Origin of the sequence: Fictibacillus phosphorivorans (genome assembly GCF_001619875.1) — a bacterium.
In the GTDB taxonomy this organism is placed as follows: Bacteria; Bacillota; Bacilli; order Bacillales; family Fictibacillaceae; genus Fictibacillus; species Fictibacillus phosphorivorans_B.
The window spans coordinates 1-114,754 of the sequence record NZ_LRFC01000008.1 but is presented as its reverse complement, the minus strand read 5'-3'; the positions used below and the strand labels follow the sequence as shown (position 1 = coordinate 114,754).

At 38.6% G+C, this 114,754-nt stretch carries 125 protein-coding genes and 2 riboswitches (1 of these 127 cut by a window edge); of the genes, 88 read left to right on the top strand and 37 right to left on the bottom strand.

Translation table 11 applies throughout. The features are described 5' to 3' along the window. From sufB to AWM68_RS06780, 5 genes are all read left to right on the top strand, one after another. Positions 1-1,270, top strand: partial view of a Fe-S cluster assembly protein SufB gene (gene sufB / locus AWM68_RS06800; RefSeq protein ID WP_066239001.1) — the 3' portion only. It extends 128 nt beyond the left edge of the window; only the last 1,270 of its 1,398 coding nucleotides appear in the window; the start codon falls outside the window, past its left edge; the stop codon is at positions 1,268-1,270. Positions 1,271-1,745: 475 nt separating this feature from the next. Next, a complete protein-coding gene (locus AWM68_RS06795; RefSeq protein WP_066238998.1) occupies positions 1,746-2,606 on the top strand; it encodes a YitT family protein in 861 nt (286 codons plus the stop codon). A gap of 84 nt (positions 2,607-2,690) precedes the next feature. Continuing rightward, complete coding sequence (locus AWM68_RS06790) at positions 2,691-3,407, top strand: SDR family oxidoreductase (RefSeq protein ID WP_066238995.1); 717 nt, start codon at positions 2,691-2,693, stop codon at positions 3,405-3,407. 35 nt (positions 3,408-3,442) lie between these two features. After that, the gene (locus tag AWM68_RS06785) at positions 3,443-4,333 is read left to right on the top strand and encodes an aldo/keto reductase (RefSeq protein ID WP_066238992.1); all 891 of its coding nucleotides are present in this window, start codon (positions 3,443-3,445) and stop codon (positions 4,331-4,333) included. A 74-nt stretch (positions 4,334-4,407) separates the two neighbouring features. Next, positions 4,408-4,671, top strand: coding sequence for a hypothetical protein (locus AWM68_RS06780; RefSeq protein WP_066238989.1), 264 nt, complete (start codon positions 4,408-4,410; stop codon positions 4,669-4,671). 59 nt (positions 4,672-4,730) lie between these two features. Here AWM68_RS06780 and AWM68_RS06775 read toward each other — a convergent pair whose 3' ends face one another. The 3 genes from AWM68_RS06775 to hxlA all read right to left on the bottom strand — a co-directional run bounded on the left by AWM68_RS06775 (position 4,731) and on the right by hxlA (position 6,764). Continuing rightward, positions 4,731-5,450, bottom strand: a complete 720-nt coding sequence (locus AWM68_RS06775; protein ID WP_066238987.1) for a 3-ketoacyl-ACP reductase — start codon at positions 5,448-5,450, stop codon at positions 4,731-4,733. Between the two features lie 115 nt (positions 5,451-5,565). Next, on the bottom strand, positions 5,566-6,123 hold the full coding sequence (gene hxlB, locus AWM68_RS06770; RefSeq protein ID WP_066238984.1) for a 6-phospho-3-hexuloisomerase: 558 nt from the start codon (positions 6,121-6,123) through the stop codon (positions 5,566-5,568). 8 nt (positions 6,124-6,131) lie between these two features. Next, entirely contained in the window at positions 6,132-6,764 is a 633-nt protein-coding gene (hxlA, locus tag AWM68_RS06765; protein WP_066238979.1) for a 3-hexulose-6-phosphate synthase, read from the bottom strand. Between the two features lie 199 nt (positions 6,765-6,963). Here hxlA and AWM68_RS06760 point away from each other — a divergent pair, with 199 nt between their 5' ends. The 10 genes from AWM68_RS06760 (at position 6,964) to AWM68_RS06715 (ending at position 16,779) form a co-directional block, all read left to right on the top strand. Further along, positions 6,964-7,329, top strand: a complete 366-nt coding sequence (locus tag AWM68_RS06760) for a winged helix-turn-helix transcriptional regulator (protein ID WP_066238976.1) — start codon at positions 6,964-6,966, stop codon at positions 7,327-7,329. Positions 7,330-7,611: 282 nt separating this feature from the next. Then, a complete protein-coding gene (locus tag AWM68_RS06755) occupies positions 7,612-8,052 on the top strand; it encodes an Rrf2 family transcriptional regulator (protein ID WP_066238972.1) in 441 nt (146 codons plus the stop codon). 118 nt (positions 8,053-8,170) lie between these two features. Further along, positions 8,171-9,034, top strand: coding sequence for an SDR family oxidoreductase (locus tag AWM68_RS06750; protein WP_066238971.1), 864 nt, complete (start codon positions 8,171-8,173; stop codon positions 9,032-9,034). Between the two features lie 311 nt (positions 9,035-9,345). Next, complete coding sequence (locus tag AWM68_RS06745; RefSeq protein WP_066238968.1) at positions 9,346-10,338, top strand: LLM class flavin-dependent oxidoreductase; 993 nt, start codon at positions 9,346-9,348, stop codon at positions 10,336-10,338. Between the two features lie 311 nt (positions 10,339-10,649). After that, on the top strand, positions 10,650-12,137 hold the full coding sequence (locus tag AWM68_RS06740) for a spore germination protein (protein ID WP_066238965.1): 1,488 nt from the start codon (positions 10,650-10,652) through the stop codon (positions 12,135-12,137). 4 nt (positions 12,138-12,141) lie between these two features. Further along, entirely contained in the window at positions 12,142-13,257 is a 1,116-nt protein-coding gene (locus AWM68_RS06735) for a GerAB/ArcD/ProY family transporter (protein WP_156488328.1), read from the top strand. Position 13,258: 1 nt separating this feature from the next. After that, positions 13,259-14,338, top strand: a complete 1,080-nt coding sequence (locus AWM68_RS06730; RefSeq protein WP_066238962.1) for a Ger(x)C family spore germination protein — start codon at positions 13,259-13,261, stop codon at positions 14,336-14,338. A gap of 187 nt (positions 14,339-14,525) precedes the next feature. Further along, positions 14,526-14,903 carry a VOC family protein gene (locus tag AWM68_RS06725; RefSeq protein ID WP_066238959.1) on the top strand — a complete coding sequence of 126 codons (378 nt, stop codon included), beginning with the start codon at positions 14,526-14,528 and terminating at the stop codon, positions 14,901-14,903. A gap of 259 nt (positions 14,904-15,162) precedes the next feature. After that, positions 15,163-15,909: an oxygen-insensitive NADPH nitroreductase gene (nfsA, locus tag AWM68_RS06720; protein ID WP_066238956.1), complete on the top strand. Its 747-nt coding sequence runs from the start codon at positions 15,163-15,165 to the stop codon at positions 15,907-15,909. A gap of 27 nt (positions 15,910-15,936) precedes the next feature. Beyond that, positions 15,937-16,779, top strand: coding sequence for a DUF72 domain-containing protein (locus tag AWM68_RS06715; protein WP_066238953.1), 843 nt, complete (start codon positions 15,937-15,939; stop codon positions 16,777-16,779). 342 nt (positions 16,780-17,121) lie between these two features. Here the strand turns inward: AWM68_RS06715 and AWM68_RS06710 are convergent, their stop codons facing one another. Beyond that, entirely contained in the window at positions 17,122-17,424 is a 303-nt protein-coding gene (locus AWM68_RS06710; RefSeq protein WP_066238950.1) for a YunC family protein, read from the bottom strand. 143 nt (positions 17,425-17,567) lie between these two features. Here AWM68_RS06710 and AWM68_RS06705 point away from each other — a divergent pair, with 143 nt between their 5' ends. The 6 genes from AWM68_RS06705 to AWM68_RS21325 all read left to right on the top strand — a co-directional run bounded on the left by AWM68_RS06705 (position 17,568) and on the right by AWM68_RS21325 (position 23,556). Further along, entirely contained in the window at positions 17,568-18,362 is a 795-nt protein-coding gene (locus AWM68_RS06705; protein ID WP_066238948.1) for a thymidylate synthase, read from the top strand. Continuing rightward, on the top strand, positions 18,359-18,835 hold the full coding sequence (locus tag AWM68_RS06700) for a dihydrofolate reductase (RefSeq protein WP_066238946.1): 477 nt from the start codon (positions 18,359-18,361) through the stop codon (positions 18,833-18,835). Before AWM68_RS06705 ends, AWM68_RS06700 begins: the two co-directional genes overlap by 4 nt. A gap of 62 nt (positions 18,836-18,897) precedes the next feature. Continuing rightward, positions 18,898-19,740: a sporulation protein YunB gene (gene yunB / locus AWM68_RS06695; RefSeq protein WP_066238943.1), complete on the top strand. Its 843-nt coding sequence runs from the start codon at positions 18,898-18,900 to the stop codon at positions 19,738-19,740. Positions 19,741-19,842: 102 nt separating this feature from the next. Further along, positions 19,843-20,026, top strand: a riboswitch (Lysine riboswitch). Between the two features lie 141 nt (positions 20,027-20,167). Next, positions 20,168-21,757: a Na+/H+ antiporter NhaC family protein gene (locus tag AWM68_RS06690; RefSeq protein ID WP_066238942.1), complete on the top strand. Its 1,590-nt coding sequence runs from the start codon at positions 20,168-20,170 to the stop codon at positions 21,755-21,757. Between the two features lie 190 nt (positions 21,758-21,947). Further along, on the top strand, positions 21,948-23,450 hold the full coding sequence (locus tag AWM68_RS06685; RefSeq protein ID WP_066238940.1) for a sodium-dependent transporter: 1,503 nt from the start codon (positions 21,948-21,950) through the stop codon (positions 23,448-23,450). 1 nt (position 23,451) lies between these two features. Further along, the gene (locus tag AWM68_RS21325) at positions 23,452-23,556 is read left to right on the top strand and encodes a methionine/alanine import family NSS transporter small subunit (RefSeq protein ID WP_156488327.1); all 105 of its coding nucleotides are present in this window, start codon (positions 23,452-23,454) and stop codon (positions 23,554-23,556) included. A gap of 337 nt (positions 23,557-23,893) precedes the next feature. On the opposite strand, the gene AWM68_RS06680 is transcribed toward AWM68_RS21325, so the two are convergent. Then, on the bottom strand, positions 23,894-24,892 hold the full coding sequence (locus AWM68_RS06680; RefSeq protein ID WP_066238938.1) for a M23 family metallopeptidase: 999 nt from the start codon (positions 24,890-24,892) through the stop codon (positions 23,894-23,896). 204 nt (positions 24,893-25,096) lie between these two features. On the opposite strand from AWM68_RS06680, the gene lipA reads away from it, so the two are divergent. Beyond that, the gene (gene lipA / locus AWM68_RS06675) at positions 25,097-25,981 is read left to right on the top strand and encodes a lipoyl synthase (protein ID WP_066238933.1); all 885 of its coding nucleotides are present in this window, start codon (positions 25,097-25,099) and stop codon (positions 25,979-25,981) included. Between the two features lie 40 nt (positions 25,982-26,021). Here the strand turns inward: lipA and AWM68_RS06670 are convergent, their stop codons facing one another. Further along, positions 26,022-26,633, bottom strand: coding sequence for a YhcN/YlaJ family sporulation lipoprotein (locus AWM68_RS06670; RefSeq protein WP_066238930.1), 612 nt, complete (start codon positions 26,631-26,633; stop codon positions 26,022-26,024). A 120-nt stretch (positions 26,634-26,753) separates the two neighbouring features. On the opposite strand from AWM68_RS06670, the gene AWM68_RS06665 reads away from it, so the two are divergent. Then, positions 26,754-27,029 (top strand): YutD family protein, encoded by a 276-nt coding sequence (locus tag AWM68_RS06665; RefSeq protein ID WP_066238928.1) that lies wholly within the window; start codon positions 26,754-26,756, stop codon positions 27,027-27,029. Between the two features lie 21 nt (positions 27,030-27,050). On the opposite strand, the gene AWM68_RS06660 is transcribed toward AWM68_RS06665, so the two are convergent. Continuing rightward, the gene (locus tag AWM68_RS06660) at positions 27,051-27,347 is read right to left on the bottom strand and encodes a hypothetical protein (protein ID WP_197468140.1); all 297 of its coding nucleotides are present in this window, start codon (positions 27,345-27,347) and stop codon (positions 27,051-27,053) included. A gap of 92 nt (positions 27,348-27,439) precedes the next feature. Beyond that, a complete protein-coding gene (locus AWM68_RS06655; RefSeq protein WP_066238920.1) occupies positions 27,440-27,709 on the bottom strand; it encodes a DUF3055 domain-containing protein in 270 nt (89 codons plus the stop codon). A 109-nt stretch (positions 27,710-27,818) separates the two neighbouring features. Here AWM68_RS06655 and AWM68_RS06650 point away from each other — a divergent pair, with 109 nt between their 5' ends. From AWM68_RS06650 to AWM68_RS06640, 3 genes are all read left to right on the top strand, one after another. Further along, positions 27,819-28,259 carry a DUF86 domain-containing protein gene (locus tag AWM68_RS06650; protein ID WP_066238917.1) on the top strand — a complete coding sequence of 147 codons (441 nt, stop codon included), beginning with the start codon at positions 27,819-27,821 and terminating at the stop codon, positions 28,257-28,259. Positions 28,260-28,339: 80 nt separating this feature from the next. Continuing rightward, a complete protein-coding gene (locus AWM68_RS06645; RefSeq protein ID WP_231868388.1) occupies positions 28,340-28,996 on the top strand; it encodes a helix-turn-helix transcriptional regulator in 657 nt (218 codons plus the stop codon). Positions 28,997-29,067: 71 nt separating this feature from the next. Then, on the top strand, positions 29,068-29,835 hold the full coding sequence (locus AWM68_RS06640; protein WP_066238911.1) for a TIGR01457 family HAD-type hydrolase: 768 nt from the start codon (positions 29,068-29,070) through the stop codon (positions 29,833-29,835). A 95-nt stretch (positions 29,836-29,930) separates the two neighbouring features. Here the strand turns inward: AWM68_RS06640 and AWM68_RS06635 are convergent, their stop codons facing one another. After that, positions 29,931-30,428, bottom strand: coding sequence for a phosphatidylglycerophosphatase A family protein (locus tag AWM68_RS06635; RefSeq protein ID WP_066238910.1), 498 nt, complete (start codon positions 30,426-30,428; stop codon positions 29,931-29,933). 194 nt (positions 30,429-30,622) lie between these two features. Here AWM68_RS06635 and yutH point away from each other — a divergent pair, with 194 nt between their 5' ends. The 10 genes from yutH (at position 30,623) to argF (ending at position 43,456) form a co-directional block, all read left to right on the top strand. After that, a complete protein-coding gene (gene yutH, locus AWM68_RS06630) occupies positions 30,623-31,645 on the top strand; it encodes a spore coat putative kinase YutH (RefSeq protein WP_066238907.1) in 1,023 nt (340 codons plus the stop codon). A 326-nt stretch (positions 31,646-31,971) separates the two neighbouring features. Then, the gene (locus AWM68_RS06625; RefSeq protein ID WP_066238903.1) at positions 31,972-32,937 is read left to right on the top strand and encodes a 2-hydroxyacid dehydrogenase; all 966 of its coding nucleotides are present in this window, start codon (positions 31,972-31,974) and stop codon (positions 32,935-32,937) included. Positions 32,938-32,949: 12 nt separating this feature from the next. Further along, positions 32,950-33,726 (top strand): SDR family oxidoreductase, encoded by a 777-nt coding sequence (locus AWM68_RS06620; protein WP_066238900.1) that lies wholly within the window; start codon positions 32,950-32,952, stop codon positions 33,724-33,726. A gap of 369 nt (positions 33,727-34,095) precedes the next feature. Further along, the gene (gene argC / locus AWM68_RS06615) at positions 34,096-35,130 is read left to right on the top strand and encodes an N-acetyl-gamma-glutamyl-phosphate reductase (protein ID WP_082820602.1); all 1,035 of its coding nucleotides are present in this window, start codon (positions 34,096-34,098) and stop codon (positions 35,128-35,130) included. Between the two features lie 17 nt (positions 35,131-35,147). Further along, positions 35,148-36,374, top strand: coding sequence for a bifunctional ornithine acetyltransferase/N-acetylglutamate synthase (argJ, locus tag AWM68_RS06610; RefSeq protein ID WP_066238897.1), 1,227 nt, complete (start codon positions 35,148-35,150; stop codon positions 36,372-36,374). 15 nt (positions 36,375-36,389) lie between these two features. Further along, a complete protein-coding gene (gene argB, locus AWM68_RS06605; protein ID WP_066238894.1) occupies positions 36,390-37,133 on the top strand; it encodes an acetylglutamate kinase in 744 nt (247 codons plus the stop codon). Further along, entirely contained in the window at positions 37,133-38,287 is a 1,155-nt protein-coding gene (locus AWM68_RS06600) for an acetylornithine transaminase (protein WP_066238891.1), read from the top strand. The genes argB and AWM68_RS06600 overlap by 1 nt, the downstream gene beginning before the upstream one ends. An 84-nt stretch (positions 38,288-38,371) precedes the next feature. Beyond that, positions 38,372-39,424, top strand: coding sequence for a carbamoyl phosphate synthase small subunit (locus AWM68_RS06595; RefSeq protein ID WP_066238888.1), 1,053 nt, complete (start codon positions 38,372-38,374; stop codon positions 39,422-39,424). Then, positions 39,417-42,509: a carbamoyl phosphate synthase large subunit gene (locus tag AWM68_RS06590; RefSeq protein WP_066238886.1), complete on the top strand. Its 3,093-nt coding sequence runs from the start codon at positions 39,417-39,419 to the stop codon at positions 42,507-42,509. The genes AWM68_RS06595 and AWM68_RS06590 overlap by 8 nt, the downstream gene beginning before the upstream one ends. Beyond that, positions 42,509-43,456, top strand: a complete 948-nt coding sequence (gene argF / locus AWM68_RS06585) for an ornithine carbamoyltransferase (RefSeq protein WP_066238883.1) — start codon at positions 42,509-42,511, stop codon at positions 43,454-43,456. The genes AWM68_RS06590 and argF overlap by 1 nt, the downstream gene beginning before the upstream one ends. A 717-nt stretch (positions 43,457-44,173) precedes the next feature. Here argF and AWM68_RS06580 read toward each other — a convergent pair. Next, entirely contained in the window at positions 44,174-44,419 is a 246-nt protein-coding gene (locus tag AWM68_RS06580) for a NifU family protein (RefSeq protein ID WP_066238880.1), read from the bottom strand. A gap of 158 nt (positions 44,420-44,577) precedes the next feature. On the opposite strand from AWM68_RS06580, the gene AWM68_RS06575 reads away from it, so the two are divergent. Together AWM68_RS06575 and AWM68_RS06570 are read left to right on the top strand one after the other, a co-directional pair. Beyond that, the gene (locus AWM68_RS06575) at positions 44,578-44,901 is read left to right on the top strand and encodes a YuzD family protein (RefSeq protein ID WP_066238876.1); all 324 of its coding nucleotides are present in this window, start codon (positions 44,578-44,580) and stop codon (positions 44,899-44,901) included. Positions 44,902-44,990: 89 nt separating this feature from the next. Continuing rightward, a complete protein-coding gene (locus AWM68_RS06570; RefSeq protein ID WP_066238873.1) occupies positions 44,991-45,299 on the top strand; it encodes an LSM domain-containing protein in 309 nt (102 codons plus the stop codon). A 37-nt stretch (positions 45,300-45,336) separates the two neighbouring features. Here AWM68_RS06570 and AWM68_RS06565 read toward each other — a convergent pair whose 3' ends face one another. Continuing rightward, positions 45,337-46,401 carry an NAD(P)/FAD-dependent oxidoreductase gene (locus AWM68_RS06565; protein WP_066238867.1) on the bottom strand — a complete coding sequence of 355 codons (1,065 nt, stop codon included), beginning with the start codon at positions 46,399-46,401 and terminating at the stop codon, positions 45,337-45,339. 236 nt (positions 46,402-46,637) lie between these two features. On the opposite strand from AWM68_RS06565, the gene AWM68_RS06560 reads away from it, so the two are divergent. Together AWM68_RS06560 and AWM68_RS06555 are read left to right on the top strand one after the other, a co-directional pair. Continuing rightward, the gene (locus AWM68_RS06560; RefSeq protein ID WP_066238864.1) at positions 46,638-46,874 is read left to right on the top strand and encodes a YuzB family protein; all 237 of its coding nucleotides are present in this window, start codon (positions 46,638-46,640) and stop codon (positions 46,872-46,874) included. Positions 46,875-47,083: 209 nt separating this feature from the next. Beyond that, positions 47,084-48,298: a NupC/NupG family nucleoside CNT transporter gene (locus AWM68_RS06555; protein ID WP_066238862.1), complete on the top strand. Its 1,215-nt coding sequence runs from the start codon at positions 47,084-47,086 to the stop codon at positions 48,296-48,298. 225 nt (positions 48,299-48,523) lie between these two features. On the opposite strand, the gene AWM68_RS06550 is transcribed toward AWM68_RS06555, so the two are convergent. After that, positions 48,524-49,102: an ECF transporter S component gene (locus AWM68_RS06550; protein ID WP_066238859.1), complete on the bottom strand. Its 579-nt coding sequence runs from the start codon at positions 49,100-49,102 to the stop codon at positions 48,524-48,526. A 190-nt stretch (positions 49,103-49,292) separates the two neighbouring features. Further along, positions 49,293-49,480: riboswitch (FMN riboswitch) on the bottom strand. 99 nt (positions 49,481-49,579) lie between these two features. Here AWM68_RS06550 and AWM68_RS06545 point away from each other — a divergent pair. Both AWM68_RS06545 and dapF read left to right on the top strand, forming a co-directional pair. After that, entirely contained in the window at positions 49,580-49,822 is a 243-nt protein-coding gene (locus tag AWM68_RS06545; RefSeq protein WP_066238856.1) for a hypothetical protein, read from the top strand. 18 nt (positions 49,823-49,840) lie between these two features. After that, a complete protein-coding gene (dapF, locus tag AWM68_RS06540) occupies positions 49,841-50,707 on the top strand; it encodes a diaminopimelate epimerase (RefSeq protein ID WP_066238851.1) in 867 nt (288 codons plus the stop codon). 220 nt (positions 50,708-50,927) lie between these two features. Here the strand turns inward: dapF and mqnE are convergent, their stop codons facing one another. Continuing rightward, positions 50,928-52,025 carry an aminofutalosine synthase MqnE gene (gene mqnE / locus AWM68_RS06535; RefSeq protein WP_066238848.1) on the bottom strand — a complete coding sequence of 366 codons (1,098 nt, stop codon included), beginning with the start codon at positions 52,023-52,025 and terminating at the stop codon, positions 50,928-50,930. A 315-nt stretch (positions 52,026-52,340) separates the two neighbouring features. On the opposite strand from mqnE, the gene AWM68_RS21000 reads away from it, so the two are divergent. Together AWM68_RS21000 and AWM68_RS06530 are read left to right on the top strand one after the other, a co-directional pair. Continuing rightward, the gene (locus AWM68_RS21000) at positions 52,341-52,517 is read left to right on the top strand and encodes an aspartyl-phosphate phosphatase Spo0E family protein (RefSeq protein ID WP_082820600.1); all 177 of its coding nucleotides are present in this window, start codon (positions 52,341-52,343) and stop codon (positions 52,515-52,517) included. A 78-nt stretch (positions 52,518-52,595) separates the two neighbouring features. Beyond that, a complete protein-coding gene (locus AWM68_RS06530; protein ID WP_066238846.1) occupies positions 52,596-52,952 on the top strand; it encodes a HesB/IscA family protein in 357 nt (118 codons plus the stop codon). 83 nt (positions 52,953-53,035) lie between these two features. On the opposite strand, the gene AWM68_RS21320 is transcribed toward AWM68_RS06530, so the two are convergent. From AWM68_RS21320 to AWM68_RS06525, 3 genes are all read right to left on the bottom strand, one after another. Next, positions 53,036-53,197, bottom strand: coding sequence for a hypothetical protein (locus tag AWM68_RS21320; protein ID WP_156488325.1), 162 nt, complete (start codon positions 53,195-53,197; stop codon positions 53,036-53,038). A 140-nt stretch (positions 53,198-53,337) separates the two neighbouring features. Next, entirely contained in the window at positions 53,338-53,511 is a 174-nt protein-coding gene (locus AWM68_RS21315; RefSeq protein ID WP_156488324.1) for a hypothetical protein, read from the bottom strand. 399 nt (positions 53,512-53,910) lie between these two features. Continuing rightward, positions 53,911-54,888, bottom strand: a complete 978-nt coding sequence (locus AWM68_RS06525; protein ID WP_066239269.1) for an NAD(P)/FAD-dependent oxidoreductase — start codon at positions 54,886-54,888, stop codon at positions 53,911-53,913. 373 nt (positions 54,889-55,261) lie between these two features. Between AWM68_RS06525 and AWM68_RS06520 the strand changes: the two genes are divergently transcribed. The 5 genes from AWM68_RS06520 (at position 55,262) to AWM68_RS06505 (ending at position 58,680) form a co-directional block, all read left to right on the top strand. After that, a complete protein-coding gene (locus AWM68_RS06520; protein WP_066238843.1) occupies positions 55,262-56,461 on the top strand; it encodes an NAD(P)/FAD-dependent oxidoreductase in 1,200 nt (399 codons plus the stop codon). Positions 56,462-56,712: 251 nt separating this feature from the next. Next, positions 56,713-57,195 (top strand): NUDIX hydrolase, encoded by a 483-nt coding sequence (locus AWM68_RS06515; protein ID WP_066238840.1) that lies wholly within the window; start codon positions 56,713-56,715, stop codon positions 57,193-57,195. A 148-nt stretch (positions 57,196-57,343) separates the two neighbouring features. After that, entirely contained in the window at positions 57,344-57,475 is a 132-nt protein-coding gene (locus tag AWM68_RS21690; protein WP_197468139.1) for a YuiA family protein, read from the top strand. Between the two features lie 82 nt (positions 57,476-57,557). After that, positions 57,558-57,881, top strand: coding sequence for a YuiB family protein (locus AWM68_RS06510; RefSeq protein ID WP_066238837.1), 324 nt, complete (start codon positions 57,558-57,560; stop codon positions 57,879-57,881). Positions 57,882-57,996: 115 nt separating this feature from the next. Beyond that, positions 57,997-58,680: a 3D domain-containing protein gene (locus AWM68_RS06505; protein ID WP_066238834.1), complete on the top strand. Its 684-nt coding sequence runs from the start codon at positions 57,997-57,999 to the stop codon at positions 58,678-58,680. A 15-nt stretch (positions 58,681-58,695) separates the two neighbouring features. Here the strand turns inward: AWM68_RS06505 and AWM68_RS06500 are convergent, their stop codons facing one another. Then, the gene (locus AWM68_RS06500) at positions 58,696-59,526 is read right to left on the bottom strand and encodes a cobalamin-binding protein (RefSeq protein ID WP_066238831.1); all 831 of its coding nucleotides are present in this window, start codon (positions 59,524-59,526) and stop codon (positions 58,696-58,698) included. 16 nt (positions 59,527-59,542) lie between these two features. Next, positions 59,543-60,022 carry a divergent PAP2 family protein gene (locus AWM68_RS06495; RefSeq protein WP_066238828.1) on the bottom strand — a complete coding sequence of 160 codons (480 nt, stop codon included), beginning with the start codon at positions 60,020-60,022 and terminating at the stop codon, positions 59,543-59,545. Positions 60,023-60,136: 114 nt separating this feature from the next. On the opposite strand from AWM68_RS06495, the gene AWM68_RS06490 reads away from it, so the two are divergent. The 4 genes from AWM68_RS06490 to AWM68_RS21310 all read left to right on the top strand — a co-directional run bounded on the left by AWM68_RS06490 (position 60,137) and on the right by AWM68_RS21310 (position 63,930). Continuing rightward, a complete protein-coding gene (locus AWM68_RS06490) occupies positions 60,137-60,511 on the top strand; it encodes a DUF309 domain-containing protein (RefSeq protein WP_066238823.1) in 375 nt (124 codons plus the stop codon). 83 nt (positions 60,512-60,594) lie between these two features. Beyond that, positions 60,595-62,082: a leucyl aminopeptidase gene (locus AWM68_RS06485; RefSeq protein WP_066238818.1), complete on the top strand. Its 1,488-nt coding sequence runs from the start codon at positions 60,595-60,597 to the stop codon at positions 62,080-62,082. 144 nt (positions 62,083-62,226) lie between these two features. Then, complete coding sequence (locus tag AWM68_RS06480; RefSeq protein WP_066238815.1) at positions 62,227-63,546, top strand: Na+/H+ antiporter family protein; 1,320 nt, start codon at positions 62,227-62,229, stop codon at positions 63,544-63,546. A gap of 234 nt (positions 63,547-63,780) precedes the next feature. After that, positions 63,781-63,930 (top strand): hypothetical protein, encoded by a 150-nt coding sequence (locus tag AWM68_RS21310; RefSeq protein WP_156488323.1) that lies wholly within the window; start codon positions 63,781-63,783, stop codon positions 63,928-63,930. A 47-nt stretch (positions 63,931-63,977) separates the two neighbouring features. On the opposite strand, the gene AWM68_RS06475 is transcribed toward AWM68_RS21310, so the two are convergent. Continuing rightward, complete coding sequence (locus AWM68_RS06475) at positions 63,978-65,138, bottom strand: CapA family protein (RefSeq protein ID WP_066238812.1); 1,161 nt, start codon at positions 65,136-65,138, stop codon at positions 63,978-63,980. Between the two features lie 111 nt (positions 65,139-65,249). Between AWM68_RS06475 and kynU the strand changes: the two genes are divergently transcribed. The 4 genes from kynU to AWM68_RS06455 all read left to right on the top strand — a co-directional run bounded on the left by kynU (position 65,250) and on the right by AWM68_RS06455 (position 68,791). Next, positions 65,250-66,521, top strand: coding sequence for a kynureninase (kynU, locus tag AWM68_RS06470; RefSeq protein ID WP_066238810.1), 1,272 nt, complete (start codon positions 65,250-65,252; stop codon positions 66,519-66,521). An 11-nt stretch (positions 66,522-66,532) separates the two neighbouring features. After that, positions 66,533-67,159: an arylformamidase gene (gene kynB / locus AWM68_RS06465; RefSeq protein ID WP_066238807.1), complete on the top strand. Its 627-nt coding sequence runs from the start codon at positions 66,533-66,535 to the stop codon at positions 67,157-67,159. A gap of 187 nt (positions 67,160-67,346) precedes the next feature. After that, the gene (locus AWM68_RS06460) at positions 67,347-67,652 is read left to right on the top strand and encodes a hypothetical protein (RefSeq protein ID WP_066238802.1); all 306 of its coding nucleotides are present in this window, start codon (positions 67,347-67,349) and stop codon (positions 67,650-67,652) included. An 8-nt stretch (positions 67,653-67,660) separates the two neighbouring features. After that, complete coding sequence (locus tag AWM68_RS06455; protein WP_066238799.1) at positions 67,661-68,791, top strand: conserved virulence factor C family protein; 1,131 nt, start codon at positions 67,661-67,663, stop codon at positions 68,789-68,791. Between the two features lie 43 nt (positions 68,792-68,834). Here AWM68_RS06455 and AWM68_RS06450 read toward each other — a convergent pair whose 3' ends face one another. Further along, entirely contained in the window at positions 68,835-69,716 is an 882-nt protein-coding gene (locus AWM68_RS06450) for an alpha/beta fold hydrolase (protein ID WP_066238796.1), read from the bottom strand. Positions 69,717-70,083: 367 nt separating this feature from the next. Between AWM68_RS06450 and AWM68_RS20995 the strand changes: the two genes are divergently transcribed. From AWM68_RS20995 to yugI, 5 genes are all read left to right on the top strand, one after another. Next, positions 70,084-70,245: a sporulation protein YjcZ gene (locus AWM68_RS20995; protein WP_082820598.1), complete on the top strand. Its 162-nt coding sequence runs from the start codon at positions 70,084-70,086 to the stop codon at positions 70,243-70,245. 98 nt (positions 70,246-70,343) lie between these two features. Beyond that, complete coding sequence (locus AWM68_RS06445; protein ID WP_066239266.1) at positions 70,344-70,592, top strand: hypothetical protein; 249 nt, start codon at positions 70,344-70,346, stop codon at positions 70,590-70,592. Between the two features lie 163 nt (positions 70,593-70,755). After that, a complete protein-coding gene (locus AWM68_RS06440; protein ID WP_066238793.1) occupies positions 70,756-72,138 on the top strand; it encodes a class II fumarate hydratase in 1,383 nt (460 codons plus the stop codon). Between the two features lie 226 nt (positions 72,139-72,364). Next, positions 72,365-74,281, top strand: a complete 1,917-nt coding sequence (gene asnB, locus AWM68_RS06435; RefSeq protein ID WP_066238790.1) for an asparagine synthase (glutamine-hydrolyzing) — start codon at positions 72,365-72,367, stop codon at positions 74,279-74,281. 80 nt (positions 74,282-74,361) lie between these two features. Continuing rightward, entirely contained in the window at positions 74,362-74,781 is a 420-nt protein-coding gene (yugI, locus tag AWM68_RS06430; protein WP_066238787.1) for a S1 domain-containing post-transcriptional regulator GSP13, read from the top strand. Positions 74,782-74,853: 72 nt separating this feature from the next. Here the strand turns inward: yugI and AWM68_RS06425 are convergent, their stop codons facing one another. Then, on the bottom strand, positions 74,854-75,090 hold the full coding sequence (locus AWM68_RS06425) for a DUF378 domain-containing protein (RefSeq protein ID WP_066238782.1): 237 nt from the start codon (positions 75,088-75,090) through the stop codon (positions 74,854-74,856). 197 nt (positions 75,091-75,287) lie between these two features. Here AWM68_RS06425 and AWM68_RS06420 point away from each other — a divergent pair, with 197 nt between their 5' ends. From AWM68_RS06420 to AWM68_RS06410, 3 genes are all read left to right on the top strand, one after another. Beyond that, positions 75,288-76,451 (top strand): iron-containing alcohol dehydrogenase, encoded by a 1,164-nt coding sequence (locus AWM68_RS06420; RefSeq protein WP_066238778.1) that lies wholly within the window; start codon positions 75,288-75,290, stop codon positions 76,449-76,451. A gap of 379 nt (positions 76,452-76,830) precedes the next feature. After that, a complete protein-coding gene (locus AWM68_RS06415; RefSeq protein WP_066238775.1) occupies positions 76,831-78,180 on the top strand; it encodes a glucose-6-phosphate isomerase in 1,350 nt (449 codons plus the stop codon). 235 nt (positions 78,181-78,415) lie between these two features. Then, positions 78,416-78,820, top strand: coding sequence for a YugN-like family protein (locus AWM68_RS06410; protein ID WP_066238772.1), 405 nt, complete (start codon positions 78,416-78,418; stop codon positions 78,818-78,820). Between the two features lie 32 nt (positions 78,821-78,852). On the opposite strand, the gene AWM68_RS06405 is transcribed toward AWM68_RS06410, so the two are convergent. The 3 genes from AWM68_RS06405 to AWM68_RS06395 form a co-directional block, all read right to left on the bottom strand. Next, positions 78,853-79,620 carry a potassium channel family protein gene (locus tag AWM68_RS06405; protein WP_066238769.1) on the bottom strand — a complete coding sequence of 256 codons (768 nt, stop codon included), beginning with the start codon at positions 79,618-79,620 and terminating at the stop codon, positions 78,853-78,855. Positions 79,621-79,723: 103 nt separating this feature from the next. Next, entirely contained in the window at positions 79,724-81,259 is a 1,536-nt protein-coding gene (locus AWM68_RS06400) for an anti-sigma factor domain-containing protein (protein WP_066238766.1), read from the bottom strand. Continuing rightward, positions 81,259-81,690 (bottom strand): hypothetical protein, encoded by a 432-nt coding sequence (locus AWM68_RS06395; protein WP_066238764.1) that lies wholly within the window; start codon positions 81,688-81,690, stop codon positions 81,259-81,261. Before AWM68_RS06395 ends, AWM68_RS06400 begins: the two co-directional genes overlap by 1 nt. Positions 81,691-81,809: 119 nt before the next feature. On the opposite strand from AWM68_RS06395, the gene AWM68_RS06390 reads away from it, so the two are divergent. Then, complete coding sequence (locus AWM68_RS06390) at positions 81,810-82,121, top strand: hypothetical protein (RefSeq protein WP_231868384.1); 312 nt, start codon at positions 81,810-81,812, stop codon at positions 82,119-82,121. 100 nt (positions 82,122-82,221) lie between these two features. Here AWM68_RS06390 and AWM68_RS21305 read toward each other — a convergent pair whose 3' ends face one another. Next, positions 82,222-82,572 carry a hypothetical protein gene (locus tag AWM68_RS21305; protein WP_156488322.1) on the bottom strand — a complete coding sequence of 117 codons (351 nt, stop codon included), beginning with the start codon at positions 82,570-82,572 and terminating at the stop codon, positions 82,222-82,224. A 345-nt stretch (positions 82,573-82,917) separates the two neighbouring features. Between AWM68_RS21305 and AWM68_RS06380 the strand changes: the two genes are divergently transcribed. From AWM68_RS06380 to AWM68_RS06365, 4 genes are all read left to right on the top strand, one after another. After that, positions 82,918-84,738: a PAS domain S-box protein gene (locus AWM68_RS06380; RefSeq protein ID WP_066238755.1), complete on the top strand. Its 1,821-nt coding sequence runs from the start codon at positions 82,918-82,920 to the stop codon at positions 84,736-84,738. 217 nt (positions 84,739-84,955) lie between these two features. Further along, entirely contained in the window at positions 84,956-85,741 is a 786-nt protein-coding gene (locus tag AWM68_RS06375; RefSeq protein ID WP_197468138.1) for a transporter substrate-binding domain-containing protein, read from the top strand. Positions 85,742-85,840: 99 nt separating this feature from the next. Beyond that, positions 85,841-86,500 carry an amino acid ABC transporter permease gene (locus tag AWM68_RS06370; protein WP_066238751.1) on the top strand — a complete coding sequence of 220 codons (660 nt, stop codon included), beginning with the start codon at positions 85,841-85,843 and terminating at the stop codon, positions 86,498-86,500. A gap of 12 nt (positions 86,501-86,512) precedes the next feature. Continuing rightward, positions 86,513-87,247: an amino acid ABC transporter ATP-binding protein gene (locus tag AWM68_RS06365; protein WP_066238749.1), complete on the top strand. Its 735-nt coding sequence runs from the start codon at positions 86,513-86,515 to the stop codon at positions 87,245-87,247. A 33-nt stretch (positions 87,248-87,280) separates the two neighbouring features. Here AWM68_RS06365 and AWM68_RS06360 read toward each other — a convergent pair whose 3' ends face one another. Both AWM68_RS06360 and AWM68_RS06355 read right to left on the bottom strand, forming a co-directional pair. Further along, entirely contained in the window at positions 87,281-88,186 is a 906-nt protein-coding gene (locus AWM68_RS06360; RefSeq protein ID WP_066238746.1) for a DMT family transporter, read from the bottom strand. A 181-nt stretch (positions 88,187-88,367) separates the two neighbouring features. Continuing rightward, positions 88,368-89,267: a formate/nitrite transporter family protein gene (locus tag AWM68_RS06355; protein WP_066238743.1), complete on the bottom strand. Its 900-nt coding sequence runs from the start codon at positions 89,265-89,267 to the stop codon at positions 88,368-88,370. 255 nt (positions 89,268-89,522) lie between these two features. Here AWM68_RS06355 and AWM68_RS06350 point away from each other — a divergent pair, with 255 nt between their 5' ends. The 4 genes from AWM68_RS06350 (at position 89,523) to AWM68_RS06330 (ending at position 94,119) form a co-directional block, all read left to right on the top strand. After that, positions 89,523-90,713 carry a M14 family zinc carboxypeptidase gene (locus tag AWM68_RS06350; protein WP_082820596.1) on the top strand — a complete coding sequence of 397 codons (1,191 nt, stop codon included), beginning with the start codon at positions 89,523-89,525 and terminating at the stop codon, positions 90,711-90,713. 395 nt (positions 90,714-91,108) lie between these two features. Beyond that, on the top strand, positions 91,109-91,393 hold the full coding sequence (locus AWM68_RS06340; RefSeq protein WP_066238737.1) for a hypothetical protein: 285 nt from the start codon (positions 91,109-91,111) through the stop codon (positions 91,391-91,393). A 14-nt stretch (positions 91,394-91,407) separates the two neighbouring features. Continuing rightward, entirely contained in the window at positions 91,408-91,743 is a 336-nt protein-coding gene (locus tag AWM68_RS06335) for a spore coat protein (RefSeq protein ID WP_066238734.1), read from the top strand. Positions 91,744-91,983: 240 nt separating this feature from the next. Further along, positions 91,984-94,119 (top strand): YhgE/Pip family protein, encoded by a 2,136-nt coding sequence (locus AWM68_RS06330; RefSeq protein ID WP_066238731.1) that lies wholly within the window; start codon positions 91,984-91,986, stop codon positions 94,117-94,119. Between the two features lie 33 nt (positions 94,120-94,152). On the opposite strand, the gene AWM68_RS06325 is transcribed toward AWM68_RS06330, so the two are convergent. Further along, on the bottom strand, positions 94,153-95,424 hold the full coding sequence (locus AWM68_RS06325) for an MFS transporter (RefSeq protein WP_066239260.1): 1,272 nt from the start codon (positions 95,422-95,424) through the stop codon (positions 94,153-94,155). 229 nt (positions 95,425-95,653) lie between these two features. Next, positions 95,654-96,961, bottom strand: coding sequence for an alkaline phosphatase family protein (locus tag AWM68_RS06320; RefSeq protein WP_066238728.1), 1,308 nt, complete (start codon positions 96,959-96,961; stop codon positions 95,654-95,656). 160 nt (positions 96,962-97,121) lie between these two features. On the opposite strand from AWM68_RS06320, the gene AWM68_RS06315 reads away from it, so the two are divergent. Beyond that, the gene (locus AWM68_RS06315) at positions 97,122-97,556 is read left to right on the top strand and encodes a hypothetical protein (RefSeq protein WP_156488321.1); all 435 of its coding nucleotides are present in this window, start codon (positions 97,122-97,124) and stop codon (positions 97,554-97,556) included. A gap of 18 nt (positions 97,557-97,574) precedes the next feature. Here AWM68_RS06315 and AWM68_RS06310 read toward each other — a convergent pair whose 3' ends face one another. Next, a complete protein-coding gene (locus tag AWM68_RS06310; RefSeq protein ID WP_066238723.1) occupies positions 97,575-98,291 on the bottom strand; it encodes a hypothetical protein in 717 nt (238 codons plus the stop codon). Between the two features lie 379 nt (positions 98,292-98,670). On the opposite strand from AWM68_RS06310, the gene AWM68_RS06305 reads away from it, so the two are divergent. From AWM68_RS06305 to AWM68_RS06275, 7 genes are all read left to right on the top strand, one after another. Beyond that, entirely contained in the window at positions 98,671-100,269 is a 1,599-nt protein-coding gene (locus tag AWM68_RS06305) for a sodium:solute symporter family protein (RefSeq protein ID WP_066238720.1), read from the top strand. Between the two features lie 102 nt (positions 100,270-100,371). Further along, on the top strand, positions 100,372-100,824 hold the full coding sequence (locus AWM68_RS06300; protein WP_066238715.1) for a YndM family protein: 453 nt from the start codon (positions 100,372-100,374) through the stop codon (positions 100,822-100,824). Between the two features lie 261 nt (positions 100,825-101,085). Beyond that, a complete protein-coding gene (locus tag AWM68_RS06295) occupies positions 101,086-101,355 on the top strand; it encodes a spore gernimation protein GerQ (protein WP_066238712.1) in 270 nt (89 codons plus the stop codon). Next, complete coding sequence (locus AWM68_RS06290) at positions 101,348-101,716, top strand: spore coat protein (protein WP_066238709.1); 369 nt, start codon at positions 101,348-101,350, stop codon at positions 101,714-101,716. The genes AWM68_RS06295 and AWM68_RS06290 overlap by 8 nt, the downstream gene beginning before the upstream one ends. A gap of 18 nt (positions 101,717-101,734) precedes the next feature. Further along, complete coding sequence (locus AWM68_RS06285) at positions 101,735-102,871, top strand: zinc-dependent alcohol dehydrogenase (protein ID WP_066238706.1); 1,137 nt, start codon at positions 101,735-101,737, stop codon at positions 102,869-102,871. A gap of 17 nt (positions 102,872-102,888) precedes the next feature. Beyond that, positions 102,889-103,098, top strand: coding sequence for a hypothetical protein (locus AWM68_RS06280; RefSeq protein ID WP_066238703.1), 210 nt, complete (start codon positions 102,889-102,891; stop codon positions 103,096-103,098). Positions 103,099-103,100: 2 nt separating this feature from the next. After that, positions 103,101-103,400 carry a spore coat protein gene (locus AWM68_RS06275; RefSeq protein ID WP_066238700.1) on the top strand — a complete coding sequence of 100 codons (300 nt, stop codon included), beginning with the start codon at positions 103,101-103,103 and terminating at the stop codon, positions 103,398-103,400. A 51-nt stretch (positions 103,401-103,451) separates the two neighbouring features. On the opposite strand, the gene AWM68_RS06270 is transcribed toward AWM68_RS06275, so the two are convergent. Continuing rightward, on the bottom strand, positions 103,452-104,546 hold the full coding sequence (locus AWM68_RS06270) for an L-dopachrome tautomerase-related protein (RefSeq protein WP_066238697.1): 1,095 nt from the start codon (positions 104,544-104,546) through the stop codon (positions 103,452-103,454). Positions 104,547-105,326: 780 nt separating this feature from the next. Here AWM68_RS06270 and AWM68_RS06265 point away from each other — a divergent pair. The 3 genes from AWM68_RS06265 to AWM68_RS06255 are packed head-to-tail and all read left to right on the top strand — an operon-like array spanning position 105,327 to position 108,883. Next, positions 105,327-106,691 carry a spore germination protein gene (locus AWM68_RS06265; RefSeq protein WP_066238694.1) on the top strand — a complete coding sequence of 455 codons (1,365 nt, stop codon included), beginning with the start codon at positions 105,327-105,329 and terminating at the stop codon, positions 106,689-106,691. After that, a complete protein-coding gene (locus AWM68_RS06260) occupies positions 106,692-107,780 on the top strand; it encodes a GerAB/ArcD/ProY family transporter (protein ID WP_066238691.1) in 1,089 nt (362 codons plus the stop codon). Then, the gene (locus AWM68_RS06255; RefSeq protein WP_066238688.1) at positions 107,777-108,883 is read left to right on the top strand and encodes a Ger(x)C family spore germination protein; all 1,107 of its coding nucleotides are present in this window, start codon (positions 107,777-107,779) and stop codon (positions 108,881-108,883) included. The genes AWM68_RS06260 and AWM68_RS06255 overlap by 4 nt, the downstream gene beginning before the upstream one ends. 386 nt (positions 108,884-109,269) lie before the next feature. Here the strand turns inward: AWM68_RS06255 and AWM68_RS06250 are convergent, their stop codons facing one another. The 6 genes from AWM68_RS06250 to AWM68_RS06225 form a co-directional block, all read right to left on the bottom strand. Next, positions 109,270-110,463, bottom strand: a complete 1,194-nt coding sequence (locus tag AWM68_RS06250; protein WP_066238685.1) for a tyrosine-type recombinase/integrase — start codon at positions 110,461-110,463, stop codon at positions 109,270-109,272. Positions 110,464-110,467: 4 nt separating this feature from the next. Further along, a complete protein-coding gene (locus AWM68_RS06245; protein WP_066238682.1) occupies positions 110,468-110,950 on the bottom strand; it encodes an ImmA/IrrE family metallo-endopeptidase in 483 nt (160 codons plus the stop codon). 74 nt (positions 110,951-111,024) lie between these two features. Then, the gene (locus AWM68_RS06240) at positions 111,025-112,158 is read right to left on the bottom strand and encodes a thermonuclease family protein (protein ID WP_066238679.1); all 1,134 of its coding nucleotides are present in this window, start codon (positions 112,156-112,158) and stop codon (positions 111,025-111,027) included. A 37-nt stretch (positions 112,159-112,195) separates the two neighbouring features. Next, on the bottom strand, positions 112,196-112,555 hold the full coding sequence (locus tag AWM68_RS06235) for a hypothetical protein (RefSeq protein ID WP_066238677.1): 360 nt from the start codon (positions 112,553-112,555) through the stop codon (positions 112,196-112,198). An 11-nt stretch (positions 112,556-112,566) separates the two neighbouring features. Next, on the bottom strand, positions 112,567-113,025 hold the full coding sequence (locus AWM68_RS06230; protein WP_066238674.1) for an SHOCT domain-containing protein: 459 nt from the start codon (positions 113,023-113,025) through the stop codon (positions 112,567-112,569). Between the two features lie 102 nt (positions 113,026-113,127). Beyond that, positions 113,128-113,484 carry a helix-turn-helix domain-containing protein gene (locus AWM68_RS06225; RefSeq protein WP_066238672.1) on the bottom strand — a complete coding sequence of 119 codons (357 nt, stop codon included), beginning with the start codon at positions 113,482-113,484 and terminating at the stop codon, positions 113,128-113,130. Between the two features lie 149 nt (positions 113,485-113,633). Here AWM68_RS06225 and AWM68_RS06220 point away from each other — a divergent pair, with 149 nt between their 5' ends. The 3 genes from AWM68_RS06220 to AWM68_RS06210 form a co-directional block, all read left to right on the top strand. After that, positions 113,634-113,855, top strand: a complete 222-nt coding sequence (locus AWM68_RS06220; protein WP_066238667.1) for a helix-turn-helix transcriptional regulator — start codon at positions 113,634-113,636, stop codon at positions 113,853-113,855. Between the two features lie 225 nt (positions 113,856-114,080). After that, positions 114,081-114,278, top strand: a complete 198-nt coding sequence (locus AWM68_RS06215) for a helix-turn-helix domain-containing protein (RefSeq protein ID WP_066239257.1) — start codon at positions 114,081-114,083, stop codon at positions 114,276-114,278. Beyond that, a partial coding sequence (locus tag AWM68_RS06210) for a BRO-N domain-containing protein (protein ID WP_197468137.1) occupies positions 114,278-114,754 on the top strand: 477 nt, incomplete at its 3' end. The genes AWM68_RS06215 and AWM68_RS06210, both read left to right, overlap by 1 nt.

Genomic DNA, 114,754 nt, shown 5'->3' with positions numbered 1-114,754 from the left:
GCCTGAGTGGATGCTTGAATTCCGTTTGAAGTCATTAGAGCAGTTCTACAAAATGCCTATGCCGCAATGGGGCGGGGACATGAAGGACTTAAACTTTGATGATATTACGTATTATGTTAAGCCATCTGAGAAATCTGAGAAGTCTTGGGATGAAGTGCCTGCAGAAATTAAGGCTACTTTCGACAAGCTTGGAATTCCAGAAGCTGAACAAAAATACCTTGCGGGTGTATCTGCACAATATGAATCAGAGGTTGTTTATCACAACATGAAAGAAGACCTTTCTGACTTAGGAATTCTTTTCACAGATACAGATACAGCTTTAAAAGAGCATGAAGAAATCTTCCGTGAGCATTTCGGAACGATTATTCCTCCTGCAGACAATAAGTTCGCAGCGTTAAACTCTGCAGTATGGTCAGGTGGATCTTTCATTTACGTACCAAAAGGTGTTAAATGTGATACTCCGCTTCAAGCATACTTCCGAATCAACTCAGAAAACATGGGTCAGTTCGAACGTACGCTGATCATTGCAGACGAAGATAGCTCTGTACACTACGTAGAAGGTTGTACAGCACCTGTTTATTCTACAAACTCACTTCATAGTGCAGTTGTAGAGATTATCGTTAAGAAGAACGCATACTGCCGTTATACAACGATTCAAAACTGGGCGAACAACATCTACAACCTTGTTACAAAGCGTGCTGTAGCTGAAGAGAACGCAACGATGGAATGGGTAGATGGAAACATCGGATCTCGTCTAACGATGAAATATCCGGCTGTTATCATGAAAGGCCGCGGTGCGAAAGGTACGATCCTATCAATCGCAATCGCTGGTAAAGGACAGCATCAGGATGCAGGAGCAAAAGTATTGCACCTTGCACCAGATTGTTCTTCTACCATCGTATCGAAGTCGATCTCTAAACACGGCGGTAAAGTAACATACCGTGGTATCGCACACTTTGGACGTAAATCTGATGGATCTAAATCTAATATCAAGTGTGATACGCTGATTATGGATAACCAATCCACTTCAGATACGATTCCTTACAACGAAATACTGAACAACAACATCACACTAGAGCACGAAGCTACTGTATCAAAGGTTTCTGAAGATCAGTTGTTCTATCTTATGAGCCGTGGTGTTTCTGAACAAGAAGCAACGGAAATGATCGTAATGGGCTTCATCGAGCCATTTACGAAAGAACTTCCGATGGAATATGCAGTTGAAATGAACCGTCTGATCAAGTTCGAAATGGAAGGTTCAATCGGATAAAGTCTGAAAAGCCTTGGTATATAAGGATTATACCAAGGCTTTTTTTTTGTGAATATTAGTGTCGTGCCAACTTGAAATCTTTTTTCTTTTTAAGTTTAAAAAAATCTTTTTATTCAACAATGCCAGCTAAAAGAAGGTCAATAGATAACCAAAAAAAGGTAAAACGATATGTTTCAATAAAAATGAACATCCTAAATAAGCTTCAAACATGAAATAGCCGCTTTATGCGGTTTTCCTTCCTCGCGCTTTTTATCGTAATAAGCTCTAAGTTTTGGATTGCGATTTCTCCTCTTTTGTTTTAGCCGGCAGCCTAAAAACCACAAGTTGTGTTTTTTTTTCCATTGATCCACTGCATAAAGGAAATAAAGGAGTACAATCTGTAAAAAGGTGAATAATATTCCTGTGTTGTAAAGGATTTTTGCTGAACTGTTTTATAGTAAGGAATCAAGAACCATACCTATTTGAAGGTGAGATGATGAAAAAATTTGTTGAGTATGTTTTTTTAACTTTGGGGGCGTTAATCGTTGCTATGGGATTAGAAACGATGTTAGCACCAAACGGGCTAGTAGATGGTGGTGTAACAGCGTTATCAATTATGGCCAATGCTTTATGGGGAATCCCAATTTATGTTGTATTTTTGGGCTTAAATATTCCTATCTTAATTTTTACAGCTAAAGAAGTGGGTAAAACCTTTGTCATTAGAACTCTATATGCAAATATCATTACTACCGTTGGTTTAGTACTATTTAAATCGATTCCTCCTATTACACAATCTGAAGTATTAATTGTTTTATACGGTGGGGTAATCTTAGGAGTTGGGATAGGAATCGTTGTAAAGTTTGGAGGTGCAATAGATGGGACTGAAATGCTGGCGATTTGGTTTAACCAACACTATCGATTTCCAATTGCCTCATTTTTATTAGTCGTGAATGCTTTCATATTTACGATTGCAGCGCTTGTCTATTCATTGGAACAGGCCATGCTTTCTCTGGCGGTTTTTTATATAGTGACGAAAATGATTGATTATGTTTTAGATGGATTAAATCGTGGGAAATCAGTCATGATCATTTCAGAAAAACCGGATGAAGTTGGAGATAGTATTATCAATCATTTAAATATCAGCATCACATTTTTATATGGAGAAGGCGGTTTTTTAGGGGAAAGAAAGAAGGTTATTTATTGTATAACGAACAGGTTTATTTTTTCCAAATTACAAAGTGTCGTTTTAGCAGCAGATCCATCAGCTATTATGGAGGCATCCTATGTTTGTGAAACATCTGGTATAGATAGGTCGCTTATATTACCGAAAGCCAACCCTTCTAACAATAAATCGTAATATGTGCTTATATTAGTTAGCATCCTGTTTGATATTAGAGAATTGAAAATTTTATATTATATATGAATAAAGGAGGTTGTGACGTTGTCAATAAAAGGAAAAAGAGTGGTTGTTTTAGGAGGTACATCTGGTATTGGTTTAGCGGCTGCTAAGGCGTTTCTCGATGAATCCGCTCAAGTCATTATTGCTAGCCGTTCTGCTTCAAAATTATCTGACGCAAAAGTGAAGCTTGGTGGTAACGTAGAGGGCTATGAAATCGACTTTCGCAGCAAGGAAAATGTTGCAGATTTTTTCAAGAAGGTTGGGAAATTTGATCACCTGGTGGTTACTGCAGGTGAAGGCGCTATGGGTCACTTTAGCGAACTGCCTGTTGCAACTGTAAGAGAGGCTTTTAATAGTAAGTTCTGGGGCCAGTATATTTCGGTTCGTGCTGCTCTGCCATACTTAAATAATGAAAGTTCTATTACATTAACTTCTGGTGTATATGGTGTGCGTCCTCCTCAAGGTGCATCGACTCTAGCTTCCATTAATTCAGCAATCGATGGATTAGTTCGAGGACTTTCATTAGACCTGGCACCTATCAGAGTAAACGTGGTATCACCTGGTATCGTTGACACTCCTCTTTACGGCGGAATGCCAGAAGATCAAAGACAAGATATGTACCATGGCATTGCTAAGCAATTACCTGTCGGACGTGTTGCTCAACCTAGAGATATTGCTGAAACTTATGTTTACCTAGTGAAAAATGGGTTTACAACTGGCTCATCGATTCTTATCGATGGAGGAGCTCATCTGATCTAATCCATTTGAATACATAAAAGAAAGGGTCGAGCCTAATGGATGAAAAGAAAAGAGCGGAAATTAAAAATGCATCAGCCAAACACGTGGTAACCCTGCCTGACGGCACTTCTTTACCTAGTTTAGGACAAGGAACATGGTACATGGGGGAAAATCCCCAAGTGAGAGACAAAGAAATAAAAGCCTTGCAGCTCGGCTTAGAATTGGGTATGAAACTTATTGACACTGCTGAAATGTACGGAGATGGCGACTCTGAACGCTTAGTTGGCGATGCCATAAAAGGACGCAGAAATGAAGTCTTTTTAGTCTCAAAAGTGTATCCCCATCATGCAGGTTTAGATAAGATTTCAAAAGCATGTGAAAATAGCTTAAAACGACTCGGAACAGACCACTTGGACTTATATCTTCTCCACTGGAGAGGACGTATTCCTTTAGAGGAAACAATTGAAGGAATGGAAAAACTACGTGAAGAAGGGAAAATTTTAAGATGGGGCGTCTCTAATTTTGACACGGTTGATATGGAAGAGCTATGGAACACTAAGAATGGAAAAAATTGCGTGACGAACCAAGTGCTATACCATTTAGGTTCAAGAGGAATCGACTTCGATCTCTTACCATGGCAGCATGAACATAACATGCCAATCATGGCCTACAGTCCACTTGCTCAAGGAGGCTCTTTAAGAAGACAGATTTTAGACAATCCAATTATTCATGATATTGCTGACAAATACAATGTCCAACCATTACAAATCGCTCTTGCTTGGACCATCCGTTCGAATAATGTCATCGCTATTCCAAAAGCGGTTCAAGAGGAACATGTTTTAGCAAATGCTGAAGCAGCAACAATTGAGTTTACTGAAGAAGATCTCAGTAGAATTGATCAAGTATTTCCTAAACCTACTAGAAAAATGCCATTGGATATTATTTGAATAATCTTTGATGCTAAGGGGTAAATAAAACATTTGAAAAGCCTTCATATTCTATAACTTTAAGGAGTGAGAGGATGTTCGTAAAAGGGAACATTATTGCAGGTGAATTTGATTCGACTATCAATGAATTTTCTATACAGAAAGTTAAGAATTTCGAAACAGAGTCGGTCCTTAATGAAAACCAGTTAAATAATATTTATCATTATTTAATAAAACATCAGCATGAAGAGGATGGGCAAATTATTACTTTGTACGATCAAATGCTTGTACGATTAGCACAGAATGAAGTTAACCAGTTAATTATTGATTTAGAGAAAGTAATGTCCTTGTATCACTGATATATATAAGAGTATTTTATACGAACTAAATAAGCAGACCCTACTGGATCTGCTTCGTTTTATGATGGATTTGTTGACCATAATCCAGCTGTTTTAACAAAAACTCTTGGATTAAATTTTAAACTAGCCACGACTAATTCTGCAAGGTCTTCTGGGTGCATCACGTTTTCTTCATTGCCTTTAACAAGATTTGTATCAATGGCTAAATCTGTAACGACCGTACTTGGTGTTAAAGCAGTCACACGGACATTATGTTTTCTTACTTCTAGCATAAGTGATTCTGTTAGTCCTAAAACAGCAAATTTAGAAGCACTGTAAGCACTTGTAACAGGAGCACCTTTTTGGCCAGCAGATGAAGAGATATTGATGATATCTCCTGATTTTCTTTCGATCATGCCTGGTAATACTGCTCTTGTTACATTATACACACCCATTAAATTGACTTGGATGATTTTTTCCCATTCTTCTGGTGTTAGATCAAGGAACCCACCGAATTTAGCAACACCAGCATTGTTGATTAGAATATCAATTGGGCCTAAGTCTGATTTGATATGTTCAACAGCATGGGTAACGGATTCGAGGTCGGTCACATCTGCTGTTGCTGCAGAAACCTTTACATCAAATTGTGCTAGTTCAGCAGTGACCTTTTCTAGATTGGACATATTTAAGCCGATTAGGCCTAAATGAACGCCTTCTTTTGCTAAGGCGATAGCAGTAGCACGTCCAATGCCTCTTCCTGCGCCAGTAACTATTGCAGATTTTCCATTTAAAGAAATCATTTTATCACTCCTAAAATTATTACAAATTGAAGTAGTTCATTCTAACAGAAAGACCACAATCTTGCATGGAAACAGCTTGTGGTCTTTCCTATTTAGAGCTCGAGGAATAATATATTTATTCTAAGTTGGCGTGTCTACCGTACATTTTATTGGTATCCAAACCTTTTTTCTCCATGAACCGAAGAATCACAGCGTCGTAAAAGAGTAAAAGTGTTTGCTCAAATAATGAGCCCATTGGTTGAATCGTCTTAAAATCACTCTCCGACTGATCTTTAGGTGAGCCAGGCAACTTAATTGTGATATCCGCTAATCGTCCAATTGTGGACTCAGGAAAAATGGTTACAGCTGCAATCGTCCCACCGATGCTTTTTGCCTTCTCAGCCATGGAAACTAAACCTTTCGTTCCTCCTGAACCTGATCCAATGATTAAGATGTCATCTTTTTCAAAGTTAGGAGTTACTGTTTCGCCAATCACATAGGCATCTATCCCCATGTGCATCATTCGCATGGCGAATGATTTGGCCATAAATCCAGATCTACCCGCACCTGCAACAAAGATTTTTTTTGATTCAAGAATCCCATTTACTAATTTTTCAGCTTCATCATTCAAAATTAAATCTACGGAGCGATTTAACTCTTTTATGATTTCAGCTAGGTATTGAGTTGTATTCATAATCTGAATTACCCTTGATTAATCATTTGTTGCATTTTAGCAGCAACATTTTTTTTATCAGCTTGTCCAGTAATCCCGCCACCTACAATGACAAGGTCTGGTTGTACTTTGATGACTTCTGGAAGTGTGTCTAACTTAATACCACCTGCGATTGCAGTTTTAGCATTTTTTACAACACCTTTGATGGTTTGTAAATCTTCAAAAGAGTTTTTTCCAACTGCTTGAAGATCATAGCCAGTATGAACACAAATATAATCAACGCCAAGTTCATCTAGTTCTTTTGCACGGGCTGCAATATCCTTAACAGCGATCATATCAGCAAGGATTTGTTTCCCTTGTTTTTTAGCTTCTTCTACTGCACCTTTAATTGACTCGTCTTCGGCAGTTCCAAGAATCGTAATGATGTCAGCACCTGCAGCAGATGCTTGACTTACTTCATATCCAGCTGCATCCATAATTTTTAAGTCAGCTAATACGGTTAAGCTAGGAAATGCAGCTTTTACTTCTTTCACTGCTTTAAGACCTTCATTGATCACAACAGGTGTACCAATTTCTACAACATCAATATGCTCTTCTACCTCTTTCACTAATTCAATTGCTCCCGGAATATCGACAAGATCTAATGCTAATTGTAATTTCATTTATATTCGCTCCTTATGAATTTTAATTTGTTGTGCTAAACATCTGTGCTGAGACAGGTGGTTTCAATTAGAAAATATATTTACTTACTAGCACGTTGTTTAGTATACTCAGTATGTTATTTAATTAAAAGTACGCACTTTCACCACATATAGTGTTAAAAAGTATACTAATGGATAAAATAAGGGGGAGGTGAAGTTAATGCCAAATTTAGGAGAGAAAACTTTCAACTGTGAAAAAGAATTAACCCTTTCAGTAATAGGTGGTAAATGGAAATTGTTGATTTTATGGCATCTAGGCAAAGAAGGAACGAAACGATTTGGTGAATTAAAATCCCTTATGCCGGGTATTACCCAAAGAATGCTAGTTAATCAATTACGCGAACTTGAAGATCATTTAATAGTACATCGTGAAGTTTACCCTGTAGTTCCACCGAAAGTTGAATATTCATTGACTGAGCATGGAAAAAGACTTTTACCGATCGTAGATGCTATGTATGAATGGGGAAAAGATTATATTGAGAATGTATTGGAAAAAGAAACAGAAAATAAATCGTCTATCCAGTAAATAAAGAGTTTCTCCTAGGGGTTCGAAAAAGTGTAAACACTAGCACGATCTGCTCCAAGGAGTTCTTCCTATCATAGCTGGTATAAATATTATCCTCTAGACTACTTAGAAAAACTAAGTAACTATAGTAGAAAAAACCGATTATAAGTTCAAAATAGGCATCTGTATACTTATTAACTATGCCATTGTTTTTTCAACACTTTTACGCTCATCCTAGAAGCTCATTACCTTGACATCTGTTTTTGGTGAAACTAAAATGGTTACATCGAGAGGGTGAAAGATATGAAAAAAATTAGCAGTCGTTTTTCCGTCGCTGTTCACATTCTATCACTTCTCGCATTAAGCCCATCTCCATGTACATCTGAGTTTATTGCAGAAAGCGTCAAGACAAATCCAGTTATCATTCGTAGGATTATCGGGAAGCTGAAAAAAGCTGGATTAGTCAATGTACGACCTGGAGCTGGAGGGGCATACTTAACAAAAGAGAAGGATGAAATAACGTTGCTTGATGTGTATCGGGCAGTCGAAGTGGTCGAGGAGGATGAACTCTTTCATTTTCATGAGAATCCCAATCCTGAATGTCCAGTAGGTGCTAATATCGAATCTGTATTTCGATCCAAAATGCTTCAAGCCCAAATGGTCTTAGAAAGGGAACTAGCTAACGTTACTCTTGGTCAAATGGTAACGGAAATAAGCAAAAAAACTAGCTCATTAGAGAGCTAATTTTTTCATATGTGTTGTAACCAGTTTGGTTATATCGGATTTTTGAGTTCGTTGTAACCATTTGATTATACTACCATCTCTTGAAACCATTTTTTAAAAAGAAGGGAAGGATTTACGAATGTCAATCGTTGTAACTGGTGCAACTGGATTATTAGGAAATCTTGTTATTCAACACTTACTAAAAAAAGTGCCTGCCAATCAGATAGTAGCAAGTGTTCGAAATGTAGAAAAAGCTTCAGAATTAGAAAAGCTTGGAGTTGAAGTTCGTCAAGGAGATTATATGGATTTTGAATCGATGAAAAAATCCTTTGACGGAGCATCGAAGGTATTATTCATCTCTAGCCCAGACATGGATGATACTCTTCGTGTACGACAGCATGCCAATGTTGTCCAAGCCGCAAGAGATGCAGGTGTCAAACATATAGCTTACACGGGATATGCTTTTGGTGAAGAGTCAAAGATACCGCTAGCACTTGTCCATATGGCTACAGAATATGCCATCCGTACAACAGGCATACCCTTTACTTTCCTGCGTAATGCTCTTTACACAGAGGTATTCGTCAACCCAGGACTTGGTGGTGCCGTAGAGCGAGGAGAACTCGTAACAAATGCTGGAACAGGAGTCCTTAATGCTGTGACTCGGAATGACCTTGCTTTGGCAGCTGCAACAGCTCTGACTGAGGGAGGCCATGTAAATAACACCTATAATCTAGTAAATCCAGAGCCTTGGAGCTTCGATGAGCTTGCACAAGTTCTTACTGACGTCTCTGGTAAAAAGGTTGTTCACCGCCCTGTTTCCTTTGATGAAATGAAAGATTATCTTATCAATGTAGGTTTGCCAAAACCAGTGGTTGAAATGTCGGCCGGCATTTATCAAGCAGTCTCTGAAGGGGAGACCTCCAGAACTTCTGGAGATTTGCAAAAACTGATCGGTACACCAACTTCACTAGAAGATGTGGTAAAACAAGCTCTACAAGCTTGATGATTTTTACAAATAACAGATCACAGTTGGATTCTGGTCCATTCAAGTGATCTGTTTTTACTTATATTTTGCTTTAATATGGTTATGTATAATAAGATATGATGATTCTAATAAAGACTGGTATAGAAAGAGAGATCCCATATAATATTAAGGATTTTAGATCAATCCCCTGATTCTTATGGCGAAACCGCTCATAATTATAGAGTGTTAAGCCTTTTCACATAAGGAACACTCGATTCAGAATGCGGAAATAGTCACTATAGCCGACAAAATTTTATTTAAGAGAATCGTCTTGAAAGAAGGTCATTTTAATGAAACTGAGTGTACTCGATCAATCTGTCATAAGTAATGCACAAAATGCAAATATTGCCCTACAAAATACAGTACGCTTGGCAAAAATTACAGAGGAATTGGGATACACTCGATTTTGGGTGGCTGAGCATCATAATTCAAATGGAATCGCGGGTACATCACCAGAGGTGCTGATCTCAAGTATTGCTTCACATACAAATAAGATACGTGTAGGCTCAGGTGGGGTTTTGCTTCCACAATATAGTCCTTTTAAAGTAGCAGAAAATTTCAAGGTTCTAGATGCGTTGTATCCAAATAGAATTGACTTGGGAATCGGGCGTTCACCCGGAGGTTCTTCATCGACTCGGTTAGCCCTCACAGACGGATTGCGAAAAAGTATGAATGAATTCCCAAGACAATTCACTGACCTACAAGGCTTTATTTATGATCAATTACCCGATTCACACCCTTATCATGATGTGATTGCTTATCCTTCTGTTGAAACAAAACCGCAATTATGGCTTTTAGGTGTCACACATCGAGGGGCAAGATTAGCTGCTGAGAAGGGAACAGCTTTTACCTATGGTCATTTTATCAATCCAATTAATGGAAAAATAACGATGGAAACCTATAGGAATAACTTCCAACCGTCTAGATCTTTAGCTAAACCTAAAACTATCGTATGTATATTTGTGGTATGTGCTCCAACACAAGAACAAGCAGAAGAAATGGCGCTGAGCCAGGACCTGTGGCTGTTAGCAGTTGAGAAGGGGAGGGATACCCATATTCCCTCTAAGCGTGAGTCAAAGATTATATCATTATCAAAAGAAGACCAGGCAAAAGTAATCGAAAATCGGAATCGAATGGTAATCGGAACTCCTGAGAAGGTAAGAGAGGAACTCCTTCAATTAAGTGAATTTTATCAAACAGACGAATTCATGATCCTGACGAATGTCTATGATTTTCAAGACAAGATTCAATCTTACTCCTTACTGGCGGAAGCATTTCTTTAAGACTTAAAAAGTTTATCTTCTTTCCTTGCAAAACATTGAATCCATATTAAGACTTTATGCCATGTTATATGAGGATATCAAAAATTAACGCCTAATTGTTTGGAGTGAGGATTCAGGACTGACTTAAGTTTAGCATGCTGATACACCCGATCTAAAAGGTTTAGGTTAAAAACGAATATATGACGGCAAACCGCTAAAATCACTTGGCGGTTTTTTTTGGTTCTTATGTCATTTTCTTATGTGTAAATTGTCTGAATCTGAACATAATAACAAAGATTTATGTACATTATCTTATTAGGAGATTGATGTTTATGTTTAGGAAGAGGAAGTGTATAGGGGTAGGAAAACAAATGGAAACAAGCACAGGGAAAGCCCAAAATACTTCTATCACCCTAGAGGTTCTCCGTGAACGCGTAGACAATATGGAAGACGCTGAAGTAATCGAATATCAAACCCAAAACAATAAGATATTTGTATTGATATTTATAGGAACATTGATTGATAAAGCAAGGTTGAATGAAGCTGTAATTGAACCTTTACGGCTCTGCAATTATGAAAATATTGCAGCTTGCATTTCTGTCTCTAAAATTACTAATATTTCAACGTTGGAAGAGGCTGAAAAGAAATTGATGCTGGGAGCTATCCTTCTTTTTGACACCATTGAAAATCAATGGTGTTCCGTCGATCTGAAAGATCCAACGGGACGTGGGATAGAAACTTCTGAAACAGAAACAATCCTTTATGGTGCCAAAGATAGTTTCAGTGAAAACTTAGAACAAAATATTTCATTGATCCGTAGAAGGCTACCACTAACAGCCTTAAAATCAGAGAAATTCACGGTAGGATCACTAACTAAAACAAAGATTGTATTAATGTATATTGAGGGTTTAACGAATCCTGATTTCATTTCAATTGCTAGGGAAAAAATCAAGAGTGTCGACTTTGATCAGATTCTTGACTCCTCCCAATTAGCAGCGTTTATGGAAGATCATAATCATAGTGTATTTCCACAATTTCAACATACTGACCGTCCCGATGTGTGTGCATACGCACTAGGTGTAGGCAAACCTACCATTCTTGTGGATAATACACCGTTTGCCCTGAATGCTCCAATCAACTTTTTCCATTTATTCCAATCACCCGAGGATTATATTAATCGCTGGATCGTTGCAAGCTTCTTGCGGATCAGAAGATATGTAAGTTTCATGCTCTCCTTGCTGATGATTCCACTCTATGTTGCTTTAACGACACATCATTATCAGATGATACCCTTGCAAATTCTATTCGTCCTTGTGGAAACGAGAAGCCAATTACCACTAACTCCGTTTTGGGAATCGCTCATTATGTTGGTAACACTTGAGGTCATTAAAGAAGCAAGTCTAAGGATGCCTACGAAATCTGGCCAAACGTTAGGTGTAATCGGTGGTATTGTCGTTGGACAAGCTGCTGTAGAAGCAGGATTCGCTAGTCAAGTTCTGATTGTTTTGGTTGGTATTTCTGCTATTGCTTCGTTTCTTGTGCCGAATTACTTGATGACCAAAGCGACCACATTGATACAGTTTGTGCTATTGATCCTTGCTTCATTTCTTGGAGTAATGGGCATCTTTATGGGCATCATTTTACTTTTTGCCCATTTGAATGCACTTACTTCCTTGAAACAACCATATTTTACCCCTATTTCGCCTTTTTATGGGAAAGATTGGCTTGATCTATTTATCCGTGGACCATTGCAATGGATGAAAGCAAGGCCAGAGGCTCTTCATCCTTTACAGAAATGGCGTTATAGCCGAAGGAGATGATACCTTGACTGATTTTTCATTGTTCGAGAAAACCTCATCGTATCAGGGTATTTATATGACTTTAATGGTCAATAGGATACAAATGTTATATTTTGCGATCATCATGCCCGTTTTTCTTATATATCCCTATATGATATGGATGATTATCATTGTAGGAATATTATCGCAAATCAGTATATTCATGTTATCGAAATGGTTTAATTCCATGTATGCATCTAAAGGCTACGAAGGTTTTGTAGAACTTTTCGGTGAACGTATGGTACGGTTAATAGCTTTCATCGGAATCGGTTTCATATTTTTAAAAGTGATTGTAATTATACTCGGATATATAGAAGTAGTACAACATTTCATCTTCCCTTCAGTGAATACGAATTGGATGCTTCTGTTCATTTTGCTTATTTGCTGGTATGTTGCTTCACTAGGGATGCCCAATACGATCCGTTTCATCGTCATTGCCTTTTTATGTACAGCTTGGATGCTATTGTTATTATTGAAAATCCCTTTTAAGCCTTTTACTACTATACATGATCTATTTCCGTTAATCCCATATGAATGGACGATGAAATCATGGAAAGGTGTGCTATTCATCTGGTCAGCCTTTTCTGGCCCGGAATATTTGGTTCTACTTGCGCCTTGGTTCAATAAAAGAGAAAAAATCCTGAAATACATGACTATCGGAAATACATTTACAATTTTTGAATATCTGTTTCTATTTATTGCATCATTGTTTTTTTTCGGATCACATTATCTTGGAAAAAACAAATTACCGGTGATGGAAATGATACGTTACTTGCAGTCTCCAATGTTTGAGCGAATCGATATAATTTTAATCTCTGTATATTTATTTCACTTTGTATTCGCAATATCAATCTTTCTGTTACTTTTTTATGGTGCAACTCGTATCACTCTGAAGAAATCGAAAGATCAAACGACTCGATTAGGGTTTGCATTATGTTGTGCTATATTTTTCATTTGTATAATGATGAGTAATGAATTGTTGTGGAAAAAGGCAACTAATCAAAATATTTTGTTAGAGCTAGAGATATGGGCAGGAGCATTCACTTACTTATTCGTACCATTACTTCTTTTCATCTCTTTAAAGCGAAAGGGCCATTCCTAGTATGAAACATAAACATACCAAAATACTTTTCGTCATTTTTGTTAATATGATCGTTTTATCTGGCTGTTCACCTATTAAAGAAAAAAATCTGATTGAAGAAATAGCACCTGTGACTTTTTGGTCGATTCGGAAAGGGGAGGATGAGAACTTACGAATGAGCACTTTGATACCTCCCCTTGTAAAAGAAAAGAAACGCCTTTTGACTGTTCAAGTCGACTTATTAAAAGAAGGTATGAAGGGTTTCAATTTAAAGTATTATAGAGAATTGAAAGTTGGTCAACTCCGGATGCTGTTGATCAGTGAAGAAATTGCAAAAGAAGGGATTAGTCCATTGATTGATACGATTTTGACAGATCCTGATATATCTAAACGTTTATATCTAGCCGTTGTCAGAGGGAATTTCGATGAGTACATGAATAATCAGCTGAAAATGCAAGAAGACCTAGATTATTATCTCTATCGGATGTTCAAGCATTACGATAATCAGGGGAAGTTGACAATTATAAATTTGCATCAATTCATGAAGACACTTCATTCACCAGCGCATTCTCCCTTATTGCCTGTATTTGAAGCGAGTGAGGAAAATTTCCAATACCTAGGTACTGGCATATTTAATAATGACAAATTGATTGAAACCACGAACTACATGGAGGAGCAAATATTCCAGCTTATCGACAACGATCACTTTTTAAAATATTTTGCGATCCGTGACTTATCTATTGTTCTAGGCCATGTGAAAGCCAATGTCCACTTGAATATGGATAACACATATTCTGAACTAAAGCTCAACGTTCAATTGAACGGGCGGCTTGACGAGATTGCCAGGGAACATAAATTGCTCACCCGGGATGAACTTTCAAGATTCGAGTCGGAAATTGAATTGTATTTAGAAAAACAAACTATCAAGTTTTTAAAAAAGCTTCAGAAGAATAAGGTTGACCCTTTACAATTAAGAAAGTATACCTTGAGACCCTTCTCAAAACCTCTGAATGGGAGAGAATGGTCAAACAGATGGGAGCGGATGGAGGTCAAAGTCGATTATGACCTTAAAATCCAACCACTAACAGATACCAAAAACTGATCAACCCATCTCGTCCCGTGCATGAAAATCACAACTAATCAAGTTCGAGATGGAAGGTTCAATCGGTTAATACGTCAAAACCCTTTGGTATAATAAAAATTTATACAGAGGGGTTTTTTTATGTTCAAAAAGGATTTTCGTATTGCGTGTATAAATTAAAGGATACCAAAACATTAGGAGTGAACATATGATTAATAAAGTTGGTCAAATTATGTTGTATGTAAATAATCAAGACGAGTCAGTAGATTTTTGGACAAAAAAACTAGGTTTCAGTGTTATTTCTGAAGAAAATAACGATCAAATGAGATGGATTGAAGTCGCTCCTTCAAAGGATTCTGAAACAAGCATCATCCTGCATAATAAAGAATTCGTCGCGAACATGTCACCTGGTTTAAATCTAGGCACTCCTTCATTAATGTTCTTTACAGAAAATCTAGAGCAGTTACATAACGAGTTATCCAACAATAATATTACCGTCGGGGAAATTGTGAACATGCCTTCTGGCAGAGTGTTTAACTTTGCAGATCATGAAGAAAATTATTTTGCTGTAATGGAAAAGAAGTAATAATTAGCTTATAGAATAGAAAAAAGACGCCCGTTAGGACGTCTTTTTTGCGTATATTGCGGCGAGAGACAGCACTCCACATAGTGCTTTGCCTAACAGGCGCGTCAATCTCGTCTTATGCAATTAGCTCATTGCTAGACTAGTATACCATCTCTTCGCTCTAAAGATAAGTGGTTCTTTAAGGACTCAAATGGTTCGCTTTTTTACATCCGAAAAGGCTATAATGCAATCAACTATTACTTTTAAAAGGAGTATACACATGAACGAAGTTATTGAAACAATACTAGCTCATAGATCCATTCGCAAGTTTAAGGACAAACCCCTAAGTGAAGAAATGGTCACAACACTCGTGAAATGTGCACAATCTGCATCTACATCGAGCTATCAGCAGGTTTGTACGATTATCGGAATAGATGACAGGGAAAAGAAAGAAAAACTGGCTGAGCTTGCTGGCAATCAGTCTTATGTAGCGGATAATGGTTATTTCTTCGTCTTTTGCATGGATTACAATCGTCATATGATCGCGGCTGAAATGAAGGAAGCAGAGATTTTTGAGACTATAGAATCGACAGAAGCTTTTATAGTTGGAACGGTAGATGCTGCACTCGCTGCTCAAAATCTATCGGTAGCTGCAGAATCACTTGGACTCGGTATCGTCTATATTGGAGGGATCCGTAATCGTCTGAAGGAAGTCTCAGATTTGTTAGGATGTCCAGAACACGTTCTACCACTGTTTGGAGTAGCAGTCGGTTATCCCGACGCAAATCCTGGGAAAAAGCCTCGTTTACCACTTCCAGCCGTTTTTCATAAAAACAATTATCAAAGTACAGAAGAAACGAAAGATTGGCTAACACAGTATGAAAAAGAAACGTCTGAGTATTATACAGAGCGCACGGGAGGTAAACGTACGGAAGGCTGGGTGACACAGATCACAGGATCGATGGCTTCTCCAAAGCGTACCTATATGAAAGACTTTGTTCGATCAAAAGGATTAAATAAATCGTAATCACGTTTAGGCAGGTGACTTCAAAGAATGATTAAAATCGGTGTTACAGGTTGGGGAGATCATGATTCTCTGTATCCAGATGGTACTCCTGCAAGAGATAAACTCGCGGTCTACAGCGGTCATTTTCCTGTTGTAGAAGTCGATTCTTCCTTTTATGCGGTTCAGCCTGTAAAGAACTATGAAAAATGGGTTGCGGCGACTCCGAAGGACTTTTCCTTCGTTGTAAAAGCCTATCAAGGCATGACAGGTCATTCGAGAGGTAAATTACCTTTTGAATCCGTTAAAGAAATGTTTGAAGCTTTCGTCATATCCATGCAGCCTGTAATCGAGGCAGGAAAACTGGATATGGTTCTTTTTCAATATCCGCCATGGTTTGACTGTAAAAAGGAAAATGTTCAGATGTTAAGGAATGCAAAAGAAATGATGGGAGACATCCCTGTAGCTCTAGAGTTTCGTAATCAAACCTGGTTCAGCGAGGAAATGAAAGAGAAAACGCTGAGTTTCATAAAAGAAGAAGGATGGATTCATACGGTTTGCGACGAACCTCAAGCCGGGACAGGCTCGATTCCTATTGTTATGTATACGTCACATGAAAAGACACTCGTACGAATGCACGGCAGAAATGTCTATGGGTGGAACAATCAGGGTCAACCGAACTGGAGAGAAGTCCGTTATCTATACAGGTATAATGATGTCGAGCTTATTAAATGGAAAGAACGGATCGAAAAGCTTGCATCAGAGACGAACAGTCTTACCATCCTTTTTAATAATAATTCAGGCGGAGATGCTGCTGACAACGCAAAACAGATGATTGACATACTGGATATTCAGTATGATTTCCTCGCGCCAAGACAACTGGACTTGTTTTAACCTTTTCCTTATATTACAAATTGTTTTCAAAAGTTGGTAGATGATTCATTTTTTAAAATCGTATTGATATACTAATAGGGTGAATGAAATCAGTTATGCTGGATGAAGAAAGTGGGGATCACTTTGGATTTTAAAAAATTGATTCAAATGATGTACTGCTTACAGATTGCCTTTGTCGTCAGTGGCGTTTACTTGCTTTTCGTTTACATATTTACGAACAATTCGAAACGTATTCAGTTTCTGACCCTCGTGTTATGTATTAATTTAATATCTTTAAAATTCACCAGAGATCGATTTAAAACATAAAGAAAACTGCGCAGCTTTTAGCGCAGTTTTTTATCATTAAAGCATCTTTAAAAGTGCTTTTCTCCCTTGCATACCAACTTCAATGCCTCTTTCTCTTGCTTCAAACGTAATAGATTCTAAAGGTGCATCCAGCAGCTGTTCAATCGTTCTCACACCAACAGCACGCCCTGCAATAATTTTACGGTCTGCTAATTTTTCATTCAACAATGCTACATCTAGTGCGCCACACATGATATATCCATTCTCATTAAACACGGCCATAAAATTTGTTTTTGGCAAACGAAGGGTGACAGCGGTAAATGGATGTCCTTCTATTAAGATCGGGTTCATCTCTAACATGCTTCCACTCCTTTCTTCACTACTATTTTTATGTGTAGATAAGGGAAAAAGTGTTAGGTGTTGACGCTATTTTTATGGCTTTTTCATGAACAAAAAGGGTGTAGGATATGATACGATAAATAGATAATGAGGAGGCGATCGGGATGAAACAATACTTGGATTTTCTTCAAGATATTTTACATAACGGAACGAAAAAAGAAGATCGGACAGGCACTGGGACGGTATCTGTATTCGGCCGTCAAATGAGGTTTGATTTAGAGGAAGGTTTTCCGCTTGTTACGACAAAGAAACTTCATCTGAAATCAATCATCCATGAGTTGCTGTGGTTTTTAAAAGGTGATACAAATATTGCCTATCTAAAAGAAAATGGCGTTCGTATTTGGGATGAGTGGGCTGATGAGAATGGAAATCTTGGACCCGTTTACGGTCAACAGTGGCGTTCTTGGTCAAAACCAAACGGTGAGACCATTGATCAAATTTCAAACGTCATTGAAGACATTAAGAAGAACCCTGATTCAAGACGTTTGATCGTATCAGCATGGAATCCTTCAGATGTACCCAATATGGCACTGCCGCCTTGCCACTTGCTGTTTCAGTTTTATGTAGCAGATGGCAAACTATCTTGTCAGCTCTATCAGCGTTCAGCAGATAGTTTTCTTGGAGTGCCATTCAATATTGCGTCATATGCACTCCTTACGATGATGGTTGCCCAAGTTACAGGTCTTAAGCCAGGTGAGTTCGTACACACTGTTGGTGATGCACATATCTACACAAATCATTTAGAACAAGTAGAGCTGCAGTTGACTCGTGAGCCGATGCCGCTTCCAAAGATGAAGTTGAATCCAAATGTGACAAACATTTTTGATTTTACATTTGATGACTTTGAACTTGTTGACTATGAAGCCCATCCTCATATTAAAGGCATGGTGAGTGTATGATTTCTTTTGTTGTTGCAATGGATGAGAACCGTGCAATCGGTAAAGACAATGACCTTCCCTGGTACTTGCCAAACGACCTTAAGCATTTTAAGAATGTTACGATGGGGAAACCGATCGTTATGGGTCGTAAAACGTATGAATCAATCGGCAAACCTTTACCCGGACGCGAAAATATCGTGGTAACGAGAGATGACAATTATCAAGCCTCAGGAACAACGGTTGTACATTCTGTAGATGAAGTATTGAACCTAGATGCAGAAGAATTATGTGTAATCGGCGGAACGGAGATTTTCAAGCTGTTTATGCCTGTGGCTGATCGCCTGTATGTGACAGAGATCCACGATACCTTTGATGCGGATACGTATTTTCCGGAAATCAATCGTAATGAATGGCATGAAGTCTCACGCAAGCCAGGAATCGTTGACGAAAAAAATAAATATCCACATGATTTCGTTGTGTTCGAAAAAATTTAACCGTAAAGTTTGAATGAGCCCCCCTCTTGTCTGCATACATATGTAGAAAGGGGGGTTACCTTTTGTTTAAACGCCGAAAAATGAAACTTCGAAAAGGGCCGCTTCCATTCCGGTTTGTACTCCTGATCTCTTTTATTCTTTTTACTTTTATAACAATACAAGGACTTTGGCTTGTGAACAGAGGAATTGAACCTACGCTTATGCTGATTGCTCAGAAGAAAACAGAAGAAATTGCAGCACTGGCAATAAGTGAAGCGATTGATAATGAGATCATAGGTCCATCTCAAATGGATGATATTATTGAATATAAAACGGATAATGAAGGAAATGTCGTATTTGCTGGGATCAATCAAAGTGTAATCAACAGGGTAGCTAATCAATCACAAAAAGTGGTGCAAAAATACCTTAAGGAAATAGAAGAAGGAAAGGCCCATGAAGTAATCAACAACGATGAATTAGGCATTTCCGCTTATAAAAATGAACCTGGCGTGATTATGAAAATTCCGCTTGGGCAAGCAACGAGGAACTCTTTACTTGCAAACTTAGGTCCTAAGATACCCATTAAATTTATGCTCATTGGAGAAGCGAATACCGATATCGTTGAAAAGATTGAGAACTCTGGAATCAATAACACATGGATAAATATTGATATTATCGTTACTGTCAAAACGAGAATTGTTATTCCGTTTGCTACGGAAACAACGGTTGTTAAAAGACCGATTAAGATCACTGCTCAGTTCATAAAAGGTGAAGTGCCTGTTTACTACAACCAGTCCGGTGACCCGATTCAGCCTACTGTTCCGATTACTCCTGAATTAAAGGATAAGCCTAAAGGCGATAAAGAGTTGGATATTCCTGAGGAGAGCTCGACAGAAGAAACGGGAGAAGAGGAAGCGGTAGAGTAGGGCTCCCTAAAATTTAACAGTATTCAATTGGGTTGACCATTTAATCATATTTGTTATAATTAAAACTGAATTTAAAATTTTATATGTCTTTAAGCCTATCACCGATGGGGTAGAGGAGCGGATTTTATAAGTACTTTTTCAGAGAGTGACGTCTGTGAAGAAAAAGGAAAGGAACTTCCGCCGAAGCAAAATGTAAACCGTCTGTTCACTTTTGCTGGGTTTACACTGAAAAAGTGTAAAACTGTCACTGCTTGGGAATTACAAGCAGTGGAGGACTACTGATCGATGAGGAAAACCATAAATTACTTAAGTGATTGATAGCAGGTTATTTCCTTTTCTATTAATCGCTTTTTATTTTGTCTTTTTTTCCTCAACGTCCTGTAACACTCCTCAAAATCGATGGCTAATGAAAAGAAGGAGGAACATCATGGAATTTGAGAATTCGATTTATTCATTAATCCCGCCTGTATTGGCTATTTTAATGGTTGTGCTAACACGAAGAGTATTACTCTCTTTAGGGGCAGGGATTGTAGCGGGAGCATTATTGCTTCACGATTTTAATATTGGTGCTACATTAAAGGAAATTGGCACAATCGTAAAAGGGCATTTTATTGCGGATGGTGCACTAAATGAATGGAATGTATATATACTGCTGTTTTTATTGATTTTGGGAATGATGACAAGCATCATCTCTTTAGCTGGTGGAAGCCGTGCTTTTGGTGAGTGGGCAATCTCTAAAGTGAAGACAAGAAGAGGTGCACAGCTCTTAACGGTTGTTTTTGGACTTGTTATTTTTATTGATGACTACTTTAACTCACTAGCGGTAGGCAATGTAAGCAGACCGATCACAGACCGCCACCGTATTTCGCGTGCGAAACTGGCCTATTATCTCGATTCGACCGCTGCTCCTGTATGTGTAATCTCGCCTGTTTCCAGTTGGGGAGCGTACATTATCGGGATTATCGGTACGATTTTTGCAACTCATGAGATTACAAATATGTCTGCATTCAGTGCTTTTATTCAAATGATCCCTATGAATTTTTATGCAGTTTTTGCACTTATACTTGTTTTTGTCGTTGCTTATTTTCAACTTGATTTTGGACCGATGAGAAAACATGAAGAACGAGCTTTTGCTACTGGTGAAGTGATTGATCCAGAGAAAAAAGCAGCAATTGGAGAAGGAATCAAGCTTGAAGAAAGTGACAAAGGAAAAGTAGGAGATCTTGTTTGGCCGATCGTTTTGTTGATTGTTTCAACAGTTGCCTTCATGATCTATACAGGCATTCAAAATGTAAAAGGCCTTGAAGAACCAACGGCTGTTACACTTTTATCAATATTCGAAAATACAGATGTACCAAAATCATTATTATATGGCGGTTTGGTAGGGTTGGCGGCAGCGATTCTGTTCTTCCTGCCTAAAAAAATGGGAGCTGCTTCACTAGGAAAAGGACTTGGACGGGGTGTTCAATCTATGATTGGTGCAGTAACGATCTTACTATTTGCTTGGACGATTATCTCTATTATCGATAGTTTAGGAACAGGTAAGTACCTCGCTGGACTGGTCGATCAACACATGAACTTAGCGTATCTTCCTTTCGTTTTATTTGTTCTGTCAGGTCTAATGGCTTTTGCGACAGGTACGTCTTGGGGAACGTTCGGTGTGATGCTTCCAATCGCAGCAGAGATTTCTGCTTCTACAAATATTGAGCTGATGCTGCCAGTACTTGCAGCGGTTCTTGCTGGATCTGTTTTTGGAGACCACTGTTCACCAATTTCAGATACAACAATCCTTTCATCAACAGGAGCGGGAAGTCATCATATTGATCACGTAATGACACAGCTTCCTTACAGCTTAGTCGCTGCTGGAGTATCTGCTGTAGGTTATCTTGCACTTGGATTAACTGAAAGTGTTTGGGTAGGTCTATTCGTTTCAACGGGAGTATTTGCTATCGCTTTATTGTTTATAAAAAAATTATCTAGTAAAAATAGCATTGCTGCCAATTCGATAAAAGCATAAATTTGAAAGTGTCTGGTATTAAACCAGGCACTTTTTCTTATATTTATACGACTTCTTTCCCCTTATTCCGACAAAATAACTAAAAACATTTTGACAGCATTCTGTATTTTGTAATATACTGAACGCAGAATAGTCAGAAAAAAGTAACAATTGTAAACTTTTCGACTTCATAAAAAGGGGGACACAACAAATGGAAAATAGGCAACAATGGGGAAGCCGCTACGGATTTATCTTAGCTGCTGTCGGTTCCGCTATCGGCCTAGGCAACATCTGGAGATTTCCAGCAGTTGCTTATGAAAACGGTGGAGGAGCATTTTTTATCCCGTATCTGGTCGCACTCTTAACGGCAGGGATTCCCTTACTGATTCTAGAGTTCACATTAGGACATAAGTACCGTGGTTCAGCTCCACTTTCTTACTTCCGTCTTCATAAGAATGCAGAGTGGCTAGGGTGGTGGCAAGTTTTTGTAGCGTTTGTCATTTCCACCTACTATGCTGTAATCATTGCGTGGGCGATTAAGTACTCGATTTACTCGCTAAATCTTGCTTGGGGAGACAAGCCTTCCGATTTCTTTTATGGAGAGGTTCTTCAATTAAGCAAAACGCCTGGTGACATCGGTGGTATCGTACCTGGCATTTTAATTGCACTTTTAATCGTATGGGTTGTAACGTTATTAGTTCTTTATAAAGGTGTATCTAAAGGCATCGAGCGCTTTAATAAAATTTTTATCCCAGCTTTAGTTATTATGTTCTTATTAATTGTTATTCGCGCAATTACGCTTGATGGTGCTGCTCAAGGATTAAATACATTCTTTACACCTGATTGGAGTGCTATCAACAACGGTAAGGTTTGGGTAGCGGCCTATGGTCAAATATTCTTCTCGTTATCCATTGCTTTTGCGATCATGGTGACGTACTCAAGCTACTTACCAAAAAAATCAGATATCAACAACAATGCTTTTATTACAGGTTTCGCAAACTCAGGTTTTGAACTTCTTGCTGGTATCGGAGTTTTTGCTGCCCTAGGATTCATGGCTATGCAACAAGGACTGCCAGTAGCTGAAGTAGTTAAGGGCGGGATTGGACTAGCATTCGAAGTATTCCCGGCTATCATTAATGAGTTCCCTGGTGGTAATGCGTTCTTTGGAACAATGTTCTTCTTAACACTTGTATTTGCTGGTATGACGTCGTTGATCTCAATCGTAGAAACGTATGTCGCAGCATTACAAGACAAGTTTGGAATCTCTAGAACAAAAGCTGTATTAATGGGTGGAGGCGTTGCTTCCGTAATTTCCTTGCTTTTCGCTACTAAAGGCGGACTATACATGCTCGATATCGTGGATTACTTCATCAACAACTTTGGTATCACATTAGCTGGTCTTGCAGAGGTTGTACTAATTGCATGGTTCGTTAAGCAATTAGGAGGACTTCAAAATCACGCTAATGCAATCTCTGACCTTAGAACAGGTTTATGGTGGAAAGTTTGCCTGGGTGTCATCACACCGATCCTTCTTGGTTACATGATGTTTGATAACATTAGACAAAACCTTGCTGAGAATTACGGTGGATATCCAACACAACTTGTTGTTACTTATGGAGTAGTCGTAGCTGTAGGTGTCATCGTACTCGGTATTGTATTAGGCCGTGTTAACTGGAAATCTGATGTAGTTAATGAGAAAAAGGAGGTCAGCTGATATGACTAGTAGTGCAATTGCAATGATGGTAATCGGCATGGTCATCCTGTGGGGCGGACTCTTAGCGAGTATTGCAAACGTGGTCCGTGTTTCTAGAAAGAAATAATGAATGAAGCTGGTTCTTCGGTTGAAGAACCAGTTTTTTTTGTAGTGATGCTCGTAAAGCAAAGAAGAGGACTCTAGATTTACAGCGATTCCGAAGATTTATGCTGGCTCACGGAGAAATATGCTCGTTCGCGAAGATTTATGCTCGCTCGTGAAGATTTATGCTCGCTCACGGAGAAATATGCTCGTTCGTGAAGATTTATGCTCGCTTACGGAGATTTACGCTCGCCGCGTAGATTTATGCTCGTACCCGAAGAATTACCCCCAACAACTATCTTCCGCTCATCCCTCCAAATAAAAAAAGAAGCCAAAAGCTTCTTTTTCATCATCACCATTATTTATCTTCGTCTGCTGCTTATTCGTTCCTGACGTTCCCAAGCTTTTAAATAAGGGTATGGATCGAATGCCCACTCGGTATACCCGTTATCACGATACATCCCAAAATGAAGATGAGGTGGAAACTTCCCTGACGTTCCAGGGGGTCCGTAGCCGGTGCTTCCGACATATCCAAGCACCATGCCAGGTTCAACGATCGTTCCTTTTTCAATGGCTTTATTAAAACTGCCTAGATGGGCGTAATAGTGATAGACATTATTGATATCGCGTACTCCAATTCTCCAGCCGCCAAAACGGTTCCAGCCTTTAACTTCTACTATTCCATAAGATACGGCTTTAACCGGTACGCCGTAATCCGCAAAAATATCTGTTCCTTCGTGAATTCGTAATCCACCAAAACCACGGCGGTCACCCCATGTACTTCTGTAGCTGTAATTCGATCTTAAAGGTACGATAAAGCTGTGTTTATCTAAAGCAACCGTCCCATATGTTTCATAAATCTTGGCGTTCTCCATAATAATATCAACGGCTTTATCCCGTTGGTAATAGCTCCATAATCCGATTCTGAAATTTTCGATGTCATGACCATGTTTTTGAATGATTTCTGCAAAGGTAAACAAAATATCTTCATCATTGTTTCGGTCAGCTATTCCGTCATTATTTCCATCTTTTCCGATCCCGCCAAACATCGAAATCCGTTCAGGGTTTGTGTCATCCATCGTTGGGTTGATCGGACCAGACCATTGGATGGGAGAAAAGTAAATGCCCACAAGACCTTTTCTAGCAGGAAGGTCTCTTCTTGCTTTTCTTACGCTTCGTTCATATTGGTCAACTCCGGCAAAATAGTGCCATGGAATAAGTGTAACGGACTCCATTTTTTTATAGAGGCTTAGTCTATCTACATCTTCTTTTGTAAATCGCTCTGCGGCCGCACTCCTGCTTTCCGGAAGAAAGGTTATTAGAAGGGCTGCTAGAGTGAGGAACAGGACTGTTTTCCTCATACGTCCCAATCCACTCCTTTCGTTCATTTATCTATAGTTTGTTGAAGTTAGGAAAAAACATGAAGGAAAAATGTTGGAAAAAACTCTTGTTTGGAATTTTGGCCTCTCGTATGGTAGAGTATTGATGGGACAATAATGTTTAATTGGAAACCAAATAATAAATGTTCATTATAGTGAAGACCAAGAAAATTTGGGGTGATGATGATGGCTAAGAAAGAAGAATATGTACGTAAACCCGAGTGGTTAAAAATAAAGCTGAACACAAATGAGAATTACAAAGAGCTTAAGAAAATGATGCGTGAAAAAAAGCTACATACCGTTTGTGAAGAAGCAAAATGCCCAAACATTCACGAATGCTGGGCTGTACGTAAAACCGCTACATTCATGATACTTGGTGACATCTGTACACGCGCATGCCGTTTTTGTGCAGTAAAAACAGGATTGCCAACAGAACTGGATCTGCAAGAACCAGAACGTGTTGCTGAATCTGTTGAACAAATGGGATTAAAACACGTAGTTATTACAGCTGTAGCGCGTGACGATCTTAAGGATGGCGGGGCTCATGTTTTTGCTGAGACGGTTCGTGCCGTTCGTGCACGTAACCCATTCTGTTCCATTGAAGTTCTTCCTTCTGACATGTTAGGTGACTTTGATGCACTTAAAACATTAATGGATGCTAGACCTGATATTATGAACCACAACATCGAAACAGTTCGACGACTATCTCCAAGAGTTCGTGCACGTGCAACGTACGACAGAACGATGGAGTTCTTAAGACGTGCAAAAGAAATGAATGCAAATATTCCAACGAAATCCAGTCTTATGATTGGTCTTGGAGAAACATGGGAAGAGATTATTGAAACAATGGATGATCTTCGTGCAAACAATGTAGACATCATGACCATCGGACAATATTTACAGCCGACGAAAAAACATCTTAAAGTACAAAAGTACTATACACCTGATGAGTTTAAACAACTGCGCGATATCGCGTTTTCTAAAGGATTCAAGCACTGTGAGTCAGGCCCGCTTGTACGATCTTCTTACCATGCAGATGAGCAAGTGAATGCAGCTGCACAAAATAGCTAAATTAAAAAGAAACCAGAAGCAAACGAACTGCTTCTGGTTTTTATTTACCTTCCATCTCACTGCGCATATTATTGGTTTCCCCGTTCATCTCACCGTTCTCATTTTCTCCGTAGTTCCATTTCTTGCCTTGAGGCGCCTTTTTCATTTGTTGAATCAAGCGGTCCATAATCCCTTCAATTTGTTCCGTATCATTATTTAATGATTGATACTGCTCGATCTTGTCGATCATGCCTTTTTCATCTGATACGTATACGTGATAGTACCTTGGTACAACCGAGAAAGCAGTCATCTTTACTTGATCTGCAGCAGCGTTTCGATCTTTGTTTGTTGTCTTGTATCCGATTAATACCTCTTCGTCTGTAACTAATGTGCCGACATCTTTAACATCTGGTAATTGAAGAACCATATCTGAAATCATATCTGCAAGCTTTTGGCGATTTAAGTATGGAACGGCGTTGCCTGTTTTTACTTTATCCCCGGACATATGACGCATATATCCAAAATCCCCATAGTTCATATTGTTGCCAATCCGATTCTCGTCTTTTACATTTGTTTTTGAGAATTTATATTCCTGACCCATTTTCTTTTGGTCATCACCGCCGCAGCCAGAGAGCACGATGCTGATCAATAAAAGCATTCCTAATTTTTTCATAGCTGTTCACCTCCTTATTTATTAGAATGACCTGAAATGAAATTACTTTACAAAGAAATTGTTGGCTGTAAAAGGCACAAACATGGTAAAATAAGTATCAGGAAATGAGGTGAAGCATTTTTGATTACAGTTGGTAATTATTCCTATGAAGTGATTGAAGATGTACGTGAAGCCTTTAATGAGGAACAATTTAAAGCGCGCTACAGTGAGATATTACATAAATACGATTATATTGTTGGTGATCTCGGATACGAACAGCTTCGACTTCGCGGTTTTTTTGAGGATAACCATGAAAAGGCTACGTTCGATACGAAAATCAGCACGTTGCCGGAATACATTTATGAATATTGCAATTTCGGTTGTCCGTATTTTGTAGTAAAAAAAGTAAACCCCTGAGTCGGATTCAGGGGTTTTTATTTATGAGCCTCGAGAATCATCATATGGCTGCTCTGTATGGTATTCTGGGTCATCATGTGTCGGATGCGCTCCAGGATCCTGTCTTTCCAGTCCAGCATGAAGGTTTTTGTTTTCATAGTTAAAGGCACTATAATATCGCTGTTCTTCTCTCCAAGGGGTCGATTTCCCTAGAGCTCTTTTAATGGGTGAGCCATAAGGCCCCTCAGGCAAATCCTCGGGAAGTACATAATTACGACCGGTCTCCACATTCGAAAAATCAGTGTATTGCCTTTTCTCTTTTTCGAACAAAAAAACCATCCTCTCATAGGCCAGTTTAGGATAAGAACATATCCTTATCTAAAGTGTGTCCCATAGAGCATGATTTTTTCTTGGTACATTTTGATTAAGACTTAAACGACATCAGCTAAAAAGTCACGAAGTTCCATCGCGTCTTCTTCGGTTAAATTAAACGCATGTTCTAAGTAGCCCTCTTCTTCTAAATCGTCCTGTCCAATAATGGCGTAATGACTTCCGAGCATGTTTAAAACAAGCGACTTCCCGTAATGACGTGTTGTTTTTACGATGGCTAAGTCAAAACGTGTATTTCTTCCCATAAAACTCACAAAACGTGTTTCGGTTGTTTCCTTATCATCGTATAAGAAAAAAGTCTCTTCACTCATTCTTTGCTCCTCCTCCAATAATACATCACCAAATTTTCATATGAGGTAATCATGATGGCTCCTACTTTATGTTACACTTTACTTGAGAAACTTACAAAAGGTGATGACTATGTATTTTGTTGATCGAAAGAAAATCAATGAACATTTAGTGTATATGAATGATTTATTAAAGACATTTAAAGAAATGTCCTTACCAGAAGAGCGGTTGGAAGTACTGGCTTTAGAAAGAATCGGACACTTATTGATCGAGTCGATGATGGATGTTGGAAACATGATTATCGATGGATTTATTATGCGTGATCCTGGAAGCTTTGAAGACATTCTCGATATCTTAATCGATGAAAAAGTCATTCCAAATGAAGAAGCTCTTTCTTTGAAGCAAGTCGTAAATCTACGCAAATCACTTGTACAGGAATATACTTCTGCAGATGTAAAAGAAATATACAATACGCTGAATAAACACCTACAAGAACTAGAGGCATTTCCATTACACATTAAACGTTACTTAGAAGAGGAACTCGGACCTGTATCAGCCTTCTTGCCCGAATAATGTAAACATAGTTTTTATACTTTTTTATATAAAAATGTACGTTTTCTTATTTTTGCGGTAAAATGGTAACAAGGATGGTGATGACCATGAAGAATCACACCTCAACCCGTGATGAAATCATCTATCTTTTAAAGAGAAATAAACGGATGACTGTGACAGAAATGGCAAAATCCCTTGGCATAACAGAAATGGCCGTTCGGCGCCACCTTAACACATTAGAGCGAGACCATGTTATTGAAACCACGCTGGTGCGGCAAGCCATGGGAAGACCAATCCATTTTTATCATCTAACGGCTAGCGGGGACGAACAATTTCCACGAAACTATTCGGGACTTACAGTGGAATTTTTAAATGATATTGAAGATGTGAGTGGAACAGAAACAGTAGATCTATTATTTAAAAGACGTGAAAACCGTCTGCAGGATAAATACAAAGATCGAATGAATATGCTTTCTGATTTCGAACAGAAGGTAAACGAACTTGCCAACATTCAGAATGAAGCAGGATACATGGTTGATTGGAAACAGGGAGAAAATCCCGGTACGTATGTATTAACAGAGTACAACTGCCCTATTGCAATGGTGGCAAACGAGTATCAGCAAGCTTGTTCATGTGAACTTTCATTGTTTAAGCGCATGCTTCAAACCGACCATGTAGAACGGAAGACATGCATGGCTAAAGGCGGAGATTATTGCAGCTATATTATAAAAGAAGAAAAGCAAACATCTGAAGTATAAATGGCTTCAGGTGTGTTTTTTTTTGCACTGGGCAAAATGATAAATGTATGTACATAGAAGGAGCGAATCGAATGAAAGCATATAAAGGATTTTTGATTGATTTGGATGGAACGATGTATCGAGGAACGGAAAGAATTATGGAGGCTGTTGAATTTGTTAAAAAACTAAACGAGCTAAATTTACCGTATCTATTTGTAACGAATAACTCTTCCAAGACGAAGAAACAAGTAGCTGATGTGCTTCAAGGATTTGATATACCAGCATCTGCTGAACATGTTTACACAACAAGCATGGCAACGGCAAACTATATTGCAGAATTAAAAGAAAATGCATCTGTTTATTGTATCGGGGAAGATGGCATAAGAGAAGCGTTGCAGGAAAAGGCGCTTCAGCTTGTTGAAGAGAATCCAGACTTTGTCGTTATCGGAATTGACCGGTCCATAACGTATGAAAAATTAGCAAAAGCTTGTCTAGCGGTTCGAAACGGAGCAACATTTATTTCTACGAACGGCGATATAGCCCTCCCGACAGAAAGAGGGCTACTGCCAGGGAATGGATCTTTAACGTCTGTAATTACCGTCTCTACACAAACAGAACCTACGTTTATTGGTAAGCCAGAGTCCATTATTATGGAGATGGCGCTGGAAACGCTCGGAACAAAGAAGGAAGAAACACTCATGATCGGTGACAACTACCAAACGGATATTATGGCCGGTATTCGTGCGGGAATGGATACACTGCTTGTACACACAGGTGTGACGACAAAAAAACACCTAGAGGAAGTAGATGTGCATCCAACTTATACGGTAAACGGATTGGATGAGTGGGAGATTAAATAAGCTGCATTTTATGAAGTTCCTGTGTGGACTAGCAATAGATAGAAATAAAAAAGGCTTAAGTCAAAAGAGAATCCTCTTGTTCTTAAGCCTTATTTTTATTCTTCATTTGCTGCCCGATGTGCTAATCGGCTGGATGCGGCAGCTGCAATAGCTCCCACGATATCATCCAAAAACGTATGGACCTTGCCAGTTGTTTTATCATTTAACTTTTCTAAAATGCCGGGCTTTTGTTTATCAATAAATCCGTAGTTTGTAAAACCGATCGAACCATATATATTTACGATAGAAAGTGCAATCACTTCATCAATTCCATACAAACTTTCATCTCGAGCCAATATTTCTTGAAGCGGCTGTTCAAGTTTTTTCTCTTCTGCTAACACATCAAGTGCAATGCCTGTAAGAATGGCATTCTGTACTTCACGTTTAGCAATGACTCTTTCAACATTTTCTCGGCACACATCCATTTTTAAATCAGGATGATAGGGGACTTGGAGAAAATAAACGAGTTCAGCTATATCGTTTACCGTAACGCCCCGTTCGTTCAGCTGTTTACGTGCTGTTTCTTCGACTCTTTCCACTTTTTTGTTTGGCATCCCTGTACTCCTTTTCTCGATTAGTCTCCTTAGCTTTGTATAGTATATGTTTTCAGGATAAAGTTATGAATTTATAAAAAGTGCTAACCACTTCGCCTATATGGGCATACAATGTTGTATCCATAAACGCGGTGTTACGCTCATGATCTTTAAGCGATTAGCCGCTGGAAAGCTGAAGGGTGGGGGGATCGCCTTTGTTTGAAAGAGATATATTTCATCACTATCAACTGGTTTGTGAAGACAGAAGATCTGAATCTGGTTACCGAACATTCTCGTGCAAGGGAAATCAATATATTGTGATTCCGCAGCAGCAAATGTCCTATGAAAAGCTGCAAGAAATGTCATATATCAGTGACTATCTACAGCAGCGGGGAGAAAATTTTCTCCCTGAGCTGCAGCCGACCATAACAAACATGCCGAGCGCTTATGTTGATGGTGAGTCTGTTATCATTTTTAAAGTAGAGCACAAAAAAGGGGAACATCGTAATTTTGAACTAGGTTCTGAACTCGCCGAATTTCATAAACGAGGTAAAGGGCTAGAGCAATATTATCCTGTTCAGCAAATTGCATACGGCCAGTGGCCAATGTTGTGGATCAATCGAGTGGATGAAATGCATAACAGATATGCAGAAGTATCAGCAAGAAAACAAAAGAACGATTTCGATGAACTGTTTCTAACTACCTTTCCGTATTATGAGGGAATGGCAGAGAACGCTATACAATACATTACGGATTATCAGTTAGAAAGAGGACCAAAGGGAATTGGCTCTGCGGCTATCTGTTATGACAGATTTACTGAACGTTCCTGGATCAGAACGTCGAACAGCTTTGTTAAATTGCCAGTTGGCTGGATTATAGACAGTCCGATGAGAGATGTTGCAGAATGCATCCGCGAAAAAATTTATCAGCCAGAGTTCAGAAGCCACGAGGTTTTACAATTTATTGATGAATACGAAAAAGTTAAGCCATTATCAAAAGGGGCTTGGAGACTTCTTTATGGAAGGCTGCTATTCCCTTCGCAATATTTTGACACGGTTGAGGACCACTATGCTAATGAGAGAGATATAGGAAAAGAGTTATATGTACGCCGCTTTACTGACTTAATCTCGTTTGAAAAACAAAATGAATACTTCCTTAAAAGTTTCTTTAGATCCATCGGCCTGCCAGTTCGAGAATTAAATATCCCGGTAGTCGACTGGCTCGTTCCGATGATTTAAAAAGAAGAGGTGACTCAAAACGTTCTGCTTTGAGGTCCACCTCTTCTTTTTTGTTGCTAGAAGAGATTTTTTGTTCGTGCAAGGCAAACAAATTAGGAGGATGTTCATAAAAGAAGAACACTCTTTACTATTTACGTAGTAATCTCTAATATATCCGTAGATAACCTCCATAAATACGTATATAAGCAGCATAAATGCGTATATAAAATTTTTTATCCCATTTTTGACAGAATTAAATGCTCCTTACAGAAATGCAATCATTCCGGACTCGATTGCTTTATTTTCTTACCACCACATGAGAAAATAACAATAAGGAGTGAAAGCGGATGCAAAAACCATATGTTTTTATTACACGAAAATTACCCGATGAAACACTTGTTGAATTGAATCAAATAGCAGAAGTCAAAATGTGGCCACATGAAGAGGAAGCGGTTCCTCGAGATGTACTCTTAGCCGAGGCACGAAAAGCAGACGGATTACTCACGATGCTCTCGGACAACTTTGATGCTGAATTGCTACAGCAAGCTTCATCACTTAAAGTAGTAGCCAATCTTGCGGTCGGATACGACAACATTGATATAAAGACAGCAAGCAATCTAGGCATTACAGTTTGCAACACACCAGATGTATTAACAGACTCTACAGCAGATTTGGCATTTTCTTTAATTCTCGCAACAGCCCGAAGAATCGTTGAATCGGCCAATTATGTAAAAGAAGGAAAATGGAACAGCTGGGGTCCTTTATTGCTCGCTGGAGCCGATGTTCATCACAAAACGATTGGTATCGTTGGGATGGGAAGGATCGGAGAAGCAGTAGCAAGACGGGCAAAAGGGTTTGATATGAAAATTTTGTATCACAATCGAAATCGCAAGCCTGAAGCTGAAGTTTCACTTAATGCCGAATATAAAGATTTTCATGAGCTCTTAAAGCAATCAGATTTTGTTGTCTCATTAGCTCCATTAACCGCTGAAACAAAAGGAATGTTTAACAGAGAAGCTTTTCAGAGTATGAAGGAAAGTGCAATCTTTATCAATGTCGGAAGGGGAGCAGCAGTAGATGAGAGCGCACTTATTGAAGCACTTCAAAACAAAACAATCGCTGGTGCAGGACTGGATGTTTTTGAAAAAGAACCAATCGACCCCAAACACTCATTATTGATGATGAAGCAAGTGGTAGCTCTCCCGCATATCGGCAGTGCAAGTGTAGAAACCAGAATGAAAATGGCTGAACTAGCCTGCAGAAATATTGTCAATATACTGAACGGAAAAGAGCCTGAAACACCTGTTACATAAGGAGGGACTGTACTGAATCGTTCTTTAGAAGGAAGAACAGCTATTGTCACAGGGGCTAGCCGATTGAATGGAATTGGAGCAGCGGTTTGTTTACAGCTCGCTAAACGAGGAGCAAATATCTATTTTACGACATGGGGTACATATGACAAGGATATTCATGCAGGCAATCATCAAAATGACCCCGATCGCCTTGTTGAAAAAATTCAGAGGCATGGCGTGAAGGCTGTTTATGAAGAAGTTGACTTGAGTGTTTCTAACCATATTCCATTACTTTTTGAAAAAGTGGGTCAACAATTAAGCACACCAAGTATTCTTGTCAACAACGCTTGTTTTTCAAAAAATCATAAGTGGGAAGATACAACGAGTGAAATTCTTGATTCTCATTATGAGATCAACGTTCGGGCTACGACCCTTATAAGCATAGAATTTGCAAAGCGTTTTACAGGGGAAAGAGGCAGCATCATTCATCTAACTTCAGGTCAGTCAAAAGGCCCGATGGCAGGTGAGCTCGCATATGCTGCAACAAAAGGAGCGATCGATGCGCTCACAGTCACGATGGCAGCTGAAATCGGACATAAAGGCATTACAGTTAATGCGGTTAATCCTGGTCCGACAGATACAGGCTGGATGACTGAGGATGTGCGAAACGTTCTACTGCCAAAGTTTCCGCTAGGAAGAGTCGGGCAACCAGAAGATGCAGCAAAATTGATCGCGTTTTTAGCATCGCCAGAAGCAGAGTGGATCACAGGACAAATCATCCATTCAGAAGGCGGGTTTTTAAGACAATAATAAATAACATTTGGGACTGGCTTTTGTGGTTTGATTATCGGACCATAAAGCCAGTTTTTTTATTACCCTTACTACAAAAAAGTGTTGGTTGGTTTTAAATTTTGACTTCTATGATTGTTGATTGGAGTGTAAGATGCGAGACTCTCGGCTAGGACAGGCGGGCAGGTGAGACACTTAAGAGTGAAACGTACAAATGTGGCTCACCGCCCTGCCCCGCGGAAAGCGGGCATTTGGAACGCAAATCAACTACTTAAAAGACACCAATTTATGCAAAGATTTAAATAAAATAAAAAATTTATAAATATACTCTTGAATTAATTTTTATACAGACCTATAATGAACCATAACTTATTTAAGGAGTGATGTGATTTGAGAGCAGGAATTATCGGTGCAACCGGATATGGTGGTATGGAGCTATTCCGGCTATTATCTGCACATCCGGAGATTAAGGAAGTATTTCTCTATTCATCCTCCAAAGCAGGTCAACAGCTTACAGATGAAGTTCAGCATTTATATCAAATTGTTAATCAACCGCTTCGTTCATTAGAACAGCTTCCTATAGATAAGCTTGATGTATTATTTTGCTCAGCTCCTAGCGGTGTTTCAACAGAGCTTCTTCCTCCTTTAGCCAACAAAAATCTAAAGATCATTGATTTAGCAGGAGACTTTCGTATAAAGAACCAAGACACCTACCGAAAGTGGTATCGAAAAGAGCCGCCACCAACAGCACTTATAAATCAAGCGGTATACGGATTAACGGAGTGGAACAGTGAAGATGTAAAAAAGAGTGACTTGATCGCGAATCCAGGCTGTTATCCTACAGCAGCATTACTTGGTCTTTTACCACTATTAAAAACAGGTATGATCAAGCCTGCATCTCTTGTGATTGATGCGAAGAGCGGAATATCAGGAGCAGGTGTTTCTCCTACTAAAGGAACGCATTTTTCTCAAAATAACGACAGCTTAAGCATTTACAAGATGCATCAGCATCAGCATATTCCTGAGATCGAACAGACCATTCAGAGAATCACTGGCATCGATACAAAAATTACTTTCAACACACATCTTATTCCTATGACAAGAGGAATCATGGCTACCATGTACGCAGAATTAGATGAGGATTTTGACTCTCAATCTGTAAAAGAAATCTATGAGGAATCTTACAGCAACAAACACTTTGTGCGTGTTTATGATGAGAGAACAAACCTGTTTACAAAACAAGTTTACGGATCCAATTATTGCGATCTTACTTTTGCAGTTGATGATCGTACGAATCGAATTACAGTTGTTTCTGTAATCGACAATTTGTTAAAAGGGGCAGCAGGTCAGGCCGTTCAAAATATGAACGTCATGTTTAATCTCGATGAAGCAGAGGGACTTCAACATTCACCGATGTTTCCATAAAAGAGGAGGCAGAATAAATGCAGGCGACAAAAGCGGCTATACAAAAGATAACCGGGATAAATATTGCTACTCCAAAAGGCTTTTACGCGAGCGGTCTTCATTGCGGTGTAAAACATAAAAAGCTCGACTTAGGGCTTTTATACAGCGTCAAGCCGGCAAATGCAGCTGGTGTTTATACGACAAACCAAGTACAGGCAGCACCTTTGAAAATTACACAGAACAGCATTTTGCAAGAAGGGAAGCTTCAGGCGATTATTGTGAATTCAGGTAACGCAAACGCGTGTACAGGAAAAAAAGGCTTAGCTGATGCCGAGAGCATGCAGCTTCAAACTGCTCAGAAGCTTGATATACCTTCACACTATGTTGGAGTAGCTTCTACGGGAGTTATCGGAGAACATCTGCCTATGGATAAAATTTCAGCAGGGATTGAAAAATTAGTCCTAGATTCAGAGTTGAAGGGTTCAATAGATTTCGCTCAAGCGATTTTAACAACAGACACTGTTTCAAAAAATACAGCGTATTCTCTGAAAATCAATGATATAAACATAACCATTGCAGGTACAGCTAAAGGGTCGGGAATGATTCACCCGAACATGGCTACAATGCTTGGCTTTATTACAACTGACGCAGCGATCAATCAAGATGATCTTCACTCAGCACTCCGCTATGCAGTTGAGCGGACATTTAACTGCATTACGGTTGATGGCGATACGTCAACAAATGACATGGTGCTCATGCTGGCAAACGGAATGGGTGAAAATGAAGAGCTGAACAAGAACCATCCTGAATGGGAATTGTTCTTAGAGGCGCTTGTTCTAGTTTGTGAAGATTTAGGCAAACTTATTGCGAAAGATGGAGAAGGTGCAAGCAAGCTTATAGAAGTTAACGTGTTAGGTGCGAAGACAGAGAAAGAAGCTAGAATCATAGCCAAGACCGTAGTAGGTTCACCGCTAGTTAAAACAGCTGTTTTTGGTTGTGATGCAAACTGGGGCAGAATCATCGCTGCAGCAGGATACAGCGGGGTGAAATTTAATCCGGATGCTGTGAGAATTTTAATTGGTGAAGATGAAGTTGTTGTAGACGGAGAACCTGTTCCTTTTTCAGAAGAGAAAGTTCGGACCTACTTAAAGAGCCATGAAATTCATATTACGGTTATTATGTCTGAAGGAAACGGAAACGGCCGGGCATGGGGATGCGATCTTACGTATGACTATGTTCAAATCAATGCAAGCTATCGAACGTAAAAGGATGTGAGCGATGTGTTTCATGTTGTAAAAATTGGAGGAAGTACATTAGCTGATTTGCAGCCTGCCTTTTTTGCTGCCCTTAAAAAAAGAATACAGCAAGGCGATAAGATTGTGATCGTTCACGGAGGCGGACCTGAGATCAACAAAAAACTTAAAGCATCAGGACTTCCGTTAGAAATGAAGGACGGGATAAGAATAACAACAAAAGAGACGCTTGCCTGTGTTGAAGCTGCCTTAAAAGACATCACCAACAAAAATCTTGTCCATGTGCTAAATGAAAATGGAATTTCAGCACAGGGTCTATGCGGTTCCGAGCAATCACTCATACAATGTGATTTTTTAGATAAAACGCAATATGGATGGGTAGGACGTGTTATTACAGTAAAAACAGAAATCATAGAAAACGTACTGAACTCATGCATGGTGCCAGTCATTGCATCCCTCGGTATAACAGATAAAGGTGAAACGGTGAACATTAATGCAGATACTGCAGCAGGAGAAACGGCAGCTGCATTATCGGCACATTCGATCTGCTTTGTGACAGATACACCTGGCATTCAAATTAATGGAAAATGGAAAGATACTCTAACTGTCTCTGAAATACGTGAAAACATCATTCAAGGTCACATACACGGCGGAATGGTTCCGAAAGTTGAAGCAGCTATAAAGTGTCTGGATATTAACATTCGTGAAGTGCTAATTACAGATCAAACACTCTCAGGTACTGTAATAGCAGCTAAGGAGGTTATGGTGTAATGAGTTCACTTTTTCCAACGTACAAAAGAAAACAGATACAGCTTCATAAAGGAAGCGGAACGGTTGTGTTTGATCAAAACAACAAGCGATATTTAGACTTTACTAGTGGAATTGCTGTAACCAGTCTAGGGCATTGTCACCCAGAAGTGGTTCGAGCGTTAAAGGAACAAAGTGAGAATATCTGGCATACTTCGAATCTCTTTGAAATACAGCAACAGGAGCTTCTCGCTGAAACCCTAGTGAATCAAACCCATTTAGATGCTGCATTTTTCTGCAATAGTGGTGCAGAAGCTAACGAAGCGGCTATTAAACTTGCGAAGAAATATACAAAACGTAACAAGATTATCACGTTTAAGGATTCTTTTCATGGCAGAACATTCGGCTCCATGTCAGCAACAGGGCAGCCAAAAATAAAAGAAGGCTATGGACCGCTGCTTACTGAATTTATCCATCTTCCTTTTAACGATAGCGTGCAACTTAAAAATACGGCTGATTCTGACACAGCAGCAATTATGTTGGAAGTGATTCAAGGTGAAGGCGGCGTAAAAATAGCTGATTCATCGTTTTATAAACAAGTGCAAGAACTATGCAAGGAACATGACATTCTCCTTATTATCGATGAAGTTCAAACGGGGATTGGCAGAACAGGAAAAAGATATGCATATGAACATTTTGATCTAGATCCTGACATGGTGACACTCGCAAAAGGATTGGGGAATGGCTTTCCAATAGGGGCTATGCTCGGTAAAAGCAAGTTAACAGAAGCATTTGGACCAGGAAGTCATGGAACAACGTTTGGAGGAAATCCGCTAGCTTGCGCTGTAAGCCAATCGGTACTGAATATCATTTTTTGTGATCGCTTTTTAAAAGACGTAGAAAGAAAAGGTAGAAATCTAAAAAATAGATTAGAAGATGCCTTGATAAATTTGCCATTCGTAAATGAAATTCGTGGGATAGGATTATTGATAGGGATAGAGTGTGAATATGCTGCAGAGTTAATGAAAGCTCTTGAAGAGCACGGTTTACTCACAGTACCAGCAGGTGAGAAGGTAATTCGATTATTGCCTCCTTTAAACGTAACAGATGAAGAATTAGAAACAGCAGTGAGAATCGTCACAGAAGCGTTTAACAATATTTATACAAAAGCCATTTAAGGACGAATAATCCTTATTTTTTATACGTATAAATGAATAAAAATACATATCAATATGTGTTTTATACAAGGAGTGGACTTCATTATGAAAGGCTGTATTACTTTATCAAACAATATTTCTTTTGAAGGTGAATGGGTTGGAGACCATCATTATGGTTCAGGGGAAATTGTATTTTATACAGGAATGACAGGATATGAACAAGTGCTGACGGACCCTTCTTATCAAGGGCAGATCGTTGTTTTCTCTTATCCCTTTATTGGTAACTATGGCTTTGAATCTGCAAGTATGGAATCTGCAAAAATTCAAGTTGCCGGTGTAGTTATGGCAGAGTGTTTCTCGTTCGATGTAAAAAGTAGCCGCCAATCACTCAGAGACCTACTTTACGAACACAATATTCCTGCACTTACGAATGTGGATACAAGATCACTTATCCAAGAAATCAGAAAGAAAGGGTCTTTGCCCGCTGTTATGCATCTGCCAAATACACAGCCAGATTCGTTTTCTTTAGAAGAATATTGGCCAGCAACAACCATTACAACAGCAGGATCAGGAAGCACACATATCGTTTTACTAGATTTTGGATACAAAAAATCGATCGTTGATGCTCTCGTAAACGAGGGATGCACGGTTACTGTTGTTCCTTTTGATCAAGAATTAGCTGACATTGAGAAACTCAATCCAGATGGTTTTGTATTTTCAAACGGATCAGGTGACCCTACGAGGTTTTCAAACTATTTTCATCGTTATAAAAATCTTGCAGTCCGCTATCCTGTGCTTGGCATTTGTCTAGGACATCAAATACTAGCACTAGCATTTGGCGGTGAAACGCGAAAGCTGAAGTTTGGTCATCGTGGAGCGAATCATCCTGTTATCAACCTGAAGACGGGAAAAGTGTCAATGAGTTCACAAAATCATAGTTATGTCGTGAAAAAAGAGAGTTTACCAGCTACAGGGTTTTCAATTTGGTTTGAAAATGTAAATGATCAGAGTGTTGAGGGGCTATGGCATAGCACATATAACATTGCCAGTGTCCAATTCCACCCAGAAGCAGCACCTGGTCCGAATGAACATAAAGAAATCTTTCAAAACTTTATTCGTACCGTACAACATAAAGAGAAGGTGAGAAGTTATGCCTAAACAGCAAGATATACAGAAAGTGCTCGTTATTGGCTCTGGGCCTATCGTAATTGGGCAGGCTGCAGAATTTGATTATTCAGGTACCCAAGCGTGCAAAGCCCTAAAAGAAGAAGGTATTGAGGTTGTTTTGATCAATAATAATCCTGCAACAATCATGACTGATAAGACGTTTGCAGATGTTATTTACTTTGAACCTTTAACGGCTGAATACGCAGAACAGATTATTCAAAAAGAAAAGCCTGACGGACTTTTAGCTACAGTTGGCGGTCAAACAGGTCTTAACTTAGCGATGGAACTTCATGAAAAAGGCATTCTAAAAAAACATGGAGTACGACTATTAGGCACAGACATTTACTCTATTCGAAAAGCAGAAGACCGAGATGAGTTTCGTTCATTGATGAAAACCCTTGGAGAACCCGTGCCTGAAAGTGAAATCGTTACATCTCCCCATGAAGCCATTGAGTTTGCTGAGGGAACAGGCTATCCCGTTATCGTACGTCCAGCTTATACACTTGGAGGATTTGGAGGAGGAATTGCATCATCAAAAGAGAAACTGACTTCACTTGTTAAACAAGGTCTGTCGGCAAGTCCGATCAATCAGTGTTTAATCGAAAAGAGTATTGCAGGCTACAAGGAGATTGAATATGAAGTGATGCGCGACAAAAACGGAACGTGCATTACCGTTTGCAACATGGAGAACGTTGACCCTGTTGGGATACATACAGGCGATTCAGTTGTAGTAGCTCCAAGCCAAACATTAACAGATAATGAGTACCAGTCTTTAAGAAAAGCATCTTTAACGATTATTAACGCGCTAGAAATTGTGGGAGGTTGCAACATTCAGTTTGCCCTTCATCCACATACATCTGAATATTACTTAATTGAAGTGAACCCGCGTGTAAGCAGGTCTTCCGCTCTTGCATCAAAAGCGACAGGATACCCGATTGCCAAGATTGCAGCAAAACTGGCACTGGGATATCACCTTCATGAACTGAAAAATCCTGTAACCGGAACGACTTTTGCGAGTTTTGAGCCAGCATTGGATTATGTTGCTGTAAAAATGCCAAGATGGCCGTTTGATAAGTTTCATCATGCAGACCGTAATCTTGGTACCCAGATGAAAGCAACAGGAGAAGTACTTGCATTAGAGAGAAACATGGCATCAGCATTTCAAAAAGCGATCAGGTCTTTAGAGCTTAAAACGAACGGCATGTATTTAAAGGAACTATCTGACATGAATGAAGAGACGTTATTTGATCTTGTCGTTGCTGCAGATGATCGCCGCTTTTTTGTTGTAATGGAACTTTTGCGAAGAGGCGTTTCAGCGGAGAAGATTCATGAACTAACACAGATTACGCCTTATTTTTTATCCATATTTAACGAGATGGTTTCCATGGACCACTCCATGAAAAAAACGAATTATCATACCGTAGAAAGACATCAGCTGCTAAAAGCTAAGAAATTTGGATTTTCTGACAGCTATTTATCTGACATATGGTCTGTAACTGAATCCGATGTACGTCACAAGAGAGAGAAGTGGGGCATTATTCCAACGTACAAAATGGTGGATACATGTGCTGCAGAATTCGAAGCAAAAACGACTTATTTTTATTCGAGTTGGAGCGGAAAAAGTGATAAGGTTCCCTTGCAGAAGAAGAAAGTGGCCGTTATCGGATCAGGGCCAATACGCATCGGGCAAGGTGTGGAGTTCGATTATTGCTGTGTGCATAGTGCGATTGCTCTTAACCGTAATGGATATGAAGCCATTTTGATCAACAACAATCCTGAGACCGTTAGTACCGATTATGAAGTATCTGATTCTCTTTACTTTGAGCCATTAACTTTTGAAGACATTTATCATGTTTTACAGTTTGAAGGAATTTCTGATGTGATTCTGCAGTTTGGTGGCCAAACGTCTATCAATTTGGCGAAGGAATTAGAAGATGCAGGCTTTTCAGTTCTAGGAAGTCCAGCTGACACGGTTGATCAAATGGAAGACAGAGACCGTTTTTACGAATTCCTAGACTCTATACACATACCTAAACTGGCAGGATACACCGCTCAAAATGAAGCGGAAATAAAGAGTTATGCCGATAAGTTAGGTTTTCCCGTTCTTCTTCGCCCATCCTATGTAATCGGGGGGAGCGGTATGAAGGTTTTTTATTCTGAAAGTGAGTTAGCAAGCTTTTTAGAAAGTGAATCAGTAAGTTTTCCTGTCCTTATCGATACTTTTTTAGAAGGAACAGAAGCTGAAGTAGATGTTTTAACTGATGGTACAGACGTTTTTGTACCGGGTATCTTTGAACATATTGAAGGGACTGGTGTTCATTCTGGTGACAGTTTAACCGTAACACCCCCACAAAACCTTTCAAAACAGGTGATGATTCAAATTTTAGCGCAGTCAAAAAAAATAGCAGCGAATATGAACTACAAAGGTTTGTTCAACATTCAATATGCTATTAAAGATGAAACAGTATACGTCATCGAAGTTAATCCTAGAGCATCACGAACAGCGCCGATCATGAGTAAGATTACAGGTGTTAATCTTCTTCAAAAGGCAACTCAATTATTGCTTGGAGAACCACTGAATTCATTAAACCTCGAAGCGGAACATAACGGACAGCCTTTTATCACAGTGAAAGCTCCTGTGTTTTCAACGATAAAACTCCCGGGTGTTTCACCTGTTCTAAGTCCGATGATGATTTCGACAGGAGAAGTAATCGGTATTGATACAGTATATGATTTAGCCTTGCTTAAGGCATTGAAAGGTTCCAGCCTGCAGCTTGCTGATCTTTGGCGAGCAAAGGGTAGCATTTTTGCAGAAGGCGAGTCAGCGAAAGAGGAAGCTGAAAAATGGTCAAAATGCGGCTATGTTATCAAAACGTCAAAAGAAATACCTTTTGATGAGTGGCTAAAAACAGAGGATAAAGCAGCATATATGAACTTTTCAAATGATAGTGAATGCCAGGATGCCAAGCGTGCGGTCCTAGAAAGATTGCACGTTCTGACTAGAAAAGAAACAGCAACCGCTTATTTAAAAGTGCTGCATGGAGTGAACAAACCGAGAAAGGAAGTGCTGATCTAATGTCAATTGTACACCCTCTTCGCACAACACGAAAAAAGAAAGATTTTCTTACTTTAAAGGATTATTCTACATCTGAAATTATCGATCTGTTGAACTTGGCTCGAGACCTGAAGAAGCTAGGTTCATCTGCTCCACTACTATTAAAAGGAAAAATTTTAGGGATGATCTTTGAAAAATCATCCACTCGTACACGTGTTTCATTTGAAGCTGCAATGCTGCAGCTCGGCGGTCATGCAATACATCTTTCTACTCGTGACATCCAGATGGGAAGAGGTGAGTCGATTTCAGATACAGCAAAGGTATTGTCAGGATATCTAGATGCACTGATGATTCGTACGTTTCATCAATCTACCGTTGAAGAGCTTGCTCATAATGGATCGATCCCAGTAATTAATGGACTTACAGACGATTTTCATCCATGCCAAGTGCTTGCCGACCTTTTAACCATTTTGGAGTACAAGGGGTCGTTTAAAGGGAAGAAGCTGGCTTATATTGGAGATGGCAATAACATGGCGCATTCCTTAATGATAGGGTGTGCAAAAGTTGGAATGGATTGTATGATTATTTCACCAAAAAACTATGAGCCAAAAGAAAGTATTGTTTCTTATGCGAAAGAAATCGCAAAACAAACCGGGTCAACCGTAGAAATAACAAATGATCCGATTATGGGTATTAAAGACAGCGACGTGGTTTATACAGACGTATGGGTGAGTATGGGGCAGGAAGCTGAAGCAGAAGAACGTTTAAATCATTTTAAAGGGTATCAAGTTAATGCAGAGCTTGTTTCACATGCAAAAAAAGATTATATTTTCATGCATTGCTTACCCGCACATCGTGAAGAAGAGGTTACAGCTGAAATCATTGATGGGCATCATTCGGTCGTCTTCCCAGAAGCGGAGAACCGCCTTCATGCACAAAAAGCTTTGCTTGTTCATTTGATGTCTTAATAGTTTTTACTGTTGGAACTGAAAAAGTCATGAATTTTAGGATTGGTGCGGTGATTTCCGCTCCAGGGTACATGCTTTCCGCGGGGCGGGCGGTGAGCCCCCTGCCGCTACGCGCCTTAGTGGTCTCACCTGACCCGCTTGTCCCGCAGGTGTCAGTACCCTTCCGCTCCAATCCCTACATGTTTGCATCTAAACCCCAAAAAAAGGATCAAATCAACTGGCATTGACGAGATGGTGTGATTTCTTATTTTGTCCAATAAAAAGTCATCAATAAATTTGTTGAATGTCGGTTTGTAGGATCGTCCAGGTACGAAAATGTCCTCTTCAGTTGACGTTATTTCATTTAGCAAAGAGGAATTACTGTTGTACTTATAAACATTCTTAAAACAAGACAAAAAAACAACTAAGGGAAAATGCTGGAAAGCCCTTGGTTTTTATTTATTTAAGTATCTAGAAATCCTCTGATTTCAAGTGGTCTTACTTTCAAGAATTTTTGTTTTAGTCTTCATTGAAAAGTTGATTGGAGTGGAGGGTGCGAGACTCCTGCGGGACAGGTGGGCAGGTGAGACACTTAGAAGTGAAACGTTAAGAATGTGGCTCACCGCCTGCCCCGCGGAAAGCGAGCACCTGAAACGGAAATCAACTACTTTCATACCATCTAAGCTATGCAAAAACAGCCAACAAAAAAAGCCGCTCTTCAACAGAGCGGCTTCTTCATTAAAATACTTGTTCTAATTCAACAACACCAGGTACTTCTTCAAGCAGTGCACGTTCAATACCTGCTTTTAGTGTAATTGTAGAACTCGGGCAGCTTCCGCAAGCACCCATAAGGCGTACTTTTACTACACCTTCTTCAATATCCACTAATTCCACGTCTCCTCCATCACGAAGAAGGAACGGACGCAATTTATCAAGAACTTCTTCAACTTGTTCACGCATCTCTAAGTTTTGAGTTTCAGCCATAACTATCAAGGCTCCTTTCTTAAAAAGAACTTATCTTTAGTATACGGGATATGGAATAAAAAATCCATGAGCAAGCATCATGATATTTGTGCCTTTTTCTTTTATACAAAATAAGGTATCATGAAAGCAAATAAGCGCATTCATTGAGGTGATTCTTCATGAGTAACTCACTTATAATTAAAGTATATGGCGCAGAACAAAAATGTGCCAGCTGTGTTCATCTACCATCAGCTAAAGAAACGGCTGAATGGCTAGAAGCGGCAATCTCCAGGAAATTTCCAACCACTGATTTTCAAGTTCTATATATCGATATGGAAAAACCGGGAAATGAAGCAGACCAAGCATTCTCCGTAAGGATTATTGAAGAAGACCTGTTTTATCCCGTTGTTGTGATTGACGGAGAAGTTGTTGCAGAAGGAAATCCTAATCTAAAGACGATCTATAGCAAAATTGAACAAAACGGTTATGGCGCTGTAAGTTAAGCGCCTATTTTTTTTATATTGGGTTTTGTACACATGCTTTGTCTTCTTTATGAGAATATGATGTATGGAAAAAAAGGAGGCAAATTGTATTGTTAAACCCTTTAAAAGGTAAAACTCATAAAGATGAGTCATCCTCATTTGCAGGACACCATCACCATCATTATCATGATCTGTGTTTGAAGTACATGGGCCAGAACGTTACGATCGAAATGAATGATGGAAATGTTTATCATGGTCAGCTGCATAGCTTCGATCAAGATAACATGTATATGGTTATGCCTGGTGAGACGGCTGACCGAAATAGCCGTATCATTTTTGTTGGGCCGTTCTTTCCTGGTTTCGGAGTTTTTGGTTTTCCTTTCTTCCGGATTCGCCGTTTCCGACCATATTGGTGGTAGTATAAGAATAGCCCCATGCAGCTGCATGGGGCTATTCTTATACTTGATATTTATATAACCACAGAATTCCTGATTTTAATAAACGAGGTACGCGTCCGATAAGAGCTGTACTTCCCATCGTACCGAAACCACTCTTCTTACCGAGTGATCCCATAACCCCTTTTAATTTAATCTCGTTCATCTCTGGCAGTGGCTGTTCGTTCCATCTTGCTAATAAAACTTGTGAGATCTGCTCGGCTTGTTCCTCAGCTAACTGTGCGCTAGGTGCATAAGGAAGACTTGCACAATCTCCAACTACATAGACATTTTCGTCAGAAGGGAGGTGATGATGCTCACTTAGAACCACTCGTCCTTGACTGTCTTTTTCAACATCTAAATCACGTACGATGCGGCTAGGCTGAATACCTGCAGTCCAAACGATAGCGTCGCATTCAACTTTTTCATCGTGATTATACAATGCGCCTTCTTCTACTTTTGTAACATTAGAGTTGTTAATGACTTCAACCCCATGTTCAATAAACCAGTTTTGTACATAGTTACTTAATCTTTTCTTATACGCAGATAAAATCATGTCACCACGATCGAAAAGCTTAATCGTAAGATCAGGGCGGCTTTCGCGCAACTCGGATGCAAGTTCAACACCTGAAAGACCGGCACCTACAACGGCAACAACCGCGTTTGCATGCAGGTTATTCAGTACTTGATAAGTATGACGCGATTTATCAATGGTCTGAATGCTTAGTGTATATTGGTCTGCACCTGGAACATTATGATACTTGTCCTCACAGCCAAGGCCAATGACTAAGTCATCATACGAAACAGCATCTTGATCTTTTAACAGTACTTTCTTTTCTTTAACATCAATCTCAGTAACTTCACCGTATTTAATGTTTAAGCGTGGGTGATCAGGGAACGTTACGCGAACATGATGATCTGAAATGGTTCCTGCAGCCAGTGCATAATATTCGGTTTTCAAACAATGATAAGGTACACGGTCAATAAGCGTAAGCTGAATATTTTCAGGGAGGTCTGAGGAATTAAGAAGTCTCTTCAACACACGCATATTTCCATATCCTCCGCCAAGTAAAACGAGGTGTTTCATTTGTCATTTCCCCTTTTCTTTCAAGACAATTCATATCTGTTTTTGTATTGCTTTATATAAGTAAATATCCTTAACTCGAAATAAGTAAACGATTTCACGTTTTTGACATGTTTAAGTATAGCACTTTGCAACAAATTCACAACCTTTTATGGAAAAAACACAGGAAGAATGAGTGTTTACATTGACTAGCTCACAAGAAAGAGTTAGGATGAATTCATCAAGAGGTGAAAGAAAAAATGAGACCGATTATAGAGTTTTGTGTAAGTAATTTAGCAAGCGGTGCACAAAAAGCGCTCGAAGAACTCGAGAAAGACTATGATCTTGATGTAATTGAGTATGGATGTCTAGGTTACTGCGGACACTGTGCCAAATCGCTTTTTGCTCTCGTGAACGGAGATATTGTGCACGGCGAAACATCAGATGAACTTGTTAAAAATATCTACAATCATATAGAAGAAAATGAAATGTTCTAAAAAGCAGCTTCTCTTAAAAAAGAGATAGCTGTTTTTTATTTGGATAAGTAACGATTCATTGGGAAAAATATCTAGCATGAAATTTATTAAAAACGATTGCATTTTTGTCGAAATTTGTTACATTAGAAAAGGGTCAGTCATTCGATGTCTGACAACTAACGTGTGAAAAAAGAAAGCGTTTTCTTCTAAATTACAAAAGGGGTGTACTTATGCAAATTTTATGGGGATTAGGCGGTATGCTGGTTCTTCTTGTAATCGCATTCTTGCTTTCTCAAAATAAGAAAGCGATTAACTGGCGAACAGTACTAGGTGCTCTTGCGATTCAAGTTGCCTTCGCATTGATCGTATTAAAATGGGATGCGGGTAAGAAAGCTTTGCAAGGCGTTTCTGAAAAAGTTTCTAACGTTGTTTCTTATGCAAACGAAGGGATTACTTTCTTGTTTGGAAGTATGATTCCTGAAGAAGGAAAAGGATTTATTTTTGCTTTTCAAGTTTTAACAGTAATCATTTTCTTCTCTTCATTAATCTCTGTTCTTTACTATCTTGGAATCATGCAATGGGTAGTAAGAATTTTAGGTGGAGCATTATCCAAGCTACTTAAGACGAGTAAAGCAGAATCTATGAGTGCTACAGCAAACATTTTCTTAGGTCAAACTGAAGCACCTCTTGTAATTCGTCCATATATGAATCGTTTAACACAATCGGAGCTTTTCGCAGTAATGGTCGGTGGACTTGCATCGGTAGCAGGTTCTGTATTAATTGGTTACTACCTATTAGGTGTACCTCTAGAGTATTTGATTGCAGCAAGCTTTATGTGTGCTCCTGCAGGACTTGCAATTGCTAAAATCATTGTTCCTGAAACAGAAGAGCCTGAAACAATGGGTGAGATCAAACTAGAGCGTGACAAAGATACAGTAAACGTAATCGACGCTGCAGCAAAAGGTGCTGGAGACGGACTTCAAATCGCGTTAAACGTTGGAGCAATGCTACTTGCTTTCATCGCTCTTATCGCTCTAGTTAATGGGATCCTTAGCGGTATCGGTGGATGGTTCGGCTATGAGATCACACTTCAACAAATTTTAGGTTACATTTTCGCTCCGATCGCATTCGTAATTGGTGTGCCTTGGGAAGAAGCAGTGAAAGCCGGTACTTTTATTGGTCAAAAAATTGTATTGAATGAGTTCGTTGCATACTCTTCATTCGCACCGCAAATTCCTGACTTAATGCCAAAAACGGTTGCAGTTGTCAGCTTTGCACTATGCGGATTCGCAAACCTTTCATCAATCGCGATCCTTTTAGGTGGTCTTGGTGCAATGGCGCCTAGCCGTCGTCCAGACATCGCAAGACTTGGAATGCGTGCAGTAATCGCAGCTACAATTGCAAACTTACTAAGCGGTGCAATCGCAGGTATGTTTATTCTTTAAGGATGGTTTAAAAAGATGCTCAAGCGAAGGCTTGGGTGTCTTTTTTTTGTTTTTATATAGTTCTGAATTAGGTTAATCCCGCGAGAAAGGAATTCCGCGAGTTTAACCCATAATCCCGCGAGTTTTCATGATATTTCCGCGAGTCTGCTTACATTTTGATAAAAACTAATGATCGAACAGAAAAACCGCAGCAGGAATTTTCCCGCTGCGGTTTATTGCATCTATTTAAGCCTGCTGAGCAATCTGTTTCATTACCCAAGGCTGCATTCGATTATAAAGTGCCAAGAACAGCAATGTAATAATCGTTCCTTTTATCAAGTTAAACGGTGTAATACCTTTCAAGATAAGATCCAGCATCATTTGGCTAGACATCGGGTCGGCACCTAGAAACCACGTATATGCAGGTAATATGATCAAATAGTTGAGTAATCCCATCATAAAAGTCATTAAAACCGTTCCTAGTATTAAGCCTGTTGAAAGACGTTTAACTGTATGCTTTTTGCGGAATAAGTAGGATACTGGAAGAATGAAAAGGATCCCGGCAATAAAGTTTGCTAATTGACCAACGGGTACACCAGTAAAACTTCCTACAATTCCGTAATGAAGTACATTTTTAATTGCCTCAACCATTACTCCTGCTGCAGGTCCGAAAATGATGGCAGCTAGCAGTGCAGGCACCTCACTAAAATCAATTTTTAGAAACGGAGGCAGTCCTGGAAACGGAAAGTCGAGCATCATCAGTACATATGCAATCGTACTGAGCATCGATACCGCTACCATTTGTTTGATTTTTCCCTTTTGCATTGAAATCTCTCCTCTTTTGTCTTGCGCCATCTCATGATTTCGAATGCAGTACAGCCTGTTTCACACAAAAAAACCTTAGTCAAAAGAACGGACTAAGGGAGGTTGTATGATAAACAGCATGTAGAAGAAGCATTTACAAAAATAGTAAAATGCGCACTAAAACAAAGGCTCATTACATGAACCGCTGTACCAACATCTTCTCCCATCCAGACTATACTGTCGGCTCTGGAGTTACACCAGATCAGCAAAATGGTGACATCATATTGATGCCTTAGCCAGAACGGTTGTTTTGGCATTTTCCAAATCGCTCACGGGCTGATGAAGAGGGAATCTTCAATTACCGCCGGTCGGGAATTTCACCCTGCCCCGAAGATGGATCGCTATTGTATTTTGTTACTTCACCTATTATACTTTAAAAAATGTAAGTTGTGAACGAATATGCAACAACCATACCTTCCAAATAGAGGATGAACTCACATGAAATTAACGTTTGAATATACATGGCCGTATGAAAGAATGATGAATGATATCTATATTTCGGAGTGTCCATTCTGTAAAAAAGATAACGTGCTAACTTCTTTTAAAGAAGAACAGATGAATCTCGCTAAAGAAGCTATTAAACAGATTTTAATCATGCCGTGCTGTCATGGCAAAATCACTATTTTAAATGCGGACGATGATTATTTTTATACAGATGAAAAATTAAGAGGGCAATCATAAGGAGCATAGTTATAGATTATGAACACTTTGAAATTTACGAAAATGCATGGACTAGGCAATAATTACATTTACGTTAATATGTTTAAAGAAACAATCGCTGAAGCTGATATGCCTCAATTAGCAGTAGATGTTTCAAATCCATACACAGGAATTGGATCAGATGGTATGATCTTAATCTGTCCGAGTGATGTGGCACCCGTTAAGATGCGGATTTTTAACAATGATGGTTCAGAAGCCAAGAATTGTGGCAATGGACTTCGCTGTGTCGCTAAATATGCGTACGAACACGCACTAGTAAGCGAAACACAATTTCAGATTGAAACTCTTGGTGGATTAGTAACTGCTAAGGTAACAACGGATCACAATGATAAAGTATCACTGGTTACCGTTAATATGGGGAATCCGATTCTTCAACCTCAAAAAGTCCCAGTGAATGGATTTAACAATCTTGATCAAGTGATAAATGAGTCAGTAACTTTCAATGGAACTTCCTTAAATATGACTGCTGTATCTATGGGAAATCCTCATGCTGTTTTTTTTGTGGATAACATTACAGAAGCGCCCCTGCATTCACTAGGACCGATAATTGAAAAAGACCCTATGTTTCCAGATTGGGTAAACGCAGAGTTTGTTGAAGTTGTCTCAAAAAGTGAAATGCACTTTAGAGTTTGGGAAAGAGGTTCAGGTATTACTCAAGCTTGCGGTACAGGAGCATGTGCAGCAGCTGTAGCTGCAATCCTAAATGAAATGGCAGAAAGAAATACGGATATTACCGTTCATTTAGCCGGCGGTGATCTTATCATTAATTGGAAAGATAATGGAGAGGTTTGGATGACCGGTCCAGCGGAAATAATCTGTACTGGTGAGTATCATAATAATAAGTAAATCGTGCAGGCATCTCAGCCTGAAATTACTAAAAAAGAAAGCAGAAATGCTTTCTTTTTTAGTTGTGGGGTATTAGAAGGAGGAAACTTTAAAATAGCTGTTATGGTTTCGGTTACAGAGTAAATGAACCACGTCCGAAAGTTCGGCAAAATATAAACGAAGTAGTGAAATGGATCAAGTAATGGATATTAAAAAGTGGAGGCAAGGTGCCTCCACTTTTTTAGTATTTTTGAATAATGTTATAAAACGTATCTCGTTCAACCGGAACTTTGTTTGCCGTTTTAATTAAGTGGACAAGTTCTTTTCGAGTGATTCCTGATGAAGTTAGTGCGCCAACTGCGTGTGAGATGCGCTCTTCGATTAATGTTCCATGGATGTCACTAGATCCAAACGTTAATGCCATCTGAGTAAGCTGAACACCTATGTTGATCCAGTAGGCTTTCACGTGATCAAAGTTATCAAGCATCAAACGGCTGATTGCGATTGTTCTCATATCGTCAAATGCAGAAGTTCTTCTCATAAGCCCCATTGATTGCGTACGCGGCTGCATTGCAAGTGGAATGAATACCATGAAGCCATTCGTTGCATCCTGAAGCTGACGCAGGCGATCCATATGAATCAAACGTTCTTCTTTCGTTTCAATCGAACCATATAACATCGTTGCATGAGTTTTTAATCCTAATCCGTGGGCAATTTCATGAGCCTCTAACCATTGATCGGTTGAAGCTTTATCAGGACTCATCTTTAAGCGGTAGCGCTCTGTAAGGATCTCGGCACCTCCGCCAGGCATCGTATCTAAACCTGCTTTAATAAGCTCTTCCAATACTTCTTTCATAGAAAGTCCAGAAATTCTGGAGAAGAACTCAATTTCAGCTCCTGTATAAGCTTTGACCGTAACTTCCGGGTAGTGCTTTTTCAACGTACGTATCGTATCTAAATAATAATCAAACGGTACTTCATGGTTGTGTCCCCCCACAATATGAAACTCCCGAATATTATCGTTCCAGCGTTTTTGTACATAATCCAGAAGCTGCTCATCGTTCATGGTATAAGCGCCTTCTTCACCAGGCTTGCGTTTAAATCCACAGAAGCTGCATGTCGCTTCACATACGTTTGTTGGATTGATATATAGATTCTCAATGAAATAAACGTGATCTCCATTCTTACGAGTATTTACTTCATTCGCTAGTGATGCAACGCTTAATAGATCATTTGTTTCATATAAATATAAACCGTCTTCAATTGATAAACGCTCGCCATGAGTGACTTTTTCAGCAATTGCAGCCATGCGCGTATCAAGTGTCAATATATTTGCCATTTTTGATCCCCCTAAATTTTCAAATGAAATGTTCGGATGATGTACACATTTTTTAAGAAAAGAGCATAAATCGACACTCTCTCCTTAGTCATTTTATACGAATAGATATGTATTATCAGAATGAAATACATGTGCTTTAAGTGCATTCTCATTATAATCCTAATCAAACATTAGGACAAGGGAAGCCGCTTTTGATCGTTTCTTTGGAATTTTAAAAAAAGTAGTTTTTTATTACGATGATGATTGTCTATTAATTGAAGAAAATGTAAAATAAAAGGTAGGTAATTGTTTAAAACGAGAAGTGGAGTGACGGAAATGAAAGCCACATCAGCAGCGAGATTAGAAAAAATTGAACAACTAGAAACTTTGCGCAATAAAATGATACAGGCGGCAAATGCATTAGGAATCCATCATCCAATGGTTTTAAATTATAGTAGAAAAATTGATGAAACACATAATAAGATTATGGAAATGCAGCAAAAAGGGAATTGACCGAAAGCCGATTTGTTGAGCGCAGCTTATGCAGCCGTTATACTATACGTATAGATCCTTATTGAAGGAGTGAAAATAATGATCGTTGAAATAACAGAGAGTGCAGCAAGCAGAATTAAAGAAATGCTAGCTGAAGAAGAAGACAAAAGTCAATTTCTGCGGGTGGCTGTAAAAGGCGGCGGATGTACAGGTCTTTCTTATGGAATGGGCTTTGATAGTGATAAGAGTGAATCCGATCACGAAGAGAATATTGAAGGGATTCAGGTCGTTGTTGATGAAGAAAGTGCAAAAGTCTTAAAAGGAACGGTTATAGACTTTAAGCAAAACATGATGGGCGGAGGATTTACGATTACAAATCCGAATGCTATCGCTTCATGCGGCTGCGGTTCATCCTTCCGTACAGCAACTAACGCTGGTACGCCTGAAGAATGCTAAAATATGCAGGCGAAAATTAAAGCACTTACCCAAATTAATCTGGGTAAGTGCTTTTTTGTGTGTATATGTAAAATCAGGATAGCTTAAAAAGGATTAAAGATTAACAGCACACCGATGACATCAGACAAAATAGAAGCACCGATAAGTATGACTTTCTTTTGCTTGTTTTGTTCTTTTAAGCCAAGTGGCATTAAAAAAGTACCTAGTATGAAGAAAATAATCCCCAAAATCAAATTAAACTCCATAAATACAATTTCCTCCTCTAAAAAAGGGTAAAAGAAAACCCGGCGCGCCAACACCGGGTAAAATTGCTATTTAGGTCAGCGGCACTTGTCCGCCTCAAAAACAATAATAACAAAGACGATGAATACTTTCTACAAGCAATTTATTCCACGGCGTATTTTTCCAATTCGGTTAACAGTTCTTTCAAACGCGGTATTTCTTTTTTCGTATCATCTAAAAAGGATTCATCTGTGATATGAAGCCGATTGATCACCCTTTGAATTTCTTGCAGGCAATCAGCTGCATGCATTTCTTCTTCAGAAAATTGTCTGTTCATATATGTTTGCTCCTTCTATGAAATTTTTTTTGCAAAAGCGGCAAAAGGCTTACCAAACGCCTTATGAAAAGCGAGCTTCCTGAGATAAAATGATACTAAAAGATTTGAGCTTTCATTTTTATATTCTTCTGTGAAGTTGATTGGAGTGGAAGGTGCGTGCCTACCACATGAAAAGCTTCTCGCAAGGCATGCGACGAGGAAGATAGCATCGTTAGCATTAACCTGTAGACGCAGGAGCAAGGATACTTAATAGAGGCGGGCAGGTGAGACACTTATACGTGAAACGTATAAATGTGGCTCACCGCCTGCCCCGCGGAAAGCGAGTACCTGGAACGGAAATCAATCACTTCAGCCATAAATAAAATGACGCCAGAAGATAACATCCGGCGCCACTAATTTTTAGAACAAGCTCGTGCTGTGCAAAGGCTGTGTTTTCGCATTTGGATCAATATATGACTTTGCATTGTTAATTGCAGTTGGTGCTTCACCGAAGCCTGATGCGATCAGCTTTACTTTGCCATCATACGTACACACATCACCTGCAGCATAAATACCTTTAATGTTCGTCTCCATTTTAGAGTTAACGACGATCGAATTTTTTTGAATGTCTAATCCCCACGTTTTAATAGGGCCTAATGAGGAGATAAAGCCATAGTTTACGATAACGGCATCCACTTCAACCGTTTCCTTAATATCTCCGTTCTCTAGGACAACGGCAGAAATATTCTCGTCATCACCAATCAACCCGGTAATTTGGTACGGAGTTTTAACAGATACTTTTGAATTCATAAGCTGTTCCACACTATGCTCGTGAGCACGGAACTTATCACGACGATGTGTTAACGTTACTTGCGGTGAGATCGGCTCTAACATTAATGACCAGTCAAGGGCAGAATCTCCGCCGCCGCATACTAAAACACGTTTTCCTGCAAATGCATTAAGATCGTTTACAAAATAATGCAAGTTCTTACCTTCATATTGTTGCGCTGAAGCCAGTTCTAATCTGCGAGGCTGAAAAGCACCAACACCTGCGGTAATTAGCACGGCTTTGCTATAATGAACAGCTTTATCTGTTGTTAATTCAAAGATTTCTTCATTTTTCTCCACGTTCTGAACAGATTGTTCCAAAACAACTGTAGGATTGAACTGTATCGCTTGCTCTTTTAAATTATTAACAAGGTCTTGTGCAAGAACCTTTGGAAAACCAGCAACATCATATATGTATTTTTCAGGATACAGTGCAGATAATTGACCCCCAAGCTGAGGCATACTTTCAATAATCTTCACTTTCATCTGACGCATGCCGCCATAGAACGCCGCAAATAAACCTGAAGGGCCTCCACCAATAATCGTAATATCGTAAATTTCTTTTGCCATCACTTTCACCTCTTCTGTATTTATGACTGATGAACATGTAAAATGTTCTGACCAGAACTTGCTATCTCCCATTTAGATTCTTCCAGAGAAGCAAAAAGTCCTCTTTTTGATTTGTATATATTGCCATTAAACCCGAAAGATGCACACAAAAAGGAGTCATGAATTAAAACATTATCATAACGAAAAAAAGGTTGAAAAAACAAGAAAAAAGGAATAAGATGTGTATGTATGATTAAGAAATGTCGATATTTCGAACATTTTTTGTACTTATTTACGTCTTATTACGTGAAATATATCACAATCTATTCCTTTCCATCATATTTAATGAGTGAAAAGGTCAAACTAAAAAAAATGAGAACTGGAAGTGAATGAAATGAGTAAGCCAAAAATTCTAATATTAGGTGGCGGCTATGGCGGTATTATGTCAGCTGTTCGCTTACAAAAAGAACTAGGATCTGACGAAGCTGAAATCACATTGGTAAATAAGCACAACTACCATTACCAAACAACATGGCTTCATGAAAATGCTGCAGGTACATTACATCACGACAAAACACGTATCATGATCGATAACATCATCGACATGAACAAAGTGAACTTTGTCCAAGATACAGTAAAAGAAATTAAAAAAGACGAAAAACGTGTTCTTTTAGAAAATCAAGAATTAACATATGACTACTTAATTATTGCACTTGGATCTGATCCTGAGACTTTCGGTATCCAAGGACTTAAAGAGAATGCATTCAGCATCCGCAGCATTAACTCTGTTCGTAAAATCCGTGAGCACATTGATTATTCATTCGCTCGTTACAATAACGAAGGACAGCCAGATGAACTGATCACAATCGTAGTTGGTGGTGCTGGATTTACTGGAATTGAATTCGTTGGTGAACTTGCTGACCGTGTTCCTGAATTATGCCGTGAATACGATATTCCTCGTGAAAAAGTTCGTATCGTAAATATTGAAGCTGCACCAACAGTACTTCCTGGGTTTGATGAAGAACTAGTTGAGTATGCGATCAATAACTTAGAACGCCGCGGCATTGAATTCCTTGTAAACACACCGATTAAAGAATGTAATACGGATGGTGTTGTTCTTGCAAATGGTGAAGAGATTAAAGCTTCAACAATCGTTTGGACAGGTGGAGTTCGCGGAAACCACTTAGTGGAGGAAGCAGGATTTGAAACAATGCGCGGACGTGTTAAAGTAGACAAAGATCTTCGCATGCCAGGGTTTGACTATATTTTTGTAGCTGGAGACTGCGCACTTATTATTGATGAGGAAGCAAACCGTCCTTATCCTCCAACAGCTCAAATTGCTATTCAACAAGCGTACACAATCGGCCGCAACATCAAAGCATTGATGAATGGTGGTAAGCTTGAAGAGTTCAAGCCAGACATTAAAGGTACTGTTGCATCACTCGGTAAAGGTGAAGCAATCGGTAAAGTAGGTAACAAAAAATTGTTTGGTGCAACAGCATCTGCAATGAAAAAAGTAATCGACAACCGTTACTTATTCTTACTTGGCGGAGTGCCGATGGTAATTAAAAAGGGTAAATTAAAACTTTTCTAAATCGAATCGTGTAAACTAAGAACAGGAGCGAATGCTTCTGTTCTTTTTTATGGCTGTTTTCACATTCGTTGATGGTTTTGTAAGTAGTTAATTTCCGCTACAGGTTGCTCGCTTTCCACGGGGCGTGCGGTGAGCATCCTGCGCTTTGCGCCATTAGGGGTCTCCACTGAATTAAATATAAAGCTTTAAAAACAGCAATTCTTTTAGAAAAGCATTTTATTAATTAAATTGTTAAAAGGCAGGGCATGCTGATGACGAAAAAAGACAGAGGACATGTATGGCTGGCTGCAGCTGGCTTATTAATCGATGATGATGGCAGATGGCTCGTAGTTAAAAAGAGTTATGGTGGTTTAAAAGGTAAATGGTCTATTCCAGCCGGTTTTGTAGATTCAGGAGAAACGGTTGATGAAGCAGCAGTGAGAGAAGTTTTTGAAGAAACAGGGATTAAAGGGGAAGTGTGTACCATTCTTGGAATCCGTTCCGGTGTAATTAAAGAAACAATCAGTGATAATATGGTTGTTTTTTTATTGAAAAAAGAGAGCGGAAGCCTTTTACAACATTCAGAAGAGATTGAAGAGGCTGCATTTATGACACCAGAAGAACTTCGAGCTGATCCTTCAACTTCATTGATGGTTCATTACTTTATGGATAAAAAACAGAGCTTTATAGAAGATAAAATAAATCCTGGTGACATCTTTGGTTATACAACTTATAAAATTTTAGATTGCAGGTAAAAATGTACGAAACATTCTGATAATTAAAGAAAGTGAAAGATGATTACGCTTACATGGGCTTATTTCCGTTTAAAATCAGTTTTTCAATCTCTCAAATCCTTGTTATTATTATCTGAAAATTTAAACAAAAAAGAGGGAGTGTTACAACATGAGAAAACATGCGATTCAGAAAAAACAAGATCAATGTCCATATTGTGAAGGGAAGGGCTATTTCCAGCTCTTGCTTGGAGGTTCTGAAACGTGTGTAGAATGCTGTGGAAGCGGTAAGAAAACAGCATAAAACACGTAACGCTCTCAAACAAGATTGACGTAAATGCCCCCGTTTAGTAAACTATCCTCAGATATATGGGGGTGTCTACATCATGGATTTGCTTTTACCACAAGTTATCATTTCAATGTTATTGTTCATGGTTCTCTTCTTTGGAATCGGTTTCTTGTTTAACATGCTTTTGCGCGCTACGTGGTTTATGGTTATTTTATATCCTTTAGTTGTCATATTGATTGTCGATGATGTTCGATTCTTTGAGTATTTTACGAAACCAAGTGAAAGTTTTCAATCGCTATTGAGTCATCTTCTCAATTTATCAGCATCAGACATTACTATACTAACATGCGGGCTGATCGGTGCCATACTAGCTGGTACAGCTATAAAGATGCTGCGAGTTCGCGGATATCAGATGTTCTAAAGAAAGTCCCTTACATAAGGGGCTTTTTTTATTTCCACTTTTCCCCTTCTTTCTTATAGGAGTATACATCTCCTTCATGCTGGGAAGGAATAGATAGGAGAGGAGTGGACAATTTTTGCTGATTTTTAAAAAAATTGTAAAGAGAACCACCATTACGATTCTATTTGTTTTCGCCCTTTTTACAACATTTCGATCAATATCTGGTGTACAGGCAGATGACCTGGCAACTTGGCTCGATAAAAAACAGTCTGATAACGTACTTGTTGATGCAGCCTTGACCGTTATCACACAATCTTTAAAGACATTGCCCACGATCTATAGACCAAACATGATGCTTTCTTCTGCTGAGGTAAAACAGCCTAAAACAATAGAAGAAGTGATTGATTTTACCCAATATCCTGTCGTGCATGTAACAGCTACTGGCTATACCGCTGGCCAAGAAAGTACGGGCAAAACAAAAAGTCATCCTGCTTATGGAATTACAAAGTCAGGATTAAAGGTAAAACGAGATCTTTATTCGACTATCGCAGCAGATACTTCCATCTTTCCAATTGGAACAGTCCTATGGATTCCAGGCTATGGTTATGGAGTTGTAGCAGATACGGGTTCTGCGATAAAAGGAAACAAAATAGATCTTTATTACAATACAGTAGAAGAAGTCTATGGAAAATGGGGCAAAAAGAAGATTGGTGTGTATGTTATACAGCGCGGTGACGGAAAGATTACGGAAACAGAATTGAATACGTTGAACGAAGATAAATCGATGCAAGTATTTAGACAGCAATATTTATATGAATAAAAAAAGAGCTTCAGGTTAGCGAGTAGCCTGAAGCTTCTTTATGTAGCTTTCTTCTTCTTTAGGTAAAAAAGGAGGGAATTCATTTGGATGTATAAGGGCAGCAAGTCGTTTTAAACCAAATATCAATCTTGGAGAGGGCCGGCAAAAAAGGTCTTCCTCTAGTTTTACGATCTCTGTCTTATGAACTTCTAATACTTCCCATCCATCTCTCTTTTTGATGTGTGAAGGCTGCATCTTGTCTGTTTTGACACCTACCCAAACCATTCCGATCAGATCGGGCTTTCGCCTCACAACATCGTCCCATGTAGTTTGTACGCTAGCGAGCTCTACGTCCTCAAAGAGGTTCTTTCCACCAGCAAGATAGGCGATTTCTGTGAGCCAATTCACCTTTCCTGGTGTGAAAACAGGCTTTGGCCACCATTCGAAATAAACGTTTCTTCTGTTTTTTATGGTTCTGCTGATTTTTTCATATGATTCTATTTCTTTTTTCATCCAATTCACCATTTGACGGGCTTGTAACACTTTATTTGTTCGTTGACCCAGGTCAAGCAGATCATTTTGAATATCGTTAAGACTTTGAGGGTTATAAACAATATGTGGAATGTTCCGTTTCTTTAGTTCTTCAATGTTTTTTTCCATTCCAGGTACGCTTAAGCTAGCTAAAACGAGGTCAGGATCTAATGATTGGAGCTTATCCATATCGATGGATAGGTCGGGGCCTAATCGTGTAAGTTCCTCTATTTCTGCCGGCCAATCTGAAAAATCATCAATTCCTACTAGTTGAGACGTTAATCCTAAAAAGTGCAGCAGCTCAGTGTTGCTTGGACAAATTGAAATTAATCTCAAAGAGAATAACCTCCTACTAAATAAACAACCACGAAAGCAGCAAAGTTTGTAGAATTCCTAAAAGTCCGCCAAAAAAAACTTCACTTGGTCGATGCCCAAGAAGTTCTTTTAATTCTTTTCTTTGTTCTTCCACATTCTTTTGCTGAAAGGTTTCTGATTCTCTAACGTGATTTCTAAACTCTTCTACTAAATCATTCAATACGGCGGCTTGTTCTCCTGCATGCCAGCGGATTCCTTTTGCATCATACATTACAATTATGGCAAACATGGCAGCGATCGCAAAAAGAGTTGAACCCAATCCGTGAAGAGCACCAACTGCAGTAGCTAATGAAGTAACAGAAGCAGAATGTGAACTTGGCATTCCGCCTGTACTAATAAACAGATCCCATCTTATTTTTTTAGTATGATAAAAATGAATAGGAATTTTTAAGAATTGTGCAGAAAATACACCTAGAAGTGCTGCGATTAATGGAAAGTTAAAAAGTATATTAGGCATTAGGAGCTTCCTTTCAATAGGGTGGTTTATAGTATGGCTGTTTTAGATAGTTGTTACCCGATTTCGGCATAGTTCAATCTCTGATACCATTAAGAATGAGGGAGGTTTTAGAAAGTGGACTTTTTTCCTCAAGAATATTACGAGTTTTTTGTTGTCTTTAACGATGGTGATTATTATACAGGTCATGATCTGTTAGAGGCGGTCTGGTTAACAGATCGAAGCAACCTTTTTATCAAGGGGCTTCTGCAGATGACTGTTGCTCTTTATCATTATGAATATGGAAACGTAAAAGGCGCTAGGGAAATGTTAAGTGTAGCAGAACACTATTTAACACCTTATAAGCCATTGCATTGGCAATTAAATGTCGATGAGGTGTTATCGTATATTCATTTGTGTCTGAAAAGCATTCCGAAAAATATTGACAGGCTGGATTTTGAACAGGTTCATCTATTGCCTGTGCTGCCAAAGCTCTATTTAAATTTAGAGTAATATAGTGTTGTGAATTCGAAATATTCTAAAAGAAAGAGTATAATAAAATGTAGTGGGTAAAAAGAATAAGGGGGAACTTTAACATGTTTACGATTAAACAGCTTTGGAGTACAAAAGAACAAGAAGAAGTCCTACTGGTCGGTTTATTTCAAGAGCCGAAACTTACTGGCGTAATGGCTGATATGGATGAGGAATTACATGGAACGATTACTGAACTTATAAAAGACGGTGACCTTTCAAACCGTTTAAAAAGCATAAAAAAATTAAACACATTAGGTCAGCTTGGTACGAAACGTATCTATTTTGCTGGATTAGGTAAGCGTGAGGATTTTACTTATGATAAAGCGAGAAGTACCTTTGGAAGGGCTGTACAAGAGATTACGAAAGAAAAAAGAACTCATTTCTCCATTCTTCTCGATACCTTTCATTCAGAAAAAATTTCAACAGAAAAACTTGCACACGCATTTAGTGAAGTGGCAGGCACATCTATCTATCGCTTTGAAGACTATAAAAAGAAAACAAATGAACCTCAAAAACGTTTAGAAACAATTACAGTTTACACAGAGAACAGTGATGCTGAAGCAGGATTAACGAGTGGATATGCTTATGCAAAAGGGATTAACCTTGCTCGTGACCTTGTGAATACACCAGGAAACCTTCTTACGCCAACTGATCTAGCGGCAGAAGCGATCGATGTAGCGCTTGAATACGGTATGGAATACGAAATTCTTGAAAAAGAAGACATGGAAAAGCTCGGCATGGGAGCAATACTTGCAGTAAGTAAAGGCTCTGAACAACCGCCAAAATTGATTACAGTAAAGTATCAAGGTGGAAAAAAAGAAGATGCATATGTGGCGTTAGTTGGTAAAGGCTTAACTTTTGATGCTGGAGGCTATTCAATCAAACCAGCAGCTAACATGCATGAGATGAAGAGCGACATGGGTGGAAGTGCAGCAGTATTAGGAGCTATGGATGCGATTGGGCGCTTAAAGCCGGAGATTAATATCATGTTTGTTATTCCTTCGTCTGAGAATTTAATTAATGGAGCGGCCATGAAGCCAGGTGATGTGATCACTTCACTGAGCGGGAAAACGATAGAAGTACGAAATACGGATGCAGAGGGACGTCTTATTCTTGCCGATGCTATTACGTACGCAAAAGAACAAGGTGCAAAATACATTGTTGATGTGGCAACTTTGACAGGAGGCGTCTTAGTAGCACTTGGTGACTGCACGACGGGCGCACTCACGAACGACGAAGATTTTTATGAGCATATCAAGCAATCTGCTGCAGATGAATCGGAACTATTATGGCTGCTGCCGAGTTTTCAGCCTTTCAAAGATATGCTGAAGACGAGTGATGTTGCAGATCTTAACAATTCAACAGGAAGACTAGGTCATGCGATTACAGGCGGTTTATTCGTTGGAGAATTCGCTGAAAATACACCGTGGGTTCACTTGGATATCGCAGGTACCGCTTATTCTGGAAAATCATCAGAGCTAGGCCCAAAAGGCGCTACAGGCGTAATGGTGCGAACGCTAACTAACTTTGTACGAAACTTTAAAGCATAATTCAAAGGAAACTGAATCTCAAACGAGGTTCAGTTTTTTTGTATTTGACACATTCAAATATACATGTTAACTTGTTAAAGGTTTAACAAATTAGTGATTTAGCGAAATAAAGCAATAAAGTTTTTGGTTGAGGAGGAAACGAAAATGAATGCTGTAGTATTAGCCGTAGCAGTCATGCTAGTACTTAGCCTTTTACGTATACACGTTGTAGTAGCCTTGCTTATAGGTGCATTAACAGGCGGGGTTGTAGCAGGAATGGGCTTGACTGAAACGATAAAGGTATTTACTGAAGGGTTAGGATCGAATGCAGTCATTGCATTAAGCTACGCGTTACTTGGAAGTTTTGCAGTAGCATTATCTAGAACAGGTCTTCCAAAGTTAATGGTGAACAAAGCTATCGCTCTTGTGGGAAAAGAAGGAGAAACAAGAAAAAAATCTTTATCTAAAGTCCTTATTTTATTTGTTATCTTAATGATTTCTTCTTTTTCACAAAATTTGATTCCCGTTCATATTGCAATCATTCCAATCTTTATACCGCCGCTTTTACATGTTTTAAATGAATTGCAGCTTGATCGCAGACTCGTAGCAACTGTTATAACGTTTGGTTTGATTACGCCTTACATGTGGTTCCCTGTAGGATTCGGAGGAATTTTCCATGAGATTCTTCAAACAAACATGAAGGACAGCGGATTAACCGTAAAAATGGATCAAATCCCGACAGCGATGACGATTCCTTCTTTAGGAATGATAGTAGGTTTATTGATTGCCGTATTTATTACGTATCGCAAACCGCGTCAATACGAAAATAAAGCCATCGGTATTTCTAAAGAAAATGATGTGAAGTACTCGGCTCGCTCAATCACTATAGCTGTAATATCCATTGCTGCAACATTGGTTGTACAGCTGCAAACCGACTCTATGATTTTTGGTGCACTTTCAGGGATAATCGTTCTGTATTTTAGCGGTCAGCTAAAATTAAATGCCTCAGATACCATTTTGACTGAAGGCATGAAAATGATGTCCTACATCGGTTTTGTTATGATTTCAGCAGCTGGTTTTGCAGCAGTAATGCGCGAAACAGGTGAAGTGGAAACATTGGTAAAAGACAGTTCTACACTAATCGGAAATTCCACGGCACTAGGAGTTCTTCTTATGTTAGTAATTGGCTTGCTCGTTACGATGGGAATCGGTTCATCGTTCTCGACCATTCCGATTATAACCACGATTTTCGTTCCGTTAGCTGGAGAATTAGGACTAAGTGTAATGGCGACTATTGCGCTGATCGGTACAGCAGCAGCATTAGGAGATGCGGGTTCTCCTGCTTCAGACAGTACACTTGGGCCAACTTCTGGTCTGAACGTTGACAATCAGCATAATCACATCTGGGATACATGTGTTCCGACGTTCTTACATTACAACTTGCCACTAATCGCATTCGGGTTTATTGCCGCGATGGTATTATAAAAAGAAAAAAAACCACCTAGTGTGGTTTTTTTTGCGTTGATGAGCTCTCGTCAAAATAAAAACAAAATTGGTCAATATAACAATGAAACATTTCAAATTATGAGCGAAATTCGTCAATATAATTGTGAACTTTTTCAATATCTTACATAGTAAGTACTGCTCCTCTTACTTATAGGTCAGCAAAAGCTATTTTTTCTTCAAAAATTACATGCTAACAATAAGGAGGGAATAACGATGACAAAACGTAAACATTCTTGGGATGCAGCTGCAAAAAATAATTCAACACCGACAGAAAGTATGGCAAACGTTGAGTTTTCTGATGAAAAATTCTCAGACGAAATTCCGAAAAGAGATACGCAAAGCCCACGATCAAAAGGGAAATAAAATGAAGCTGGCTCCTCAAACAAGAAGAGGAGTCAGCTTTTTGGTTTTTATTCAAAAAAAGTCAATTCGGGCATCCATTGTTTCATGTGTGTCTTAATCTCTTCATACGATTTTTTCAAAGCAGGAAGGTCCTTCATCGGATGAACCACAAAAGGGCGGTCTACATATGTTGGCAAAAATTTCGGCTCCGTTAAATCAATGCTTGTTTCATCACCCTTTTGATGCTTTGTTACAGTAAGTTGAACAACCCCGCCAATATCTTTATACTCACGGCGTTGGCCAGATAAGAAGTTTCCTAAAGAATAAGCTACGAACGTTTTGCTGCCGTCACTTGCTGCTTCCCATTTTACGGGTTGAAGTACATGGGGATGATGACCGATGATAATGTCACCACCTGCTTCAGTTACTACTTTTACGATTTCTTTTTGAAAATCATTTGGCAACCTTTCGTACTCATTTCCAAAATGCAAAGATACAACGTTTACATCTGACAGCTTTTTAGCCTCAGCAATATCACGTTTGATCCTTTCAACTTCTATCAAATTGACAAGGTGGTCTTTTCCTGTTGGAACGGGTATTCCATTCGTTCCATATGTATAGCTTAAAAAAGAAACCGTAATATCATTCTTTTTTATCAGTCGAATATTCTGCCTATCCTGATTATTCAGATAAGCTCCTGTGTACATCACATCTATTTGGTTCCAATAGTTTAGTGCACTCACAATTACTTTTTCTCCGCGATCAAGCGTATGATTATTGGCTAACGTAACAAGATCCACTCCATTCGCTTTTAAAGCGTCTCCAACTTCATGCGGAGAATTAAAAGATGGATATGATGAAAGACCAAGCTTTGTACCGCCTATCATCGTTTCTTGATTTGCCATTGTAATATCTGGCTGTACTAAATAGGGCTTAACAGGGAGGAAGTTACGATTGAAATCATACCCAGATGCCGTTTTGGCGCTATTATAAACCGTATCATGAATTAAAATGTCACCTACTGCTGCAAGTGTCAGGCTTGTCGTTTTTTCGACAGGTTTTTGCACGATCGGTTCCGTCTTTATCTCTTTTGGTAACGCAGTATTTTCTTGTTTGATTTCCTTTTTTTCTTCAACAGTCTTTAAATCTGCGTTATGATACATATATATAAATGCAATTGTCGAAAAGAAAACGATTACGATTCCTGTTAACCACCATAGCCGTTTCAATACAATTCCCCCTTTTTCTCTATCATAATGGAAAAAGAGGGTATATGTATATGTCGAATTGCTCACCATTGAAAACGGTTTCAAACATGACATTCAGGAGGAAAGTGCAAAATGAGACAAATTACAGCAGAAACAGTAGAACTTTTAGACCGCAATGATGAATTGGCATCCTTTAAAAATGAGTTTTACGTAAAAGATGATGCTATTTATCTAGATGGCAACTCTTTAGGGCTTCTTTCGAAGCGTGCCGAGCAATCGTTGTTTGATGTTTTAAATGATTGGAAAGCACATGGAATCGACGGATGGATGGGTGGAAAATACCCTTGGTTTACCTTAAGTGAGCAGTTGGCTGAAAAGCTTTCTGTACTTGTAGGAGCCGAAGAAAAAGAAGTAATTGTTACTGGATCAACAACAGTAAACCTTCACCAGTTGGTAGCTACCTTTTTTGAACCAAAAGAAGGAAGAACGAAAATACTGGCAGATGAACTGACATTTCCTTCCGACATCTATGGCTTGCAGAGTCAGTTGAAAATAAAAGGATTAAATCCTGAAACTGAATTGATTCAGGTTAAGAGCAAAAACGGTTTAACACTTGATGAAGACGACATTATCGAAATGATGACAGATGATATTGCGCTGATTCTTTTACCATCTGTTCTTTATAGAAGCGGTCAGCTGCTTGATATTGAGCGATTAACGAAAGAGGCGCATAAACGGAAAATACCGATTGGATTTGATCTATGCCACTCAATTGGAGCTCTTCCGCATGAATTAAGTAAATGGGATGTTGATTTTGCCTTTTGGTGCAACTATAAATACGTAAATGCAGGACCAGGTGGAGTAGGCGGACTCTATGTGAACAAGAAGCACTTTTCAAAGACTCCTGGTCTTTCCGGGTGGTTTGGCTCAAAGAAAGAAACTCAATTTGATATGGACCACCATTTTGATGCGGAAACCTCTGCAGGAGGCTATCAGATCGGTACGCCGCACATGCTGAGCACGGCACCGCTAATTGGCTCTTTGTCTATCTTTGAAGAAGCGAAGATTGAAAGAATTCGAAGCAAATCTTTAAAGTTGACTGCACTATTAATGGATTTATTGAATCAAGAACTCGAAAATGAGTTTGCGATCGTTAATCCTCTTGATGACAAGAGACGAGGCGGACATGTCGCTCTTATGCATAGTGACGCAGCCCGAATCTGTAAGGCGTTAAAAGATAATGGCATTGTTCCAGATTTTAGAGCTCCGAACATTATTCGTTTAGCACCTGTAGCGCTTTATAATTCTTATGAAGATGTATTTAAAGCTATAAAAATTTTAAGTAAGATTATGAAAAATCGTGAATATGAAAAGTATGAAAACAAAAGAGAAGTTATCGCTTAAGGAGTGGTACAGTGAAGCTATTCGATATTTCGATGCCTCTTTATAAAGGGGTTCCTGGTTGGCCAGGTGACACTCCGTATTCTTTTGACCTTGCTTGGACAAAAGAAGACTCTGGTTCTGTGAACGTAGGAAAAGTGGAAATGAGTATACATACAGGTACACATGTAGATGCACCCTATCATTTTGAGGATAACGGGGAAAAAGTGATTGAACTACCACTCGAACGATATGTAGGAAAGGCATTTGTTATGGATGTTACAAGCGTAAAGGAAATCACACTAGAACATCTAAAAAACAAACTGCCGAACGGTACAACACGAGTTTTATTTAAAACAAACTGCTGGCAAGATCGAACGGTGTTTCCAAAACAAATCGTTCCCATTTCATCTGAAGCTGTACCCTTTTTAAAGAGTTGCGGTGTGAAACTCATCGGTGTAGATATGCCTTCAGTTGATCCATTGGACAGTAAAGAGTTGCGTGCACATCATGCACTTTATAAACATAACATCCATATTTTAGAAGGATTAGTGCTAGATGAGGTACCAGAGGGTGATTACGAGTTAATCGCTCTGCCGTTGCCTCTTCAAGACGCTGATGGAAGTCCTGTTCGAGCCATTCTTAAAGAATTGTCCAAATAACATTACAAAAACAAACACAACAACAGTGTTTGTTTTTTTAACTTAGTTGCTCTTGAAAGTGGTTGATTTCCGCTCCAGGATGCTCGCTTTTCGCGGGGCCGTGTTAAAATCTCTTTGAAAGCCAGCATTTTTGAGATTTTCTTTTTTGTTCCTTATAATAGGTAAGAGATAAAATTGGAGGCAAGGCATGTATAAGTATGGATTTACGGATTATTTTGAAGGAAACTTACAATTTACAGGTTATGATGTTGTACAAGTTGGGCCATGGACAAATGTATATATTTCGTTTGAGATCAAAAACCTAGAAGTTTTTCTTGATGGACTAATTGAACCAAGTGCGTTAACTGTTTACAACGGAGAAGGTGAACTGCAAGAGATTATTGCCCTTGATGAAGGCGTTGATTGTGAATATAAGTTTACGGATAAAGAGAAGGAACAGATAACAAACTATTTGTTAGACATTGACCTGAAACACGGAATCGAAAAGGAGTGATTGGATAAATGAAAATTACAGGCATTGAACCAACTCCAAGCCCTAATTCAATGAAGATCAATCTGACAGAAACGCTACCTGGAACAGAGCGTTACAATTATACAAAAGAGGATGCACAAAAAGCTCCATCGTTTATTCAAAACATATTGAAGGTGGATGGAGTCAAAAGCATCTATCATGTTGCAGATTTTATTGCTCTCGAGCGCAACCCGCGTGCCAAATGGGAAGATGTCCTTTCAGGAGTTAGGAAAGTTTTTGGTCAGGAAGAGGATGCAGATACATTAGATCAAGAAACACAAAAAGAAGATGAAATCACCGAAATTACAGTCCTCGTTCAAATGTTCAGAGGTATACCGATGCAGATCAAACTTAGAACGGAGCAAGAAGAAAGGCGTGTTGGTCTTCCTGAACGGTTCGCAAAAGCAGCCCTAGAGGCTCAGAATTCTTCAGATAATCTTGTAATGGAGCGTCAATGGGAAGAACAAGGAGTTCGCTACGGTACTTTCGAACAAGTAGGATCTGAGGTAGCTGAAGAGCTCTCAGCCGTCTATCCACAAGAACGTTTGGAACAGCTAGTAAAACAAGCTTACAGCTCTAATGGTAATTCAGAGGTGGAGGAGGCTTCTTTTTCTACTTCAGAAGTGGCAGAAAAACTCCGTGACACGGACTGGCGGACGCGTTACGCAGCATTAGAACGAATGAATCCAACAATAGAAGATGTAATGGTTCTTAAACAGGCACTAAAAGATGAAAAGCCGTCTATTCGCCGCTTGGCTGTTGTCTATTTGGGAATGATTGAAGATGAGGCGGTCCTTCCTCTTTTGTACTTAGCGCTTCAGGATAAAAATGTTTCTGTTAGACGAACAGCTGGAGACGCTTTGTCAGACTTAGGTAATCCAAAGGCGATCCCTGTTATGTGTGATGCATTATCAGATAAAAATAAGCTGGTGAGATGGCGTGCTGCTCGTTTTCTTTTTGAAGTAGGTGACGAGACTGCACTTCCAGCTTTAAAATCTGCTCAAGATGATCCAGAATTTGAAGTAGCTCTTCAAGTTAAAATAGCGATCGAACGTATTCAAAGCGGTGAAGAAGCAGCGGGTACCGTATGGCAGCAGATGACAAAAAGCCGTGAAAAATAAGAAAAACAAAACCCGCAGAATGATTCTGCGGGTTCTGTTTGTATTACGAAGTCTCTTTTTGATTTGCTGCTTTCTGTTCATCTTGTTCAATAAAACGGGTGATCTCATTGCAAATTTCCAGCGGTTTTTCCTCCATTAATAAATGCCCGCACTTTTCATAGACAATCAGTTCAGCATTCGGAAGATCATGCTTTAAACGGTATCCCGTTTTAACAGGCATAACTTGATCTTCTTTTCCCCAAATCATAAGAACAGGCTGTTGAATGTCTTTCAGCTCCTGAGAACACATATCACCTTCACGATGTCTTAATAGGCGAATCAAGGAATCGATAAAGGCAGCCTCACTAATCGGCTTTTTATAACTTTCGATCATTTCTTCTGTAACCAGTTTAGTGTCATGTAACACCGCTAATAAATTTTGCTTCACATCTTTTCTTTGTATCCAGCTTCTCATTCCCCATGTGAAAAGCGGTAAGTAAGAACAAGCAATTAATGAACGGCTTGCCCGCTTAACATAGGAACAGCATCCAAGCAAAATCAGTTTCTTAATACGTTCAGGAGCTTTTTTTGCTGCGTGCATACAAATTTGTCCACCCATCGAATGACCGATTAATATTACATTTTGAATATGAAGCTGATCCAAAAAATCAATAATCAATTGTCCATAGTTCGTCAGTTTATAGATGAAACTAGTGGATTTTTCACTTTGCCCAAACCCAGGCAAATCTAAAGCAATCACTTTATACTTTTTTGTTAAATAGGGAAGCAGTTGTCTAAAGCTGATCGTGGAGGATAAAAATCCGTGAACCAGAACCACTACTTTTGCTTCCGGATCTTCGTGATCATAGTATTCATAATAAATTTGAACGTTGTTTACATTTAATCGATATCCTGGAGAATAAATATGCTCTTCATTAACGGCCATAATTGTCCTACCTCCGTACACAGAATTCTATGGATAGTTTCACCAAAGTGCATGAAAGATACAAGGTGCAATAATTTCCTCTTCAAAACGTCTAACGAACAATTATTAGTTAATTACCCACAACTATAGGAAGTATCATACATAAAAGCACATTATTGCCTTTCACTGCTTGCCCCGCGGAAAAAGAGCATCTGAAACGGAAATCATTCGCTTCTTTTACAGCAAACTTTATATCGCAATATTATGATTAAACAGTTGTCCCTTCTTTTTCAATCAAAATTTGTGCGTTTGTCTCTATTCCTCTTTACCCACTTCGTACATATTTTAATAAGGAGTAAGAACGCATAAAGATGAAGGAGGTAGCAGGATGGCATTTCCATATTATCCTTACTATTACCCATATGCATACGGTGCATATGGCGGCTATGGCGGCGGCTATGGTTACGGTTGGATCTGGGCTGTAATAATAATCTTGTTTATTCTCATATTAATTTTCGGTGGCTGGTGGTGGTGGAACACTAGAGACTAAAAAAAAGGGGCTTGGAGGTAGGGTCTTCAGCCCTTTTTTGCTTGAGTATGAATGAATTGTTATGCGGGGATAATGAAAGAAAAAAATGGAGAGATGTTATGCATAGTCGTCAAACAGTCCGCTATATTTGTGAAGAATACGTCAGCGGCAACTGTTATTATTACAAAAGTGAAATCATCACACATGATAATTGGAAAAATCTTGACTCCCTTTCCTGGTCAAGGCCCCGTCCGATATCTAAAAAGACCTTTATGAAACAGAAAAAAGCAGGTTATAAAACAGAACATAAGTTTATAAAAAAAGAGCCTGCTGTGGTCGTTTCACTGCACAGAACGAAAACCGTCTAAATCAATAGGCGGTTTTTTTGGGGAACAAAAAGACATGGTCAATAAATTTCTGTAAGCCGTATAAAAGATTTTACATAAAATAAATGGTTTTTAATGGAAAATGATTACATCTATTTTGAGAAGGGGATACAAAGTTTATAAGGATTTTAAGGAGGGAACAGAAGTGGGGAAATTTAGAATTGCAAAAGATACGCTAGGCGAAGTTCGTGTACCTGAAGAGGCTTATTATGGAGCTCAAACGCAAAGAGCTGTCGAAAATTTTCCGATCAGCGGAATTCGATTGCCTTTTTCTTTTATAAAAGCTCAGGCAATTATTAAAGCAAGCGCAGCACATGCAAATAAAGAGTGCAACGAATTGAACCATAAAAAAGCAGAGGCAATTATTGCAGCAGCTGATGAAGTTGTCCAAGCGATGTGGAACGACCATTTTGTTGTAGATGCTTATCAAGCAGGAGCTGGAACTTCTCAAAATATGAACATGAATGAAGTATTAGCATCACGAGCTGCAGAAATACTCGGAGGGGTAAAAGGTGACTATTCGTTAATTCACCCAAACGATGATGTGAACATGTCTCAATCGACCAATGATACAATTCCGACTGCCATCCAACTAGCCGTTGCATCTGAACTTCAAGAAACACTTTATCCCGCCTTAAATCGGTTACTCCAAGTTTTAGAAGAAAAAGAACAACAGTTTCATAACATTATTAAGGCTGGAAGAACGCATCTGCAGGACGCTGTACCTATTCGTTTAGGCAGTGAGTTTAAAGGCTATAGAGGCACGCTAGAATCTGTAAAACGTGCCATGGAACATTCCGAGAAATCCTTGTATTTATTAGGGCTTGGCGGTAACGCTGTAGGGACTGGAATCAATGCACACCCTAATTATGCGGAACTAGCTATTAAAGAGATCGCTAAACGCACTGGCATGCCATTTTTGAAGAGTGATAACACGTATGCCTTTATGCAGAATACAAATGCTGCTATTACTATAAGCGGACATTTAAGGGAATTAGCCATCCATTTAATAAAAATTTCAAGTGACCTAAGACTTTTAAGCAGTGGCCCTCGTACAGGTCTAGCTGAAATTACGCTGCCTGCGGTCCAACCGGGTTCTTCGATTATGCCGGGTAAGATTAATCCTGTTATCTTAGAAAATTTGTACATGATCTGTTCACAAGTTATCGGTAATGACAGTTGTGTAACGACTGCTGCTATCGGCAGTCAGCTTGAAATAAATCCGATGATGCCAGTTATAGGATTAAATGTCCTTCAATCGATTACGATCTTGAGCAATGGAATAGCCATTTTCACAGAGAAATGCCTGAAAGATATCACCGCTAATCAAGAAAATATAAAAAATTGGCTTGATCAAAGTTTATCCCTTGTAACTGCCCTCAACCCTCATATTGGTTATGAAAAAGCTGCAGCTTTAGCAAAAGAAAGCTTTGAGACCGGTAAAACATTAAAAGAAATAATAATCGACAAGAAGGTCCTTTCAGAAGAAGAAGCTGAGCGTATACTAGATCCGAATTCCATGATTTAATGTTTCGATTTGTAACTTTTATATTGTTTTTCTCGACAATTATAGTACAGATTCCTTGTTTTTCTTTTTATTTACAAAAATATAGTGAAGATTGGGAATGACGGTTGTATAATAGAGAAGTTCATTCACATATAAAGGGAATTAAATAATATACTGGAAAACCATTTTATTGCCGATTAATTTTGAGTAGTGGACATTTTGAACTGTTTTGGGGAGGAACTTGAAAATGTGCGGTTTTATTGGGTATATGCTAAATACACCTGAGACGGTAGAACAGAAAGAAACAGAACAATTAATAAACATGACAAATATCATTACTCATCGCGGTCCAGATGACAGTGGTCATTTTGTTGATCAGTATGTTCGCTTCGGTTTTCGCCGACTTAGCATCATTGATATAGAAAGCGGCAAACAGCCATTATCCTATGAAGATGATCGTTATTGGATTATCTTTAACGGTGAAATATATAATTATGTTGAAATAAGAAAAGAACTAGAGGAAAAAGGATTTGAATTTAAAACCCATTCAGATACAGAGGTCATTTTGGCGCTTTTCAGCGAGAGAAGAGAAAATGCTTTCACTGAATTGCGAGGAATGTTTGGATTTTTGATTTGGGACAAAGAAACAAAAGAACTTTTTGGTGCTAGAGATCCGTTCGGTATTAAACCTTTCTTTTACTTAGAAGATGAGGAGGGTTTATATTGTGCATCTGAAAAGAAAAGTATAACCCTTGTTAAAGAAAAACAAGAAGTAGATGCAGAAGCACTTCATCATTACTTAACCTATCAGTTTGTTCCTGAACCGATGACGATCACAAAGAACATTAAAAAGCTAGAACCAGGCCATTATTTTGTTAAAAAAGCAGGACGGCCTTTAGCAATCAAACCATTTTGGAGACCAAATTTCACGCCAAAGAACATGCAGCTTGAAGAAGCAAAAGACATGATCCGTTCGGTAATGCGTGATTCTGTAAAAGTTCACATGCGTTCTGACGTACCTGTAGGGGCTTTTCTGTCGGGAGGTATTGATTCAAGTACGATCGTAGCACTAGCGAGTGAACTTCATCCTTCTTTAAAAACATTCACTGTAGGGTTTGAAAGAGAAGGCTTTAGTGAGATTGATGTTGCTGTTCAGACTGCAGCTGCACTTAACGTAGAAAATATACATTATCTTGTAAAGCCGGATGAATTTATGAAAGAGCTGCCAAAAATTATTTGGCATATGGATGATCCAGTTGCAGATCCTGCAGCTGTACCCTTATATTTTGTGGCGCGAGAAGCAGCGAAACATGTTACAGTCGTTCTATCTGGTGAAGGGGCAGATGAGCTATTCGGAGGCTACAATATCTACCATGAGCCCCATTCATTAAGACATCTTTCTTCGTTGCCAAAAGGGATTTCCAAAGGTTTGGCAGCCATTGCAAGCATGCTTCCTGAAGGAGTTAAAGGGAAGAGCTTTATGGAACGCGGAAGCATGACCATTGAAGAGCGTTATATCGGGAATGCTAAAATGTTTTCTGAAACGGAGAAGAGCAGACTGTTAAAGCAATATCGTTCTGCTTATAACTATAAAAATGTTACTAAACCTTTGTACGAGCAAGCAAGTCAATTTCATGATGTCCACAAGATGCAATATATCGACCTGCATACATGGATGAGAGGCGATATCCTTGTGAAAGCAGATAAGATGACGATGGCACATTCACTAGAACTTCGTGTACCATTTCTTGATAAAGAAGTGTTTTCGGTGGCATCAAAATTGCATCCAAGTCTTACGGTTACAAATGGGACTACGAAATATGCATTAAGAGAATCGATGAAAGGCATTGTACCTGATTCTGTGCTACATCGCCGAAAATTAGGATTCCCAGTACCCATTCGTCATTGGCTTAAGAACGAAATGTATGATTGGGCTAAGCAGTTGATTCATACAAGTGCTACAGACGAGTACCTGAATAAGGATCTTGTTCTAGAACTATTAGAAGGACATCGTTCTGGACGAGGAGATTATAGCAGAAAGATTTGGACAGTTCTAATGTTCATGTTATGGCATCAGATTAATATTGAGAAGACGTATAGCTTTGGAGAAGAGCTTCTAATCAAGCCTAATCAAACTCATGAAATGACGGTTACAAACCAATAAAACCCTCCTTTTATTAGTTTTGCTTGTACGATTTAGTTATGTTATACTTAACAGGTTAAAAAATAGTTAGGAGTGTTTTCATGAATTTTGAAGTAGGTAGCATTGTTGAAGGTAAAGTTACAGGCATTAAGCCTTTTGGTGCGTTCGTTGCATTAAATGATAATGTACAAGGTCTTGTACACATTTCTGAAGTTTCTCATGGTTTCGTTAAAGATATTAACGATGCACTAAGTGTTGGTGACGTTGTGTCAGTAAAAATTCTTTCTGTTGACGAAGACAGCAAGAAAATCTCACTGTCCATCCGACAAACACAGGAAGCTCCAGCTCCTGCACCTAAAAAAGAACGCCGTCCAGGTGGGTTTAATAACAACAACAAGAAGAACAACACAAACAATCAAGACGCTAACAAAGGTTTCAACACTCTTGAAGCAAAACTTAAAGATTGGTTGAAAGAGTCTACAGATCGTCAAGCTCAACTTAACAAGCGCCTTAAAAAATAATACAAAAAAACCTCTCATTTGAGAGGTTTTTTTTGTAGACTTTTTAAATGAGTCTTTTATATATGTTAAAGATTAAGCGCGATTGTGTTCCGTTTGGCCTTCACGGCTAAGTTCTTCAGAAGGTTTAAATAACAAAGTTAAACAATATAAACCTGAAAGACCGACAAGACCATAAACGATACGGGCAAGAGCTGAGTCTTGGCCACCAAAAATAGCAGCAACTAAATCAAACTGAAAAAATCCGATAAGACCCCAGTTAATCGCTCCGATTATTACTAATGCCAATGCAAAGCGTTGTAATCCACTCATCTTACATCCTCCAATCGATATTATGAAAGAACACACTTTTAGGGTGTCAATCTTTTACTTTATTTATACATTCCCTAAAATACTGGCATGAAACAATGCTTAAAAACACATGCTAGTATTCGGTAAGCTGATTACTTTACTTTGCCTTTTTTGTCCCACATAATACGTGTTAAACCAAGCAAGAAGGAGAGATTACAATGAATGAATATATATATTACAATCCAACTCGATTAATATTTGGGAAAAATCAAATTAAAACGTTAAAAGATGAATTGGGGAAATTAGGCAACAAAGTGCTTGTAGTTTACGGTGGTGGTAGCATCAAGCGAAATGGACTGTACGATGAAGTAATGAATGAATTGGAAAAAATGGATGCAGAAGTCAGCGAACTTTCAGGAGTTGAGCCAAACCCAAGAGTTTCTACAGTTCGTAAAGGTGTAGAAATTTGTAAAGAAAAAGGAATTGAGGTATTATTAGCCGTTGGTGGAGGCAGTGTTATCGACTGTACAAAGGCTATTGCAGCAGGAGCAAAATACGATGGAGACGTTTGGGATCTTATTACGTTAAAAGCTCAGCCAGAGGAAGCTCTCCCTTTTGGAACGGTTCTGACTTTAGCGGCAACAGGTTCTGAAATGAATTCAGGTTCTGTTATTACCAATTGGGAAACTCAAGAAAAGTATGGATGGGGAAGCCCTCTAGTATTTCCTAAGTTTTCAATTTTAGATCCAAAGAATACTTTCTCTGTACCGAAAGATCAAACTATTTATGGAATAGTGGACATGATGTCCCACGTATTTGAACAATACTTCCATAACGCTAAAAATACACCACTGCAAGACCGTTTTGCTGAATCCATCCTTTTAACCGTAATGGAAACAGCACCTAAGCTTTTAGATAATCTTGAAAACTATGAGCTGCGTGAAACCATATTATATAGTGGAACAATGGCATTAAATGGTACGCTTCAAATGGGCCTTCGCGGTGATTGGGGCAGTCATAATATTGAACATGCTGTTTCAGCTGTTTATGATATACCGCATGCAGGCGGATTAGCCATTCTTTTCCCGAACTGGATGAGACACAATGTGGATACTGATGTTTCACGATTCAAACAACTTGCTGTTCGTGTTTTTGATGTTGATCCTGAGGGTAAATCAGATAAAGAAGTTGCTCTTGAAGGAATTGACCGTTTATCGGCATTCTGGACTTCGTTAGGGGCGCCTAATGCATTGAAAGATTATGATATAGATGATTCTAAACTAGACCTTATTGCAGATAAAGCAATGGCTAGAGGAGAGTTCGGTAATTTCAACAGCCAGAATAAAGAGGATGTATTAAACATCTTAAGAATGTCATTATAAAATGCCTATTTTGCAAAACTTTGTTGCTTTTGAAAGTGATTGATTTCCGTTTCAGATGCTCCCTTTCCGCGGGGCAGGCGGTGAGCCACATTCGAACGTTTCACTTTTTCGCAAAAACTTTGTTTTTCGCTGGAGTAGTTGATTTTCGTTCTAAGTTGCTTGCTTATCAACTTTCCAATGAAGAAACAGAGTTAAACCGAACAACAAGCGTTTAGAGAATGAGCCATATAAAAAGGGGAATTAGTCCTTCTTTTTATATGGCTGCTTTTAGAATATTTCGTCTTTTAGGAAGAAAACGATTACATTTGTGTGGTTTCTTGATTTGAATGTTGTACTTGTATAAAGTGAAAGAATAATGATTGTTTTAGGAGGCTTACATATGACGAAAAAGCTTAGTTTTGATTATAGCAAGGCATTGTCTTTTATTGGCCAGCATGAAGTAGATTATCTTACAGGTGCCGTAGAAGCTGCACATAATGCTATCCATGAAAAAACAGGTGCTGGCAATGACTTTTTAGGGTGGGTTGACCTTCCTGAGAATTACGACCGTGAAGAGTTTAGCCGAATCGTAAAAAGCGCTGAAAAGATTAAGAATGACTCTGACGTTTTGATCGTCGTCGGAATTGGTGGCTCATATTTAGGAGCACGTGCAGCTATTGAAATGTTAAACCATTCTTTTTACAACCTTTTATCAAAAGAAGACCGAAAGACGCCACAAGTATTCTTTGCAGGGCAAAACATCTCGTCTACTTATGTAAAAGAGCTTTTTGATGTATTAAAAGACAAAGATGTTTCGGTTAATGTAATCTCTAAGTCAGGTACAACAACTGAACCAGCAATTGCATTCCGTATCTTTAGAAAGTTCTTAGAAGAAAAGTACGGAAAAGAAGAAGCTCGAAAGCGTATTTACGCCACAACAGACAAAGCTCAAGGAGCACTTAAAACATTAGCGAACGAAGAAGGCTACGAGTCATTCATTATTCCTGATGATGTGGGTGGACGCTATTCTGTTCTTACAGCTGTAGGCCTTCTTCCGATTGCAGTAAGCGGAGTTAACATTGAAGAGATGATGAATGGGGCTAAAGAAGCTGCCGCAGACTTTAATAATCCTAAGCTTGCAGAAAACCAAGCATATCAGTATGCTGCTGTTCGAAATGCGCTTTATAACAAAGGAAAGACGATCGAACTAATGGTAAACTACGAGCCAGGACTGCACTATGTATCTGAATGGTGGAAACAGTTGTATGGTGAGAGCGAAGGAAAAGACTATAAAGGTATTTACCCTGCTTCTGTAGACTTCACAACTGACCTCCACTCAATGGGGCAGTATGTTCAAGAAGGGCGACGTGACCTTTTTGAAACGGTTCTCTATGTAGACCAAGCTCGTGAAGAAATCAAGATTGAAGAAGATGATCAAAACCTGGATAAGCTTAATTTCCTTGCTGGCCAAACGATGGACTTTGTAAATAAAAAAGCGTTCCAAGGAACATTGCTTGCACATACTGATGGCGGAGTGCCTAACTTAATCGTTAGCCTTCCTGAAATGACTCCGTACCATTTCGGTTATATGGTTTATTTCTTTGAAAAAGCATGTGCAGTAAGTGGTTACTTGTTAGGTGTTAACCCATTTGATCAGCCAGGTGTAGAAGCATACAAGAAAAACATGTTTGCTTTGCTCGGAAAGCCTGGATTTGAAAAAGAAAAAGAAGAACTAGAAAAACGTCTATAATTTTTGAAAACCTGACTCTTTATTGGAGTGAGGTTTTTCTATGTCCTTTTTTAAGGCTTTTAGAGTGAAACGTCCGAATGTGGCTCACCGCCTGCCCCGCAAAAAGCGGGTATCTGAAACGGAATCAACCACTTTCAAAAGCAACAAGGTACGCGTAAACAGTCTGAAGAAACACTCAAATAATCTTTCCGTGATTTGGATACGCTAAACAATAGAATAACAAGGAGGGATGATTATGAAACCGATTAAAAGCAGACTTGAAAATGAATTATGTGCTTTAAATGAAGCTGAGGAAGTAATGAAAGGGTTGGGCTTTTCATATGGAGGAAACTGGGATTATGATCATGGGTATTTTGATTATAAACTGGATGATGAAGTCGGATATACGTTTTTAAGAGTTCCTTTTAAAGCAGTAGATGGAGAATTAGATAAAAAAGATACAGTTATCCAATTAGGTGAACCTTTTCTATTGGCTCATAAATACCAGATCGGATTGGATGATAACGCTGAAGCGGGGAATATATCGGGCAGTTTTAATCAGTTTTCAGAGCCGCAAGATCCCGATGCGTCCATCGATAAAAAATGGATTTCTATTGGAGAAGATTTGGTGAAAAAAATAGAAACCGCTCTATTGAATTAATAAAACAGATAGGTAGGTTGTCCTATCTGTTTTTATATGAGTTCTCTTTCAAGACTTAGCACCATCTCATGTGAAGCAAGATTTGAAGTTTGAATAATATGATTGGCCCCAGCACGTTTCGCATTTGTTCCTTGCTCGGCAGTTAATATTTCTGCATGAATAGCCACTGCTGCATTTAAACCTCGAGCAGTCAGAACAGAAAGAATGGTGTTCCGATCCGCTTCAGCTTCCTTTAAGTTGGCATCAGCTGTAATAAGAACAGTATGTGCTTTTTGAATATGTGCTCTCATCCATGTATAATCTTCACTGGATTTGCCATGAATAAAATGAACCCCTTCCAAATATAAAGGGTTTGATTCTAAAGACTCATCAATCAAAACGATATGATTCGTCTTTACTTTGTCTTTAATCGCTTGAATCGTATGTCTTGAGCGTTCATTCCACCCAACGATTATATAATGATCCCTGTCTTTGAACATATTTTTCCCCTCAAACAAACGATTTTCCCTTTTAACAACCGTACTGGCAAAGTGAATCGTTAAAAAGGCTAAAAACGATCCTCCCATAAAGACAAGAAAAATAGCAAGAAGCCTTACTTCAGTTGATTTTGGCGCATAATCGCCATAACCCACTGTTCCAGCTGTAATAATAGCCCAATAAAATCCTTCAAAAAAGGTAGGAAACGTGTCTTTCTCAAGTGTATGAGATAAAAAAGCACTAGAGAATAGAACCAAAAATAGAATGATACCAAGCCTAACAAGCATTGGTAATCTCAAATATGCATAGTAAATGGCACGCATATAACACTCTCCTCCTACTACCACTATTGCCAAAGAGGATACGGAATTATACGAAACAAAAAAACAAAACCTCTGGTTAATAAATTTACCAGAGGTTTTTCTATCATGAAGCTTGCAGAGTATGTAGGTTTGTTTGAGCTGGATTTACTAAATCTGCAACATCCGGCTGTTTCGTTACACTTGCAGTTTCTTCTTTTTTAACTTCTTGCTGTAATGATACAGCAGTCCTGGAACAGTGTTGCTGTTTAATAGAATTATGATTTATAAGGGCTAAAGCTTGTTTTCTTAACTCTTCCGTTATTACCTTTGACTCTGTCTTAATTCTTACCGTTATGACGTTTCCATCAACAATAATCTCTATATAAATCCACTGTTCTTTTGGTTCAGGATTGATTATAACAGGTTCAGAAAAAGGATTAGGAGGAGTAACACTTTCTTTCGGCGGGTCTACTTTTGGCTTCTCCTCTTTCGGTTTCTCATCCTTAGGTTTATCTTGCTTTTGTTTCTCATCCTTCGATTTTTCTTCCTTAGGTGCTGCGATTGCAGCAGGAACTTCTTTTATTTGTGGCTTTGGAGCGTCCTTTTCATGTCCACTTGCAGAAGCAGGAGCACTAGGTCTATCTTGTGCTGGATCTTTTTTTACCAATCCAGGTGGTGCTGCTTTTTCTTCCTTTTGTGGAGCAGCAGGAATGACAATATGGCCAGTTGGTAATTCGATAGGTTTCTTTCTGCGAGTCTCTTCTATCCTATCTTGAACAGGTAAAACAGTTTTTTCTTTTTTTACTTTTGCCTCATTATCTTTTTGATCGAGCACCGGAAGAGGAGGCTCATAAACAAGATTTTTTTGTTTTGTATCTGTGTCAGCTAAAGGTTGAATATCCTCTTTTAATAGCTCTTTAATCGGACCCACTTTTTTTGAAATCTTTTCGATCGTTTGACCCGAAATTTCTTTTTTTGTTATCTTAATGCCTGATTTCTTAGCAGCAGTATAGATGGCATAATGCCCAGGTGACATTTTCATCTTTTTTGATTCTTCGCGTTCTTTGGAACTCATAACAATGGTTGTCATCTCAACGGACTTCTTTTTAGCAGTCTTTGTTATGACCTCGTTTACTCGTTTTTTCATTTCAATTTCCTTGTCAGCAGGAATTTCTTCAGACAAGGTTGTAGTAATCAGAACTTCTTCTTTTGTTTGTAAATACCCAAGTTCTTTACACGTATCAAATATAAGGTCTGTTACATATTCGATATCTCTATTCTTCCATTCCTTCATTCGCTCAAGTACCTCTTTACCTTGCTGATTATAGGAAAAGATTTCGAGTACTTTCATTTCCTCGTCAATTTTCAATTCCAAACTAGGATCCATATCCATTCCAACATATGCGTAAGCTCCCGGTCCTGAGACTGGCGATAAAATTTGAAAGAACAGCAGGAAAATGGCTAAAGCAACTGCAGTACCTGTTTTCCAATTTAGTAAACCAGAAAAGATTGAACGACTTTTTTCTTCTTTTACAGGCAGCTTGATTTCTTGACCTACTGAATAGGAGGCATTTGTATTTTTAACTTTCTTAAATTCGCCGCCTTCAGCCAGAACGATGAGGTGACGCTTGTTCACTTCTACAATAATCGCTTTGTTCATTAGTGTTTTCCTCCTGTGCCCGGCACATATTGCAATAACACATGATAGTTTTCAATAAAGATGAGTGTAAGTGCGGTTATGTATTCTCGCTGCCTCTTCATAGTGAGTTTCTGGTGCTGCGTACTTTCGCTGTGAAGAAGGGGCAATCGTTTCCACGTTAAAAAGTAATTTCGCATTTCTGGATCTGCAGCAATTTCCTCAGCCACCTCAATGGCTTGCTTCCTTTTTTCAAGCTCTTCAGGAGTGCTGGAGACCAAATGGCTAAAATCTATTCCAAATTCCTTCAACCGCATTTTAAAGTGTGTAATTTCTTTAACAGGATCTGGTTCTCTTACAGTGTTTGTACATAAACCTATCATTGAACTTGAAGTCCGTGATTCTAAAGCAGGTTGCAAGTGTTTATTCTTTCGGTTAAACCAGCGACGAATCAATTGTTCCCCCTCCTTCCGCTCTTGATGTAAAATAATATATTTCAAGATAATAATAACCAAATTATTATAGTATACTTTTACTTGAAAAAATAGAGAAAAAAGTCACGTGTGGCCATGTTTTGGAGTTTGATAGTACAAATAGATGGAAAAGCTGTGAATGGGTGATTAAGGTGAAATACAATAAAGAGGATCGAGATAAATACAGCGAAGCTATAGACCGGATGCAAGAGGGATTAGACAGCATGATTGACTTATATAATGAAGCTGAAGATGATGAAGATTTAATTGAATATGACGAAGATGTAATTACGGCAATCAAACAAGCAAAAGAAAACTTTGGAGATGAATTTATTAACCAAAAGATCAATACTATTGTAAAAGAAGTGCTTTCTCTCATGCAGGGGGGACAGACCCCGCAAAAAGACAAATAGCTGATTTATGTCCATCTGGAGAGGACTCTCAAAACACTGTAGCAAAGAAAGCGCCTTAGGGTATTCCCTAAGGCTCTTTTCTCTATACGAATCCTTTTATTTAGAAGATATACAACAAGATGGGGAACATGTTCCAGCATAACCAGAGCGTTAAGACGAAAAGGAATGATACGGGAATGGTTACTGTGTATGATATCCAATTAGAAGTTCCCGAACTAAGCTGCCATACTTTGCGAATCACTAAAGATAATACGGGTACCGCTAAAAGCAAGAAAAATACTCTTACCCAAAAGACATACGTTGCGGTATCAGAATTCAAAGTAAATAAACTAATGATACATGCCAAGCCTATTATTCCATAAACGGGCCATACCACTTGTTTTACTTTTATTGAATCTCGTGCTGTTAAAAGATAGAAAGAAAGTAAGCAAACAATAGCAAAAAGTATCATCTTCAACCTCCATATCCTTATTATTTACCCTATTCTATGATTTTGTATTTTATGAAACTTAACTTGCGGGTTTATAAAAATCGGCTAAAGGGATATAAATCTTTTTACCTCAAAAAATATAAAATAAATCCTATTTATAGATTTGATTGTTACACGAGAAATGAAATGTACATGGTAATGTCTGAAGAAACGTTAAGTAAATCAAACTGAATTTTTAGTGCTGCAAATGGTCTTAATCGTCACATTATAAAATTAACTCTTGTAATTTATTGTATTTAATAGAAAAATAGAGAAAAGACAAATCTTGTAAATATATATTAAAAATAATCCACAAGGATGTAGCCTATGCGAGAAACTTCGTTTGAATTACAGAATAGAAAACAACTGATGCATTCCTTTTATGAGGCCGTGGATAGCGGAATTATCGTTGTAGAACCATCCGGCATAATTCTTTACGCGAACACAAAAGCGTACAGTATAATAGAGCTGTCTGCTGAGGAAGTAGAAGGTGTATATCTTTATAACCTCCCATTTAACTTAATGGAACAAAGTAAAGAATCATTTAGAAAGATCTTACTTCGAATTACAAGGCAAAAGAAAAAAATTCATCAGATGGATCTTAAGATAATGTGTAAAAACTCGGATATGATTAAGTGGATATCCGTAGCAATAACCCCTATTTTGGATGCATACAATAGAATAGAAAACCTTGTCCTTACCCTTACAGACAATCAAAAGTTAAAGGTATTGGAAAAGGAATTAAACCGCAGCCAAGAACGATTTCACTCACTAGTAGATTCTATGGAGGACACAGTCTTTACATTGGATCAAAATTTTGTACATACAGGAATTTATGGAAAGTGGATGGAGAAACATGGTGTAAAGCCGTCCTACTTTTTAGGCAAGACCATTCGAGAAGTATTTGGAGATGCTATTGCAGTAGGTCAAGAACAAGCCTGCCATCGTGTTTTACAAGGGAAATCCCAATTTTATGAATGGAGCAATATTCGAAATGGTGAACGTCTTTATTACCAAGCCATTCTCTCCCCGATTAAAAACGATCAAGGTCAGGTAGAGGGGATTGTAGGTGTATCAAGAGATATAACCGAAAGCAAAAGAATGGAACTCGGACTTCGGGAGAGCGAAGAAAGATTTCGCCAATTTGCTGAAAACGCAAAAGACGTGTTTTGGATGCAAGATTACGAAACACAAAAGCTTCTATACATCTCAAGAGCCTATGAACAAATATGGGATACACAGTCTGCTTCGTTTGATTCTGTATTTACAGATGTTCACCCTGAAGATCAAGAGGCAGTCAATGGGTTTATTCAATTAATTGCACAAAGTGAATCTCAGATTGAATATCGTATACAAAACAAAAATAAAAAAGTACGCTGGATTAGAACAAGAGCGTTTCCGATAATAAATGATCAAGCAGAAGTCTATCGAATAGCAGGAATTTCAGAGGATATTACTGAACTCAAAGAAAAGGAAGAACTCCTCAGAAAATCTGATAAATTGACAGTAGTAGGTGAACTTGCTGCAGGGATTGCGCATGAGATTCGTAATCCGCTTACAAGCATTAAGGGATTTGTCCAATTGATGAAAGCGGATATGGAAGATCTGCACAGTGAAATTATTTTATCAGAAATGGATAGAATCGAGTCGATCATTACTGAATTTTTAGTATTAGCTAAACCACACCAAGAAACGTTCTTTCAGCAAAGAGATGTTAATGATTTTATAAAACAAAGCATAACGCTGCTTGATTCAGAAGCAAACCTCAACAATGTTCAATTTGAAACACATTTCATGAATGTTCCCCAAATACTTTGTGAAGGCAATCAGATCAAACAGGTCATTATAAATGTTATTAAAAATGCGATCGAATCCATGCATAATGGGGGGACAATCTTTGTAGAGACAGGTTCGTATGATGAAGGATATGTTTATATAAAAGTTACAGACCAAGGTGTTGGCATTGGTGAAGATCGGCTTGCAAGACTTGGAGAACCATTTTATTCAAACAAAGAAAAAGGTATCGGTTTGGGATTAATGGTATCTTTGAAGATTATTGAAAATCACCATGGCAACATTACGTTTGAAAGTATATTAGATATTGGAACGACCGTTACCATTCTGCTCCCTACTAAACTTTTGCCATAATAAAATAAAAGCGCGTTTCAGTCTGGCTGAAAGGCGTTTTTTTGCTTGCTAAATAAGTGTTTACGAGTTTTTTAATAAGGGTAACAGTAGATAAGAGGCATGAAAAGTCTGATTTTTTTAAGTGGTTAAAATAGACGTAAAATTGAGAATGTTAGAAATTCGTGCTACCCTAAATGAATAGGGGAATTACCAAATGGGATATTCAAGGAGGATAAGAATGAAGGATTTCAAGAAGAAAATGAGTATGTTAGTAGTGGTATTTTCAATGTTTGTACTAGCTGCATGTGGCAGCAGTGAGTCAAGTGACGGAGGTCTCGAGTTAAAAAATGATGGAGAGTTCAATTACATTGTCTCGGGAGAATTTCCTCCATTTAGTTCGGTAGATAGCAATGGTGAGTTAACGGGCTTTGATGTAGCCGTAGGAAAAGCCATAGCCGATGAACTTGGTTTAAAAGCCGTTCCAGAGAAATTCAAATTTCATGGCGCTGTTTCGGCAATAAAGGCAGATCGTTTTGACGCAGCAGTGGCAAGCCATACAATCACTGAAGACCGCAAGCAAGCAGTGAATTTTAGCGAGCCATATTATTATTCAGGTCCTGTTATATTTACAAGACCAGATAGTGATATTAAAACGAAAGAAGATTTAAAAGGAAAAGAAGTTGCTGTTTCAAAAGGTTCTACCTATGAAAAATCCGCACAGGATTTTACAGACCAAATTAAAAATTATGACAGTGATGCTACAGCATTACGCGCGCTAAGTGAAGGAAAGCATGACGCTGTTATTACTGATGCTATTACAGGAAAACAAGCGATCGAAAAAGGTTTTAAGATCGTTGAACAAGAGCAGCTTGGTACGAGTGAACAGGCAATAGCAGTTAAAAAAGAAGATAAAGAATTGCTAAAAGCAATCAACAAAGCTTTAAAGAAATTGAAAGATAATGGAGAACTTGAAAAAATTAGTAAAGAATACATCGGTGCAGATATCACAAAAAAGCCTGAATAATGGTGTGAGCCGTCCGCATGTGCTTGAATTGCAGGACGGCTTTCTTTATATCACACTGTAACAACCTTTAAAAAGAGAAGAAAAGGGGAGGATTAAGGCATGTTTGATCTCGCACATATTTTAGATGTATTGATAGAAAGTTATCCGCTGTTCATAAAAGGACTCTGGATAACGCTGAAACTTACCTTTGTTTCCATTTTAATTGGGACAGGTATCGGACTTGTTTTTGCTCTATTTAAAATTTCAGGAATCAAGATCCTAAATTGGATCGCCAATATTTATATTGCACTTATTCGTGGAACACCCTTAATCGTTCAGATTTTCATCTTCTATTTTGGACTTGCTGAACTGGGGATTTCAGCGTTCTGGTCTGCTGCTTTTGGACTTGCCATGCACAATGGTGCTTATATTGCTGAGATTTTTAGAGGATCCATCCAATCTGTTGATAAAGGCCAAATGGAGGCTGGACGCTCTCTCGGAATGACATATGGTTTAACAATGAGAAGAATCATCTTGCCGCAAGCCTTTAAAAGAGCTCTTCCGCCACTTGGAAATCAATTTATTATTGGATTAAAGGATTCTTCTCTCGCTTCTTTTATCGCACTGAACGAATTGTTCAGCATTGCAACGACCCAAGGATCCAGAACGTTTGACGAAATGACGTACTTAATTATTGTTGGGTTCTATTATCTAATACTCGTCCTTCTTTTCACACTACTCGTTAATCTGTTAGAAAAGAAACTTTCAGCTGGGGAATAGGAGGCGAATTCTATGAAAAAAGAAATGATACGTATTGAGAACCTGAAGAAGAGTTTTGGTGAATTAGAAGTATTAAAAGAAGTGAATTTAGAAGTACATGAAAGTGATGTTGTTGTATTAATCGGAGCCAGTGGATCTGGAAAGAGTACATTGCTTCGGTGTATCAATTTCCTGGAGATTAAAAACGGCGGGAAGATTGTGATTGAAGGAGAAGAAATAGACCCCAAATCACATAACCTAAATGAAGTTCGACAACGAGTTGGGATGGTCTTTCAGCACTTTAATTTGTTCCCGCACAAAACAGTACTAGAAAATGTTATGGAAGCTCCAGTTCTCGTGAAAAAATTGAATAAAGCTGAAGCGAAGAAAGAGGCAATTTCCTTACTCGGTAAAGTGGGGTTGTCGGATAAAGCAGATGTGTATCCTGCAAAACTATCAGGTGGGCAAAAACAACGTGTAGCAATCGCAAGGGCACTTGCCATGAAACCAGATATCATGCTGTTTGATGAGCCTACTTCAGCTCTCGATCCCGAGCTTGTTGGAGAAGTATTAGCGACCATGAAGGAACTAGCGCAAGAAGGCATGACGATGGTTGTGGTTACACATGAAATGGGATTTGCCAAAGAAGTGGCAGACGAAGTTGTATATATGCATGACGGTCAAATCTGGGAAAGAGGAAAACCAGATGAGCTGTTTAATAATCCAAAAGAACAGCGAACGAAAGACTTTTTAAGTTCAATCCTGTAAAAACAGAAGGTGCAGCTCTCATGCTGCACCTTTTTATTGTGAATTTGTTATTGCTTTCATGACTTTTGGTTTTCGTTCTTGAATGAATAGGACTGCGCCGAGAACGAGCAATATACCTACCGCTTGAATGAAGGAAACAGATTCATTGTATAATACAAAACCCATTATGGTTGCTACAACAGGTTCAACCGTAGATATTATCGCTGCTTTACTGGCTTCGAGCTGTTTTAATCCTTGTGTATAAAACCAATAAGCGAGTACGGTAGGAAACAATCCTAATCCAATAATGTTTAGTATGACAGTTGGATCGAACATATTCACTTTAGTAGACGATATATCACTCATTGGAAAAAGGGCGATCATCGCAAATAAAAAAGTGTAAAAACTAATGGTTAATGTTTTGTATTTCTTGCTAGCGAGTTTGCCGAAAATACTATAAAGCGAATAACCAAACCCTGCTCCTAATCCTATCCATAAGCTTTTCATAGAGAGTTCAAGTTGTGCTGAAAATAAACCAGAAACTAAAATACATCCGAGAAATGTTGCAGATAGGGCATATCCTTTTTGACGTGTTAACCGTTCTTTAAATACAAAAACAGAGATTACAAGTACAAAAGCGGGAGCTGTATATAACAAAATAGCAGCAACGGCTAGTGAAGAGGTTTGAATTGTGGTGAAATAGCACCAATTAAAAAAGGAGACGCTTAAGACCCCAGTACCTAAAAAATACCAAGCATCAGCCGGTTTGATTTTCAAAAGAGCAGGTTGTTGAATCAAGATCCAAATGAGAAACAATAGAAACGCACTTGCCGCTCTCAAATAAACGATCTGTAAAGACGTATAACCGTAATCTGCTAATTCTTTTACGAAAAAACCGATGATTCCCCAAAGTGAAGCACCTATAGCTACATATAAAAAAGCAATTCTTGTATAAGGCAAACCCGTTCATCCTTTTCTGATGTTAATCATTGCTTCGTTGCTTACTACCAAGTCTCGTTCGTCCAAGCTTTATTGTTGCAGATCATTTTAGTTAACAAAGCTTTTTTTATAGCTGCTCTTAATTGAACTCTAACAAAAAACACCTTTACTGTACATAACAATAAAAGTGTTTACGTTTGAACTATTTATTCATTTTATCAGTGATCTTCTCCACTTCCTCTTCTTCCTCTTTTACGATGTCATCATCAATATCTTCTTTAAAAGCAAATGAAAGTAAGAGGGACACCAATATACCCCCTCCAATAAGGTTTCCGATCGAGGCAGGTATTAAATTTAGAAAAATAAACTCATACCAGCTGTATTCGAAGCCTTCTAGAACCGTAATACTAAAGTATCCCATGTTTGCAACAGCATGCTGAAAATTTCCGGCTTCAAAAATAATAACAGGTAATAAGATCCCAAATATTTTTCCCATGACATCACGGGCTGCAGTAGCCAGAACGGCTGCAATACCGATAAGCCAGTTAGCGAGAATTCCAGAGAACAGAACCTGAAACCATCCCCATGTCCCTCGATCTGTAAATTGCATCTTCTTTTCCATGAATTTTAAAAGTCCGTCATAAAATTCTTTATCTAATGATCCGGAAAGGTTTAAAAGAAATCCTACAAATAAGGCTCCGAGAAAATTTCCAATGTAACAAATGCCCCAAAATCGAAGGACCTTTCTACTGATCCAAAACTTACTTTGTAAAATATAAGTTGGCAAAAGAATATTAATCTCTGTAAAAAGGATAGAGCCTGACAAAAAGATCATGGCATAACCTATAGCAAATCCAACACCTGCTAAAAGGTTATATGGTCCTGGTGTATCTACATTCATCGATAAGAGCACGGAACCTAGAGCCCCAAACGCAATAAATGCTCCTGCCATGAAAGACAGTATTAATTGAGCCAAGTTGGTGATCTGTAACGAAGCTTTGCCTTCTTCAATAAAGTATTCAATGATCTGAACTGGGAAAAAGTACTGCCGATCAGGTATATCCGCTTTTTTATTATGACCCGTATCACTATTTATTTTCATTCACATTCCCTCATATTTTGTCATCTCCGCCATACTACTTTTCCCATAAACTAAAACAATCAAAACAATTTTCTTTAAAATTTTATATTCTCACTTTCTTTTGTTTTTAAATACCAAATTTTTATGAAATTGGACTTATTTTCAGTAAACAAATTGAAACAGTAATGGCGACTATCCTCATGCGAAGCAATATCTACATTTATCTATACTATTAATATATTTACATAATAATAGGGTGTGGAAGGAGAGAATTTTTTGAAAAAGGGATTTATGTTGTTTATGGGGACGCTGCTTGTTAGCCTATCTTGTTGGAATAATAAAATTGAAGCTGCCAGTTACGTTAATCCGAATCAGACGTATACATATGAAACGATGACAAGTAATATCAAAACACTCGCAGAAAAGTATCCGGGGCTAGTCCAATACCGCTCACTCGGCAAAACGCCATATGGAAGAGATATTTGGGCAGTGAAGCTTGGCAGAGGGGATGCGACTGTTATGTATAACGCTTCACATCACGCCAGAGAATGGCTTACGACGAATATCGTAATGGAAATGATTGACCAATATAGTGAAAAATACATATTGAATGCTACGATGGATGGCTATAATGTGGCACATGTACTAAACAATACGTCAATCTGGTTCGTTCCGATGACTAATCCAGATGGTGTTACGCTTCAGCAAAAGGGATTATCTGCCTTTCCATCTACCGCACATGCTAACCTCATCAAGATGAATGGCGGAAGTAAAGATTTTAAAAGGTGGAAATCTAATGCCCAGGGCATCGACCTGAATAGGCAATATCCAGCGCGCTGGGAATCTATCAATAATAATGCGAACTCACCTTCCTACAAAGATTATAAAGGAACAGCACCTCTCGTAACGTCAGAAACAAAAGCGGTTTCTGCTCTTACCTATTTAGTTGACCCTGAAATTACGAATTCTTATCATACAGCAGGGAGAATTTTGTATTACCACTTTAATTATGGAACAAATACATTTGAAGGAGATCAGACACTCGGGACAGCGCTCAGTAATATGACAGGCTATAGACTGATTCCACCTGATACAAATTTATCAAGCGGCGGAGGTTATAAAGATTGGTTTATTCAAACATTCAAGCGGCCAGGTTTTACATTTGAACTAGCTCCATATGCAGGTGAAACTAATCCTCCAATCTCCATTTTTCCTGAAGAATGGGCAAGGAATAAAAAAGCTGGACTTTATATGGCAATAGAAGGAGACAAACGCTGGGAAAAGCGGATTACACCTCTAACTAAAACGATAACGCTCACTCAAAAGGTACCATTGCATGATCGGCCGAATGTCAATCACAAGATGGCAGCAGCGAGTCTATATCCTGGAACTTATAAAGTGAATGCAACGTATGGAAACTTTTATCGCATACAAACGATACTTGGGCCAAAATGGATTATAAAATAAGTAAATGAAAAACAAGCGGTGAAAAGGCTGCTTGTTTTTTTGCTTTTTTTTGAATTAAACGGCTCTAGACCGCCATTCGATAAAGTGTGGCGAGCTACTTGCAATCGCTCTTTCCAGACACATTGAGGGGGTTAGGGCACGCAAAATATGTCGAGGATTGTAGACTCGCGGATAAAAGGCAAAAACTTTTGGATTTAGAGGCAAATTTCGTGGATAAACAGCCGAAATTTCTGGATACTGTGCCGAAACTTTTGGATTGGCCGATCTGGATGCCCCTCCAGGTATATGAAACGACTCGTTTCAGTACCCGAAAATGCCCCTTTTTAAATTCTTTACGAATAAACACCAATAACGAAGGAAAGATAATGTGGTAAATATATGAAGGAGGCTCTTATATGCAACAACAGAAACAGAATCAAGCACAGAATCAGCCTGTATTTCAAACGCCGCCACAAGTGATTACAGGCAAAGATTTAACTTATGTGATGGACATGCTTTCATGGAACTTACTTGGAATGAAAAAAGCACACTTTATGGCTAATCAATGTCAGGATCCAGAGATCAAGACTGTAATCGAAAAAGCTTGCCAGATGCATGAAAGCCACTATAAGCGCATCATCAACCATATTTCAGGGCAACAAACAATGAATAACCAGTCTCAAGCTGGATTGCAGAACTAGAAAGGAGATTGCTTATGGATCAATTAAACAAAATCAAAAACCCAGAATCAACGGTGCCAAAAACTCCTCAGATGAATGACAGAGATTATATCAATGATATTCTTTCTTACGAAAAATACATGACTAATTCTTATTCAACAGCGTTGAACGAAGCTAGTCATAATGCGCTTTATCAGGATCTTCTTGCTATATTTAATGAAACGCAAAACATGCAAAGAGAGCTGTATAATATGATGTTTAAAAAGGGCTGGTATGCACTTGAGGCAGCTGAAACTCAAAAGATGCAGCAAACGTATCAGCAATTTTCAAACTATATGAATCAGTTTCCACATCAGGGACCCACACAATAATCCTATTTTATAGAGTGATATCCTACGCTTTGACTTCAGTAATGAAGTCGAAGCTTTTTTTATGTATAACGTACTATCCTCTTGATATATTGATATACTACTTTTTGTGTAGCAGGGATAGTACAAATTATGTGTTTTCAGAGATTTACTGGCTTTATATTTATTATTTGAATATTATGTTAATTAAATGAATGGCTGCTCATTCATTTTGAAGTCGACGTATATTTGGAGGGAATCAAAATGAATATTGGTAAGCTGCTTTCTATTGAGTTTGCAAAACTTGCTGCAAACAAAGGCATTTTGCTTTCTGTTATTGCAGCATTGCTCGTTCCTGTTGTTTACGGCGGTATTCTTTTATCTGCAACGTGGGGGCCTTATGATCATCTCTCTAACTTGCCTGTTGCCGTTGTTAATAATGACAAAGGTGCGATAGCGGGGAATCAAGCGATCCATGTCGGTGATGATCTAGTTGCCAATATGAAAAAGGGGAAAGATTTAGGTTGGAAATTCGTTAATTCGACCGAAGCTATGAAAGGACTTCAGAGAAACGACTATTACATGGCCATTATCATTCCAGAAGATTTTTCTGAAAGGGTAACAACCGTATTGGATCCACACCCTAAAAAACTTGAGTTAGAGTATATCCAAAACGAAGGATTAAATTTTTTAGCTTCCAAAGTCACAGAAACAGCTACCCAAAGAATGCGTGAGAAATTAGCTGATACCATTACTCAGAAATACGTAACGAACATGTTTGCCAGTTTAGGAGAAGTCTCAGAAGGTTTTGGGAAAGCTGCGGACGGATCTTCACAGATTTCGAATGGAACCGACCAGCTTCATAAAGGCACTAACGAGTTAGCGGCATCTGTAACTTCCAAACAATCTGATATTACAAAGCTAGCGAATGGAACAAAAGAGCTTAAAAGCGGGACAGGACTCTTACTTCAGAGTTTGAATGGAAAGTCTAATGATATTCATAAATTAGCTCAAGGTTCAGAACAGCTTCATGGAGGATTAGTTACCTTATCAAATGGTTCTTCCCAACTTTTAGATGGGTTAGAAAAAGCGGAAGCAGGAAGTGAGGAACTGAAAACGGGAGTTGCAGAGCGATTGGTACCGGGTAGCAGAAAAGTAGCCGATGGGACAGGCCGTCTTAAAGATGGATCTGCAAAACTCGCAGCTGGTGCAGAACGGCTAGTTGCGGGTTTAGAAGAATATAAAAAAGCCAATCCAACGGTTAATATAGGACCTTATTATCAGCAGATTCTAGATGGAGCGAATGAAATTTCAAGTGGATTAAATAATCTATCAACCAAATCAGTAGCTTTAAAAGAAGGTGCTGTGTCGGTAGCGGATGGTATTGCAAATAACTTAGCTCCTGGGACAGTGAATTTAAATAATGGTCTTAATCAGCTCGTAGCAGGACAAACCAAACTCCATCAGGGAGCAGGAAAACTTGAAGCAGGTGCCAAACAGATTGCGGATGGGAACGCTGCTGTTGATAAGGGATGGAATGAACTCATATCAGGCGTTACAAGATTAGATTCTGGGGCAGCAAAGATCTCAGATGGGAACAGCAAAGTGGATGAAGGATGGCGAAAACTTTCACAAGGAACATCAAAATTAAATGACGGTGCAGGCAAATTAAATGAGGGCAGTAAAAAACTTACGTCCGGCCTGAAGTCGGGTGCAGAAAAGACCGGGAATTTGAACACAGAAAACGATAATATTAATATGTTTTCATCACCGGTGAAGCTCAAAAGCCAAAAAGTGAATGAATATGAACACTATCGAGATTCTACGGCTCCATACGTCATTACTCTTGGACTATTTGTCGGGATATTAATTATGTCGCTGTTTATTAATTTTAAAAAGCCTGACACTATTTCAAGTTTTAGCTGGTTCTTTGTTAAGTTTATTCACTTAGCTACATTTGCTATTGTCCAATCAATCCTGCTGCTTATTCTAGTGTTATTTATTTTAAAGGTGAACGTTAGTAATCAAGGAGGATTGATATTATTTGCACTGATCGTCAGCATTACGTTTTCTTCTATTGTATTATTTTTAGCTGCTCTCGGTGGAAACGTAGGAAGATTCATTGCATTAGGTCTGGTCATCATGCAGCTCTCAATAACAGGTGCAAACCTTCCGATTGAAATGCTGCCTGAAAACTTAAGAAATATAAGCGAATTCTTGCCTTTTACTTACTCAATCGCAGGGTTTAAATCAGTCATTTCGTTAAATGATTTTGGTGCTGCAGTATATAACATAACAATCTTGCTAACGTTCTTTATCATTTTTACAGTCTTGGCTTTTGTAGTATTTACGATTAAAAAAGATAGAGTGCAAGAGGTTAATAGGGAAGTGACAGCATAAAAAAGAAACTGCTCTGATTATGAGCAGTTTTTTCTATGCACTGATTGTATGTGAAGAATCTACTTTTGGTTCGGGTACAAACATCAGAATCGTTATCCCGATGATGAATAGAATGACTAGGCTGAACACAGCACTCGATGAGTTGCCAGTGATTTGGGCTGTCACTGCTATCAATAATGGTCCCATAATGGAAGCAAACTTACCGAAAATGTTGTAGAACCCAAAAAACTCATTCGAATTTTCCTTTGGCACAAGTTTCGCGAAATAAGCACGGCTTAAAGCTTGAATGCCGCCTTGAGAAGTTGCAACAAGCATGGCTAATATCCAAAAATCTAATGTCGTTTTTAGGAAATAAGCATAAATACAAACCACAATATAGACGGCAATCCCTACATAAAGCATCTTCTTACCTGTAAATCTCTCAGCTAATCTTCCATATAAGATGGCAAAAGGGGCTGCAACCACTTGGGTGACAAAAAGGATGATTAATAGGCTCGTAGAACTGATCCCTAAATCTGATCCGTAAGCAGTAGACATGGTGATAATCGTACCCACTCCATCAATGTAAAAGAAATATGCCAGTAAGAATAAAAACAGTGCTCGGTATTTTCGAATTTCTTTTAACGTGCTGCCCAATCGTTTAAAGCTATTACGAATCGGTTTTGGTTCACGTTCAATCCCGTATTTTTGGTACACGTTCTTAAGCATAGGAATGGTAAATATTCCCCACCAGATAGCAGTAATCAGAAAAGCTAGCTTACTTGCAAACGTTGTTGAGATCGGAAGCACTTCATTTTGGGATAATACAATAATAGCAATACTGATTAAGAAAGGAATCGTGCTTCCAATATACCCTAATCCAAAGCCTCGCGACGAAACTCTGTTCATTCTTTCCTCTGAGGTCACATCGACAATAAAAGCATCATAAAAGACATTTGATCCACTAGAACCTATTGCGGTCAGCGTATAACAGGCTAATAAGAGCAGCCATTGATCACTTGGAATAAAGGCAAGAGTTGCAGTAGATACAAGACCGAGTACAAAAAAGAAGGTAAAGAACTTTTTCTTAAGCCCTCTATAATCAGCGATTGTTCCGAGTACTGGACTAAGCATCGCTAAAATAAACGTTGCAATGGCAATTGTATAACCAAGATAGGCAGTTGAATCAGATGGACTTATTCCTGCTTTTGTAGCAGAAGCTTTAAAGAATAATGGAAATACAGCGGTCGATATAATAATGGAATAAGCTGAAATTGCCCAATCATAATACATCCAGCTGTTTTCTTCCCTCGTAAACCGTTTCATAGGTTTTGTCCTTTCTATTGGAGATTTTGGCAGTTCCGTAAACTTTGTTGTTTTTGAAAGTGGTTGATTTCCGTTCAGGTGCTCGCTTTCCTCGGGGCAGGCGGTGAGCCACATTCTTAACGTTTCACTTTTAAGTGTCTCACCTGCCCGCCTGTCCCGTAGGAGTCTCCCACCTTCAAATGAGGTTTAAAGAAACAATCTGTTAGAAAAAGCCTTAATTTTTAGCTAATTAAGAAGTTAAAAATAGCTCTATAACCTGTCCATCTGTTTGGCCAAGGTTAAGACCTAACAATCTTGCAAATGTAGGTCCTTCATCAACTAAATGCATAGAGGGAACAACGGCATTCTGCTGTATTCCTTTACCTGCTAACATAAAAATAGTCGTATAGTCTTCTTTTTCGGGAGAATAACCATGGCAGGCATGTGTATACCGTTTTGCTCTAACATCCCGATCTGTTATTTCATGTAACAATGTTCCTTCACATTCCTCGTTAAAATAAAAGCCGCGTCTTGCTTCTACCATAAAAGAACAATTCTCATCAGCGCCCATTGTCGCTGCTTCTTTTTGGCTGAAAACCCTTTCGATGCCTTTTGTTTCATCATGTACTAAATTCTCTAGCAGTCTCTTTACTACCTCCTTTGTATGTGAGTCTGAAGCATTCTTTACGTAAATATATGCTGACCCGTCACAACTTTTGCAGAAGGCTTTCCAATTTTTAAGCTTGCCCTTTGCATCGACTTCAATTAAGCGATGCTCTCTAAACAGCACGTTGAGTTTAATCGCTTTGGATTCATCTAAAGCGCTATGATCACCCAAGACAGCGATTGTTGTGTCATTATAAATTTCAGCATCTTTTAAGGCCTGAACGATTTTTCCGAGACGGTTGTCATGCCGTTTTAGGGCATCCATCGCTTCTTTTGAAGAAAAGCCATGATAATGTCTTTGTGAATCGAGATCAACGAAATGTACAAGTATAAGCTGCGGTTTTTTATTTTTAATGGTATGTACAGTGGACGCTAACACGAAATCATCGAGTTCTGGCTGATTCAATCCGTTTCGCAAATGACCAAATCGCCGGTTCATATCTAGTTGATATCGTTTGCTGCCATTTATGAGCGAAACCGGAATTTGATGATGATATTTTCGGTTCGCAAAAATTTCAGGCATATTATAATCGATGTTTGCTCTAGCGGTAACAGGCCATAATAAAGCAGCAGTTTTCATCCCTGCTTTTTTTGCTTCATCATATAAAGTTGTTCCACGTACATGTTTGCGGTGCCAATACCAATCTGGAGACACTCTTCCTGGTTGAAGAAACGTATTGTTAACGACCCCATGGTTCTTCGGATAATTACCAGTCACAATCGTTGTATGACAAGGGTATGTGACAGAAGGGTATATCGTTTCTACTTGTTTACAGCGCGAACCGCGCTTCAGGAAATCTTTAAAATGTGGAAGCTGCTCCAACATAGGAAAATCAAGAGAAGATAAACAATCAAAAGAAATTACGACTAAGTGATCGGTAAGACGAGACATAACATTCCTCCAGAAATACTAAGATCATCCACTCTATGGTAAATCATAGCACATGAAAAAAGAAACGAGTGTAAAGTCTGTATGTAATAAATTAATAATCCTTTCCGAAATATGTAAGTTGTGTTATGAATGAAGTATCTCATTATGAACGGGTGATAGCGTGATTAAATGGTGGTTAGGTGTCGTATTTATGTTTTTTATCGTAATAGGTGTTACGGGCTATTTGTACACAATGGATTACGCATCTGAAAAAGCAATGAATGAAATATCAAAAGAACTAACCTCAGATGAAGGAGAAATCAACAAACTTTTGGAGGACCCGGAAATACGAAAGTACATTGAAACAGGGGAGGTTCCTAAAAAGAATCTTCCTTTTACAACAAAGAAAGAAGCAGTATCGTTTATCTCTGATCGATATTCCATTCAAGAACTAGCTAGCATTAGAGAGAAAGTAAGCAAAGGTTTAAACGAAAAAGAAAAGCTTGCTGTGTATGAAAAACTGTTAGAAAAGGTTACTGATGAAGAGCTAATGGCATTGAAAGTAGTAGCATTAAATGAGGTTAAGAAAAAAAGTACGAACAAAAAAAGCCCTTAATTGGGCTTTTTTTATACGCTAAAATGAGATTGTAATATTCCCGCCTTCTTTTGAAATGTGATAGCTTTCGTGTTCTCCAATTTTCACTACGGTTTCTTCTCCCGTTTCTACTACCCCCTGAATCTGATTCTTTATAGAAGGATGCATATCATAGAGAATGTCTACCTTTTCAATGGATACCGAACGAGAACCCGTGCTGAACAACATAATCGCTTCGTTGCTGGTATTGTCAAACATCGCAAAACAATCGCTAAATTCTATCGCATATAAAGTAGCATCGTGTTTTTTAGCGATATTCACTAAATCCATTAAATTCACATCTGCTCGATCCATTAAGTTTACATACGTGTACCCATCAATCACTTTTGTATCTGGCATATTTGTTTGAGCTTGAACAATCTTATGTTGAGTTTCGCTTTTATTTTCTTCAGGTTGAGTAGCTGCAGGTTTCGTTTCAGATTTTTTGGCTTGTTGATTTAAGGGTGACTGCTCTTTCTCAATACCATTATCTGTGTTTAATCTCTGTTTTTCACTTTCTGACTGACGTTGGCTAGAAATTATAGATGTTTTAATTTTATTATCTTTATGTTTTTCAGATATGAATTCATTTTTTTCTTTTAGGGGAGCACTTTGCTCAGTTGCTTTAGCCTTACTTTCAAAATCGTTATAATTGAATACTCCAACGGTCAATAGTGCAGCTGATGCAAAGATCACCATGCGATATCTGTTCTTCAATCTTATTTCCCCCTCATCAACATCTTGTTACTTATTAGACGAAATAACGAACAAAATGGTTTCAGAAATGTTACAAAAATATTTCAAAATAGCGCATTGAAATTATTGAAAATTCAAAATAATAAAAGGGGTTTTGTTTTGTTAAAAAGAAAGGATATAAGTAAGCTAATTATTCACGGAGGGGGGAAAAGGTAAAATATTTACATAAAAATGTAAGCGTTATCAACAATCAGGTAAGACCTAATTTAAGGGAGGAGATTGTTTTGCTTGGAATGGAAGACGGTGTAATAACCTTCGTATGGATCGCTACTGTAATCTCAGCAATAGGATGTATTGTATTCGGCGGAATCATGTGGAATAAAGGGGGCAATGATTCATAATGAATTTTGCTGTCTTAATTCCAATACTTCTCGTATATATGGGGATTATGTCTTGGCTTGCGTATTATGGATACAAAAAGACTGTCACAGAATCAGATTATCTGGTCGGCGGACGAAACATTCACCCAGCAGTCATGGCACTTTCTTATGGAGCAACCTTTATTAGTACTTCTGCCATCGTTGGATTTGGTGGTGTTTCGGCAGCTCATGGATTTAGTTTATTATGGCTTGCTTTTCTTAATATTGTTCTTGGGATTTTTGTTGCTTTTGCGATATTTGGAACGAAAATCAGGAAGCTTTCTTTAAATCTGAATGCGACCACATTTCCTACGCTTTTAGGAAAACGTTATGATTCAAAATTCATTACCGTTTTTTCGGGGTGCATGATTTTTATCTTAATGCCTGCCTACACAAGCATTGTTTTGATCGGCGGTGGACGTTTCCTGCAAGAGTCGATGTCTATGAACTTCAATTTGGCGCTTATCCTTCTTGCTTCTATCATTGCGATTTATGTGGTTACTGGAGGAATCAAGGCCGTCATGTATACAGATGCTTTCGGTGCTGTTGTCATGTTAATTGGAATGGCAATCTTCTTATTTGTAACGTACCAAGCAGTTGGGGGAATTATAGATGGTCACAGCGGACTAAGCGCAATGAAGGATCTTGTGCCGCAGGCTCTTGTTGATCAAGGACATCAAGGCTGGACAAGCATGCCTGAATTTGGATCTCCACTTTGGTGGACAATCGTAAGTACGATAATTATGGGGGTGGGTATTGGCGTTCTTGCACAGCCTCAGCTTGCCATGAGATGTATGACCGTAAAAGATGACAGAGCATTGTATCGCTCAGTATTGGTCGGTGGTATTTTTATCTTCTTTATGACAGGTGCAGCCTTTGTGATAGGACCACTAAGCAACCTATATTTTTATGAGAATACAGGCGAAATTGCATTAACAGCGGCTAAAGGAAATGTGGATTTGATCATTCCAATATTCATTAATCAGCTCATGCCTGACTGGTTTATTTATCTTTTTACTCTAACTTTATTATCAGCTACTATATCTACAATCAGTTCATTAATTCACGTTCAAGCAACAGCTTTTGGCCAAGATATTTTAAAGACACTTGGCGTTCGATCCCTTTTCGGATCAAAACTTAGCCCTTCTAGAATTGGAGTTCTTATAGGTGTTATCGCAGCTGTCATTTTAGCCTATTTGCTTCCGGCAGGAATTATTGCTCAAGCTACGGCCTTTTGGTTTGGTATCTGTGCTGCAGGATTTTTGCCAGCGCTCATCGGAGCACTATATTGGAAAAGAGCAACGAAAGCTGCTGCTACAGCGAGCATGATCGTAGGTTTTACAGTGAGTATCATCGGTTTCTTGTTCTTACATCTAAAAGAGGCTGCTGCGATCGGCTTATCTCAAAGTTTGTTCGGTAAGGCAACTGTACTTCCATTTCCATGGACCCACATCGATCCATTGTTCTACGCACTGCCTTTATCCGCTGCTGTCTTTGTGGTTGTCAGCTTGCTTGATAAAAGTACAAGTGTAAAAAAACAAGCAGAAAAAGGAACTATTGTGCCTGCAGTTTCGGAGTAATCTAAAAGATCCCTATTTTACATTGTTAGGGATCTTCTTACAGATGAAGTATGAACCTCCTTTTTTTGTTGCAAACTAGGAACAGAAGAAGGAGGTTTTTCTATGGAACAAGCAAAAGTCATTATTATGAAATTCATCGTGTGCTTAATTGCTTTTTGGATAGGATTAGATTTGTTTTTTGACGCAACCTTAAGCGATGTAATATCTTTTGCAGCTACAACAACAGCGATTACCTACATCATAGCGGATCGTATTCTATTGCCCCGTATCGGTAAAACAAACACCTTAATGGCTGAGTTTATATTGGCTTACTTAGTGGTTTGGATCTTTGGATCAATTTTATTAAATGGATATCTGCAAATAGCTTGGGGAAGTGTGATATCGGCAGGGATTATTACAGCAACAGAAGTATTTGTTCATCAATACTTATTGAAACACATAAAAGGTACAGAGAAAAAGCCTAGACAACAGAGAAGATTTAGACCCGGTTTCAGATATGCGACTGAATTTGCAGAAGAACAAGATCCAAGAGGGAAAAAGAATAAAGACGACTAAAAAACCCTTGATTTCTCAAGGGTTTTTACTGTTATGTATGGTGGAGACTAGCGGGATCGTACCGCTGACCTTTTGGTTGCCACAGGAAATCTAGAATATAAAATGGAGTTTAGCTCTTATCCTGAAAGAGGCGGATGCCACTTTTCAAAAAAGGAAAGGAACATGTTATGTTTTTGTAGGAAATATTGTAAAGCATACTTCATCCTCTTTTTGGCACAATATCATTGTATTTACGAATACAAAAAAAGGAGGGGAATCAATATGGATCACCAAAAATTGGCTGCCCATGAGTCGTTGGATTTACATGAGGCTATTAACTTTAAAACGCTTTGTATCGCCAAGTCTAAATTAATGCAAGGATTGGTCTTTGATGATGATTTGAGAAATTTAATGAAAAAAGATGTTGAACAATCCATACAAGATCTGACTGAATTGCAGTCACTCTATGAAAGAGCTCCGTTTCAAGCTCCTGTTCCTCAAAATCGCCCAACCCCAATCATTGATGGAAAGGAAGAAAACAGTCATGAATAATGATTATTTGGACCCGATAAACTCGCTTCATATGCCTGAACTAGCAGACACAACCTTTGCAATGGACCTTCTTCTTCGTGCCAAAGAAGGTGTTCGTAACATAGCGGTAGCATTGACCGAATCCGCATCACCTGATGTCCGTGCTGTATTAAAAAAGCAATTGATGCAGGGCATCGCAACGCATCAGGAAATATCTGAATTGATGATTAAGAAAAAATGGTTCCATCCTTACGAATTATCGGAACAGTATCAATTGGATCAGCTTTCGGCCAACAATACCATTAAGATTGGCAAAATGAACCTGTTTCCCATTGAGACCAATCGAAAGGGCTTGTTCGATCGTACACCTGATGAACATTAACATTGGAGGTTATATAGTATGAAGGCGGTAACGTATCAAGGGATAAAAAATGTTGTTGTGAAAGAAGTGCCAGACCCTAAGATTGAAAAACCAGATGACATGATTATTAAAGTGACCAGTACTGCGATATGTGGTTCTGATTTGCATTTAATTCATGGTATGATCCCAAACCTGCAAGAAAACTATGTCATTGGACATGAACCGATGGGAATCGTTGAAGAGGTTGGTCCTGAAGTGACTAACCTAAAAAAGGGAGACCGCGTAATCATTCCATTTAACATCGCATGCGGTGAATGCCGTTTCTGTAAAGACAATTTGGAAAGTCAGTGCGACAATTCAAATGATAATGGAGATATGGGAGCCTATTTCGGATATTCTGGAACAACTGGCGGTTACCCAGGCGGGCAAGCGGAATATTTGAGAGTCCCTTTTGCCAACTTTACTCATTTTAAAATTCCGGAGACCTGTGAGGAACCAGATGAAAAGTTAACGGTTATAGCAGATGCGATGACCACTGGTTTTTGGAGTGTTGATAATGCGGGTGTGAAGGACGGGGATACCGTTATTGTTTTGGGATGTGGTCCGGTGGGACTTTTTGCACAAAAGTTTTGCTGGCTAAAAGGAGCGAAGCGGGTTATTGCAGTCGATTATGTGAATTACCGCTTGCAGCATGCGAAACGGACGAATAAAGTTGAAATCGTAAACTTTGAGGATCATAAAAATTGTGGAGAATATCTGAAGGAAATCACCAAGGGTGGGGCGGATGTAGTCATTGATGCTGTTGGTATGGATGGGAAAATGACCGATATGGAGTTTCTTGCCAGCGGATTAAAACTTCAGAGTGGAGCACTTGGTGCATTTATCATGGCGACCCAGGCGGTTAGAAAAGGCGGAAATATTCAGGTAACCGGCGTTTATGGGGGAAAATATAACGGTTTCCCATTTGGAGATCTCATGAACCGCAACATAAATATACGCACCGGACAAGCTCCAGTCATTCACTATATGCCTTATATGTTTGAACTGGTTTCTACAGGAAAGATTGATCCGGGAGATGTGATCACTCATGTTCTTCCTCTCAGTGAAGCCAAGCGTGGCTATGAGATTTTTGACACCAAAACGGATGATTGTATAAAAGTCATCTTGAAACCTTGAGGAAGGAGGATTGCACAATGAACTATGCCCTACACGAAGTTCTTGAGGTACAAGAAATGGCCGCTTTTAAAACCAATTGTTTAACCAAGTCTAAAACAATGAGAGCAATGGTTAGTGACCCAAGGTTGAAAGAAATTATGCTGCAAGACATTGATGTTTCCACTAGACAGTTAAACGAATATACCACTGTTTTATCTAATGCAAAACAATCATTAGGAGTTGAGTAAAATTGAATTCATTCATTGAAAACTTAACAGGTATGGACGCACTTTCCGACCAGGTTGTTGCGATGGATTTATTAATAGCGGCAAAAAGCGGGGTCAGAAATTACGCCATGGCGGTCACGGAAGCCGGAACACCTGAAATCAAAGAAATGTTAACTCGGCATTTAGAGGAAGCCATAGAGCTCCATGACCAAGTTTCCGTTTATATGGTGGAAAAAGAATGGTATCATGCTTGGAATACGGACGAGCAAATCGATTTGAACTTGTTAAATATGAAGACCGCATTGAATTTGCCAACACTATAGATCAGGTAAAGGAACAGTTTACGAATAAACTGTTCCTAATATTGTTTATTGTCAGAATGAAGGAGCAGGCAAGTCATTTATGTTCATGCGAAGCAAACTATATGGCTTTTCTCTTAGGTCCCTTCCATAGTGAAACCTGCCCTGTCGGTGTAATTGGTTCACAATCATATATAAGTATTGATCCGGGCCAATTGAAAACGTATCTGGCCATAAAAGCCTTGGGTCATGTGCAATAGTTTCCATGTTTCCGTTCGGCATAATCTTTCGTATGCTGTTGTTTTCATAATCCCCTGCATACACGTTTCCTTTTGCTCCGGTGATCATTCCGTCAGATGCCCCTTTTTCTCCCCAATACTCAACGAGGGATAGTAAATCCGTTTCATGTATCCTTCTGTCCCTTAGGGCTTCTGTTGAAATGGAGAACAGATGCCGGCTCGTTAATGGACAAAAAAATAATGTCTTACCATCAACAGATATCGCGATACCATCAGACGCCAGTCGGAAGGGGGAAATGGAGCCGTCCTTATTGCGGTTCATCAATATTTTACCTTCTACTTTTGGCAAAAAATAAGGATCGGGTGATGTAGGAGGGGCTCCACTTAACCGTCTGAATGCGTTTCCGGTTTCTAAATCCACAACAATGATCGCTCCTGGACCTTTTGATGATGAATCTGTGATATAGGCATAACCAGCTTTTCCTACGCGAAAATCAAAGCGAACATCATTCAAATATGTGGTTGGCAGGATGACTTCTTCTGTAAACGTATATACATTTCTGATTCTATTTGTTTGTAAATCAACAGCGACCAGTTTTGCCCCCCCTTTAATTGGTTCAGAAAAATTGGGAGCTGCTGTATCTAATACCCAAAGTGTTCCTCTTCCATCAGCCACTACACTTTGGACACTGATAAATGACATCGCAACGTTAGCCGGGTTGGCTAAATTTGTTTCCAAATTTGGATAGGGCCGCAATTGATTCCCCACAATTTCCGCCACCGTAAATTTCACGTCATCTCCCCATTTCGGAAAGCAAACGAAAATCCGCCCGGTTTCTGACACAGTAACGCCTGTAGGCATAGCACCATAAAATGAATGAACGAGTTCAAACTTACCAAAATATTTTTCCATAGGCAGCATAAATTTCATCATCTCCTTCACACCGAATTGAACCGATATTTACCTATATATGAACCACAGTTTTTCTTGTGCATGGCTAAAACATCAGCGGAGCACTTGCTTTTTACTTTGGTCAAGATCTTTCTCCTGAACATAATATTTGCAGAAACTATTAAGGAATTAGATTAGGTGGTGTGTAATAAAAAAAATGAAGAAATTTTAAATGTGTAACTAAATGATACAAAAAAGCACCGCAATTATCTGCAATTCAGAACAGATAATTGTGGTGCTTTTTTGTGTTATTAACCAAAATTGCTGCAAAATCTAATGTCTAAAAACATGGAAGTGTTTAAGCATGATAATGATAACGATTCCTTTAAGAAATGGTTATCCGATAGGGTCTATTACTAACATACAATACAGATGGGGCCGTATGCTCGGTTAGCCCGAAAATTAGCAGATGTGCGTAATGAAAGTAGATGTAAATATATCTTATAGTTATGAGTTTATTAGAGGATGTTCTCACGTCAAAAGGACGTAGGGGTATCCTCTTTTTATGTAACTGAAAGAGAGATGTCAGTTGAAAAAAATCAGCTACTAAAAGAGTAAATATCGTATCAGTAAAGCGAGTTAAGGAGTCTAACCTTCTATATAAGGAGCATTCTGTTAGGTCACCTGAAGATAGTTTTCAACCAATGAAGTTGTTATTAGCAGGCAAAGCCCGGAACAATGATATCTGTAAAACGAATTAAGTGGATTTTTTTACAAATACTATCAGAATGAAATCAATCATAAAGGTGTGAAAGAGCTATGGTAAAGCAAAAAAAGGTCATAAGCACCTTAAAAGAAAAATTTAATGATAACAGAGATTTGATTGTCCACCAGTTTGAATACTACAAAAAAGAAATCTATCTAATATATCTAGAAAGTCTGAGTGATGAAAAAAAGTTAAGGAAGGATGTAATAGAACCTTTGCTTTTATGTGAGAAAGAAAGCAAATATTTATTACATCTTTTATCTCTTCCAACATGTAAAAAGGTCAATACCGATGAGAAACTTTCATCCTTATTAATCGATGGGTATCTGCTCATTTTTTTAGCGGATGCCATTTACTCGTATCACATTTTGAAGGCCACCAATGACCAGCCGCAGGAAGCAACCGTAGAAATGTCAGTTCTGGGTCCGCAAAAGGCGTTGAGTGAAGACTTAAGCACAAATGTTACTTTAATAAGAACCCGCTATCCCGCTTTAAGTCTTATGGTGGAGCAGCAATCAGTCGGAACTATGTCTAAAACACCCATTGCCATTATGTATGATCGGGACCTAGTTGATCATGATGTACTAAGGGATCTAGAGAAGAGGATCCCAGAACTTAAAATAGATATGATTCAATCCATCGGCGAGCTTCAGAATGCTTTGACTAAGAGAAGACACCATCTCTTTCCAATCATGATGGACACAGAAAGACCAGATCGGATTGCTTTAAACCTTGCGCAAGGAAAAATAGTAATTCTCCTGCATGGGACTCCTTTTGGTTTAATTCTTCCGGTAGTTTTTTTTGATTTTATGTCTGCTATGGATGACACATCTCATACTTTTTGGGTGAGCAGGTTAATGATTTTAATTCGATATGCGGGGCTGATCATTACTCTCATTCTTCCAGCTTTGTATGTGGCACTGACCTCCTTTAACCCTGAGGTCCTAAGGTCCCAGCTGGCGGCTACGATTGCTGGCAGCCGCGCAGGCGTGCCTTACCCATCTTTTTTTGAAGTCTTATTTATGCTTTTGGCGGTAGAAATGCTTATTGAATCTAGCTTGAGGCTTCCGAAAACAATTGGACCGACTGCGACAACAGTTGGCGGTTTAATACTTGGCCAGGCTGCTCAGCAGGCACAGCTTGTCAGCTCGATCATGATTATCATTACCGCCTTCGTAGCCATTGCCAATTTTACAATTCCCGTGAATTCAATGGCTTTTGCAGTGCGGGTCGCACGCTATCTTTTGATCTTACTGGCCAGTTTTTTCGGAATAATGGGTTTATTAGCGGGGATTATACTTATAATTTGTTACCTCACTGACACACGAAGCTTTGGTACACCTCTTTTAAGAATGTATTGGGGATCCTCTAAGAGAATAGAGAAAATAAGCGAGGAACCGAAGGGAGAACGGGGTTAGTTGGCACGGTATTTCTATTACATTGTCTTAATGAATATGTCATTAAATATCATTCTCAACGTTCCTATGGTTTTGATACAAAATCGTTTCAGTGGCTCGATTACATCCATTCTCATAAGTATCCCGCTTGGCACCCTGTTGGCCTATCTTTTTACAAAGGGTATGGGCAGATTTCCCTATCAGGGCCTTCCGGAAATATTTAAAGAGGTAATGCCGGGATATATCAGAGTTCCTTTTTTATCTTTTTTAGCGTTAATGTGGCTGGCAGCCGGCACCCTTGCTGTAAATTCGTATAGCTATGTTATTAAGCTCTATCTGAATCCAGAAATGGATCTAAGAATCATTTCGGGCTTTCTTATTCTCCTGATTATATATGGAGCAACCCGAAATACTCAATCTATTTTGTATAAAACTGAAATTACCATGCTGGCCGCTCTTCCATTCATTGGCTTTATAATGTTCAAATCACTATCAAGTGATTATTTTTACCCTGTACATATTAAGAGAATTCTACAATTTACCTGGCAAATGCCTAACTATAGCTCTATTGCAGCAGCCAGTTATATATTTACTGGATATATCAATTTGGTGATTCTTAACAGAAATATTCAAGCAAAGGAGATCCTTAAATATTTTTGGATAATTCCCTTACTCGGTTCTATAATACTTGCCATTACGTATCTTATACCTTTTGGGTTTTTAGGGATTCAATCCGTGGGTGATTTTGTATTCCCATGGATGGTTACGGTTGATTCATTGAGAATGCAATACGGTTTTATTGAACGAACCAGTTTTATATTAGTTTTTGTATTCATGCTGTTAACGATGCTTTTTGGAATAGTCACCTGGAATGTTGGCCTTGAGCTAATGAAAGGTGCTTTTGGTATACAAGATAGAAAGACTGGCAAGCGTTTATTTACATTAACCTTTCTTTCTATTATTGGATTCCTAAGTGTCTATTTTCAAGAATCCGTGAACCAAAGGGAGTTTTTCGGGTACGCAAAATACTGGTTTAACATTCGGCTGCCAGTTGAAGTGGTATTAGTCATGACTGTTTTTCTACTTTCCTTGAGGAGGAAAAAAACATGAAAAAGAAGGATTCCTTATTAATCTTATGTGCTGTCCTTGCTCTTGTGGGAATGTTAGCAGGTTGTGCGTTTAAAGATATAGATAAGCGCTTCTTTGTGGTGTCTATGGGTGTAGATAAGTCAAATAATCCTAAGAAACCCTTCCGCGTATCCCTGAAATTAGCGATTCCCTCTGCTCAGGTTCAGCCAGGAAAAGCTGAATTCCAGATTATTTCAGAAAATGCCGATTCCATTGCTGAAGCAATACGGGTCATGAAATCCAAGGTAGATAAGGATTTTGATTTTGGCCATTGCCGGGTACTAATTTTTGATAGACATATTTTAAAAAGACACCAACCTGAAGTTCTTAACTGGTTCATGCGAAGGAGGGACATCCAGGGTATTTCCTACATGGCGCTTGGTAAACCAACTGCCGAGATGGTCCTTAGGGTAAAAGTGAAATCAGAAAGGGTGGCGGGAAACGCTCTCAATATATCCTTTGATCAAACCACCAATACCTCACCTTACATAGTATCTGAAATTATGAATAATTATTATATGAGGTTAAGCGAGGACGGAATCGATCCATACCTCCCTGTTATTGAACCATTGAAAGATACTTACGTTATTAATAAGGTAGCTTTAATTAAAGGGGAAAAATTAATTGGTGAACTGAATAAAGATGAAACCAGAGTCCTTAATGAACTCTTAAATACGGGACGCAAAGGTCAAATTAAGGTCAGGCAAGGGGATAATGAATTTTTTGTCAATGTAGACCGATTTAAAACAAAGATTAATCTGGTGATTCCTAAGCGTAAAAAACCCTATGTCCAGGTGAATTTGAAAATTGAAGGACCTATTGAAGCCTCCGAAAAAAAGCTGGAAAATAATTATGAACTGCTAGAAGATCAAAAGCTTGCTGCCGAGGTTATCAATAAGAGAGTAGAAGAAACGTTGAAAAACATTCAAAAAATGGGATCTGATCCATTGGGTCTGGGATTGTTGTATCAAGCTAAACAAGGGGTATCAGCAAAAGAAGTGAAAAAGTGGGAAAACCTATATCAAAATATAGAATTTAAGGTCAAAACAGACCTAAAACTTAGAGGGACTGGAACGATGTACTAACGGTGCGTGAAACACGCTCGCGCTTTACGGATTTATACAAGAGTTTTATACAAATGGACGGCATGCCACGGTTATGACGTTTTTGGTGTTCCAGGCATGTTCATTAACTAGGCGGTGAAAGTCCGCTTAGGGGTTACTCTTCCGAGTGCCCTTATAAAATAAATAAAACCCTTGAATCCTCAAGGGTTTTCGACTGTTATGTATGGTGGAGACTAGCGGGATCGAACCGCTGACCTTTTGGCTGCCAGTTAAACGGGCTATTCAGGATACAAACTTACGTTCTCGTGTGAAACCCTATTGGTATAGGGTCTTGTAGGATGGCTATATGATTAATTCCGAGCAATAAGGAAGCTTGTCGCCGAATTTCGGCGACAAATTGGCGACAACTATTTAATTTGTTTCTTGCTAAATAGGTTGTCCAATTTATTTGCTGCCTCTTGATCTGCTTTTTCTAATGCGTGGCCATATGTGTTCATTGTCACTCTTATATCCGAATGTCCTAATCGTTCTGAGATAATCTTTGCATGAACACCCTGGTTGATTAAAAGGGTAGCTGATGTATGCCTGAGATCGTGAAGCCTGATATATCTTACACCTGCTCTTTTAGTAAATCTCCGCCACCAAGTTGTAGGAGTGGTTGGGTAGAAATGTGTTCCATCTTCATTGCAGAAAAGCCATTCTCGTTCTTTTTCGATCCATAATTCCCCCATCTTCAGTTTTTCCTTTTTCCAATGAAGATGAAATAATTTCAATTCTTCTACAACTGATGGGGGAAGAGATACAACCCTTTTAGATCTTTTGGTTTTTGGACCTTTAATCGTAGATCCCTTCAATCCTTTAACTACAACTTGACTAATATCGATCGTTGCTTTTTCAAAGTTTACTTTTGACCACTCTAATCCAAGATTTTCACTCCGGCGTAAACCAGCTGCGATTGCAAGGGTTAAGAATATCCGCCAATGGAACGGTTCTTGTTCTGCCGCCTTAAACAATATTTCAACTTCATTTTCATCATAAACAGTTACCTCTTTTTCGCTCGTAAGCCGAGGCTTCTTAACATTTTTAACGGGATTACTTTTAATGATCTGCCATTCAACTGCTCTTTCAAAAATGTTTCTGATTGCTAAATATACATCTTGTTTTGATCTGGCGGAAAGAGGTTTCTCAACGCTGCTATCAACACGTTTAATACCATCCATCATGTTAATGATATGAACAGGCTTAATTTGATCAATTCTTTTATGGCCGATCGCAGGCAAAATGTGATTTCTTATATGAGAAAGATAGCTTATTAAAGTGTTCTCTGATAGTTCTTTTCTTGCGTATTTATTCTCCCATTCAATTACGAAGTTATCTAAAGTCATTTTTTCTGGAGCAATGTATTCACCAGATTCTACTTCAGTCTTAAATTTGTGGTACTCGTTATCAAGGTAATCCTGTAGTTTTTTCTTTGTTTTCAGAAGAGATTGGTCTTCAACGTTTACAGTTTTGTACCGACGTTTTCGTTTTCCGTTATTGTTATAACCTATCTCTACAGTTAATAAGAATGAATTATCGCCACGCTTTCGTATATTTGCCATTTTTTCAACCTCCCATCTTGAAATAAAATTTAGATTTCATTTTTTCAAGTCTTTCGGCGCAAAGTTCTTCAGTGACTTTAAAATCTTCTTGCCAGTGTTCGATAATGAATGGATCTCGAAGGTCATACTTATCTAGCATGTGAAACGGAATAGCTGCATACCTAGTGAAATTTCTTGCATCATACTCTTGAAGTTCTCTAAATGCTGCAGGCATCATGTTCTGATTTCCTGCATGCCGTAAAAGGTGACACCATTCATGATAAAACTGTTCACGCTGTAATGTTGGTACAATTCTGGAATCAATGGTTATACTTTTAAATTTTCCATTTTCAAATGAGTTGGAAGGTATGGGTTTTTTAAAGTAAAAGATGTTATAGATCCAAGCTATTTTATCTTCGCAAATATCCTCTGGTTTGAGCATTTTCATCCTTTTGTATTTTTCAGAAACCCACATTTCTAATGGAGTAGGAAAGTGTAAAGAACCCATTTTTCACCTCTTGAACAAACGTATGTTCGGTTTTTGTTTGTAAAGAAAAGCCCAAGGAACGGGCTATTTTATTGTTATCTTTTAGATTTTCTATAGCCAGCAGCAACCGCTTCGGCCTCTGAACAAAACATTTCTTCAGCTTTTGTTATATCGTAATACTGACCACCTGGTACGTGGTAGATACCACTTTGGTTTCCTTTAATATTACATTGTTGTTTTGGTGCTGGTGTGGTTTGTACAGGTTTAGGTTTTGGTTTAGGAGCCGTCGCTACTGGTTTAGGAGCCGGCTTTGCAGCAGCTACTTCTTTTTCGTAGTGGAATCCATGATCATGGTCAACATGTGCATAACCAGCAATTGACCATACACCAATCTTTTTGTTTCTTGCAATATCCTGCGCCTTATGGAATTCTTCCAGCATAGTTAGATCATTGTATAGATACGCAGTGGCAGCTAGTCCTTTTTCCAATACCATTTCTTGATACGTTGTATTCCCTACCCACACGTAAGCCAAGAGACGACCATATTTGTCTCGTTCTTCTGAACCAACTTGGATTCCAACTTGTTTACCAGCTAGTACTTGTTTTGCATAATCACTAGCTTCTGGCCCAAATTTTTCAACCGGTTTAGATGGATGCTTTGTTTCGGGAGTATCGATTAAAAGCATTCTAATTTCTTCTTCCTTACCATTAAATGAAACCTCAATCGTATCTCCATCTACGACACGGGTGACGGTAGCTAAAGGATACTTATTTTTTGGTTTTTCAGTTTGTTCTTTTGGTTTAGTTGCAACAGGAGTTGTTGAACCCGTTCCTGAAGTTGACGCATTCTTATTTTCTTGACCTTTTTCTTGCTTTTTCTTTTCCTCATTATTCTTTTCATCTTCCAATTCTGTAGTGGAAGTATCTTTTGTTTTTTCTTTTACTTCAGTAGATGCAATTTCGCTATCTTCATCACTTTCAAAGACAGAGGTGTTATGATATCCACCAAACCAAATAAACGCTACAATTAACCCAATTATTATGGATCCTAAAGAGAAATGTGCTTGCTTAATTGGTTTTTGAGATTTGTACCATGTATAGGCTCCAAGTCCAAACAATCCTATACCTAAAAAGCCGACTATATTTTGAAAAAAGTAAACTATTAAAATTAATGCTAATCCAATTGCAAGTATGTAACCTAAACAGCCCAAACAACCCGGTTTTTTCATTGTATATTCCCCTTATTAATTCTCTACCTAAAAAGCTTTATGCATCTAGTGATCTTAAATTTTGATTTTCTCTCAGTAAAGTAATAATTTTCTCATCATTTTCTTTTCGTTTATTTAGAATCCAGATAATTCTTCCTAAACCTATTAAAACTAACCCACTAACAATACCACCAATTGTAATGGAAATGACATTAGATATTTCAGAAAGATAAATTTGTTTAGCGGTTATATAAGATGCTTCAGCAAATTCATTATCATATAACTCGTCGAATACTTCTTTAGCTGTTTTATAAGATTCTTTGTCTACATTCGAGTAAGTGATAATGCCACCAATAATTCCTATCGAGATAAGAATCCAACCGGCATAAGTTAATAAAGTTGATATTCGGTCTTCCATTAACATTCTCCTTAAATACCTAACAATTGTTTTTTCTTAGCACTAAACTCTTCTTCAGTTAAAATTCCGCTGTCTCTTAAATCAGCTAGTTTCTTAATCTGATCTGGAACATCAGATGTAGTTGAAACTTGTATTATAGAAGGTGTACTTATTTGCTCTCTCTTTTCTTCTATCAATTCTTTTATTTTTAGGAAATCACCATTTTGCTTTTTCTTAAACATTATAGAATTCTCGTCATTTACAGCGTCAAAAAGTCCACCCTTTGTCTCATCGCCACCTGAAAAAGCGAACTGGATAAATCCATTTGTTATTGATCCACCTGGTTTAAACTGAATAGAACTTATTTGTTTAATGTAAATTTCTTTGTCACCCTTTAATCCTTGTGTAAGAAAACCCCAAGCGCCTTTGCGTTTAATAACAATTTTGTTATCTAATAGTACTAGTTGACCGTTCAATCCAGTTGCTTCCATACGTATTCCTCCTTAATTATGAAATAATGGGCAAAATAACCAATTTTATCTGAAATAAAAACACTCAAAAGAGTGCTTGTTGTACTAACAAATACTTTTGCTTTAGTTATTTTTTTTTGAATCATCATTGAACTGTTTTGCTCTTAATTTTAAGAGTTCGATATATTTCTCAATTTCTTGTTTATCTTCTTCACTTAAACCTTCTAAATCAAAATAAAAAAGATTCTCGTTTTCAGGTGTGTATTCTTTGTTTCCTATTTCATCTGATCTTCCGATCATGTAATCAATCGATACTTCAAAGTAGTCAGCAAATCGTTGGATAGTTTCCATGTCGGGCTTCCTGCTGCCTGTTTCGTAACCAGATATCGTTGATTCAGCTAAGTTGAAGATTCGGCCAAACTCTTTCATTGTTAATTTTGTTTTTGATTTCCTTAATTCTCTAAGTCTTTCCCCGAACATGTTACACCTCCACTATTAATTATTTTACTTTGCAAATCGCAAAGATTAAAGATTTTTATAAAAACTTTGCAAAATGCGTTGACACTTTGCGTAATGCGATGTATATTTAATTTAAACATTGCGGTACGCAAAGTTTGGAGGTGAAAATAATGATTAACAAAACAAAAGAAGCTAGGTTAAAAGCAAAATTTTCTTTAGAAGAAGCGGCTAAGCATCTAAATATATCAGCTGGATACCTTTCACAAATAGAAAATGGTCAAAGACAAATTAGTAACGACCGCGCTGAACAAATTGCAAAACTATACGGTAAAAAGAAAGAAGAAATTTTTTTACCTAGTCGCTACGCGATACGCGAAGTTGAAACTGCTTAAAATTTTCTCCACAACTGCATAGAGCACCGAACGAGCGGGAAGGAGCCAAGATCCGGAAGGGGAGCCCAGCCTTTAAATACATAAAAACGGTCACCGCCAAGACGTCGATGCTGCATGCAGTTGTGGCAGCGAAAAAATTTTTTACTCATTGACTGGTAAATTACTACTTCAATTACTTAATCAAGGAGGATTGACATGTCATTAACAGTTTCAGAGAAACCTAGAATTCAACGAAGAACACTCACTGTAAAGGAAACTGCTGATTACCTTGGGCTTTGTGAAGACACGATTTACAACATGGTTAGAGAAAAACAAATACCGCACTTCAGATCACGAAGAAGAATTTTATTCACAGTAGAAGCAATTGATTCATGGATTCGCGATCAAGAAGATAAAGCCATGCGAATGGAGGAAGCAATGTAATGGATCAGTTACAAAAATTATTTGATTTCCGTGGTCAGCAATTAAGAGTTGTTGAACAAAATAACGGACCTTGGTTTGTTGCAAAAGATGTATGTAACATCCTTGAACTTTCAAATTCTAGAATGGCACTTCAACGGCTAGAAGAAGATGAAAAGGGCGTAAGTACAATTGACACCCCTGGAGGGCGGCAAAACTTATCAATTGTTAATGAATCAGGACTTTACGAGTTGATTTTCGCTAGCCGGAAAATTGAAGCTAAGACATTTAAAAAATGGGTGAAGCAAGAAGTACTTCCTTCTATTAGAAAACACGGTGCATATCTAACACCTCAAAAGATTGAAGAGGTTCTTCTTAATCCAGACATGATCATCACATTGGCAACTCAACTAAAAGACGAGCAAACCAAACGCTTTCTAGCGGAACAAACGATTCAAAAGCAGCAGCCACTTGTTAGTTTTGCTGAATCATGTATGGCA

Excerpts from the sequence above, each read along its gene's own strand:
- AWM68_RS06370 (WP_066238751.1), top strand. The coding sequence starts at position 85,841 with ATGTTTGATCTCGCACATATTTTAGATGTATTGATAGAAAGTTATCCG.
- AWM68_RS06655 (WP_066238920.1), bottom strand. The coding sequence starts at position 27,709 with ATGAGTGAAGAGACTTTTTTCTTATACGATGATAAGGAAACAACCGAA.
- AWM68_RS06650 (WP_066238917.1), top strand. The coding sequence starts at position 27,819 with ATGTATTTTGTTGATCGAAAGAAAATCAATGAACATTTAGTGTATATG.
- AWM68_RS06405 (WP_066238769.1), bottom strand. The coding sequence starts at position 79,620 with ATGCGTGCCATTTACTATGCATATTTGAGATTACCAATGCTTGTTAGG.
- AWM68_RS06785 (WP_066238992.1), top strand. The coding sequence starts at position 3,443 with ATGGATGAAAAGAAAAGAGCGGAAATTAAAAATGCATCAGCCAAACAC.
- AWM68_RS06420 (WP_066238778.1), top strand. The coding sequence starts at position 75,288 with ATGAATGAATATATATATTACAATCCAACTCGATTAATATTTGGGAAA.
- AWM68_RS06250 (WP_066238685.1), bottom strand. The coding sequence starts at position 110,463 with ATGGCAAATATACGAAAGCGTGGCGATAATTCATTCTTATTAACTGTA.
- lipA (WP_066238933.1), top strand. The coding sequence starts at position 25,097 with ATGGCTAAGAAAGAAGAATATGTACGTAAACCCGAGTGGTTAAAAATA.
- AWM68_RS06760 (WP_066238976.1), top strand. The coding sequence starts at position 6,964 with ATGCCAAATTTAGGAGAGAAAACTTTCAACTGTGAAAAAGAATTAACC.
- AWM68_RS06745 (WP_066238968.1), top strand. The coding sequence starts at position 9,346 with ATGAAACTGAGTGTACTCGATCAATCTGTCATAAGTAATGCACAAAAT.
- mqnE (WP_066238848.1), bottom strand. The coding sequence starts at position 52,025 with ATGGCAAATATATTGACACTTGATACGCGCATGGCTGCAATTGCTGAA.
- AWM68_RS06575 (WP_066238876.1), top strand. The coding sequence starts at position 44,578 with ATGAGTAACTCACTTATAATTAAAGTATATGGCGCAGAACAAAAATGT.
- AWM68_RS06355 (WP_066238743.1), bottom strand. The coding sequence starts at position 89,267 with ATGAAAATAAATAGTGATACGGGTCATAATAAAAAAGCGGATATACCT.
- AWM68_RS06485 (WP_066238818.1), top strand. The coding sequence starts at position 60,595 with ATGTTTACGATTAAACAGCTTTGGAGTACAAAAGAACAAGAAGAAGTC.
- AWM68_RS06580 (WP_066238880.1), bottom strand. The coding sequence starts at position 44,419 with ATGGCTGAAACTCAAAACTTAGAGATGCGTGAACAAGTTGAAGAAGTT.
- AWM68_RS06295 (WP_066238712.1), top strand. The coding sequence starts at position 101,086 with ATGGATCACCAAAAATTGGCTGCCCATGAGTCGTTGGATTTACATGAG.
- AWM68_RS06305 (WP_066238720.1), top strand. The coding sequence starts at position 98,671 with ATGAATTTTGCTGTCTTAATTCCAATACTTCTCGTATATATGGGGATT.
- AWM68_RS06445 (WP_066239266.1), top strand. The coding sequence starts at position 70,344 with ATGCATAGTCGTCAAACAGTCCGCTATATTTGTGAAGAATACGTCAGC.
- AWM68_RS06750 (WP_066238971.1), top strand. The coding sequence starts at position 8,171 with ATGTCAATCGTTGTAACTGGTGCAACTGGATTATTAGGAAATCTTGTT.
- AWM68_RS06280 (WP_066238703.1), top strand. The coding sequence starts at position 102,889 with ATGAACTATGCCCTACACGAAGTTCTTGAGGTACAAGAAATGGCCGCT.
- AWM68_RS21305 (WP_156488322.1), bottom strand. The coding sequence starts at position 82,572 with ATGATACTTTTTGCTATTGTTTGCTTACTTTCTTTCTATCTTTTAACA.
- AWM68_RS06515 (WP_066238840.1), top strand. The coding sequence starts at position 56,713 with ATGACGAAAAAAGACAGAGGACATGTATGGCTGGCTGCAGCTGGCTTA.
- AWM68_RS06365 (WP_066238749.1), top strand. The coding sequence starts at position 86,513 with ATGAAAAAAGAAATGATACGTATTGAGAACCTGAAGAAGAGTTTTGGT.
- AWM68_RS06480 (WP_066238815.1), top strand. The coding sequence starts at position 62,227 with ATGAATGCTGTAGTATTAGCCGTAGCAGTCATGCTAGTACTTAGCCTT.
- AWM68_RS06700 (WP_066238946.1), top strand. The coding sequence starts at position 18,359 with ATGATTTCTTTTGTTGTTGCAATGGATGAGAACCGTGCAATCGGTAAA.
- AWM68_RS06400 (WP_066238766.1), bottom strand. The coding sequence starts at position 81,259 with ATGAACAAAGCGATTATTGTAGAAGTGAACAAGCGTCACCTCATCGTT.
- AWM68_RS06645 (WP_231868388.1), top strand. The coding sequence starts at position 28,340 with ATGACCATGAAGAATCACACCTCAACCCGTGATGAAATCATCTATCTT.
- AWM68_RS06235 (WP_066238677.1), bottom strand. The coding sequence starts at position 112,555 with ATGGAAGACCGAATATCAACTTTATTAACTTATGCCGGTTGGATTCTT.
- AWM68_RS06220 (WP_066238667.1), top strand. The coding sequence starts at position 113,634 with ATGATTAACAAAACAAAAGAAGCTAGGTTAAAAGCAAAATTTTCTTTA.
- AWM68_RS06705 (WP_066238948.1), top strand. The coding sequence starts at position 17,568 with ATGAAACAATACTTGGATTTTCTTCAAGATATTTTACATAACGGAACG.
- AWM68_RS06730 (WP_066238962.1), top strand. The coding sequence starts at position 13,259 with ATGAAACATAAACATACCAAAATACTTTTCGTCATTTTTGTTAATATG.
- AWM68_RS06300 (WP_066238715.1), top strand. The coding sequence starts at position 100,372 with ATGGAACAAGCAAAAGTCATTATTATGAAATTCATCGTGTGCTTAATT.
- AWM68_RS06640 (WP_066238911.1), top strand. The coding sequence starts at position 29,068 with ATGAAAGCATATAAAGGATTTTTGATTGATTTGGATGGAACGATGTAT.
- AWM68_RS06415 (WP_066238775.1), top strand. The coding sequence starts at position 76,831 with ATGACGAAAAAGCTTAGTTTTGATTATAGCAAGGCATTGTCTTTTATT.
- AWM68_RS06595 (WP_066238888.1), top strand. The coding sequence starts at position 38,372 with ATGAAAGGCTGTATTACTTTATCAAACAATATTTCTTTTGAAGGTGAA.
- AWM68_RS06560 (WP_066238864.1), top strand. The coding sequence starts at position 46,638 with ATGAGACCGATTATAGAGTTTTGTGTAAGTAATTTAGCAAGCGGTGCA.
- AWM68_RS06545 (WP_066238856.1), top strand. The coding sequence starts at position 49,580 with ATGAAATTAACGTTTGAATATACATGGCCGTATGAAAGAATGATGAAT.
- AWM68_RS06780 (WP_066238989.1), top strand. The coding sequence starts at position 4,408 with ATGTTCGTAAAAGGGAACATTATTGCAGGTGAATTTGATTCGACTATC.
- AWM68_RS06625 (WP_066238903.1), top strand. The coding sequence starts at position 31,972 with ATGCAAAAACCATATGTTTTTATTACACGAAAATTACCCGATGAAACA.
- AWM68_RS06725 (WP_066238959.1), top strand. The coding sequence starts at position 14,526 with ATGATTAATAAAGTTGGTCAAATTATGTTGTATGTAAATAATCAAGAC.
- AWM68_RS21690 (WP_197468139.1), top strand. The coding sequence starts at position 57,344 with ATGAGAAAACATGCGATTCAGAAAAAACAAGATCAATGTCCATATTGT.
- AWM68_RS06795 (WP_066238998.1), top strand. The coding sequence starts at position 1,746 with ATGAAAAAATTTGTTGAGTATGTTTTTTTAACTTTGGGGGCGTTAATC.
- AWM68_RS06330 (WP_066238731.1), top strand. The coding sequence starts at position 91,984 with ATGAATATTGGTAAGCTGCTTTCTATTGAGTTTGCAAAACTTGCTGCA.
- argF (WP_066238883.1), top strand. The coding sequence starts at position 42,509 with ATGTCAATTGTACACCCTCTTCGCACAACACGAAAAAAGAAAGATTTT.
- AWM68_RS06380 (WP_066238755.1), top strand. The coding sequence starts at position 82,918 with ATGCGAGAAACTTCGTTTGAATTACAGAATAGAAAACAACTGATGCAT.
- AWM68_RS21320 (WP_156488325.1), bottom strand. The coding sequence starts at position 53,197 with ATGGAGTTTAATTTGATTTTGGGGATTATTTTCTTCATACTAGGTACT.
- AWM68_RS06410 (WP_066238772.1), top strand. The coding sequence starts at position 78,416 with ATGAAACCGATTAAAAGCAGACTTGAAAATGAATTATGTGCTTTAAAT.
- AWM68_RS06375 (WP_197468138.1), top strand. The coding sequence starts at position 84,956 with ATGAAGGATTTCAAGAAGAAAATGAGTATGTTAGTAGTGGTATTTTCA.
- AWM68_RS06590 (WP_066238886.1), top strand. The coding sequence starts at position 39,417 with ATGCCTAAACAGCAAGATATACAGAAAGTGCTCGTTATTGGCTCTGGG.
- asnB (WP_066238790.1), top strand. The coding sequence starts at position 72,365 with ATGTGCGGTTTTATTGGGTATATGCTAAATACACCTGAGACGGTAGAA.
- AWM68_RS06285 (WP_066238706.1), top strand. The coding sequence starts at position 101,735 with ATGAAGGCGGTAACGTATCAAGGGATAAAAAATGTTGTTGTGAAAGAA.
- AWM68_RS06245 (WP_066238682.1), bottom strand. The coding sequence starts at position 110,950 with ATGGGTTCTTTACACTTTCCTACTCCATTAGAAATGTGGGTTTCTGAA.
- AWM68_RS06525 (WP_066239269.1), bottom strand. The coding sequence starts at position 54,888 with ATGGCAAAAGAAATTTACGATATTACGATTATTGGTGGAGGCCCTTCA.
- AWM68_RS06255 (WP_066238688.1), top strand. The coding sequence starts at position 107,777 with ATGAAAAAGAAGGATTCCTTATTAATCTTATGTGCTGTCCTTGCTCTT.
- nfsA (WP_066238956.1), top strand. The coding sequence starts at position 15,163 with ATGAACGAAGTTATTGAAACAATACTAGCTCATAGATCCATTCGCAAG.
- AWM68_RS06325 (WP_066239260.1), bottom strand. The coding sequence starts at position 95,424 with ATGAAACGGTTTACGAGGGAAGAAAACAGCTGGATGTATTATGATTGG.
- AWM68_RS06495 (WP_066238828.1), bottom strand. The coding sequence starts at position 60,022 with ATGCCTAATATACTTTTTAACTTTCCATTAATCGCAGCACTTCTAGGT.
- argJ (WP_066238897.1), top strand. The coding sequence starts at position 35,148 with ATGCAGGCGACAAAAGCGGCTATACAAAAGATAACCGGGATAAATATT.
- AWM68_RS06685 (WP_066238940.1), top strand. The coding sequence starts at position 21,948 with ATGGAAAATAGGCAACAATGGGGAAGCCGCTACGGATTTATCTTAGCT.
- AWM68_RS06690 (WP_066238942.1), top strand. The coding sequence starts at position 20,168 with ATGGAATTTGAGAATTCGATTTATTCATTAATCCCGCCTGTATTGGCT.
- AWM68_RS20995 (WP_082820598.1), top strand. The coding sequence starts at position 70,084 with ATGGCATTTCCATATTATCCTTACTATTACCCATATGCATACGGTGCA.
- AWM68_RS06335 (WP_066238734.1), top strand. The coding sequence starts at position 91,408 with ATGGATCAATTAAACAAAATCAAAAACCCAGAATCAACGGTGCCAAAA.
- AWM68_RS06455 (WP_066238799.1), top strand. The coding sequence starts at position 67,661 with ATGAAAATTACAGGCATTGAACCAACTCCAAGCCCTAATTCAATGAAG.
- AWM68_RS06740 (WP_066238965.1), top strand. The coding sequence starts at position 10,650 with ATGTTTAGGAAGAGGAAGTGTATAGGGGTAGGAAAACAAATGGAAACA.
- AWM68_RS06660 (WP_197468140.1), bottom strand. The coding sequence starts at position 27,347 with ATGGTTTTTTTGTTCGAAAAAGAGAAAAGGCAATACACTGATTTTTCG.
- AWM68_RS06755 (WP_066238972.1), top strand. The coding sequence starts at position 7,612 with ATGAAAAAAATTAGCAGTCGTTTTTCCGTCGCTGTTCACATTCTATCA.
- AWM68_RS06290 (WP_066238709.1), top strand. The coding sequence starts at position 101,348 with ATGAATAATGATTATTTGGACCCGATAAACTCGCTTCATATGCCTGAA.
- AWM68_RS21310 (WP_156488323.1), top strand. The coding sequence starts at position 63,781 with ATGACAAAACGTAAACATTCTTGGGATGCAGCTGCAAAAAATAATTCA.
- hxlA (WP_066238979.1), bottom strand. The coding sequence starts at position 6,764 with ATGAAATTACAATTAGCATTAGATCTTGTCGATATTCCGGGAGCAATT.
- AWM68_RS06460 (WP_066238802.1), top strand. The coding sequence starts at position 67,347 with ATGTATAAGTATGGATTTACGGATTATTTTGAAGGAAACTTACAATTT.
- dapF (WP_066238851.1), top strand. The coding sequence starts at position 49,841 with ATGAACACTTTGAAATTTACGAAAATGCATGGACTAGGCAATAATTAC.
- AWM68_RS06225 (WP_066238672.1), bottom strand. The coding sequence starts at position 113,484 with ATGTTCGGGGAAAGACTTAGAGAATTAAGGAAATCAAAAACAAAATTA.
- AWM68_RS06555 (WP_066238862.1), top strand. The coding sequence starts at position 47,084 with ATGCAAATTTTATGGGGATTAGGCGGTATGCTGGTTCTTCTTGTAATC.
- AWM68_RS06240 (WP_066238679.1), bottom strand. The coding sequence starts at position 112,158 with ATGAAAAAACCGGGTTGTTTGGGCTGTTTAGGTTACATACTTGCAATT.
- AWM68_RS06550 (WP_066238859.1), bottom strand. The coding sequence starts at position 49,102 with ATGCAAAAGGGAAAAATCAAACAAATGGTAGCGGTATCGATGCTCAGT.
- AWM68_RS06775 (WP_066238987.1), bottom strand. The coding sequence starts at position 5,450 with ATGATTTCTTTAAATGGAAAATCTGCAATAGTTACTGGCGCAGGAAGA.
- AWM68_RS06450 (WP_066238796.1), bottom strand. The coding sequence starts at position 69,716 with ATGGCCGTTAATGAAGAGCATATTTATTCTCCAGGATATCGATTAAAT.
- AWM68_RS06530 (WP_066238846.1), top strand. The coding sequence starts at position 52,596 with ATGATCGTTGAAATAACAGAGAGTGCAGCAAGCAGAATTAAAGAAATG.
- AWM68_RS06715 (WP_066238953.1), top strand. The coding sequence starts at position 15,937 with ATGATTAAAATCGGTGTTACAGGTTGGGGAGATCATGATTCTCTGTAT.
- AWM68_RS06670 (WP_066238930.1), bottom strand. The coding sequence starts at position 26,633 with ATGAAAAAATTAGGAATGCTTTTATTGATCAGCATCGTGCTCTCTGGC.
- AWM68_RS06520 (WP_066238843.1), top strand. The coding sequence starts at position 55,262 with ATGAGTAAGCCAAAAATTCTAATATTAGGTGGCGGCTATGGCGGTATT.
- yugI (WP_066238787.1), top strand. The coding sequence starts at position 74,362 with ATGAATTTTGAAGTAGGTAGCATTGTTGAAGGTAAAGTTACAGGCATT.
- AWM68_RS06230 (WP_066238674.1), bottom strand. The coding sequence starts at position 113,025 with ATGGAAGCAACTGGATTGAACGGTCAACTAGTACTATTAGATAACAAA.
- AWM68_RS06320 (WP_066238728.1), bottom strand. The coding sequence starts at position 96,961 with ATGTCTCGTCTTACCGATCACTTAGTCGTAATTTCTTTTGATTGTTTA.
- AWM68_RS06680 (WP_066238938.1), bottom strand. The coding sequence starts at position 24,892 with ATGAGGAAAACAGTCCTGTTCCTCACTCTAGCAGCCCTTCTAATAACC.
- AWM68_RS06635 (WP_066238910.1), bottom strand. The coding sequence starts at position 30,428 with ATGCCAAACAAAAAAGTGGAAAGAGTCGAAGAAACAGCACGTAAACAG.
- AWM68_RS21000 (WP_082820600.1), top strand. The coding sequence starts at position 52,341 with ATGAAAGCCACATCAGCAGCGAGATTAGAAAAAATTGAACAACTAGAA.
- AWM68_RS06510 (WP_066238837.1), top strand. The coding sequence starts at position 57,558 with ATGGATTTGCTTTTACCACAAGTTATCATTTCAATGTTATTGTTCATG.
- AWM68_RS21315 (WP_156488324.1), bottom strand. The coding sequence starts at position 53,511 with ATGAACAGACAATTTTCTGAAGAAGAAATGCATGCAGCTGATTGCCTG.
- AWM68_RS06565 (WP_066238867.1), bottom strand. The coding sequence starts at position 46,401 with ATGAAACACCTCGTTTTACTTGGCGGAGGATATGGAAATATGCGTGTG.
- AWM68_RS06340 (WP_066238737.1), top strand. The coding sequence starts at position 91,109 with ATGCAACAACAGAAACAGAATCAAGCACAGAATCAGCCTGTATTTCAA.
- AWM68_RS06710 (WP_066238950.1), bottom strand. The coding sequence starts at position 17,424 with ATGTTAGAGATGAACCCGATCTTAATAGAAGGACATCCATTTACCGCT.
- AWM68_RS06265 (WP_066238694.1), top strand. The coding sequence starts at position 105,327 with ATGGTAAAGCAAAAAAAGGTCATAAGCACCTTAAAAGAAAAATTTAAT.
- hxlB (WP_066238984.1), bottom strand. The coding sequence starts at position 6,123 with ATGAATACAACTCAATACCTAGCTGAAATCATAAAAGAGTTAAATCGC.
- AWM68_RS21325 (WP_156488327.1), top strand. The coding sequence starts at position 23,452 with ATGACTAGTAGTGCAATTGCAATGATGGTAATCGGCATGGTCATCCTG.
- kynU (WP_066238810.1), top strand. The coding sequence starts at position 65,250 with ATGAGACAAATTACAGCAGAAACAGTAGAACTTTTAGACCGCAATGAT.
- AWM68_RS06270 (WP_066238697.1), bottom strand. The coding sequence starts at position 104,546 with ATGAAATTTATGCTGCCTATGGAAAAATATTTTGGTAAGTTTGAACTC.
- AWM68_RS06425 (WP_066238782.1), bottom strand. The coding sequence starts at position 75,090 with ATGAGTGGATTACAACGCTTTGCATTGGCATTAGTAATAATCGGAGCG.
- AWM68_RS06600 (WP_066238891.1), top strand. The coding sequence starts at position 37,133 with ATGAGTTCACTTTTTCCAACGTACAAAAGAAAACAGATACAGCTTCAT.